We start from the raw sequence: 110215 nt of genomic DNA, 5'->3' as shown, positions 1-110215 counted from the left end.
GCCGGCCGGCGTGTTCGCCAAGTTCACCGGCGGCAAGTAAACCGCCGTCCACGCGCCCCTGCGCTTCGGCGCGGGGGCGCCTTCGAACGATCCAGGAGCCCCGCATGCGTACCATCCCCTCACTGTCCGCCGGGCTCGGCCTGCGCCGCGGCCTGCTGCCGTCGCTGCTGGCGATGGACGCCGCCGCGGTGGATTTCCTTGAAGTCGCGCCGGACAACTGGATCGGCGTGGGCGGCCGCTTCGGCGAAGCGCTGAGCGAACTGTCCGCGCGTTTCCCGTTGAGCTGCCACGGCCTGTCGTTGTCGCTGGGCGGCAGCGAGCCGCTCGACATGGACCTGCTGCACGCCACGCGTCAATTCAACGACCGCCACGGCATCGCCCTGTACAGCGAACACCTGAGCTACTGCGCCGACGACGGCCATCTGTACGACCTGATGCCGATCCCGTTCACCGACGAGGCGATCGGCCACGTCGCCGCACGCATCCGCCAGGTGCAGGACGTGCTCGGCCGGCGCATCGCGGTGGAGAACGTGTCGTACTACGCCGCGCCGTATCAGGCCCTGGCCGAGATCGATTTCATCCGCGCCGTGCTCGACGAAGCCGACTGCGACCTGCTGCTCGACGTCAACAACCTCTACGTCAACGCGATCAACCACGGCTACGACGCGCAGGCGTTCCTCGCGCGACTGCCCGGCGAACGCATCGCCTCGTACCACATCGCCGGCCACTACGACGAAGCGGCCGACCTCAAGATCGACACCCACGGCGCACCGGTCAAGGCCGATGTGTGGTCGTTGCTGGACAGCGCCTACCGCCGCTTCGGCGTGCGCCCGACCTTGCTCGAACGCGATTTCAATTTCCCGCCATTGCCCGAACTGCTGGCCGAGACCGACCGCATCCGCGCGATGCAGGCCTTGCACGCCGACGTGGCGCAACCGGAGCCGGCCCATGCATGAGACCTTGCGCGAACAGCAATCCGTCCTCGCGCGTCACCTGCGCGACCCGGCCCGCCATCCGTCGCCGCCCGGGATCGAAGCGCGCCGCCTGCGGGTGTACCGCGAATTGTTCCTGGGCTCGATCGAAAGCCTGCTGGCCGGCGGCTTCCCGGTGATCCGCCAAACCCTCGGCGACGCGGACTGGAGCGCGCTGGTGCGGACGTTCTACGCCGACCATCGCAGCCGCACGCCGCTGTTCACCCGCATCGCCGGCGAGTTCGTCGAGTTCATCGAAACCCGCGCAGACGCCGTGCAGCTTCCGCCGTGGCTGCCCGAACTGGCGCATTACGAATGGGTGGAGCAGGCCTTGCTGATCAGCGATGCACAGCCGCCGGCGCACGACCCGGACGGCGATCTGCTCGACGGCCGGCCGCTGGTGTCGCCGCTGGCGATGCCGCTGGCGTACCGCTGGCCGGTGCTGGAGATCGGCCCTTCGCATCGCCCCAAAGCGCCGCCGGCGCAGGTCACCACCTTGCTCGTGCATCGCGACCGCGACCATCAGGTGCGGTTCGCCCGCATCGCGCCGCTGGTCCATCACCTGCTGACCTCGCTGCAGAGCAACGCCTGCCGCGGCCGCGAGCACCTCGCCGCGTTGGCCGCGCAAACCGGCGGCGACGCCGACGAACTTCAGGCCCAGGGCCTGCACCTGCTGCGGCAACTGCACGAGCAGGGCGTGGTCCTGGGTACCTGTCTTGCAAAGGAGCCAAGCGATGAACGCTAAATCCCGAACCCTCGGCGGCTGGTCGCTGTTCTGGCTGATCGGCCTGTCGATCCTGGCGATGTCGGCGCTGATCCTGGCGCTGAACCCCGACACCACCGAAGCGGTGCGGTCGGTGATCCGCGCCACCGCGCGCACCTCGTTCGTCTTGTTCCTGATCGCGTTCGTGGCGTCCTCGCTGGCCGCGCTGGTGCCGAACGAGCTCACCCGCGGGCTGATGCGCGAACGCCGCTACATCGGCCTGTCGTTCGCGTTCTCGCACCTCGTGCATCTGCTGGCGATCCTCGCCTACGGTGTGCTCAATCCGCAGTTCTGGCCCGGCCGCAGCGCCGTGACCAATGCGCCGGGCACCGTGGGTTACGTGTTCATCGCCTTGCTGGCGCTGACCTCGTTTCGCTTCGCCTCGCGCCACATGACCGCGGCGGCGTGGAAGCGCCTGCACACCGCCGGCATCTGGGTGATTGCCGCGATCTTCGGCTACTCGTTCTTCAAGCGCATTCCAAGCATGAGCGTGCTGTATGCGATTCCGTTCTCGATCCTGTGCGCCGCGGTCGCGGTGCGCCTGGTCGGCAAATGGGCGCAGGCCAACAAGCGACGCCAGGCGCGTTCGCGTTCGCTGGAGCGCACCTCGTCCTTCCCCAACGCACTGGAGCCTTCGTCATGACGCCGTTGCCCGAAACTGCCGCTACCGCACGCGTCCCGGATTCGACCGGTCGCGCCGTATGGAAGTCGATCATCGCCGGCCTGGCGCTGTGCCTGAGCGCCGCGGCCTGCACCCCGGCCGCGCATGCGGACGCGGCGCGCGCCGTCGCCGCGCCGGAATTCGCCGGGATCGCGCGCTGGTTCAACACCCCGGCGCTGAGCATGGCCGGGCTGCGCGGCAAGGTGGTGCTGGTGGAGTTCTGGACCTACTCGTGTATCAACTGCCTGCATGTCGCGCCGCACGTGAAGCAGTGGCACGAGCGCTACCGCGACCAGGGCCTGGTGGTGATCGGCGTGCATACGCCGGAGTACGACGAAGAACACAGCGCGGGCAATCTGCAGGCCGCGATCGAGCGCCTGGGCATCGCGTATCCGGTCGCGCAGGACAACGCCTACGCCACCTGGAACGCTTACGGCAATCGGTTCTGGCCGGCGCTGTACCTGATCGACCGCGACGGCCGCATCGTCTACCGCCATTACGGCGAAGGCGAGTACGAGGTCACCGACGCGCGTATCCGCGCGCTGCTGGCGCAGCGCTGAGGGACGCGGCGGCGAGCCGAACAGCGGCTGGCGCGAGCAACTCGCCGCGGCGCGACGGCCGCGCGGTGGCACAATCTCCGCCAACGTCCCGCCGCCGGCTCCATCCTTCACCGCGCATCGCACAGGCCCCGCATGGACCACGTAGATCACATCCTGGTCGTCGACGACGATCGCGAGATCCGCCAGATGGTCGCCGACTATCTGCACAAGAACGGCCTGCGCGCCACGGTCGCCGCGGACGGTCGCGAGATGCGCGCCCTGCTCGACACCCACGCGGTCGATCTGATCGTGCTCGACCTGATGATGCCCGGCGAAGACGGCCTGACCCTGTGCCGCAACCTGCGCGCCGGCAAGCACCGCGCGATCCCGGTGGTGATGCTGACCGCGCGCGACGATCAGACCGACCGCATCATCGGCCTGGAGATGGGCGCCGACGACTACGTCACCAAGCCGTTCGCCGCGCGCGAACTGCTGGCGCGGATCAAGGCGGTGATCCGGCGCACGCGCATGCTGCCGCCGAACCTGCAGGTCACCCAGGCCAGCCGCACCATCGCGTTCGGACGCTGGCGCCTGGACACCACCGCGCGCCATCTGCTCGATCCCGACGACACCGTGGTCGCGCTCAGCGGCGCCGAGTTCCGCCTGCTGCACGTGTTCCTCGACCACGCCAATCGCGTGCTCACCCGCGATCAGCTGCTCAACCTCACCCAGGGCCGCGACGCCGAGCACTTCGAACGCTCCATCGATCTGTTGGTGAGCCGCCTGCGCCAGCGCCTGCAGGACGACGCGCGCGAGCAGAGCTACATCAAGACCGTGCGCAGCGAAGGCTATGTGTTCAGCATGCCGGTGAGTCTGCTGGGAGATGGCGAATGAACGCGTCGACCCAGGGACCGACGGATGCATCTTCGAATGCGTCGGCGAAGGCGCCGATCGCCCGCACCGGTTCGCGCTGGCTGCCGCGCACGCTGGCCTCGCGCCTGTCGCTGATCCTGCTCAGCGGCCTGCTGATCGCGCATGCGCTGTCGTTCGGCCTGCTGTTCTACGAGCGCTATTCGGCGGCGACCTCGATGCTGATGAGCAATCTGGAACAGGACGTGGTGGTCGCGGTGAATCTGCTCGACCGCCTGCCGCCGCAGGAACGCGAGCGTTGGCTGCCGATGCTGCGGCGGCGCACCTTCCACTACATGCTCGACGACGGCGCCGCCGACGCGGCCGCCCGCAACCAACCGCCGGTCAGCGGCACCTCGCAGGACATGGCCGCGATGATCGCCAGCGCGCTCGGCCCGCGCTACCCGACCCGCGCCAATGCCGTGCCCGGCGACGGCGAACACTTCCAGGTGCATCTGAAATTGAGCGACGGCGCCGCGATGGTCATCGACGTGCGCCCCTCGGTGATGCCGCTGGCGAAGTGGCTGCCCTACGTGCTCGCGATCCAACTGGCGCTGCTGCTGCTGTGCACCTGGGCCGCGGTGCGGCTGACCACCCGGCCGCTCGGCCGGCTGGCGAAAGCCGCCGAAACCCTGCATCCGGCCGGCGAGGGCGAGCGGCTTCCGGTCGGCGGCCCGACCGAAGTGGCGCAGGCGATCACCGCGTTCAACGCCATGCAGGACCGCATCGCCCACTACATGCGCGAACGCCTGCAGATCCTCGCGGCGATCTCGCACGACCTGCAGACGCCGATCACCCGCATGCAGCTGCGCGCCGAAGCAATGGACGAATCGGCCGAGCGCGACAAGATGTTCGACGACCTCGGCCAGATGCAGCATCTGGTGCGCGAAGGCATCGCGTATGCGCGCAGCGCGCACGGCGCGTCCGAGCCGGCGGTGCGGATCGACCTCAATGCCTTTCTCGACAGCCTGGTCTACGACTACCTCGACACCGGCCGACCGGTCACCTTCGCCGGCCGCGTCGACGGCCCGGTGACCACGCGTCCGCATGCGTTGCGGCGCATCGTCGGCAATCTGATCGACAACGCGATCCACTACGCCGGCGCGGCCGAACTCGATGTCGGCCACGACCCGGACGGCGGCGTGCGCATCCAGGTGCGCGATCGCGGCCCCGGCATTCCCGAAGACGAACTGGGCAAGGTGATGGAGCCGTTCTACCGGCTCGAAACCTCGCGCAATCGCAGCACCGGCGGCACCGGCCTGGGTTTGGCGATCGCCCAGCAACTGGCCGAATCGATCGGTGCCACGCTGGTGCTGCGCAATCGCGACGGCGGCGGCCTGGAAGCGATCCTGCGCATCGCTGGCCCGATCGCCGCGGCGCGGTAAACTAGTGCGCAACGTTCAACCGGCAGCCCGCATGTAATCAGACGACTTCCCGGGACCTCACGCCGACCCATCCGCCCTGCCGCGCCGAACGCGCGCGCCGCGGATCGGTCGTGGTCTGACCGCCGCGCGATCGCTCGCGTCCGCGCGGCACCGATGGAGATCGTCGATGACGGATGTTTCCTTTCGCGGCTTGTGCCTGCGCGCTTCAAATCTCGGTTTTTCCTGGCCGGACGGCACGCCCGTGTTCGACGGGCTGTCGTGCAGCTTCGGTCCGCAGCGCAGCGGGCTGGTCGGGCCCAACGGCAGCGGCAAGAGCACGCTGATGCGGCTGCTGGCCGGGCAGCTCGCGCCCACGGCCGGGCAGGTCGAGACTCACGGCGTCGTGGCTTACCTGCCGCAGCACCTGCCGCTGTCGGGCGATGCGAGCGTGGCCGAAGTGCTCGGCATTCGCGCCAGGCTCGATGCCTTGCGGGCCATCGCCGAGGGTGGGATGGACCCTTCGCTGCTGGATACCGTCGGCGAGGACTGGGACATCGAGGAACGCACGCGCGCCGACCTGGCCCGGCTGGGTTTGAGCGATATCGCCCTGCAGCGGCGCCTGGACAGCTTCAGCGGCGGCGAAATCGTCTCCCTCGGCATCGCCGCGCAACTGCTGCGGCGGCCCGACCTGCTGTTGCTGGACGAGCCGTCGAACAATCTCGACCGCGCATCGCGGCACCATCTGTATCGCCTGGTCGAGACCTGGCGCGGCGGACTGATCGTGGTCAGCCACGATCGCGAACTGCTCGAACGCATGGACCAGATCGCCGAGATCGGACCGTCCGCGCTGCGCGTGTACGGCGGCGGCTTCGGCTTCTACCAGGCCGCGGTCGATGGACAGACCCAGGCCGCGCAGCACGACGTGCGCAATCTGCGCCAGCAGGTGAAGCGCGAACAGCGCCAGCAGCAACAGGCGCACGAGCGCGCCGAACGCCGCTCCGGCAACGCCGGTCGTTCGCTGGCGAGCGCCGGCTTGCCGCGCATCGTCGCCGGCAACCGCAAGCGCGGCGCGCAAGTGGCGGCGGGCAAGTCGGCGGATGTGCATTCGGCGCGGGTCGAGGAGGCGAGGCAACGCCTCGGCGAAGCCCGCCGCGCGTTGCGCGAGTCGTGCGAACTCGACCTGAGCCTGCCGGCGACGCGCGTGCCCGCGGATCGGCTGTTGTTCGACGGCAGGCAGTTGCAGCTGCGGCGCGGCGGTCGCGCGCTGTTTGCAGGGGCTGGCGTCGACATCGCCATCCGCGGGCCGGAACGGATCGCGATCCTCGGCGCCAACGGCGCGGGCAAGTCGAGTCTGCTGCGAATGATCGCCGGTGAGCTGGCGCCGGACGCCGGCGACATCCGCCGCGGCGCCGGACGCATCGCTTCGCTGTCGCAGCGCCTGGACGCACTCGACCCGGCCGCGAGCGTGGCCGCGAACTTCGCCGCCCGCACCGAGCACCTGCCGCCGCCCGAACGCGCCAACCTGCTCGCGCGCTGGCTGTTTCGCGGCGATCGCAGCCAGTTGCCGGTCGGCGCGCTATCCGGCGGCGAGCGCCTGCGCATTTGCCTGGCCTGCGTGCTGCATGCGCAACCCGCGCCGCAGCTGCTGTTGCTGGACGAGCCGACCAACAATCTCGACCTGAGCACGATCGAGGATCTCGAGCGCGCGTTGCGCGCTTATGAAGGCGCGCTGCTGGTGGTGAGTCACGACGACCGCTTCATCGAGGCCATCGGCACCACACGTCGCCTGCTGTTGGCGCAGGGGCGGTTGCAGGAACTGCGCTGAGCCTCCGTGCCGGCGCGATCAACCGTCCGGATCGGCCCACGGCGCCTTCTCGAACTTGCGCGCCAGGTAATCGATCAGCGCCTGCACCCGTTGCGGGCGCAGGCGCCCGGGCGGGGTGACGATGTGCAGTGCGATCGGCGGCGGCGACCAATCGGGCATCGCGATCTCCAGCTTGCCGTTGCGCAGTTCGCGCCAGACCAGGAATTCAGGTTGCAGCGCCACGCCCAATCCCGCCAACAGCGACGGATTCAAGGCCTCGGCATTGTTGACCCGCAGCGGCGTGGGCAGGCTGATCGAAAAATCGCCGTGACGCTTGTGGCTGAAGCGCCAGGCATTGCCGAAGCGCGAATAGGTGTAGAGCAGGGCGCGGTGCTCGCTGAGTTCGCGCGGATGGCTCGGCCGGCCATGCGCTTCGAAATAGGCCGGCGAACCCACCAGCACGATGCGCACGCCGCACAGCCGCCGCGCCAGCAGGCTCGAATCGGCCAACGCCGAAATGCGCAGCGCCAGGTCGTAGCCGCCGCCGACCAGGTCGGTGACGCCGTCGTCGAACACGATCTCCAGCGCGATGTCCGGATAGCGTTTCATGAACTCCGGCAGCAACGGCGACAGATGCGCGATCCCGAACGACATCGGCACCGCGATCCGCACCTGGCCGCTGGGGCTCTTGGCCTGGGCGGTGATTTCCGCTTCCACCGCCTCGCCCTCGGCGAGGATGCGACTGGCGCGTTCCAGCGCGCCGCGTCCGCTTTCAGTCAGCGACATGCGCCGCGAGGTGCGATGGAACAACACCGTCTTCAGCCGCGTCTCCAGCCGCGTGACCGCCTTGGACACGGTCGCCTGCGCCAGTCCGAATTCGGCGGCGGTGCGCGCGAACGAACCGGTTTCGGCGACCTTGGCGAAGATCGCCCAGGCTTCCAGGTCGGGCAGTTTATTCATGTCGTTTTTGGAAACTATAGTTTTCCATCAGTTCCATTCTAAACCCGATCGCAGGCGCCTATCGTGTGCCTCAACAGCAAACACACACGGGACCACGGCCATGATCGAACTTCGCCCCTACGACAGCCTCGGCGGCGCCAACCACGGTTGGCTCGACGCCAAGCACCACTTCGCCTTCGCCGGCTACCACGACGCCGCCCGCATGGGCTGGGGCGCGCTGCGGGTCTGGAACGACGACACCATTCAGGCCAACACCGGCTTCCCGCCGCATTCGCACGCCGACATGGAAATCATCACCTACGTCCGCGACGGCGCGATCAGCCACCAGGACAACCTCGGCAACCGCGGCCGCACCGAAGCCGGCGACGTGCAGGTGATGAGCGCCGGCAGCGGCATCCAGCACGCCGAGTACAACCTGGAGGCGCAAACCACCCGCATCTTCCAGATCTGGATCATTCCCGATCAGCGCGGCGGCGCGCCGACCTGGGGCGCCAAGCCGTTTCCGAAGGGCGATCGCGCCGGACGCTTCGTGGTCCTGGCCAGCGGCATCGAAGGCGACGAAGACACCCTGCCGATCCGCGCCAACGCGCGCGTGCTCGGCTTGACCCTGGCCGCCGGCGAGTCGGCCGAGTACGCCTTCGGCGACAACCGCTACGGCTATCTGGTGCCGGCCAAGGGCGTGGTCGAGGTCGACGGGCTGCAGGTGCAGGCGCGCGACGGCGTCGCGATCCGCGACCAGGCCGCGATCCGTGTCACCGCGCTCGAAGATGCTGAGCTGGTGCTGGTCGACACCGCGCCGTAACAGCACGCACCGCAATCTCCGGGCAGCACCCACCCTTTCATCGACTGCAGATCATCAACTACAGGAGCAACACCATGGGCACTTTCACCACCAAAGACGGCGTGCAGATCTACTACAAGGACTGGGGCCCGGCCGACGGCGAGCCGGTGGTGTTCAGCCACGGCTGGCCGTTGAGCGCCGACAGCTGGGAGTCGCAGATGCTGTTCCTGGCTTCGAACGGCTACCGCACCATCGCCCACGATCGCCGCGGCCACGGCCGTTCCAGTCAGCCGTGGGACGGCAACGACATGGACCATTACGCCGACGATCTGGCCCAGTTGCTCGAACACCTCGACCTGCGCGGCGCGACCTTGTACGGTTTCTCCACCGGCGGCGGCGAAGTGGCGCGCTACATCGGCCGCCACGGCACCGCAAGGGTCAAGAAGGCCGGGCTGATTTCCTCGGTGCCGCCGTTGATGCTCAAGACCGACGCCAACCCCGGTGGCCTGCCGATCGAGGTGTTCGACGGTCTGCGCGAAGCGTCGATCGCCGACCGCTCGCAGTTGTACCAGGACCTCGCCAACGGCCCGTTCTTCGGCTTCAACCGCGAGGGCGCGAAGAAGTCGCAGGGTATGATCGATTCGTTCTGGGCCCAGGGCATGCAGGGCGGGCACAAGAACACCTACGATTCGATCGCCGCGTTCTCGGCCACGGATTTCACCGAGGATCTGAAGAAGTTCGACGTTCCCACCTTGATCGTGCATGGCGACGACGATCAGGTCGTGCCGATCGATGCGGCCGGGCGCGCGTCGGCGAAGCTGGTCCCGAACAACACGCTCATCGTCTATCCGGGCGCGCCGCACGGCCTGACCGACACCCACAAGGACAAGCTCAATCAGGATCTGCTGGCGTTCCTGAAGTCCTGACACAGCGCCGCAATATCGACTAAACGATACGCACGCCGCATCGGCTCAAGGTGCGGCGTGCGCGTTTGCACGCATGGCGGTGCGATATCGAGGAACGGTGTTGCCTATCGTTTAGGCGGCGGGACCGTCTCGGGAATGGCCTGCCAGAACTCGCGGGGAAATCCCGTTTCCATCTGCGAGCGTTCCCACCAGTGGGGATTTACCGACTCGATCAAGCGGCGTTGCCAACGATGGGGCCAACGCCGAATCTCGGCGGCACGCGCGAGCGCGGCCGAGTGCGTTCGCATTCGCTCGAACCAGACCAGGCAAAACGCGGCCAGGTAGATATCGTCGGCCGCGCAGGTTCGTTTGAAATGCGTCGCCTTGACCTCCCGCATCACGTCCGCGAGCAGGCCGCCAACGCCGATCACGTACGGGCCGGCGCGTTGATCCGCGAGCAGGTAGACCATATGGGGCGCGGCCGTGTCCATCCTGTCCTCGGGCTTACAGCTTCGGGCCGCGGCCCGGATCGTCCTGCCCACGCTGCGCGGCCTCTTGCGCCAGTTGCTGATCGCGCTGCCGATTGAACGCCTGCGTTTCGCGCACGGTGTCGTGCAGGGCCGGCGGCGGATCGGACAGCGAAACGCCGGTATGAAAGCCGGGAACGTCCTTGCCCACCCACAGCTTGCCGTTGGCGGCACCGATCGGCCCGATGCTTTCGGCGTCGGCGATGCCGTTGCGCTTGGCCGCGAGCATCAACGCCGCCACGGTTTCGTCCGGCACGTCGGCCGAGACGTTGCCGCGCATCTTCGCGAACATCGCTTGATCCTTCGGCGACAACCGCGACACGTCCATCGTCGAACCGCCGCGTGCGTGCGTCTCGACATCCGCCGCGGTCGGCGCCCGCCGCGCCGGTTCGACCGCGGCATGCTCCGCGTGCTCGATCGGCGCGGATCGATCGGTCGTTCGGTCCGCCGCGTCCGCCCGGGTTTCGCCGTGCGCAGCGTTCCTCGCGCCAGCGTCGGCAGGCCCGACGACATCGTGGGCTAGCGCCGTTCGCACCGGCTCGGCCGTCGTCGCCCGCGCAGCGTCGCGCACCGATTCCCGAGCCGGCGCCGCCGCTTCCTGGTCGGCCGCCTTCTGCGACTCGATTCGCGCATGCTGCGCCGCCGATATCGTCTGCTGCGTCGTGGGGTCGGCCACGCCGGTATCGGGCAAGCCCCGATCGCGTTGAAACTGGCGAACGGCCTGCTCGGTGGCGGTGTCGTACTCGCCATGCTGCGGCAGCGGCGTGCCGTCCGGGCTTTGGTAGCCCACGCGCTGCAACCGATACTGCAGCAGTTCCACGTCTTGCCCTCGGTCGCCACGCCGCAAGCTGCCGTCGTCGAGGGCGAGCTCTTGCGCCGGTGTCGCCACGGAGGGCGTCACCTGAGGACTGCGGGTCGCCGTCGCCCCATCCGGCGCGGGCACCGCTGCGGACGCGGGCAAGGCGACCGTTTCAGTCTGGTGCGGAACCGATGCAAACGCAGCGACCGGCTCGATGATCGGCGCGGGCCGATTCGCTTCGGCCACCGCCAAGGTCGGCGATGCCGCGACGACGGGTGCCGGCTCGGGGCTTGCGACGACTCGCACGGCGTCCGCATCCCGGATCGGCGGTGCCGCCACGGCTGCGGCAGCGGGCGCCGTCATCGCGATCGGCGGCTCGGCTTGCGGCGGCTCGCTCGTGGAGCGCGCGCCATCGGCGCGGGGCTGCGTCGCGTGCGACGTCTGCGGTGTTTCAGATGCGAGCGTATCGGGCAGCGGTTTCGTCGGTGCAGGCGATGGCGCTTGCGGTTCGCGCGCCACTTCGGGCACGCGCGGCTCCAGGCCCCGATCCTTATCGGCAAGGCCGACCGCCAACTCCGGCACGCGCTCCGGCGCGCGGTCAGCCGCGATCGCGCCCGCGACCGCTTGCTTCGCTGCGTCCTGCACGTCGTCGCGTGTCAAACCCAACCGGTTCGCCTCGCGCACGACCTGTTCCAACGTCTCGTGCTGCCGCGGCGACAGATTCGCGATGCGCAACTCCGGCGGCTGCGGCGTCGTGGGCGGCGGAGAACGCAGATCCAGCATCGCCAACTGCACTTCGAGCGGGCTGGTTACGGCCTGAACCCGATTGGCGCCGTCGGCATCGCGGCCAATGTGTTCGATCGGGCTGTCGATGTCGAAGCCGCCGCGCGCGTTTCGTCCCAGATGCAGCGAACTCGCCAGCGGACCGACGCCGTACTCGTGCTGAGTGCGCCGCACCGCTTCCAGCGTCGCTTCGAGCTGCTCCGGCCTGGGGTCGACGTTGTGAACCTTGTAGGTGGCCAGCAAATCGGCCCGTTCGATGTCCTCCAGGGTCGGTGGCTGCCGCCGCGCGATCGCGGCGACCTGCTGCTCATGCTGCGCCAACTGCGGCTGCAGCACCGCGCGCATGCTTTCCAGCTCCTGGCGCAAGTTCCCGGCCGCCACCACCGACTCGTCGTTGCGCTGCCACTGCCCTTCCGCCGAGCGTTGGTACAGCTTCCCATCCGACGCCACCAGCGAATCGTCGCGCAGCGCCGATTGAACGGAAGGCGGAACGACGCCGAAGCGTTCCCAGCCCTCACTGCGATGCACCATCTCGTAGCGCGCGGCCATCGGCGCGGGGCCGTTGGCGACGTTGTCGCGAATCACCTGCGCCGACGCGCGATCCAGTTCGGCCGCGCGCTGCGCGCTGGCGGAATCGACCCGGATCATCGGCACGCCGGGCTGTTCGAACCCGACGATTACGTTGCGACTCCATGCGCCGGTGTGCGGATTACGCTCCCAATCGGCGCGACGCAAACTGGCCGGGTCGCTCTCCGCCGCCGGTTGCGAATACGGATTGCGCGGTGGGGGCAGCGTTCCCATCGCCAATTCCGTGGCGACGTTGCTGGCCCGGTAATTCAGTTCGTTCGCCTTTTCCGGATCGGCGGAAAACGTCTGCATGACCGGCTTGTTCTGGCCGTCGTCGAGCATGTCGCCCAGGTCCTGCCGCACCCATTGCCGCCCGTTCGACTGCCAATGAACGCCGTCGCGGTCGGTCTGCTTGAAGGTCTTGTAGCTGTCGAGCACGTCAGCGACATGCTCGCCTACATGGCTGCCGGCCACCGCCGCGCCGCCGATGACGATGAAGCCGACGACACCGGGCCCGGTCGATGCGGCGGTAGCGATCACGCCGACAGACGCGCCGCCGATCCAGCCGCCGGCATTGCGCGCCACGGCGTGTTGGGCTTCGGATTGCGCGGCCGTCGGATTGTTCTGGTCCAGTTGATCCGCGACGCGACGAGCGCTCAGGCTCACGTCGATCCCCGTCGCCAGCAGGCCTCCGGAGCGGAGCAAGGTATGCCTGGGCGACTCACCGATCAGCAACTCCGTCGAGGCGAACCCGCGCTGCCCATTCGGGGCGCGCAAGGAGACATCGCCTTCGGCCAGATCGGCGGCGGCGCCGGACAACGACGGGTCGAACGAGTTCAGACGCGGGCTTTCCTGAAAAACGGACTGCGTTCGGTAGCCTGCCAGATGCTGCTGGTACTCCGCCTCGCTGATGAAGTTGTCCCGAAACGATTGATCGAGCAACTCAGCGGTGGTCTTCGTCTGCAGACCCGGCAATTCCTGCTGCAGCTGACGCTGTATCTGCGGCGACGCGAAGTGCTTGTCGTCCGACCAGATGGTGACGTTGCGGCCTTCAGCGTGTTCGCGGGTGGCGATTTCGAGTAGGGAGCGTTCGCCTGCGTTCTTTGACAGCTTTCTGCGTTCTTCAGGGTTGGTAGTAGAGGCCAACTGACTTTCCGTCTCGGGAACTTCGAGAACCGCTATCTCCCTGTCGGCAATATATTTTTCGAGCTCGGACTGGAGGGGGCCGTCTGCAATCTCAGCTTCTACGGTTTTGGAGATAGCGAACTCATACTGTCCTAGTTCGGCTATCTCGATATAAGTATCAAGCAACTGCGTACCACCCGCACGATAAGCATAAATTAGGCTGCTCGTGTCGGCTAAAAAATAGTTTGCCACTGTTCAATCATCCCTGATCAAGTCGACTCTAACTTGGCGTAGTTCCGAAATTTGCTGAATAACGCGGTGCAATCCGACCCGTCCAAATTCGGTATCCATTCCCAGATAAGTTGGCGAACTCCCCAAGCAAGCCCCGATTCAATCTCGTTGAACTCCCTTTGCTGCCGTAGAAATTCAACATAGTCCTCCGGTCTTTTTTCCTTAAAATAATGCGCGAAGGCGATCACCTCATCGTCCCGCCACTGCCTAAGTCGGGCTCTTTGCTCCTTGGCCTTCGTGTAAGAGGAAACGATCAGTTCGTAAATTTCCTCATCAGTTGCCCGTTTCTTGCCGGAGCTTGTGAGCGAGCGAAGAATCCTAGCCTTGAGCTTTTCATCTTCGAGGGCGTCGACTTTTGCTTGTAATTCAGGGCTGATGGACATGGCGAAACTCCTTAAAGCTCAAAGGGCAAGTCCTTGACTGTGAAGCGTCAAGTCGTACAAAGAAAGGTCTTCTATGGCTAAATGACACTGCTCCTGTGCCGGCCATCTTTCGGTAGGTGTCCAGCAAGTGGCTGTCGGCACGATAGGCGTAGATCAAGCTGCAGTAGTTCGTCGACATGAATTATTCTCTGATCAACGCAAGCTCGATTCGACATAGTCGCGAAATTCACCAAATAGCTCGCCGATACCTGCGCTATTCAAGTCAGGCATCCATTCAGATATCAGTCGGCGAACGCTCCACGCAAGTCCCGATTCGATCTCATGGAACTCTTTTTCCTGCCGTACGAACTCCTCATAGTCGGCTGAATTTCTTTCCATGAAATACCGCGCGAAAGCGGCAACTTCATCGGTTCGCCATTTTCTTGTTCGGTCTCTCTGCTCCTTGGCCATCGAGTAAGTGGCTACGGAATTTTCGAAGATCACTTCATCACTTACTCGTTTTTTTCCAGGGCCTGTAATAACTCGGAGAATCCTGGCTTTAAGGTCTTCGTCTTCCAGTGCATCGATCTTGGCTTGCAATTCAGGGCTGATGGTCATACGAAAACGTCCTTGGCGCTTGTAAAGGAAATCCATTGCTGCCGTTGAGTCGAGTCACTCTTCAATGCGATAGCCTGCGCTGCCCACGAGAGCGTCCAAGCCGACGGTTCGGGTCAGTTCGGAATGCCGACTATGGATGTGTCTGAAGTGCGAGTGCGATGCCGTCGGAAGCTTGTACCCCCTTCCAAACGGGCGTCAAGACCGCTCGTCTTTCTTTAGGCAGTGTCGGCGCACAGTGCGAACAAAATATGTGCCGTACAACCACGCGCGACATACGATCTGCTTGCTGCGAGTTACTGCAGGTTGTCTTGATCAAAGGTTAGCGCAATGCCCGGGCTACGCTCGGCGCACATTATGCTGTTGAGGTTGCGGTATGAGCCAAAAACGGCAGTTTGATCGCTTTCGTTGCCATGCCTAAGCTGCAATGCACGCTTCGATGGGCATGCCTGGACGCTATGCGTGTCGCGTCCAACACCACGAAACCCGAACGATCAAGGACGACTCCATGAAAAGCAAGAAACCTTCCCAGGTACGCATCGCCGTCGCGTTGTTTTACGTCGCATTGGTGCTCACGCTGGCGGCGCCCTTCATCAGCTCCGACTTCGGACCGCGTCCGGCGGGCCTCGTGATCGCGGTGCGCGTGGTGGCGGCCCTGTTTACGGTGTTCCTGATCGAATTCATCTCCATCGGCAAGAACTGGGCCCGCATCACCTATCTGGTTCTCACGGTTCTTGCGTTGCCGGCGCCGTTCATGGCCGCGAGGCAGGGCATTTCGATTTCCAATGTCGAGGTGGCCTCCATCGCCGTTCAACTGCTCGCGCATGGCGTTGGCCTTTACTTGCTGTTTACCGCTCCTGGAAAGTCCTGGTTCGCGCCATCGGCGCGGTGAGCGCGAACGCCTGGCGGTTGAGAGCATTCACCACATGACGGCGAGGGTGTTGATGTTTGCGCGCGATCGGACCGGTTGTGCACGAAACATGGGGCGATCCGCCGCGCGAGCGTTGGCGAATGGACCTGAGGCCTACGCATGAATCGCAACGCGCGTCACACGCATCGTCGAATGCGGCCGCGCGAGTCTGAACCAGACAGGTTCAACATTTTCTGCATGCGAGATGCCACACGACCTTAACTTGAGTGCGAGCAGGATCGGGCGAAGCCGATTGTCGGCATGTACGCCCATTCAGGAGTCGCATTCATGGCCGCCAGGAAAAAACCGAGCCCCGCATCACCCGCCAAATCCGCTCGCGCCAGTCAGGACAACGCCAGCCAGAGCTCCGCCAACAAGGCTGATCGTGATCAACGCGGCAACGGCGACGAGCTGCACCAGCAGGCCTCGGGCAAGCATCCGCCGCTGACCACCAACCACGGCTTGCCGCTGTCGGACAACCAGAATTCGCTGCGCGCCACGGAACGCGGGCCGACCTTGCTGGAAGATTTCATCCTGCGCGAGAAGATCACACACTTCGATCACGAGCGCATTCCCGAGCGCATCGTGCATGCGCGCGGCTCGGCGGCGCACGGTTATTTTGAGCTGACCAAGTCGCTGAAGAAGTACACCACCGCGCAGATCCTGACCGAGGTCGGCCAGCGCACGCCGCTGTTCTGCCGCTTCTCCACCGTCGCCGGCGGCGCCGGTTCGATCGATACGCCGCGCGACGTGCGCGGGTTCGCGGTGAAGTTCTACACCCAGCAGGGCAACTGGGACCTCGTCGGCAACAACATCCCGGTGTTCTTCATCCAGGATGCGATGAAGTTCCCGGACGTGGTGCATTCGGTCAAGATGGAACCCGATCGCGGCTTCCCGCAGGCCGGCAGCGCGCACGACACGTTCTGGGATTTCATCTCGCTCACGCCCGAAGCGATGCACATGATCATGTGGGCGATGTCCGACCGCACGATTCCGCGCTCGCTGCGCATGATCGAAGGCTTCGGCGTCCACAGCTTCCGCCTGCTCGACGCGCGCGGCGCCTCGACCTTCGTCAAGTTCCACTGGCGGCCCAAGCTGGGCCTGCAATCGACGCTGTGGGACGAGGCGGTCAAGCTGGCCGGCGCCGATCCGGATTTCCACCGTCGCGATCTGTTCGAAGCGATCGAGAACGGCGACTTCCCCGAATGGGAACTCGCGGTGCAGCTGTTCACCCAGGAACAGGCCGACGCGCTGCCGTTCGATCATCTCGACCCGACCAAGCTCATTCCCGAGGAAACCATTCCGCTGACCGTGATCGGGCGCATGGTGCTCGATCGCTGGCCCGACAATTTCTTCGCCGAGACCGAACAGGTCGCGTTCTGTCCCTCGCATATCCTGCCGGGCATGGATTTTTCCAACGATCCATTGTTGCAAGGGCGGCTGTTCTCGTATCTGGACACGCAGCTGTCGCGGCTGGGCTCGCCGAATTTCCATCAGCTGCCGATCAACGCGCCCAAGTGCCCGTTCGCCAACCAGCAGCGCGACGGGCATATGCAGATGCAGGTGCCGAAGGGCCGGGTCAACTACGAACCCAGTTCGCTCGACCCGACCTCGCCGCGCGAAACCCCGGCGGGGTTCCGCAGCGCGGCGGTGACTGGCGACGACGGCGCCAAGGGCCGCATCCGCGCGGAAAGTTTCGCCGATCATTACAGCCAGGCGCGGCTGTTCTACCGTAGCCAGACCGCGCCGGAGCAGGCGCATATGGCCTCGGCGCTGGTGTTCGAACTGTCCAAGGTCGGGACCGCGCACGTGCGCGAAGCGATCGTCGGCCATCTACGTCACATCGATGCCGACCTCGCGAAACGGGTCGCGGACGGGCTGGGACTCGATCGTCTGCCGCCGGCCCCGCCCGCGGCGGTGGAACCGGTGGACATGCCGCCTTCGCCGATGCTGCAGTTGATCGGCAAGATGAAGGACACCCTGGTCGGGCGTTGCGTCGGCATCCTGATCGACGAAGGCTCCGATGCGGCCGCGCTCAAGGCGTTGCGCAAGGCGGTGGAAGCGGCCGGCGCGCGGGTCAAGATCGTCGCGCCGAAACTCGGCGGCGCCAAGCTCAGCGACGGCAGGCAACAACCCGCCGACGGGCAACTCGCGGGCACGCCGTCGCTGGTGTTCGACGCGGTCGCGCTGGTGCTGTCGCCGGCCGCGGGCAAACGCTTGGCGAGCGAAGCGGCGGCGGTGGACTTCGTGCGCGATGCGTTCGGCCATCTCAAGGCGATCGCGCTCGACGACGGCGCACGCCAGGTATTGGCCGCGGCCGGCATCAAGCCCGACGACGGCGTCGTCGCCGCCGACAAGCCGGCGGCCTTCGTCAAGCTCGCCAAGACCCGGCAATGGGATCGTGAGCCGGGGCTGCGCACCTTGGCCTAGAAGGGGAGCGATCGATGCAGTGACGATGCCGCGATCGATCGCGGCATCGGCGACCGCATCGACCAAACCCGTCATTCGACTCGCGCGATCGCATCGGTTGAGCGATGCACGTCACGAAAACGCAGCCGCATCGTGGCTGCGTCGTCGCCCCGATGGGGTGATGATTCGTACCGGCAGTCGTGTGGCTGGATACGGCCCCGACTTGCGTTACTGTTCAAACCGGCACTGTGGTGCGCGAGGAGGCGCCGATGCCCATGACCGATCGAGAACGTCGCCAATCCGCGCAAGTGGTCAGTCCGGCCGGATTGCGCGCGGGACTGAGGCCGGCCCAGCTCGATGCGCTGGCCACGCTGGAACAGTTCGGCTGGACCCTGCGTTTCGTGCGGCGGCCAATGTTCCTCGATCCTATCCCGGTGGTGTTCCGCGCCGACGGCCAGCAGTTCGTCGTGCTCGAAGCCGACGGCACGCTCAACGAAAATCCGGGCTTCAAGATTCGCGATTAACGCGAACGCATCGACGCACTCGCATCCGCGCACTGCGCCAGCCGATAGCCGACATAGCGGTCGTACAGGGTCGTATGCAGATTGTGCAGGGCCAGTTCGATGCGGAACGGCGTGCGCGGATTGCGATCGAGCAGGCGGGCGATGTGGAAGCCGACCGGCTGGATCCCGAGCTTGTGGACATAGATCGCGAAGCCGCGATAGAACGGATCGGCGAGCAGACGGTCGATCTTCGCCACGGTGATGCGCGCCTGCTCCGGCAGCGCGGCGCGCAGGACCGGATCGCGCTCGTACAGCAGGCGCTCGAACAAACGCTTCGACTTATCGAGCTTCAACGATCGCGCCAGCGACCAGATTTCGCGGTTGCGGTCGTTGTAGTACTCGAAGCCGTCATGACGGCGCAGCGCGGCGGCGGCCTGCGCGCTGACGTCGTAGACGACGAAGTTCTCGGCCTGGTTGTTCAGATCGTCCAGGCTGGCGCGGCCGAACACATGGAAGACGAAGCCCGGCAGGCCCATGAACGCCTGCCGCCCACTCGCCGCCGCCGCGATGGCGCGGCCGTCGTGGGTGAAGTCGCCGGCCGACGTGCCCAGCAGGATGCTGCGCGTGCGGTGCAGGCGATTGAAGGTGCCGATGACGATTTCGTCGGCGTCGAACTGGCGGTCGAAACCGTCGCGGCCATACAGTTCGGCCTGGGTGGCGTATTGCGCGACCTGCCGGCCGACGCCGCATTCGGCGCGGACGTGGCCGTCGTAGAAGCCATCGATCGCGCGCGAGTTCCCATCGCGAGGTCGATAGCCGCGCCCGAACAAGGCGATCGGTGTCCAGCCGTCGTGCGCCGATCCGGCCGGGCCGAAGCCGATCCAGCCGATCTGCAGGGCGGTGAAGCGGAAGCCGCGGTTGTCGACCAGCCGATCGACCGCGCGCCGCGTCGCCGCGCCCAACGCGAAGCCGTAGCCGCAATGAGTGGCCGGATGCCGCAACAAACGGTCGAACAGCCGCTCGCGTTCGCTGGCCGCGAGGCCGGCGGGTATCGCGACGGTCAGATCGCCGGCGGCCTTCGCCTCGGCCAGATCGCGCCGGTCGCAGGGACGCCCGGCATGGATGTCGACCGCTCTGTCGTCGGAAAACACGAAGCGCCAGCCGAATTCCTGCAGCACGCGTTGCTTGCACGCTTGCGTGCCGGTCGCCGCGGCGACCGAGCCGGCGAGCAACATCGCGACCGCCGCGATGGCGACGGCGCAGGCAGGAGCGTGCGGCAGGCGAATGCGCTTCATCTCCACGCAACCGGGGGGATCGGTACGGAAGCAGCCTACGGTGGCGCGGTGAAGAGAGCATCAAACGCAGGCGTGGCGCAGTTCACAGCGTCGGCAGCGAGTCGGTAAAAGACGATTTCGATCATGCGCCGGCGCAAAGCCGCGAGGTTTGCGGCGGACCTCGGTCAGACGATCCTCATGGCGGCGCCGCGTCGCGCAACTGGGTCATGCGCTGCCGCCAGACCTCGGCGGTCTGCGGTTTGACGAACAAGGCCACCACGTCGGGATGCTCGCGCCGCACCGCGGCCTCGATGCGATTGACGCAGGCTTCGACCTGCGGGATCAGCAGATCGTCTTCGAATTCCGCGCTCAAGGTGGCGAGCACTGAATTAGGACCGAGCTGCATGGTCAACACGCCGTTCGCCGAGCGGATGCCTTCGTCGGTGTTGGCGATGCGCAGGATCGAGTCGCGCACGTGCGGATGCGCGGCTTCGCCGAGCAGCAGGCCCTTGGTTTCGCGGGCGAGCAGGAACGAGGCCACCGCGAGTACCAGGCCGATGCCGATCGAGGCATAGCCGTCGTACACCGGATTGCCGGTGGCGTGCGACAGGGCGACGCCGGCGAACGCGATCGACAGGCCGCACAGCGCCGCGGTGTCTTCGAACAATACGGTGAAGGTGCTGGCGTCCTTGCTGGCGCGGAAGGTCTCGAACCAGCCGCGGCCGCCCTTGGTCGCGCGGAAGGCCTTCATCGCCACCCACCACGAGATGCCTTCGAACACCATGGAAATCCCGAGCACCACGTAGTTGATGAGCGGGCGCTCCATCGGCCTGGGATGCTGCAGGTGGGTGATGCCCTCGTAGAAGGAAATCCCCGCGCCGAGCGCGAACACCAGCAGGGCGACGATGAAACTCCAGAAATACACTTCGCGGCCGTAGCCGAACGGCTGGGTCGCATCGGGCGGACGTTCGGCGCGCTTCATGCCGTACAGCAGCAGGAGCTCGTTGCAGGTGTCGACCAGCGAGTGCACGCCTTCGCTCAGCATCGCCGAACTGCCGGTGATCGCGGCCGCGATCAGCTTGGTGACCGCGATGGCGGTGTTGCCGAACAGTGCGGCGAGCACGACCTTCTTGCTGGAGGCGGTGGCCATCGGTCGGCTCCTGTGCGGGATCGGCGTTCGATCCACTTATCGGCATCGTCGCAGATCGATCCCCCTGTCTACGTGATCGCAGATCACGGCGCGGGCCGCCGCGCGATCACGCTGGCGGCCCATGGAGAGGCGCTTGCCAGTGTCGCGCCTTCGGCCTGCTTTGACCCCCGCCGCAGCGCCGGCTCAAGCCATGCGAACGGATCAGGGCGATTCGACCTGATAGCCCTTCGCATTGCATGCCCTTCTTGGAGTGAGCCGGCGCGCGGCGGCCGCACCATCGCGCTCAAGGCTGGGCGTCGCACGCAGCGGCCGCGGTGCGGTGACGATAGCCACGCCGCGGCCCGGTCGCGCGATTACTTCAGGATTTTTTCGGCATCGATCACATCCACGCCCTGCATCTGCCCGAGCAGGTTGTCGAACCAGGGCTTGTGCGAGGCGCCGACGATCGACAGCACGCGCGCGCCGGGGTAGTCGCCGAAGGCCGCGCGGATATTGGCGACCATGCGCAGATTGCGCCCTTCCCAGCCGGCGACATACAACTGGCCGTAGTGCTGCGGCGAGGTGTCGCGCATGGCCGCGCCAAAGTCGGCGTCGATCGCCAGGCGCTGCGCTTGAGGCGTGTTGATCAGCCGGTACAGCGCCAGCATCTGCGATTGCTCCGACAAGGTGTCTTGCTGCTTGCGCGAGGCCAGGGCGGCCGCGCTGGCGGTGTCCCAGGCCTTCTGGATCGCCTTGCCGTAGCGCTCCCCGTCGTCGATGGTGACGTTGTCGCCGGTGTGGTCGTCCACCGCGTACAGCCGTTGCAGCCCCAGCCGCACCGCCAGACGCGCGCCGATCTGGAAGCTCTCGTCGTTGCGCGTTTCGAACTTCTGCAACTGCGTCACCAGGGCCGCGTCCAGGCCGTCGCCGACATGGCGTTCGGACTTGGGCAAGTACAGCCACTGCACGAACGCCGAGCCGCTTTCGTTGGCGGCCAGGAAGGTCGCCGCCAGTCGCCGCCGCTGCGCCGGCGTGGGTTGCGCCGGCCAGGTCTTCAAGGTCTTGCGCACCTCGGCGATGGCCGCGGGCACGTCCAAGCCGGTCGCGGCCCGCGCCGGCGCGGGGTCGCGGCAAAACCGGTCCACGTCCTCGGGCGCGTACACGGCCGGGTGGCGCGCGACGAGGTCGCAGGTTTCGCCGGACAGCGCCTCGATGGTGATGAGCTCGGGCTTGAACGCGGCGAGCCGGTCGAGCACCGGTTCCAGCGATTCGGGCTTGAAGCTCTTGGGCATGCCCGACAGATGCACCGAGCCCAGCACCAGCACCTGTGCGCGCGGCCCGGTCATGCCGGTGTCGAGGGTGGACAGGTCGACTTGCGGCTGGGCGATGACCGGGCCGATCAGGCCCAGGGACAGTCCTGCGATGGCGAACAGTTTGCGCACGGTCTTGCTCCGATGGGCGATGACGGGGACGTTCAAGCGTGAGCGATTGCCGCTGCGGATCATGGCGCCGCCGCGCGCTGCGTCGGTTGATACAGTGCGGCAATCTGCGGAATGAAACGCTCGGGATTCGCCCCGACCAGGTTGGTCAGCACGATCACCGCGAGCTTGTCGTCCGGATAGACGATAAACGCTGCGCGGGCGCCGCCGATACCCGCGCGTTGCGGATTCGCGGGCGTGCCGAGCACCGGCCAGCCGGCCGACCAGCTTCCATCGCTGCCATCGTTCAATTTCTCCGGCGTCCACATGCCGCGCAGGCTGGCGGCGCTGATCAACCGGCCGTCCGACAGCGCGACCATCCAGCGTGCGACGTCATCGGCGGTGGTCTGGATGCCGCCGCCTGCCCACAGGCTCGGCGTCATGTCGTAGAACCAATGCGACAGGCGCTCGGCGCTGCCCGGGTCGTCGGTCTTGCGCGGAAAGTAGCTGTAGATCGTGGCCGCGCCGGGAACCAGGTCGTAGCTGTCGCCGAACCGGGTCGAGGGCATGCCGGCGACGGCGAACTGACGCTGCGCGAGGTAACGCTCGTACGGCAGCTTGGTCTGCTTGGCGATGATCCGGGCGAGCAGGGCATAGTTGACCTGGTTGTACTCGAAGCGCTCGCCGATCGCGGCCTGCATCGGCAGGTTCTTCACCAGCGTCCACGCATTGGACTCGGTGCCGCCGCCGAGCAGGCCCTGCTCGTCGAGGATATCGGGCAGCCCGGAGGTATGCGCGAGCAACTGGCGCACGCGCACCGCGCGCCATGCCTCGGGCACGTCGTCCAGGTAGCGCGACACCGGGGCGTTGAGGTCCACGAGCCCGGCTTGCGCCAGCTGCATCATCGCCACGCCGGTGAACGACTTGGTCGCCGAGTTGATCGGGAACAGCGTCGTTTTGGTTGCGGGCAAGCGGTTCTCGACATTGGCCAGACCGTAGCTTTCCGACAGCACCACCTTGCCGTCCTTGACCACCGCGATCTGCAGGCCCGGGATGCGCCGATCCTTCATCGTCTTTTGAATCAGTTGCCGCGCCTGCGCGTTGGCCTGGTCCATGCTCGCCGCCGCCGCGCCCGGCCAGGGCCACGACAACAACACGGCGACGACGATCGTCATGGCGCGGTACGTTCCGGATGACATGCAGCTTCCTCGGGCGGGTTCGCCAGTGACAGGAAGGCTTGAGATGATGTCGGCCGCGTAATGGTTTAAAGCGGTGTGGACAGACAGGCGAGCGGTTCGACTCGGCTGTCTGTCCTGGGTAACGATTCGCTCGGCTGCGAGGTCGCGACCTCAGGGCACCACCCGCACCGGGATGTCCGCCTGCAGGCTGTAGGGGATGGTGTTGGTTCGGCTCTGCACCGCGCAAGGCCCCAGGAGCCCCTTGAACACGAAGCGATTGTTCGCGGGCGTCGCGCCGGCTTGATCGCTCGCATCGAGCACACCGGTGATCGAACCGGTGGTGGTGGCGCCCGGGCAGTAGGCGAACGCCAGCAGGCGGATGCCGCTGATCTTCACCGTCGACAGCGTCGGCGACAAGGTCGGTGCGCCGGCGAACGGCGGATTCGCGCCGGTGTAGGGAATCGGCGCGGCCACCGGCCACGGCAGGTTGTAGGAACCGATCGAGCTGCACGCCGACACGCCGCTGAAGCTCGCGTTGGTGACATTGGCCGCGCCCGCAACGATCGCGACGGTGAAATCGGCGTCGCAGGGCAGTTGGGTGCCCAGGTACGCCAGCGTGGTCGGTCCGACGAAGTGGACGATGCCGTTGTCCGTCCAGCTCGCGCCGTTCCACACTTCGAACGATGCGGCCGAGGCCGATGCGGCGGCGAACACGCTCGTGGTCGCGGCGAGCGTGAGTAGCGTGGTCCTGAGTTTCGACATGATGAGGCTCCGGTTGGACGTCGATGGACGATGCGTGCGATCGGTCGGACGCGGCCGGGTGACAAGCCCGGCCGCGCCGTTCGAATCGCGCCCGCATTTCGATCGCGTCGGATCACGATCGGATGCGTATCGCTCGCTGCGCTCGCTGTCGCAGCGAACCGATACGATCGAACCAGGCCGCGTGCGCCGCGCTAGAGAATGCGCACCGCGGGATTGGCGACCAGGCTGTTGGGCGCGGTGCTGGTGCGGGTCTGCACGGCGCAGGGACCGAGGTTGCCCTTGAATGCGAGCCGATTGGGCGTGGGGGCCGCCGGCGGCGCGCCGAGCTGATCGGTGACATCCAATACTCCGGTGATGGAACCGGTGGTGCCGGGGCAATTGATGTTGATCGGCGGCGGGAGATACAGCTTGATTCCGCTGATGGTGATGCTGGACAGCACCGGCGACAGCGTCGGCGCGCCGGCGAACGGCGGATTGCCGCCGGTGTAGGGCGCGGCCGTCACCGCCCACGGCAGAAAGTACGGCACGATCCCGGAGCAGGCGGTGGAACCCGAGAACGTCGCATTGGTGACGGTGGCCACGCCGGCGACGACCGACACGGTGATGTCGGCATTGCAGGGAATCGATATGCCCACGTACGAGGCGGACGTCGGCCCGGTGAAATGGGTGACGCCGTTGTTGGACCAGTTCGAGATCGCACTGTCCCATACCTGGAACGTGCTCGCGCCGGCCGAGCCGGCACCGAGCAAGGTCATGGCGGAGACGGCGGCGAAGAGGGCGGTTCTGAGTTTCGACATGGTGGTTCTCCTGTTGGCGTCGATACGACGCAGGCACGACGTTTCGCGGGCGCCTCCGGGCGAGTGCGCGGATAGCGCGATGCGAGCGAGGTGCGTGGTCGGCAAGTCCCTGCCCTAGTACAGACGCGGTCGATCAAAAAACCCGAACCGCGCGATCCGGCGGCATGCGCGGATCGATTCGTTATTGAATCAACCCGGCGGTGCTGCGCCGCAATACCGATCGGCCCGCGTCGATCGCTGGCCCGACGAACTGCGTCGCCGCGCACAAATCGCGTCTGCCCGCGCGCCTACGATCGAGCGGCCATGCAAGGCGCCACGCCCGGCGCAAGCGTCGGCAACCGAAACTTCAGGAGGCTTCGATGAAACCGCAGGCAATCCGCACCGTGGCATTGGCCGCATTCGTGTTCGGCATGTCGATGTTCGTCAGCGCGAACGCCGCGACCGACGTGTGCAAGCGTTGCGAGCGCAACTACGAATCCTGCCTGAGCAGCGGCGGCGTCGATCCGGCCTATTGCTTCTCGTCCTACCTCGGCTGCCTGAGCTACGGCGACGGCCAGCATCCTTGCCCGGCGCCGCGCTGATTCACCGCCGCGATCGTCTCGGCAGCGAGCGGCGGACAACCCGAGCACCGTCAGCGCGACTGGATCGCGATGCGATTGCCTTCGCTGTCGCTGATCTCGGCGATCATGCCTTGCTGGGTGACCGCGGACGCCAGGAACAGGATCGTGCTGCCCAACGCGACGGCTTTGTCGAGGGTCGCGCCGACATCGTCCACGCTGAAATACACCACCGCGCCGGTCGTCGACGGCGCATATTCCGGGCCCTGCGCGAGCGCGCCGCTGGCGCCGCCCTGGCCCGGCTCGAACGGGAAATACGCCATCGTGCTGTCGTGGACCTGCACGCTCCGGCCGAACGCGATGCCGAAGACGCTGCTGTAGAAGCCGATGGCGCGGTCCAGGTCGAGGACCGGAATCTCTACGTGGGCAATGAGGTTCATGGCGCGCGATCGTGAGGAAACGGCGGGCACTATAGCCCGCGCAAACCCCGGCCGCCGACCGGTGAGGTGGCCGCTGCGGCGACGGCGTGGCTAGCGCGAATCGCCGACCGAGAACGAGCCCACGAAGCGGTACTGCGAGGCCGGACAGATCAGCCGCACATAGCTGGCGACCTGGCTGCGCGACCAGGTGCGCCGGGTCAGCACCAGCAGCGGGTCGCCTTCGTGCACGGCCAGTTGCGCGGCCATGCGCTTGTGCGCGACTTCGGCTTCGATGACGTGCTCGGTGCGTTCCAGCGGCGCGACCCGCATCAGGTACTGGTGCGGAATCTCGGCGTGGAAATCCAGCTCCAGGTACTCGGGCGCGCAGGCCGGGTTGACGAAGCGGTCTTCCAGTTGCAGCGGTTTGCCGTTGGCGTTGTGCAGCAATCGGGTGTGGAACAGCTCGCTGCCCGGCGCCAGCGCGAACTGCGCGGTGACCGTCGCGCGCGCCTGCACCGCCTCGCAGGTCAGCACCTGCACGCTGTGGATCTGGCCGCGCGACACGATCTCGTCGCGGATGCTGCGCACTTCGAACATCGCCGATTCCGCCTTCGGCCCGGCGACGAAGGTGCCCACGCCCTGGACGCGTTCGAGCACGCCGCTGTCGGTCAATTCGCGCAGCGCGCGGTTCACGGTCATGCGCGAGATGCCGAACTTCTTGACCAGGTCGTTCTCGCTGGGAATGCGGCTGGCGGGCTTCCAGTCGCCGTCGGTGACATGCCGAAGAATGTAGTGCTTGAGCTTGAGATAGTGCGGCTTGGGAGCGTCCATGCGCCGTAGCATTACAGGTCTATACAACCGCGCCAACGGCCGCGCATGCTGCAACGCAATGTGTTTGACAGTGCTTGTATAGGCATGTTATTGCTGTGGTATATACAAGCTCATGGTCTCGCTACACGCTCATGCCGTCGCTCCGCGTGCTACTGCGAATTGCCCTTATTCTGGTGCTCTGCACGGACGGAATCTTCAGCGCGTGGGCGGCGACGCGGATGGCGGTGAACGAGCTGGGGCGCGCTACCCAGAGCAGTGCATCGCATCATTCGAACGCGACGGCCGCCCAGGCCAAGGCAAAAGCCGCCGATGTTGCCGCCGGCGTTGATGCGGGCAAGCAAACCGCCGGCCACGATCCCGCCTCGCCGCTGGCCCATCACGACGACTGCGATTGCGACGGCCTGTCCGGCTGCGCCTGCAGCTGCATGCTGACCTTCTTCCCGGGGCGCAACGCGCCCTTGTTCGCCGCCCAGTATCTGCTGGCCTCGGCCTATCTCGCCCAGCCGCTGCTGCCGCCGGCCGGCGAGGAAATCTCGCGACTGTTCCGACCTCCGATCGCCTGACCCTGTTCGGTCGCCTCCGGCGACATTCCGCCGCGCCCTTGGCATTCGCTTGGTTCCTGACCAGGGGCCGCGGGCCGGCTTCGAACACGTCATACCTTTCGGGGAGAGAGAACCCATGTTTTTCAAGCGCGACCCCCTCGCGGCGGCCGTAGGCCTGCTGCTGTGCGTTGGTTTTGTTCCGTCGTCGTTCGCCCAGGACGGCGGCGCGCAACCGGCGGCCGGGCAAGCCCCCGAGCAAGCCACCACGCTCGACGCGGTGCAGGTCACCGGCAGCCACATCAAGCGGCTGCAGCTGTCGGGCGTCGGCCCGGTCACGGTGCTGGACGCCGAAGCGATCGAACGTTCCGGCGCCACCTCGGTCGACACCTTGCTGCAGCGCCTGCCGGCCTCGGCCGGTTTCGCCGGCAGCCAGTCCAACGCGTATTGGGCCGAGAACGGCTACGGCACCAGCCAGGTCAATCTGCGCGGCCTGGGCATCAACCGCACCCTGGTGCTGTTGAACGGCCGCCGCGTCGTCAACGGCGGCACCGGCGCCAACAGTTCGGTGGATCTCAACATGATCCCGGTGGCGTTGATCGAGCGCATCGAAGTGCTCAAGGACGGCGCCTCGGCGATCTACGGCGCCGACGCCGTCGCCGGCGTGGTCAACATCATCACCAAGAAAAAGTACGACGGCGCCGAAGTCGCGGTGCGCTACGGTCAGACCTTCGAGAACGACGGCGACGATGCCGCGTTCGACCTGGTCTGGGGCACCCACAGCGATCGCGGTTCGTTGATGGCGGGCCTGAGCTATTCCGAAGGCGGCACGGTCAACATGGCTTCGCGCGCGCCGTGCGGCCTGGGCGAAGTCGACGGCCGCCTGGAGTGCGTCGGCAGTTCGACCACGATCGGCGGCCGCGCTTTGCTCGCCGACGGCCGGCGGGTCAACTTCAACCAGGTGCTGGGCGGCAACGGCAATTTCTACGAACCGTATTCGGCCGCCAAGCACAACTACAACGGCAACCCGACCCTCAACGCGGTCAACCCGATCAAGCGCATCAGCGCCAGCGTGCTGGGCGACATGCACCTGAGCGACGAGCTGAGCCTGTTCACCGAGTTGATGTACACCAACCGTCAGTCGGACCAGCTGGCGGCGCCGGGCGGACTGGGCGTCTACCGCCCGATCAACATCGCCGCCAATCACCCGACCAATCCGACCGGGCAGAACCTGCTGCTGCAACGCAGGCGCCTGCAGGAAGCCGGGCCGCGCGAGTTCTTCCAGGAAACCAACACCTTCCGCGCGGTGGTCGGGCTGGAAGGACGCCTCGGCATGAACTGGGACTGGTCGGCGGCGATCAACTGGGGCCGCAACACCGGCACCGACGGATCGACCAAGGTCGCCAATCTCGACCGCGTCGACAACACGCTCAACCCGGCGATCTGCAGCAACGCGCCGGGCGCGGCGATTCCGTGCGGCGATTACCTCGGTTACGGCGATATCTCGCAGAAGGTGCTGGACTACATCCTGTTCACCACCCGCGATCACGGCGGCAACGAGCAGAAAAGCTTCACCGCGAACCTGAGCGGCCAGTTGTTCGAACTGCCGGCCGGCTGGGTCGGTTTCGCCTCGGGCATCGAGGTGCGCAAGGAGCGCGGCTGGCGCGATCCGGACCCGCTGACCGTGCTCGGCATCGCCAACACCAACCAACAAGATACGATCGCCGGCGAATACCTGGCCAAGGAAGCCTTCGCCGAATTCGCCGTGCCGCTGCTGCAAGGCCGTCGCTTCGCCGAATCGTTGACCTTGAACGCGGCGGTGCGTTACTCCGATTACGACCTGTTCGGCGAAGACATCAATTACAAGGTCGGGCTGGACTGGCAGGTGGTGCCGTCGTTGAAGTTGCGCGCCAACTACGCGACCGCGTTCCGCATCCCCAACATCCCCGAGCTGTTCGGCGGCATCGCCGAAGGCAACCTGACCACCACCGATCCGTGCAGCGGCTGGGCCAGCCAGCCGGCCGGTTCGCAGCTGCGGCAGAACTGCCAGGCCTACGGCGTGCCGGCCGGTTACGTGCAACCGGGCAACACCATCCTGACCACCTCGGGCGGCAACAACAACCTGGAACCGGAAGACGCGCGCTCGCTGACCCTCGGCGCGGTGTGGACACCGGGCTTCGCGCCGGGCCTGACCTTGACCGCGGACTACTTCAACATCCGCATCGACAACGCGATCCAGCGCATCGACGGATCGACCAAGCTGGCGATCTGCTACAACACCCCGGGCCTGGCGCATCCGTTCTGCAGCAACGAGAACTTCACCCGCAACCCGATCACCGGCGAGGTCGACTTCCTGTCTTCGCAGCCGGTCAACGCCGCCGACGAACGCGTGTCGGGCATCGACCTGGGCGGTCTGTACGAGTTCGACCTGGCCGGCTTCGATTCCAGTTTTAGCCTGGACGTGTCGTATCTGGACAAGTACGACGTGCGCCCGTTCCCCGGGGCCGAAGTCATCCACTACGCGGGCAAGATCACCGGCGGGCGTGGCAGCTACACCCATTGGCGCGCGTTCACCTCGTTGACGATGAGCCGCGATGAATGGTCGGGCACCTACAGCCTGCAGTACATCGGCAAGGCCGACGACATCAATGCCGCGCGCGGCGACATCGGCGATCACTCGCCGAGCGTGAGCTATCACAACGTGCAGCTCAAGTACTCGCCGGCGAAATCGTTCGACGTGTCGTTCGGGATCGACAACCTGTTCGACAAGAAGCCGCCCTTCATCCAGAGCTACACCGACGCCAACACCGACACCATGACCTACGATCTGCTGGGTCGGCGTTGGTATGCGCGGTTCGGTTACCGCTGGTAGTCGACGGTGCCCGTTCCATCGGCGCGAGCCGGTGGGGCGGGCAGGGTATCCAGGCATTGCGAGACATCTTATGAAACCCGCATTCTGGGCGCGCCGCGCCCACAAGTGGATCGGCCTGATCATCGGCGTGCAGGCGCTGCTTTGGATGATCAGCGGGGTCTACATGACCGTCGTTCCGCTCGAGATCATTCACGGCGATCACCTCGCCCACGCGCATAACGAATCGCTCGCCGCCGCCACGCCGCGGATCGGGCAGGCCGCGTTGCTCGATCGCTATCCCAACATCACCTCGATCAAGCTCAAGCGCTTGCTGGACCAGGAGGTGTATGAGGTCAAGCAGGAAAAAATCGGGCAAGACAAACAGGCCTCGCTGATCGACGCGCGCAGCGGCGCGAAGATCACCCCGCTGGAACGCGGCACGGTGGTCGCGCTCGCGCGCAAGGCCTACCAGGGCGAGGCCGAGATCATCGGCGTGGAATGGGTGACCAAGGCGCCGCAGGAAGTGGCGAAACGGCCGGTGCCGATGTGGGCGGTGCGTTTCGCCGACAGCGGCGCGACCACGTTCTATTTTTCGCCCGACACCGGCGATCTGCTGGCGCGTCGCCACAGCCTGTGGCGCTGGTTCGATTTCCTGTGGATGTTCCACATCATGGATTACCAGGAACGCAGCGACGTCAACAACACCTTGTTGCGCATCGCCGCGTCGGTCGGACTGCTGTTCGCCCTGAGCGGCGCGTGGCTGGTGTTCTACAGCTTCCGCTGGAGGCGAACCGCATGACGCCGTGGATGCGTTGGTTGCATAAATGGGTCGGCCTGCTGATCGGCCTGCAGTTCGTGCTGTGGATGGCGAGCGGCCTGATGATGGGATTGCTGCCGCACGACAAAGTGCAGGGCCACGAATTCCGCGCGCACGACCACGCACCGCGCGCCTGGCCGGCGGACGTGCTGGCGGCGGGCGAGGTCTTGAAGCAGGCCGGCTCGGCGCAGGTGATCGTGTCGGGCTGGTTGCTCGATCGCCCGGTCTATCAAGTTCTAGACGGCAAGCGCGAGCGCCTGTTCGATGCCCGCAGCGGCCGCGCCGTGGTCATCGACCGCGAACTCGCTCGCGCGCTGGCCGTCGCCTCGTACAGCGGGCCCGGCAAGCCGCGCGCGCCGATCCTGCTCGACTGGACCCAGGAAGTGCGCGATCACGATGCGCGCTCGTGGCGGGTCGATTTCGACGACGCGCAGGACACCACGGTGTACCTGTCGGCGCAGACCGGCGAAGTGCTGGAACATCGCAACAGCACCTGGCGCTTGTTCGATGTGTTCTGGATGTTGCACATCATGGACTACGCCAATCGCTCGAACTTCAACAACCCGCTGGTGATCGGCGCCGGTATCGGCGGCCTGTGGTTGGCGTTGACCGGCGTGTGGCTGTTGGTCGCCAGTTTCCATCTGCGCGAGTTCGTTCCGCAGCGTTGGCGTCGCGCGCGCGAACTCACCGTGTACGCGCCCAACGGCGGCAAGCTGCGCACGGTCAAGGCCGCGGCCGGCGACAGCGTGTACGTGGCCTTGGCGCGCAACGGCCTGCAACTGCCGTCCAACTGCGGCGGCGGCCAGAGCTGCGGGCTGTGCGAGGTGCGTTACCGCGGCGTGCCGCCCGCGCCGACCGCGGCCGATCGCGCGCACCTGAGCGAGAGCAAGCTCAAGATCGGTCATCGCCTGGCCTGCAATCTGCCGCTGGACGCCGACATGGAGGTCGAGGTGGCCGGCGGCGCGAGTCTGTGGACCGAGCACGAGGCCATGGTCGAGCGAGTCACCGCGGTCACGCCGTTCCTGCGCGAGATCGTGCTCAAGCCGGCGCAGGCGCCGGGACCGGAGTACCAGCCCGGCGCCTATCTGCAAGTGCATGTGCCCGACTACGAACTGCCGTGCGATCGCATTGTCCGGCCGGAAGAGCATCACGGCGACTGGGCCGCGCTGGACTTGCCCGATACCTTGTCCAACCGTGAGGCCGTGCGCCGCTCGTATTCGTTGTCGTTGCCGATCGATGCGAGCGACGGCCGCCTGACCCTGCTGGCGCGTTTCAGCCCCGGTCGGCAGGACCGCAAGCGCCAACCGCCGGGCAAGGGGTCGACCTATCTCTACACCTTGCAGCCCGGCGACCGGGTCCGCTTCAGCGGCCCGTTCGGCGACTTCGCGATCCGCCCGAACGCGCGCGAGAAAGTCTTCATCGGCGGCGGCGCCGGCATGGCGCCGCTGCGCGCGATGATCCATTCGCTGCTCAGCGAGGGTGCGCCAGAGCGCATCCATTACTGGTACGGCGCGCGGGTGCTGCGCGATGCGCCGTACGTGGACGAGATGGCGTTGCTGGCGCAGCGCAACGCCAACTTCAGTTGGCATCTGGTGCTCTCGGAAGCGGCCGAATGCGACGACGCGCTGGTGCGCGGCCTGGTGCACGAGGCCGCGCACGATCGCCTGTTGAAGGATCATCCCGCACTGCTGGAATGCGATTTCTACTTGTGCGGCCCGCCGGCGATGCTGGCGGCGACGCGGCAGTTGCTGCATCGCCTCGGCGTGCCGGACGAGCAGGTGGCGTTCGACGATTTCAAGATCTAGCGCTTGCCGCGAGGTTGCGGCATCGATTCACGGGTCGTAATCGGGCGGCTCGTGAGTCGCCGGTTCGAATGAAAAGGCCGGGCCGCGAAACGGTCCGGCCCTTCATCCATGCGCCGAAACGCCTCGATGGTTGCCACGATGCCACGGCGGCGTAAACCTCACTCCTCCCGGAACGACAGGTTCAGCGCCGGCAACGCTTCGAGAAACTCGCGCGCATCGAACGCTTCGCCGGGCGCGACGACTCCGGTCGCGCGGCTGCGCCCATCGCCGATGCGTTGCAGCGCTTCCACGACCAGCGGCGCGGTGATCGCGTAGATGTCGCGTCCGCTCGCGCTGGCATGACGTGCTTGTCCGTTCCTGCGCACCACGGTGTCCATCACGAAGAGCTGCGACGAACGTCCCTGCGCGTCGATCGGCGTCGGGGCCGGCGTGTGCGGATCGCGCAGGTCGTTGAGCGGTGCGAGGTTCATGTACGAATGCACTTCGTCGCTGCGCACATGCCGCGACAGGGTGACGATTTCCGACAGCGGCACCGCGACCACGTCCTGGGCGGCGAACGGCTCGGGAAAGATCCATTCGCGCGTCGGTGCGGGATCGGCGAGGAACGCCAGCGCGCCGTTCGACACCACCCGGCGCCGGTAGTGATTGCGCTCGCCGGTCAGGCGCGTGCCGACGGTGGGATGCCAGCTGTCGAGCGCGACCGCGATTTCGATGGACTCGGTATCCGTCCAGTCGCCGAGCGCCGCGGTGGCGAGCAGATCGGCGAGGCCGCCGTAGAACGCCATCGCCGGCAGGATCGTGATGCCGGCGGCATTCGCCGCTTCGGCGAAGCGTTCGTAGACCTCGATCACCGCCTGCTGCTCGGCGCAGACATCGAGATAGTGGATGCGTGCGCGCAGCGCGGCTTCGATCACGGGCGCGGCGGTGTCCAGAAACGGCCCGGCGCAATTGATCACCGCCGCGGCGCCGTCGAGCGCGCGATCTAGCGACGCGGCGTCTTCGATCGATGCGGGCCGCTGCTCCAGGCCGGGAAATGCGCGGCCCAACGCGGCCAGCTTGGCCGCATCGCGACCGGACAGGATCGCCGTCCAGCCGCGCGCGATCAACTCGGCGACGACGAAACGGCCGGTATGGCCATAGGCACCGAACACGGTGACGGTCCGATCGAGGGTGGTCATGCGTTGCTCCGAGAGGGTTTCGCCAGGGAGACCTCCGTGGCGCTGTTCGAGGCGTCATATGACCAGCCGCGCGTAGACGCGGCTATCGAAATCTTTAGCGATCCACTCTCTGGCTGTGCCGACGCGCGGCCGCGCGGTCCGGTCCGGTCCGGTTCGATGCGATGCGACTAACGAGGCGTCCTGGCCTTCGCCTTGAGTTCGCCGCGCTGCCACTGCGCGAGCCGTTCATCGATCAGCGGCGCGATCGCGTCGTAGTTGGCCCAGTCGTCCTGGGTCATCCGCTCGGGATCGTCCTGGAAATGGTTGGAGATCATGAACGCCTTGTTGATATCGGACACCCAGCGTTGCTCGTCCGGCAGGCCGATGCCGTTGTAGTACAAGGCCACGAACGCCAGATGCTGCGGCCGGATGTCGGCGCTCCACAGCAGCCGGCCGCAAGGACCGTGCAGAAACGCCAGCGGCGTGGTCGAGCGATCGCGCAGCGGTTGCAGCACCTGCGCGTCGAATCGTTGTTCGTCCAGCAGCCCGTTCAAACCGCACCACACGGTGAAGAAGGCGTCCTCGACATACACCAGCGGCTTGGTCTGTTCGTACTCGGCGTAGGCGGACACGAAGTCGGATTCTTCATCCAACTGCATCCAGATCCGGTCGAAAGCCGGCTGGTCTGCGGGGAACAGCGCATAGCTGGAGGTCGTCGCGGCGAGCGTCACCTGCGGAGCGGGCGCTTCGAAATTCCAGTACGGGATGCCGTCCGAGCCGCGCAGTTCGAAACGCGCGATGGCATCGAGTTCGGGCTTGCTCAGACCCCAGCGCAGGCCGCCGGGCAACGGGCCGGAGTAGGCCGGCCCGATCATGATCTGGGTGATGTAGTTGATGTAGGCGCGCTTTTCCTTGCGCTCGGGCCAATACGGCCGGTGCTTCGGCGTGGGTTTCGAACTCACGGTGATGCCCAACTGCTTCGAAGAGCTGTGATCGTTGAGGTTGCGCGGGGTCACCGCGCGCAGCGGCTTGGCGCCGATGGCCTCGATCAAGGCCAGCGCGGGCGCGCTGTCGATGCGTTGCCCGATGGCGGCCACCATCAAGTTCCAGATTCGATCGTCCATCGGCATGGTGCGGCTCCTGAAGTGCGAGGTTGTTGCGTTCCTTCGTCGCCGGGCCTGGGTGGCCGATGCGTTCGTGCGTTTCGCGTCGTCGCGGCGCGCGGACGGGCAAAAATACGCAATCGAGGAAGTCCGGATCAATCGCGAGCACGCGCAGCCGATCATTTCGCAGCGGCGGCTCGCGGTGCTTCGTCCCATTGCGCATAGGCCAGGAACGACTTCGCCAGTCCGAGCTGGGTCAGATACTCGCCCAGCCCGTTGTCGACCCGCAGCGCGCGTCGCGGGCCGAGAAAAAACGATTGAAGATTGGGCAGCGGAAAACTTTCCGCGTGCGGGTCGCCGTACTTCGCTCGCAGGCTCGGATACGACGGCCATACCCACGGCACCTCCGCGCGCCAGTGGCGACTGCAGCCTTTGGCGGTGTTTTTCCGAGTGAGGTGCACGCTGCCGTAGTACAGGCCGAACACCGAATCGGTCTGGCTGCGGTCGGGCATGTAGAACGTCTCGCTGGAGTAGCGTTGCCCATCGAGGCAGGGCAAACCGGCGACGCGCTTGTCCAGCAGCGCCATCTGCGCGCGGACCTTGGCGTTGCCGGTGAAGATCGCCGGATCCAGGCGATAGTCGCGGCCCGAGCCGTCGAGATAGTGATCCATCATGCGACCGGTCTGCCGCGCCAGGATCACCAGTTTTCCGCCGCTGGCCAGGGTGCGGTAGAAATCGCCGAGGAATTGTTTGTCCTGTGCACTCATCGGCGCGCGCCGGATCGCCGCGTCTTCCAGTGCGTCGATGCGATGCTGCAGTGCGTCGCGGCCGATGCCGGTCGCGAGCGTGAAGGCCAGGCCGAAACGCGGGCCGGGAAACTGCCGCCACAACGCCGCCAACACCAGCAGCAACGCCGTCAGGACGTACCAGCGGCGCCGGATGCGCCATCTCTTTGTCGCGACAGGAGCGTTCAATGCGCCATCCAGGATTGGCCGATACGCCATCATAAACGTCGCGGCCGCCGCTGCGTCCGCACGATGGCGACCAAGGATGCGCGCGATCGCTCGCGCATCATGAGATCGAAGGCATTCGACCCGAGCGCCGATGTGGTCTCGTCGCCATGCCTGCGCGAAACGCCCAGACGCGCCGCCTGTCGCCGCCGATCCAACGCGTGTGGACACGATTTTCGCCCAGGCCTACCATCGGCCGGCCCCGCCAACGATTGGCCGGGCGGTAGGGAAGCACACAACTAAACGGAGATTTTCATGAAGATGCAGCGACGCACCACCGCGGCCTTGGCCGCATTCGTCTTCGGCTGTTCGATGTTCATGAGCGCCAGCGCGGCCACGGATGCCTGCACCCGTTGCTGGAATACCTACGACCTGTGCGTTGCCGCCGGCACCAGCACCCAGTGCGATGCGAACCTGATCAAGTGCCTCAAGCGCGGAGACGGCACCCACCCCTGCCCGCTCTGACGCTGGCCGGTGACGCCCGCGGCTCGCCTCGGGTCGCGGGCGTCGCCTTGATCGCGAGTTGCGGTCAGGGCTTGGAATCCTTGGGCCTGGCATCGGCGGCGAGTTCGTACGCCGGCTTGGGATCGAACTTCTGCTGCAGGAACCGGCCGCTGTCGATCAGGGCTTCGGCGTCGCCGGCGAAGGCTTCCTGCGCGATCTTCTTCAATGACGCGTCCAGCAATTGCAGCTGGTCGGTCAAGGTCTGCGCGGCGGTGCGCCCGTCCTCGAGCGCCTGCATCTTCGCGAATGCCGGCGGCAAGCGCAGATAGCTGGCGAGCATGTCGGGCAGATAGCGGCGCAGGGTTTCCTGGATGGTGAAGGCCGATTGCGCCGACAGCGCGCTGGAGTCCTTGAGCGCGCGCAGGCGCGGCAACAGCTCGCGCAAGGTGTTCTGGATGCTGCGCAGCGATTCCAGCGCCGCGGCCGGCAAGGCCTTGGCGACCTGGCTCACCAGCCGGTCCAGATGCTGCACCAATTGATCGGCTGAGATCTCGTGGTTCGCCACCGCGTCGGCCAGGGTGCTGCGCGGCCAGCCGATCGCGCCGGCCGCGTACAGCCCGGCCACGATCAACGGCCAGCCCGTGCCGATCACTCCGGTGAACAGCAGCGCCAGCCCGACCGCGCCCAGGCAGCAGCCGACGATGTTGCGCGTGCTGTACAGATACAGCTGCAGCTTGTTCGCGGCGGGAAGGGCGACTGGCTTATCCATCGATCGATGATGTCACTGGTAGCCGCGGATGTCCTTGAACACGAGCGCGAGCGATTGCGATTTCGCATCGAAGGCCTTGCCGCCGGTGGCCTCGGCCAGCGACTTCATCTCCGAGGCGTCGGCCTCGCCGAAGATGATCGGAAACACCCGGATCGACTGGACCGCATCGTCCTGGCTCTCGCGCCAGCGCAGGAACTCGCGCAGATCGATGCCTTCGTTGTTTTCGCCGTCGGTCATCAGCACCACGGTGTAGTAGCGCTTGTCCTGGCGGCTGCGTTTTTCGCTGGCGAGTTCGAGCAGCGCCTGGCGCACGCTGTCGTAGATCGCGGTGCCGCCGTCGGCGGCCATCGGTTCCACCGCGGCCTGGATCGCCGCCAGGGTGGCGCGGTTGCTGTCGGCGCCGCTGCCCATGTCGAAGGTGCGGGTCGGCATCGGCCGGCTGGAGAACGGCAGCAGACCGATGCGTTCGCGGTTCTGGAAGCGCGCATAACGCGAGCTCAGCGACGCGCTGTCGCCGCCGGCCAGGGTGTTCATCGCGGTCTTGAGCTGGCCCAGGCGATCGTCGCGTTCCATCGAGCCCGACAGGTCGAGCACGTAGCGCGAGGTCGACGGGATGCGCATGTCGGCGAGGAAACTGTCGAGCAGGCGATCGATCACCTGCGGCTGGCCGGGGAACGGCAGTTCGATCAGGGTGCGGTTGGGAATCGCCGCCGCCGCGGTCGCGTCCGGACTGACCGGACGGCGCAGGGTCGCGGCCGACAGCTTGGTCTGGAACGCCGGCGAGCGCAGATACGCGACCAGGGTGTCGTAGTCGCCGCGCTTGCCGGCGTCGAGCAGCATCAGCGGATAGTCGGCGGTGATGATGCCTTCCTTGGGATACACCGGCACCAGCGGCTCGGGCAGCTTGCCGCCGTGATTGAGCGAGAGGATCACCGACTCGTAGTTGATGAGGCCGTCGGCCTTGGACGGGTCGGCCGCGTAGGCGTCGGCCAGCCAGCCCGAGGAGCCGGCGGTCAGGCGCTGGCCCTGGTAGAAGGCCTTGAGCGCCGGGTTGGCGACGTCGGCTTCGGTCAGCGCATCGGGATTGGACGCCAGCGCCGCGGCGATGCCGATCACTGCGGTGAAACCGGTGTTGCTCGCGGTCGGGTTGGTCATGCCGAAGGTGAAGCGGCCGCTGCCGGCGGCGTCGGCGATGTCCTTCCAGGTGGGGTCGGTCTTGTCCCAGCCCAGCGCGGCGGCCTTGGAGGCTTTGACGCCGAGGATCACCGGCGACAGCATGATTTTTTCCTGCGCCTTGATCTTCGACTTGAGCGTGGGGTTCATCGCCAGGTACTTGCCGTGGCTGACCCACACCGCATCGAAGGCTTCGCCGGCGTTGAGCCGGTCGATCGCGTCGAGCGTGCCCGAGTAGGTGAAGCGCACATCGATGCCGGTCGCCTTGCGGATGTCGTCGCCGAGCTGGGTGTCGACGTCCTTGATCTCGGAACCGGCCAGCACGGTGAACGCATGCTGCGGCTTGGCGTCGTCGCCCGATGCCGCGTCGCTGGACTGATGGCCGCACGCGGCCAGCGCGGACGCGATCAGGCCGGCGGCGAGCAAGCGAAGGAATCCGGTCATGGCCATGGTCCCCGGCGAAGTCAAAGCGCCACCGGACCGGCCGGCGCGGCGGTCGCGTGCTGCATCGCCGCGATCGCCGTGCCTTCGCGGTTCATGCGCGCCTCGCCCTTATCGATCAGGGTCTTGAGGTTGCCGATGTTCACGCCCATGGTCTGGATCGCCTTGCCGCGGAACTCGTCCATGCGGTCGAGCGCGGCGAAGGTGGTGTCGAACGCGGTCTGCAGCGCCTGCACGCCGATCAGCGGGTTGCTCTGGAACTCGGCGACGCGGTCGACGTGCTGGCCGAACTGGGTCGAGGTCGAGGCGATCAGGCCTTCGATCGCCTTCGAGCTCGACGCCAGCGCATCCATCACCTTGATCTGATAGCCCTGCGCACGCGCCAGGGTCACCGCGATCGACAGGCTGGACATGCCGATCGTCGCCATGCGGTCGCAGCCGTTGCGCAGCTCGCGCCCGGTCTTGCGCAGGCCTTCGAGCATCTTGTAGCCGTTGATGCAGACCAGAATCTGAGTCTTGATGTCCTGGCTCGCCTGGCGCACGTAGAACAGCACTTCCTGTTCGACCGCTTTCGCGCGCGCCGGATCGGTCGCCTTCAGGCCGTCGATCGCGGCCGACAGCTTGGCGTCGAGTTCGTTGGCGAACATATCGGCGGCCTTGAGCCGGGTCAGCGCTTCCAGCAGCTTTTGCATGGTGGCGAACAGCGCCTGGTCGTCGCGCGCGAGTTCGTCCTGCACGCCGTACAGATGGTCGATGGTCTTGCGGATCGAATCGCCGGCGGCGTCGAAGCGCAGCAGGTAAGCGCGCAGCTTGTTGCCGAACGGGATCAGGCCGAGCAGCTTGTGCACGCCGAGCAGGTCGCCTTCCTTCGAGGGGTTGAGGTCCTCGAACAGCATGCGCATCTCGCTCATCACCTTGAACGCCGGGCTGTCGGCGTCCTTGACGAAACTCTTGTCGAGGAACTTGTTGGTCAGCAATGTGCTGTCGCCGATTTCCTTGCGGCCCAGGCGGAACGCGCTGTCGACGCGGCTGCGGAAGTCCTCCGAATGCGGGTCCAGGGTCAGCAGGTCCTGGATGAAGCCGTCGGCCTGGGTCAGCAGCTGCGTGCGCAGCTCGTCCTTGAACGGGATCATCGCGCTGGCCTGGTCGGGCTCGCGCACGATCGCGGCCGGTTCGGGCATGTCCAGGGTCAGGACCGAGGTTTCTTCCGGCGTCTGCGACGAAGTCTGCATGGTCATGGGATCAGTGTCCGAGAGTGGATTCGATGCGGGAGATCATGCGTTCGAGCAGGTCGTAGGTCGGCGGATCGACCACGTCGACCAGGGTCTGCGGCACCTCGAGCTTGCGCGCCTTGGCCTGGGCGAACAGCGCGGCGTTGTCGGTGCCGCGCAGGCCGTAGCGGTGGGCGATCGCCTGGATGCGCGGATCGCGCTCGAACACCTCGGCAAAGCGCGCGCCCTTGTCGCTGATCGCGACGATGGTGTGCTTGGTCAGGATGGTCGGCTGCGGATACAGCAGGACCATGTTCGGGTCCACGGCGGGATGCTTGAAGGCGTATTCGAGGAACTGCTGCTCGTAGATCATCACCAGCGGGCTCTTGCCGAGCTTCATGGTCACGTAGTCCTCGAACGGACCCGACGAACTGGCTTCCTGATAGCCCTGCTTGGCGAACAGATGGACCAGGCGATCGGCGACGCCGTCGGCGACGGTCTCGGTGTCGACCACGTTGTCGCCGTTGGCCAGATAGCTCGCCAGCGCGAGGTACATCGCCGCCGAGTTGCTGGTGCGCACGTCGGTGCTGGTGATCAGCACCGACTTGCTGACCGCGTAGTTCGGATTGGGCTGCAGTTCCTTCCAGCGCGCGCCTTTTTCCATCAGCTCGACCAGCTTGCGCATGTCGACGATGAAGTAGGTGCCGCCTTGCTGGTGGACGATGCCGTTGCCTTCGAGCGTCGGCAGCAACTGCTTCCAGCTGGCCACCGCCATCGGCGTGTAGAAGCTGTTGAACACGCGGCGCGAGCCGGTGACCGCGGCGATCTTCTTGGCCGCGGCGGCGCCGGCCGGGTAGGCGACGTCGAATTGCTTGAGGTCGGGGCGAGTCGCGATCTCGCGCGAACCGGCCTTCTGCACGTCCAGCGTCATGCCTTCGCCGGCGAGGATGCGGGTCAGTTCGGGGTCGCGCAGGAAGTCCAGCTTCTCCGAGCCGGTCAGCACCCGCACGGTGATCTGGCGCGCGGCCGCGGCGTCGTTCGCGGCGGCCTGCTGCGCGGCCTGGTCGCCGGCGCGCTTGTCCTTCGCCGAAAACACGACCCCGGCGGCCACGCCCAGCAGAAGCAGCAGGGCCAGGCCGGGTCCCAGGAATTTCTTCATCAGCACGTCCCCTGTGTGTCGATTGCGGATCAGCCCGATGGACCGGATAGGTCGCGATGGCCGCGCGTGTCGTTGTCGGCTTCCAGTCCGGCGATCGGAATGCCCTTGCTGCGGCAGTGTTCGATCGCCAGCCGCTCCATCAGGTTCGACATGCTGCGGTTCTCCATGCCCGCCGCGACCTCCAGCGCCTCGCGGACGCCCGGCTGGGTGCGGAAGGTGGTGACCACGGTGCGGTTGGCGGCTTTCGGCATGGAACCGAATACAAACGAGTGCGGAATGACAGACATTGGACGCCGGTTGTATTTCAGTTTCATGGCAGTCATGGTTGGCCGCCGAGGCCGGGACCGGCTCCAAGACCGCAGGCAGGCCGGACCGGTGGTTACGCCGGGTGCCGGTCCTCGCCCACACAACCACCACCGAGGGCCGAGATGGGCCACGGACCGAAGAAGGGATTCTCATGAAACAAATAGCGGGCGCGCTCCTGTTCGGCGCAGTCGCCCTGGTCGCCGCCGCGTCCGTCGCCGCCGAGCAGCCCTCGGATATCAGCGCCGGCATCGATCCTTCATCGCGCAGGCTCAACCCGGCGAAGTACCCGACGCAGGCGATCGAGGCCTGCGTCGACGGCACCGTGATCGTGGTGGTGCAGATCGACAAAAACGGCGAGTTCAGCAAGGCGACGGTCGAACGATCCGGCGGCCAGGCCTATTTCGACGAGGCGGCGCTGGAGGCGGCGAAGCATTGGACGTACTTCCCCGCGGTCGAAGGCGGCCAGCCCGTGCCGGGAAAGATCCGCGTGCCCGTGGACTTTCCGGTGCATGACCGCTGCTGGGTGTCGGTCGAGGTCGATGTCCAGGCCCGGCCCGATAGCGCATCGATGAAGGCGAATCCGCCGAAGTGGCCCGCCGCGGTCAAGCACGAAAAGCTTCGCGGCAACGTCGTGCTGCTGATCCAGGTCGACCGCGACGGCGGCCGGAAAAACCTGAAGGTCGGCGTGTCCAGCGGCCGTCAGGACATCGACGAGGCGGCCATGCTCGCGGCGCTGCAGTGGTTCTATCGGCCGGCCGTGCTCGACGGCAAGCCGGTCGCGTCGGTGCTCCACTGGCCGGTGTATTACGGACAAAAGACGCCGCCGGCCTATCGTTGACGCAACGCGAATGCGCGGCCGGACCGGTGACATCGCGCGACCGCGCGCGGCAACCTTCCCACGCCAGTAAGCATGCCGCGCACCGATCGAGATGCGCTATCGTGCGGCGATGTCCGCATCGACCGTCCTGCTGCGCGTGTTGCTGAGCCTGATCCTGGTTTTGAACGGGGTCTGGTCGGCGAAGGCGTCGGTGCAGATGTCCATGCCCACGGCGATGCCGTCGAGCGAACACGCGAGCGAGGCGAGAGGCAACGCCGCCGGCTCGCACTGCGCCGGACATGCGCCGGCGATGGCGGCGAGTCCGCGCGATGCGGGCCATGCCGATGCGCCCGCCGCGCCGTCGAAACCCTGCGACCCGAGCGCGCCGGATTGCTGCGAATCCTCGGCATGCCGATGCGCCTGCCCGCAGGTGTGCGCGTCGCTGGTTCCGATCCTGCCCCAGGCGCCGCGGCTGGCCGCACATGATCGCGCGGCCGGCGCGTTGGCGCGGGCCTACCCCGCGCCGGCCTTGCCGCATCTGATCCGACCTCCCATCGCCTGAGCGTCCGCCGGCGCCTTGCGCGCCTGTGTCGCCGTGCCCGGCGCGCCATCGCGCGCGGCCGCCTCGGCGCTCATGTCCGTGTTCAACGGACATCCTCCGACGCATGTGGAGTTCCCATGTCATTCGATTCTTTTCGCGGCCGCGCGCGTGGGCCGCGTCTGCCGATGCAGCGACGCTTCGTGCAAAACCGTCGCTCGATGTTTTGCCGTATTTCAGCAAGTCCCGGCCCGTCCGACGGTGCGTGCGGTCTTGGCTTCGCGCGGGTTCGCAAGGAGGCGCCATGACTGTCGCCACGCGATCCATTCTCGGCGTCGCCGTTGCCGCCGGCTTCATAAGCCTGCTCGGCGCGATCGCCGTATACAGCGGCGTCTACAACGTCGCCGCCGACGAACCGCATACGCGCGGCATGTACGCGTTGCTGGAAACCGCGCGCGTGCGTTCCATCGCCGTGCGCGCCGACGCGCTGCAGGTGCCGGCCGATCTCGACGATCAGGCGCGCATTCGCCAAGGCGCCGGCAACTACGCCGCGATGTGCGCCGGTTGCCACCTCGCCCCTGGCGAAGAGTCGACCGAACTGAGCAAGGGCCTGTATCCGGCGCCGCCGGACCTCACGCGCAACCTCGTATCCGCCGGCGAGGCGTTCTGGGTGATCAAGCACGGCATCAAGGCCAGCGGCATGCCGGCCTGGGGCAAGAGCATGGGCGACGACTACATCTGGAACCTGACCGCCTTCGTTCAACGCTTGCCCAAGCTCGATCGGCCGCAGTACGACGCCCTGGTCGCCGCCAGCGGCGGCCACTCGCACGGCGGCGGCGAGACCGGCGGGCATGCGCATGGGGCCGCGGAACCGGAGGAACACGATGAAGCCGGTCCCCAGGACGCCGCGCATCGCGACGACGGCCTCGCGCGGCAAGGCCACGCCGGCCACGACGCGATGAGCGAAGCGCCCGATCCGCCTGCGTCGAACGGCGCAACGTCCCACACCCACGCCGACGGCAGGCAACACGTCCACGCAGCGGCGGACAAGCCTCGCTCCTCGGCGCCCGCGCAGAGGCCCCCGCGATCCTCAGGCGACCTGGCCACGCCCACGACAGAACCCCAATCCCCCTCGACATCGCAAGACAGTCATGAACACCGACATTGATCCTTCACTCACTCATTCACCCGTCACCGCCAACCGGCGTCAAGGAGAACCGACATGCGCATGAATCCTCTGGCAAGACTGTCGCTGCTGTTGGGAACCGGCCTGGCGCTGAGCGCCTGCGCGCGACCGCCCGAGACCTCGCTGGCGGCGACGCCGGTTCCGCTTACGCCATCGACTCAGGCAACGGCCGCCGTCGCCGATACCTTGCCGCGCGTGCTGGTCCACAAGAGTCCGACCTGCGGCTGCTGCGGCCTGTGGGTCGAGCATCTGCGCCAGGCGGGGTTTCCGGTCGAGGTTCGCGACCAGGAAAACATCCACCCGATCAAGGAACGGCTCGGCATTCCGTTCGGCAAGGGCTCGTGCCACACCGCCCAGGTCGACGGTTATGTGATTGAAGGCCATGTGCCGGTGCAGGACATCAAGCGCCTGCTCGCCGAGCGCCCGCAGGCGCGCGGCCTGGTGCTGCCCGGCATGCCGGCCGGATCGCCGGGCATGGAAATGCCGGACGGACGCGTGGAGCCGTACACGGTGGAGCTCATCGCCACCGATGGCAGCACCCGGCCCTTCGCCCGGCATGGGAGCGCCGGGTCGCCTTGATGGATTCGTCGTCGCCGTCGTCGCGCCGGGACGCTGCGCATGCGGGCGACCCCGCGCGTCGGCGGCGGCCGCGTTTGAGCACGCAGGCATTCGCGCGCGGCGCAGGGATTGCGGCACTTGTGCGGCGAGGTTTGCAGCAAGGATGATCGCCGGCGGACGCCCGCTTTGGTCCGTGCATGTGCGTGATCCGCATGGCAGTTACGAATTGCGGCCAGTTCACGGCGATCGTCCGCAACCCCCGGCTCGACCCATGGAGGCCATGATGTTGGCGTTTTCGCTGATTCTCGCGACCGCATCCGCGGCGGCGCCCGCCGCACCGATCGCCGATCCGGCCACGATCGCCGCGATCGAAGCGACCTGTTTCGACTACGTCGACGGCCAGCTCGAAGCGAATCCGGAGCGGGTCGCGCGCGCACTGCATCCGGACCTGGCTAAGCGCGCGGTGATCGGCGACACGCCGTACGAGCGGCTGGGCCTGCGCCGCATGTCGAAGGAAGAACTGGTTGCACTGACAAAACAAGGCGCGCTGAAGACGCCGAAAGACCAGTGGAGCCGAAGCTGCCGGGTGCTCGACGTGACCGACGAGGTCGCATCGGTCCGTCTGGAAACGCCGTGGTTCGTCGACTATTTCCATATGGGCCGATTCGACGGCAAGTGGATCATCGTCAACGCGCTTTGGCACAGCAAGCCCAAGCGCAAGTGAGGCATGCACACGTGACCGGCGCGCCATGATCGAGCTGCAACCGCTGCGTTCGCTGACGTTATCCACGTCGCAGGCCGCCATGCCCGATCGCCTGAGTGCGGCCAGCGGCATCGTGGTCGTCGGCGAGGTCGGGTACGTGGTCGCCGACGACGAACTGCATCTGGGTGTGTTCGATCTCGCCGGACGACACGATGGCGGCTGGGTGCGGATCTTCCCGGGCGACCTGCCCGACGAGGCGGCCGCGCGCAAGGCGCTCAAGCCCGATCTGGAAGCGCTGGTCCGCTTGCCGCCGTTCGCCGGTCATCCGGACGGCGCGCTGCTGGCCTTGGCCTCGGGCTCCAAGCCGAACCGGCGGACCGGTGTACTGCTCGGTCTGGACGCATCGGGTGCGTTGAGCGGCGCGCCGCGGCCGGTCGATCTGTCGGTGCCTTACGCGGCGTTGCAAACGCGCTTTCCCGCGTTGAACATCGAAGGCGCGGTGGTGCGCGGCCAGGAGCTGGTGCTGTTGCAACGCGCCAGCGGCGGCCATCCGGAAAACGCACTGATCGGCTTCGCGCTTGCGCAGGTATTGGATGCCTTGGGCGCCGTCGACGAACTGCGGCTGCCTGAGTTGCCGGCACGTTTCATTACGGTCGACCTGGGCCAGGTCGATGGCGTTCCACTGGGTTTCACCGACGGGTCGGCGTTGGCCGATGGTCGGATCGTCTTCAGCGCGGTCGCCGAGCATGTCGACGATACGTATCACGATGGGCCTTGCGTCGGCGCGGCGGTAGGGATCGTAGACATGGAAGGACGAGTGCAGCGGCTGGAGCTCGTTGAGCCGGTGCAGAAGATCGAAGGAATCGATGCGCGCGTGGATGCAACCGCGATTCGATTTCTGCTGGTGACGGATGGGGACGATCGCGGCGCGGCGGGCGCATTGTTCGGTGCGTCGCTTGTGTTTTAGCATCGAATCGGATGTCACTGACGCGCTGATGGGCCGCTGCTTGGGTTAGCAAAAACACACGCGAAGGGCGATGCGCATGGGCGTCTTTTGTGCCCAGCGGGGCAGTGTCGAAGCCTGCGCCGTAGTTGCGTTTTCGTGGTCGCGGCTTGCGCCGCTCCTACAGGTAGACCTTACGGCTTTCGCCTCATTTCAGTCATCGCACCCAGCGCTGCGAGGCTTGTAACTCGCGTTAGCAACTGCACACCCGGAGGGCGACGCGCATGGATGCGCGTCGCGCGCCACCGGGACATGGATGTCCCGTGTGGCGCGTGCCCGCGTATGCATCGCACTTGCGGGCCTTTGATCCACAACAAAGCGTTTTTCTTTGGTTACCTTTTGACCGAAGGGAATCCAGACGGACTTTTGTCGCTTTAGACAAAAGAAAGTGACCCGCCGCTTTAGTGGCGGAAGCTTTTGATCTAGCTTCAGATTTGAAAGCTCTAGAGCTTATGAAGCCGAAGGCAAGATCAACGGCTTTCGTCCGCAAGCGGCCGAGTTACTTTCTTTTGTCTAAAGCGACAAAAGAAAGGTAACCAAAGAAAAACGCTTTTCTTTGAATCAAAGGCCCGCGCGTGCGGAGCAGACGCAGGCATGCGCCACACGAGACATCCTGTCTCGGTGGCGCACGGCGCACATCCATGTGCGCCGCCCTCCGGGTGTGCTTTTGTTTTCGCGAGATAGGCGCTTCGCAGCGCTGGGTGAACTGCGCGGCTTCGAGCTCAAGCAAAAGCGGCATGGCCTACCTGTAGGAGCGGCGCAAGCCGCGACCGCGCCCTACGCCACCTTCGAAACCCACGCCGTAGCTGCATTCCCGAGATCGTGGCCAAGAGCCCCCAAAAGCAATAGCACCGCAACCGCGACGACCCCAGCCGTATCCATGCACCGAACCCCTCCAGCCTCACGCGAGGGCCCAACAGCGGATGATGGAGACGGCATGCCTATCGGAACGAATCGACGCCCCGGCCTGGCGGCGCTACACAGTTGCTTCGGTGCCATCGCGCTGACATTGATCGCTACGACCGCGCCCGCGCAGCAACCCCGCGCCGACACTGGCGTGGTCGCCACCCGACAGGTACGAACGGCCAGCAACGAAATTCGCGAAGCGCTCGCTCAGATGCAACAGATCCCTGGCGCATTTCCCGCCGTGTCGGCGGTGGTCGTGCATGGCGACGCCACGCCGCTGCGGTTCGTGCAGGGCACCGCGCGCGCAGGCCACCCGGGCCAGGTCGACCACAGGTCGCTGTTCTACATCGCCTCGCAGACCAAATCCTTCATGGCGCTGCTGGCGGCGCATCTCGACGAGACCCGGGTATTGCCGCTCGACACCACGCTCGCGCAGATCTGGCCGCAGCTCAAGCTGCCGGCGCCCGCGGACCCGGCCAAGATCACAATGGCCGACCTGCTGTCGCATCAGGAAAACCTCAGGACCGACACCTTGAACTTCCTCACCGCCTACGTTCGCGACGTACCCGCCGCCGATTACCCGGCGATGCTCGCGCGTTACACGCAGGCGCGCAGCGAAGGTTTTCGTTACGCCAACCTCGGCGACCTGATCTACGGCGCCGCGCTGGAAACACGCACCGGCCGGCCCTGGCAGGCGTGGCTGCAACACGAAGTGCTGCGGCCGTTGCGGCTCGACCGTGTCTACAGTCGCAGCTCGCGAGCGCCCGAGCGGCGGCTGACATGGAACCATCGTTGGGACGGTCGGGCCTGGATCGCCTACCCGCTTAAACCCGACGGACTCATGCACGCCGCCGGCGGCCTGCTGGCTTCTTCCGACGACATGGCCGCGTGGATGCGGGCCAACCTGCGCCGGCGTTCGCCGACCGGCACGCCGTCGGCCGGAAGTTTCGCGCGCGCGCAGCGCGCGCGGGCGAAAGCCGAACTGTCGGACGGGGAGTTCGTCTGCGACGGCTACAGCCTCGGCTGGTATTCGTGTGCGTACAAGAATCAGCAAGTGCTGATGCATCCGGGCGGCTATGTCGGCGTGGTGTCGGTGACGCTGCTGTTGCCGGCGATGGACACCGGCTTGTCGCTGGTGGTCAACAGCGACAGCGCGATGGAAGGCGTGCAGCTGGAACTGATGAAGGCGTTCATCGGCCTGGCGACCGGGCAGGCCGACGAGCGCGAGCGCCTGCGCGCGCTCGTCGACGGGTATCCCGCGCGGCTGGCCCGCACCGTGGCGAAGCGTGGCGACGCGGTGCAGAAAATCCGCGACGACACTGCCTGGGGCGGTTGGAACTGGTCGCCATCGCAGGCGCAGACGCAGCGGTACCTGGGCCGCTTCGAAAGCGATCGGCTGGGCCGGCTCGAAGTCGTGCAAGGCCGCGATGGACTGCAGGCGCGGCTGGGCGCGATGCAGTTGCGCTTGATGCCGGCCAGCCCGGGTTTGTTCGGCGCCAGCAAATCCGTGCTGGACGCGCCGGAGCCGTTTCGCTACGACGAGGCCGCGAATTCCTTGCGCTGGAACGACGATACCTTCGTGCGCGTGCCGGTCGCGGACCTGCCCGCCGGTCGCGCTACCGGGCGGCGGGTCCGGCGATGATGAAATCGCGCATCAGCGAGAAATAGTTTTCCGGCTGGCGGGTGGAAATGCGCTCGCCGTCCGCCCGCGTCTCGAATTCGTACATGCCGTGATCGGCATCGGCGAACACGACCGAGCGGATCGGACGGCCGGCCTGTTTCAACGCCGCCAGGCGGCGCAGCGTTTCCGCCGGCGGCGCGTCGCGGTCCTGGCCGCCCAGCAGCCACAGCTGCGGCACCTCCAGGTTGGCCAGCACCGGCATGGGGTCGTAGCGCACCGGAATGCCTTCGACCATGCCCGGTGCGTCCTTGCGCAATACCTGTTCCGACGCGCCCAGCACGAAGCCGCTGTAGTTGCCGCGGATAGCCGAGAACCACGGCTGCTTGGCGTACTTGCGCTTCACTTCGTCGAGCCGTTCGAAGCCTTCACGAAAATCGCTTTCGACCACCATCGCGGTGGCGTCCGCGACCTCCATCGCCTGCGCGACTGCGTCGGCGCCGAAACCGGCGCGCTTCAAGTCGAATTCGATCGCCTCGCGATCTTCCTCGAACGGCGACACCGCAAGGCCGAAGCTGACGATGACGAAATCCACCGGCTCGATGCGCGCGGCCAAGGGCGCCACCCAGCCGCCCTGGCTGCCGCCCTGGTAGCCGATGCGGCCCGCACGGCCCGCGGCGAGGCGACGGGCCTCGCGCGCGGCCTGCACGGCGTCGACCGCGAGCAGCAGATAGTCCTGAGTGTAGCGACCCGACGACACGCCGGTGCCGCGTTTGTCGTAAGCGAACACGCCGATGCCGGCGCTGGCGAACTGGCGCTGCAACGAATAATCCTCCAGCGCCGAGCTGTGCTCGGCGCCGTGGATCAACACCACGATCGGCACGCGCGCGTCGCCCGGCGGCAGGGTCAGGCGTCCGGCGAGATCGACGCCGTTGCTGCGGAAGCGGGTGTTCAATTCGATCAGTGCTTCGCGTCGGCCGGCGAGCTTGTCGAAACGGATGCCGCCCTTGCCGCAGTCGGCGATCGCGACGACGTGTCCGTCGGGGCGATCGGTCCAACCGTAATGGCTGGTCCAGCGGCCCGCGCCTGCGCCGGTGAGCGCGCCGGTGCGTCCGTCGGTATGCCGCCAGCGCAGCTGGCCGGGTTCGCCCGGACCGATATCGAGCGCGCTGCCGTCGGCCATGCGATAGCTGCCGATCTCGCAGCGCGGCGCCGTCGCCGAGTCCGCCGCCGCGGCCTGCGCGGCGCTGATGATCGGCAAGGTGGCGCCCAGCCAGGTCAGCAGCAAGGCGATTTGGGCATGTCGCAGATGGATCATGGCAACGCTCTCCGGTCGGATACGTTCCGATTTACGTAAACGTTGACATATATCGGTGGCGGCGGCAATATGGTTTCGTCGCAGGATCGACGATCTTCGTACAAGGGCCGGCCGCGTGAACGACTTCATCCATCAGCAAGGCCCCGCCTTCCTGGCTCATCTGCTGCGGCGCTTGGCCGACGAACTGGTGCAGGGCGCGAAGGACTGGTATCCCAGTGTCGGCGTCGACGCGCCGCCGCGGACGATCTCGACCCTGCTGGCGTTGGACGATCACGGCCCGCTCGGCGTGACCGAGCTGGCCGCCGTGTTGCGGCAGTCGCATTCGCTGGTGATCGTGTGGATACGCGAGCTCACCCGCCTGTCGCTGGTGCGCTCGAAATCCGATCCGGCCGACGGACGCCGCACGGTGATCGTGCTGACGCCCAAGGGACGCAAGCAACTGCTGAACGTCCGCGAAGCGCTGACGGTGATGGCGAGCGCCTCGGCCGAATTGCTCGGGCCCGACAGCGAGGCCGCGTTGTCGGTGCTGTGGGTGATCGAGCGCAGCCTGCGCGAGACGCCCTTCATCGAGCGTCTGCGACAGCACGAGGCGAAACGCGGCGGCTGATCGCGGCCGCCGCGGCGTTCAAGCCAAGCGTCAGGCCTGTTCGATACCGCGGCCGATCCGCAGCACGTGCCCGTCGGGATGGCGCACATGCATCTCGCGCACGCCCCAGGGCATGTCGGTCGGCGCCCAGGTGATGTCGATGCCCTGTTCGAGGCAGCGCCGATGGACGGCATCGACATCGTCGACCCACACCGAGATCCACACGCCGGTTTCCGCGGCCTCATCGGCGCCCGGGCCGAAGGTCGGCCTGTCTTCGTTGCCGCCGCGGCCGCCTTGCCCGTTCAGGCACAGGAAGATTTCGCATTCGCCCGAGCCGACACTGCCGAAGGTCGGCGGCGTGCCCCAGTCCCAGCATTTCGTCCAGCCGAGTTTTTCGAACCACGCGAAACTGCGCTGCAGGTCGGAAACGTTCAGGATGGGAGTCATCGCTTTGGCGTACATCGCCGGCCTCTCGTTCGATCGCGGGTGGCGCGATCCATGCGCGCCGCGCCGCTGACCGCATGGACGGATTGTTAGGCGCTGCTGAAACTTCGCTCACCGGATGATAACGCCGCCGCGCTTATCCATGAGCGTGCGCATCGCGGAGAGGATCACCGTCATGAACCTGAGCAAGCAGCAAGGCGAGATCGAACGGCTCGAGAACGAATTCTGGAAATCGATGATGGACGGCGCCCCCGAGGTCGCCACCGCGATGCTGACCGAACCGGCCGTCATGGTGAGCGGACACGGCGCCAACAAGTTCGACCATGCGGCCTACACCAAGATGGCGAAGGACGGCAGGTACAAGCTCACCGCCTACGAGATATCCGCGATGGACGTGGTGTTTCCGCGCGACGACGTGGCGGTCGCCAGCTACCACGTCAATCAGAAATTCGAGCACAACGGCGAGCCCGTCGAGATGGAGGTGTACGACACCTCGACCTGGGTCAAGCTCGACGATCGGTGGCGCTGCGTGATGCATACCGAGAGCGTGGCGGCGCCGCGGAATTGATGTGCCGATGTGTTGTGGCGTCGTATACCGACAAAGCCGTCCCTAGCGAATGCGTCGTCCGTTCTCGTCGATCACCGCCTCGCCGTCTTCCTTCGCGAACGGTGCGCTTACCGGCGGCAGGATATCCAGCACTCGCTCCGACGGCCGGCACAGGCGCACGCCCAGGGCCGTCTGCACGAACGGGCGATTGATCAGCACCGGCGTGCGCAGCATCGCCTCAAGCAGGTCCGCATCGCTCAGTTGCGGATCGTCCAGACCGAGTGGCAGATACGGCGTTCCGGTCTGCCGGATCGCATCGCGAACGCTCAAGCCGGCGGCGGCGATCAGTTCGATCAGGCGCTCGCGGTTGGGAGGATGCTGCAGGTACTCGATCACCTCGGGTTCGACGCCGGCATGACGGATCAGCGCCAGTGTGTTGCGCGAGGTCGCGCATTGCGGGTTGTGATAGATGACGGCGTGCATGGCGGTCTCGGGAGCGCGGGGTCTCAAGTGCAGGCGCTCGCGCAGCACGGCGCGGGCGTCGAGGCGGCGATCGGCGCGGCGGCGGTCTGCGCGGCAGTTTCGATGGCCGCGGATGCGAGCGCGAGCCGCTGCGACGCCAGGTCGCCCTTGCGTTCGCTGTAGCGATCAGTGAGGTAGTCGCTGTGCGCGCGGGTCAGCAGGGTGAACTTGACCAGTTCTTCCATCACGTCGACCACGCGGTCGTAGTACGCGGACGGTTTCATCCGGCCGTGCTCGTCAAACTCCTGCCAGGCCTTGGCCACCGACGACTGATTCGGGATCGTGATCATGCGCATCCAGCGGCCCAGCAGGCGCAAGGCGTTGACCACGTTGAACGACTGCGAGCCGCCGCAGACCTGCATCACCGCGAGGGTGCGGCCTTGGGTCGGGCGCACGCTGCCTTCTTCCAGCGGCAGCCAGTCGATCTGGTTCTTGAACACCGCGGTCACCCCGCCGTGCCGCTCCGGACTGACCCACACCTGACCTTCCGACCACAGCGACAGCGCGCGCAATTCCTGCACCTTGGGATGGGTGGCGGCGACGCTGTCGAGCATCGGCAAGTCGTGCGGATCGAACACGCGGGTGTCGGCGCCGAAGTGCCGCAGCAGACGTTCGGCCTCCAGCGCCAGCTTGCGGCTGAAGGATTGAGGGCGCAGCGAGCCGTACAGGATCAGGATGCGCGGCCGATGATCGGCGGCGCCGAGCCGCGCCGGATCGGGCGTGGGCAGCGCCGCCGCGTCGATATGCGGCAGATCGGCAAGAGGCGGGGGCGAAGAGGGCATAACAGGTTGCTCGCGGCTGTCTGTTCCATTATTCTAGATTAATGGAAATGACAGAAGCAACCCAATCCCTGGCCGCGCTGGGCCACGCCTCGCGGCTGGCGATCTTCCGCCAGCTGGTGGAGGCCGGGCATGGCGGCCGCATGGCCGGTGAACTGGCGCAGGCGCTGTCGCTGCCGGGCGCGACCTTGTCCTTCCACTTGAAGGAGTTGATGGCCGCCGGCCTGATCCACGGCGAAGCGCGCGGGCGTTACGTCAACTACCGCGCGGACTTCGATGCGATGAACGGTCTGATCGCCTTCCTGACCCACAACTGCTGCGCCGGCGATGCCGCGGCCTGCGTCGCGGACGCGAACAATTGCCCGCCCGCAGGCGAGCGCAAGAGCGGCCGCCGCTGAGCGGTCGCCGTGTCGATGTGCGCGTTTACCGTCGCGCTCACCCCTGGCTTTGTAGAGTGACCCACGGCCTACGCCGACAGGACATTCGAATCATGCGATCGCACCCATGAGCCAGATCATCAGTCCCTTGGCCGGAAAACCCGTGCCCGCATCGGCGCTGGTCGATATCCAGACATTGCTGTCCGCCTACGCCGACCTGCAACCCGATGCGTCGGTCGCGGCGCAGCGTGTCGCGTTCGGCACCTCGGGCCATCGCGGCACCTCGCTCGATCGCAGTTTCAACGCCTGGCACATCCTCGCGATCAGCCAGGCGATCTGCGATTACCGCAAGGGACAAGGCATCGACGGGCCGTTGTTCATCGGCGTGGACACGCATGCGCTGTCGCAGCCGGCGTTCGAAAATGCGCTGGAGGTGCTGGCCGCCAACGGCGTGGACACGATGATCGCCAGCGGCGGCGAGTTCACCCCGACGCCGGCGATCTCGCATGCGATCGTGGCCCATAACCGCGGCCGCACCCGCGGATTCGCCGATGGCATCGTGATCACGCCGTCGCACAATCCGCCCGACAACGGCGGCTTCAAGTACAACGCGATCAACGGCGGCCCGGCCGGCACCGACATCACCGCGTGGGTGCAGAATCGCGCGAACGAATTGATCGAGGCCGGCCTCAAGGGCGTCGAGCGCATGCCGTACGCGCAGGCGCGCGCGGCCTCGTGTATCCGCGAGCACGATTACCTCAACACCTACGTCGCCGATCTTGCGAACATCGTCGACTTCGACCTCATCCGCAGCGCCGCTGTCCACATGGGCGTCGATCCGCTGGGCGGGGCGGGTGTGCGCTATTGGTCCGCGATCGCGCAGCGCTACCGGCTCGACCTCACCGTCGTCAGCGACGTGGTCGATCCGCAGTTCGCGTTCATGACCGCGGACTGGGACGGCAAGATCCGCATGGACCCGTCGTCGAACTATGCGATGCAGCGGCTGATCGGGTTGAAGAACCAGTACGACGTCGCCTTCGCCTGCGATCCCGATCACGACCGCCACGGCGTGGTCACCCGCAGCGGCGGCTTGATGGAGCCGAATCACTATCTGTCGGTGCTGATCGATTATTTGTTCCAGCATCGGCTGCTGTGGGGCGAGCAGGCCGCGGTCGGCAAGACCGTGGTGAGCACCGCGCTGATCGATCGCGTGGTCGAGCGCCTGGGCCGCCGGCTGTTCGAAGTGCCGGTGGGGTTCAAATGGTTTTCCGACGGTCTGCTCGACGGCTCGCTCGGCTTCGGTTGCGAAGAGAGCGCCGGCGCATCGCTGCTGCGGCGCGACGGCACGGCGTGGTCGACCGACAAGGACGGCCTGGTGCCGGCGCTGCTGTCGGCCGAGATCACCGCGCGTCGCGGCCGGGACCCGGGCGAGGCTTATGCGCGGTTGACCGACGAACTCGGCAAGCCCTTCGCGAGCCGCGTCGATGCGGCCGCCACGCCGGCGCAGAAAGCCAAGCTGTCGAAGTTGTCGCCGGGGCAATTGCGCACCGACCGCCTGGCCGGCGAGACGATCGAACAAGTGCTCAGCGCGGCGCCCGGCAACGGCGAGGCGATCGGCGGCATCAAGGTCGTGGCCGCCGACGGTTGGTTCGCCGCGCGGCCGTCGGGCACCGAGGCGATCTACAAGATCTACGCCGAAAGCTTCAAGAGCGACGAGCATTTGCAACTGCTGTTGCGCGAGGCGCAGCAGATCGTCGACGCGGCGTTGAAGTAACACGGCGGGTACGTGCGCACCGGACCGATCGATGCGCAATACGACCAATGCGCCTGCAGCCCGAGCGCCACGGCGCCCCATGCTGAAGCATGCTGAGACAAGAACGATGGAGCGCCCGGCCAGGTTCGCTGTCCCTGCAAAGCTGCCGTGGCCACGGCCGCGAGCGCCGCGCCCGATGGCAATGAGGCGGTGACGAAAAAGCAAAATTCCGCGTCCGAATCGGTACCATCGCGATGAGCGCACGCAACGCCGACCCGTCCGCAGCAGAGAACCGCAGATGCCGCATCCGCAAGGCCAGCCGTCACCGGCGGCGTATTTCGAACGAGTCGACCGCAACCGTTTCCGCGCGACCGAGCAGGTCGGCGGTGGCTGGAATCCCGCCGAGCAACACATCGCGCCCGCGTTCGGCCTGCTCGCCCACGCGGCCGAGGCCGACCGCGATGCGCGCCGCGACGACGGGCTGCGGCTCGCGCGCCTGTCCTACGACATCCTCGGGGTGCTGCCGATCGACGTCGTCGACATCGAGGTCGCCGTGCTCCGGCCCGGGCGCACGATCGAACTGGTCGAGGCGCGCCTGAGCCACGCTGGCCGGGTCGCGGTGATCCTGCGGGCCTGGCTGATGCAGGACTACGACACCGCGGCCTGGGCCGGCAGCACGCTGCCGCGGATCGCACCGGTCGACACCATGCCGGCGTGGGAACCGGGCAGCCTGTGGCCGGGCGGTTTCGTCCGCAGCGTCGAGGTGCGACGCGCCCAAGTCGAACCCGGACGCGCGGCCTATTGGTTGCGCACCGCGTGTTCGCTGATCGCGGGCGAGCAGGTCAGCGCCACCGCGCGCGTCCTGGGCATGCTCGACATCGCCAACGGCATCACCCCGCGCGCGGCGGCCGAGGACGTCGCCTTTCCGAACCTCGATCTCACCGCGCATCTGTTCGCCTCGCCGCGCGGCGAGTGGCTGGGGCTCGACACCTGCGTGAGTTTCGGCGCCAGCGGCATCGGCCTGACCCACAGCATTCTCCACGATGCGCACGGCCCGATCGGCGCGGTGTCGCAATGCCTCACCGTCCGGCCCCGCAGTCGGTAGGCAACTCTCGCGGCGAACGCAAGGCCGAACGGTATCGTCGGTATCGGCGTTGCATGACGCCGCCGGATCGCTATATTCCGCGATGGCCGCGGCCGATGCCGCGCACGTCCATTCCAGGTTCGACCCCATGCCGACACTGCCACGCCTGACCATGTTTCTCGCCGCACTGGCGGCCTGCGCCGTCGCCCACGCGGGCACGGTGCAAGGGCCGGACATCCGCATCGACGACGTCACCCGTTTCTATGCGCTCTACGACGCCACCGGCGGCAAGCCGAGCGTGGCGCAGATTGAACGCGACTACCTCGCCGACGCCACCCAGAGCCTGCGCGAATTCGCCAAGCTGCGACGCGTCACCGCGCAGAGCATCGCCGATCGCCTGAACAGCGATCCGGCCATGTATGCGAACGCCAAGGACTGCCTGGCGACGCTTCCGGCGGTGAAAAAACGGCTCGTCGTATCGTTCGATCGCCTGGCGAGCTTGTACCCGCAGGCGCGATTCCCGCCGGTCGCGATCGTGGTCGGCCGCGGGCGACCGGTAGGCATCACCAATCCGGCCGGCGTCACCATCGGCCTGGAAGCGCTGTGCGCCGCGGACTTCATGAACCCGGACGTGGAAGACCGCTTCGTCCATGTCATCGCCCACGAATACGCCCACATCCAGCAGACGATAAACACCGATTTCGAGAAAGGCGATCCGAACGCCACCGTGCTGCGGTTCGCGCTGGCCGAAGGCGCCGCCGAATTCATCGGCGAACTGATCTCCGGCAATGTCGGCAATGCGCGGCATGCGGCGTGGACGCGCGGCAAGGAGCTCGAGATCGAGTCCGCGTTCGTGCGCGACATGGACGGCATCGACCTGTCGGCGTGGTTCTACAACTATCGCAAGGGTTCGGACGAGCCCTACGATCTGGGTTACTGGGTCGGCTATCGGATCGTCAAGGCGTATTACCTGCAGGCCAAGGATCGCAAAGCCGCGCTGAAGGACATCATCGAACTCGACGACCCGAAGGCGTTCCTGGCGAAAAGCGGTTGGACGCCCGGCATGAAGTTGCCGGCGTCCGACGATCGGGTGGAATGAGTTGCGACCCGATCGCCTATCGGATGCGGTGGGTGGCTTCGATAGTTGTGCATGCGCACGCCCGCGCCTGAGCGTGAGAGATCGCGGGCGGACGCCCAATCATCGCTTAGCCTTGCAACGCGCATTCGGTCGCGCGTCGCAGTAAGTCAACTCAGCGCTTCCGCCGCTCCGTCGGCGGCGCGCTGCATCACCGCGCGGCATCGCTTGGATATCGCAGCGCGCCAGCGCAACGATGCAATGACCAGGCGTGGCGATCGAGATGCGCCGTCGAACTTGCGGGTCGGAAATAGGATCGAACGCGCGGGCGATCGACCCGCACGCGTCCACTCCACCCCCTTTGCGTGGCGTCTGCCTGAGTTGCGATCGCTGTGACTTCGCTCTCGGAACAACATTTCCGACAGTGGGAACCTCCGGTCGCCAGGCACTTCCTGCATGGCGCAGACTCGATGGAGGCGGACGGACATGCGCGACACGACAAGGATCAAGTTCAGGGAAATGGCTGCAAGAATCATGGCGTCCACGGCCTTGATGCTGGCCTCGATAATGGGTTCGCAGGCGTATGCGCAGAACCCGGCGGACGCGTCGGGTTTGGCGACCGCGACGTATCTGAGCTGCCTGCTGGATCACAAGGCGACCACGCCTCGCGCCGCCGCCAGGGCGCTGGTGGAACAGTGCGGCTACAAGCCCGATCAGCCCGTCGACGAATTCGTCGATCAGGCGGTCGCGCAGATTCCGAAGGACCCGCTGGCGCCGATCACGCAGCAACTGGCGCCGCTTCGCGATCTCTACAGCGACGAGCAATACGCCTACTTCGAACAACTCGACGAGATTCTTGCGGGCTCGGCCTCGTTCGACGAGATGTCGAACCGGCTCGCCGGCCTCGAACAGCAGGCGCTGACGGAACTGGGCCGGTCCGACCGCGATCTCAACGTGCTCGGGTCGATCAGCGCCGCGCGTTACACCTTCGAGTTCATTCGCACCTATCAAGGCACGGGCGTGGTGGCGAAAGGCTTCTGGCGGGATCTGCGCCGGGTCGGCGAACTGGTCGCCGCGGTTGCCGTGGGCTTCGCCATCGCCGGCCCGATCGGCGGCGCACTCGCCGGGTGGGCGGCGATCGCGCTGATGGAAACCGATCCGTAACCGCGCGTCGTTCTACGACGCTCGGGTTCATACGGTTCGCAATGCGCTCGGGCGCCTGCCGCGGCTTCACGCCGCGTCGGGTGCTTGACGCGCGGATGCATCCGGTGCGGACTGCAGGACGATGCAGTGCCGCACCGACGCAAGCGAATATCTGCGTGCTGAAGATGATTTTGCGACGCAGAAGTTATTTTCTTCTGCGACGCAGCACGAGTGCTAGGCTGCCTGCGCCCGATCCTGGGCCTCAAGGAGACAGAGGCATGATCCGCACTACCAAGCTGATGACGCTGTGTGCTTTCGTGTTCGGCCTGAGCTTCGCCACCACCGCGTTCGCGGCCTGCAATTCGAGCTGTTTCTCGCGCTGCCAGACCGCCGCGATCAATCAGTGCCTCGCCAACGGCGGCGGCGACGAATGCTACGACGATGTCACCTACTACCACTGCTATCGCAATTGCGGTTGCATCATTCCCTGATCGTGGATCGCCACCGCGGCAGTTGATGCACGCGCCTCATCCGCCTGGATGGGGCGCTTTGGTTCTGGCGTTCGGGATCGATGCGCGGCGCAATGGCGTGGCGGCCGCGCATCCTTGCGTGGGTTGTCCGGGCCGAATGCCTACGCCGGCTGCATCACCACGCCGCTGATGCTTACGTTGAACAATGAGGCGATCAGGCGCCGCACCGCGGCGATGCTCGGCGTGGGCAGGTTGCAGCGATGCTCCTTGCCGCTGAAGTCGCGGATGTAGATCGCGCCGGCTTTGCGCGATACCGCAAAATGTTTCACCGAACCGTCGCGGCTGATGCCCGATGCCGTGAACCAGATTCGCTTCGTGGTCGTTCGTTCGCTCACATCCTTGGCTCCTGCTGTATTCGGCCGACCTGCCGCGGTTGCGGCGGCAGCGGCCTGGTACAAGTCGGAGTGACGGGGCTGCGGGAAAGTTCCGGGCCGTTTCGCGATGAGCTGCGATAGCTTTCGTCGCGGACTTCGTCAGAATCGATAGGTCAACGCCACGCGCACATTGCGCGGTTCCCCCCAGGTGTAGGTGCTGTAGTAGCTGAAGATCGTGTAGTAGCGCTTGTCGAGCAGGTTGCTGACGTTGAGCGTCGCCGACAGCTGGTCGTTGATCTCGTAGCGGGTCATCAGGTCGAGCAGCCAGTACGGTTGCGTGCGGTGTTCGACCGTGCCGAGCAGCGGATGCGGGATCGGGCCGAAGGTGTCGTTCTGCCAGCGCGCGCCGCCGCCGACGGTCCAGCCCTCCAGGCCGCCGCGCAGGCGGTAACTGGTGTGGAGGCTGAATTGATCTTCCGGTTCCAGGGTCGAGATCTTGGCGCCGGCCTGGCGCGCGAGTTTGTGCGCGTAACCGGCCTGGATCTGCCAACCCGGCAGCAACTGACCCGAGATCTCGAACTCGTAGCCCTTGGTGCGTACGCCGGGCAGGGCGCGGTAGGCGATGCCGCCCGACGGCGTGCGCCCGCCGGTGGGGTCGGGGTAGTTGTCCTGATCGAGCTGGAACACCGCGGCGCTGGCGTTGAGGCGGCCGTCGTAGAACTCGCCCTTGAGGCCGACTTCGTAGTTGCGTCCTTCCAGCGGGTCCAGCGCGCGGCCGCGTTCGTCCTGATAGTCCTGCGGCTTGAAGATGGTGCTGTAGCTGGCGAACGCGGAGAAGTTGCGGTTGAGGTCGTAGACCACGCCGGCGTACGGAACCACCACGCCGCTCTTGTCGATGTCGACCGACTTGTAGCTGGCGATGCGGCTGCCGACGATCAGCTTGAGCGGGTCGGCCAGGTCGAAGCGGCCGACGATGTAGGCGCCGTTCTCGCGGGTCACGACGTTGTCGCCGAAACCGCGCTGCCAGGCCGGCTCGGGGATGTCGCCGTTCCAGTTGCGGTAATCGGGCACGTCGATCGGATAGTCGGCCGGCGCGAAGTAACCGGTGTTGGTCCAGTGTTTGCGCGACACGCCGCCGCCGACCACCAGTTCGTGCTCGCGGCCGAACCAGCCGAAGCGGCCGCTGACGTACACGTCGGCGGCGTTGCTGACGGTCTTGCCGATGTACTGGCCCAGCCACAGGCCGACGCCCGCGCCGGTGGTCGGATCGGGATTGCCGGCCGCGGCGGCGCCGAGCGCGGCGTCGTAGCCGTTGACCTGATGGTTGAGTTGCAGCTTGGCGAGCCAGCCGTTGTCGAACCGGTGCTCCAAGGTCGCGAAACCGGTGCGCGTGTACTGGCGCCAATGGCTCCAGCGCGCGCCGTTGTTGAACGAGCGCGGCTTGTCGTTGAAGTCGCCGTTGCTGTCGAGCAACGGGATGCCGCCCCAGCTCGAACCCTTGGGATCGCTGTCCTGCGCGTCGGCGCCGACGGTCAGCAAGGTCGATTCGCCCAGGTCGGCTTCGACGATGCCGTACAGCACCTGGGTGCTGCGCTGGTAGTGATCGGTATGCGCGTGCCCGTCCTGGAACGCGGCGACCGCGCGGCCGCGCACGCGTCCGTCGTGCGTCAGCGGGCCGCCGACGTCGACCTCGGCGCGGTAGTCGTCCCAGGAACCGGCGCCGAGCGTGGCGCTGCCGCGCACGCGGTCGCGCGCAGGCTTCTTGCGGATCAGGTTGATGGTCGCGCCGGGATCGCCCATGCCGGTCAGCAGGCCGGTCGCGCCCTTGAGCACTTCGACGCGGTCGTAGATCGCCATGTCGCTGAGCGTGTTGCCGGCCGAATAGGCCGAGTCGCGCTGCATCGGGATGCCGTCGTACTGGAAGTTCTGCACCGCGAAGCCGCGCGCGTAATACTCGGTGCGCTCGCTGTCGTAGGTGACGATGCTCAGGCCCGGGGTGACGCGCATGACATCGTCGATCCCGGTCAGGCCGAAGTCGTCCATCTGCTGGCGGGTGATCACGCTGATCGACTGCGGGGTCTGCCGCGGCGTCAGCACCAGGCGCGTGGCGGTGGCGATCGTGCCGGGGGTGTAGGAACGGCTGCCTTCGGTGACAGTGCCGAGCTGGTTGGCGGTGACCTCCACGGTTTCCAGGGTCTGCGGATCGCGCGCCGGCGGCGGCGCGGCTTCGCGATCCGGCGGTGTCTGCGCGGCGGCCTTGCCGAGGGCGCCCACTGCGAGCAGGCCGGCCGCGAGGGCGCGGCGCAGGCTCAGTGCGAGCGCGCCGGGTGGGAGCGAGGTCCGTGCAGGCGAGCCCTGGCCGTGCAACCGGGACGCAGGCAGGCGACGGGAAAACCACGGGCGAGTAGAAACCGGCATGACAAGCGCTTCCAGAAAGGGATGAATTCCTCTGGCGTCGGCTTGAGGTGCGGTGGTCGCGCGGCGTACCGCCCGCGGCGAGAGGCGATTATAGGACCGCCCTCACGATTTTAGTATTCGCCGGGCGTGCCCGGGCGGCGCGTGGGGGCTCGGCGAGCGCAGCCGTCCACGATCGTCTTACGTTTTACGTCTTCGTCGACATAGGCGCGCCGCCTACACCATCGCCGCCGCGATCGCCGTCAGTTCCGCGCGCAGGCGCGGGGTTGCGTAATCGATGAAGGCGCGCAGCACCCGATTGCGCCGCGGCACGCGATGGAACATGAGGTTCACCGGCACCGGCTCGGGTTCGAACGCGGACAGCACCCGCACCAGCCGGCCGGCGGCGAGGTGTTCGATGACCTGATAGCAGCGCGCCCGGCAGATGCCGTGACCGCGGATCGCCGCGTCGATCGCCGCCACGGCGCCGTTGAGCGCGATGCGCGGCTGCACCGCCACCGACAGCGCGCGCGGACGTGATGAGCCGCGATCGACGAACTGCCACAGCTCGCGCTCCTTCGCCTCGTCCTCGCCGAGGCAGGCGTGCGCGCGAAGGTCCGCCGGCGTCTGCGGCGCGCCGCGACCCGCGATGTACGCGGGCGACGCGCACACCAGGCGCCTGACATCGCCGAGCCGGACCGCGACAATGCCCGAGTCGGGCAGCGGCGCGATGCGCACGGCCATGTCGACGCCTTCGTCGACCAGGTTCACGATCCGATTCAACAGCAGCACACGCGCGCGCACCTGTGGATGCTCGGCGAGGAAGTCCTCGACCACCGGCAGCAGCTTGAGTCGGCCGAACAGGTCCGGCGCGGTGATGCCGAAGCTTCCGCTCAGCGCGCTGTCGCTCTTGATCCCGCGCTTGTCGGCGTCCTCGATCTCCGCCAGTTCGGCCAGCACCGACCGGTACACGGCGACATGGCGTTCGCCGCTGTCGGTGAGCCGCACGCGGCGCGCACTGCGATGCAACAGGCGCTCGCCCGAGCGCTGTTCGAGCAGCGTCACCGCGCGGGTCACCGTGGCGGGCGATCGCCCCAGCGCGCGCGAGGCCGCGACCAGCGAGCCCTTGTCGACCACGGACAGGAAAATCACCATCGCTTCGAGTCGGTCCATGATTTCATGATCTGAAATATTGGATTTCCAAGGTACCGGCTTATTACCGTTATTGAAACTGTCTAGACTCCGCTGCGACGCGTCGATGGACGCAATGGCGTTGGAGAAAGGCGATGAACGAGTTCGATCAGGACAAGCCGGACAAGAGCGCGCTGGACAAGCGCGCGTTGGATCAAAGCCGGCGCAGCCTCGTCACCGCGATCGGCCTGGGCGCGATCAGCAGCGCGGCCTGGGCGAACGGCGGCGAGCGCAAGCCGGCGACGCACCATCCTTCGGCATTGGACGCCAGCGCGGCGACCGCATCGGTTCGTTATGCCGCGCAGCAAGTCGGCGAGGTGAAGGTTTTCTACCGCGAGTCGGGGCCGTCCGACGCGCCGGTGCTGTTGTTGCTGCACGGGTTTCCGAGCGCCAGCCACATGTTCCGCGACCTGACCCCCCTGCTCGCGCAGCGCTACCGGGTGATCGCGCCGGACCTGCCGGGTTTCGGCAACACGCTGGCGCCGCCGCGCGGATCGTTCGAGTACAGCTTCGATCGCCTGGCGGACGTCATGGCGGGGTTCGTCGATGCCTTGAAGCTCAGCCGCTATGCGCTGTACGTCTTCGACTACGGCGCGCCGACCGGTTTTCGACTGGCGATGAAACACCCCGAGCGCATCGCCGCCATCGTCAGCCAGAACGGCAACGCCTACCTCGAAGGGCTGAGCAAGGAATGGGCGCCGTGGCAGGCCTACTGGCGCGATCCCAGCGCGCAGAATCGCGAAACCTGCCGGGCCGCATTGAGCGACGAGGCGATCCGATTCCAGCATCAGCACGGCGCGCCGGAGCACCGGCTCTCGCCGGATGGCCATCAGCTCGACAGCTTCCACATGCGCCGTCCTGAGGCCCAGGAGATCCAGCTCGACCTGATCCTCAGTTATCGCACCAACGTCGCCTTGTATCCCGCGTTCCAGAACTACTTCCGCGAGCATCGCCCGCCGTTGCTGGCGGTATGGGGCAAGCACGATGTGTTCTTCATTCCGCCCGGCGCGGAAGCCTTCAAACGCGACCTGCCCGATGCCGAGATCAATTTTCTCGACGCCGGCCACTTCGCCGCCGAAACGCATTACGTCGAGATCGCCCGGCTGATGCGCGACTTCCTGCGCAGGCAGGGTTACTGAGCGGATTCGTCGACGCAGCTGCGTCTCATCGATGCGGCCTGGCGAGAAACTGCCGCGCCGCGTGTCGCGCCGCGGATGCCTTTCTCGCCGACGGCATCACGGTGTTGTTCGGCCGCGCCAAGGGTTTCAGCAAGGATCGCGCGGACCTGTTCGTCAGCCGCGCGCGCAATGGCGGTTACGATGCCGGCGGGCGCCTGCCCGACACGGTGAACAATCGCGAACACGATACCCATGGCCCGATGCTGGACGGGTCGCATCGCGGACGTTTTGCCGTTTCCACGCGGCGTGAGGGTGCGGTCGAAATGGGCTTGTAACAAGTCGACTACACGCTCGATGCCGCTGCGGCGACGGAGAAATCGAGTCGATAGCTCCGGGCGTCGATGCGGTGTCGTGATCGCCGGCGTCCAGACTCCACGGCGGTAGCCTTGCAGCAACGGACGTGATTCGTTGCGCGGTCGTGCTTGAGGTTGATGCCTGGGTGGGTCGGTCGTCCAATCGAGTCCAGCGAGGACACGTTGTCCTCCCGTGCTGTCTGCATTCGGCCCACTTACAAGCACGTTGCGCCGTTGCATCCCCGTCGGCGTGCAGCGGCGCAATGAGCGGAACGAACAGGCCTCGCTGGCGACGGCGATCGCCGCTTGCGCGGCATCGCTTCACGCACGCGGTTTCGGCCTCAGCAGCTGACGGTGAACGAACCGATGTAGTCGGGCGTCACGATGCCCTGGATGCTGATCTGCCCCGTGCACTGGTTGTGGACGGCCCGGCCGACCTCGACCCCGTTCTGGTAATAGGTGCGCACTTCGCCAGGCGCCGGAAGGTAGCCGCCTTTCGCGGAGATCGGAGCGCTCGCAACGGCGACGAGCATGAGCGCCATCGCCAGACACAGCTTCTTGCTGTTCATCTACAGATCCTTCGATGTCGTCGACCCATCGCCGACCACGCGAGGGTGATGCTTCCCCTCGGCATTTGCATTACGCGGCGCACAATGCCGGCCATGCGAAAGGCGACCGGCTTCACGAAAGCCGATCGCGCTTCGAACGCTTTGTAGCTTGCCGGTGCGAAACGCGACTCGACGCCCCATGTCGTTGCGACGCAAACCGCCGCGCCGTTCGTCGCCTAAACCAATCGGCATTGTCCTGCATCCCAGCTGGCACCTCGCGTACTTCGCGCGAGCCCAGGGGATCAGCAAGTCATGCTCAACGCAGCGCGTATCAATCCAGGTCGCGGCATGAACGCCGCCGCCCATACGAAATGGTTTGCCGCATCGTTGCTGATGGGCAGCTGGATCGCGGTGAGTCCGCAGGCCGCGGCGACGCCAGCGGATACGACGGAACCGGCGTTCGCAGCGGTGATCGAACGCGAAGTGCCGGCGATCATGAAGGCCGCCAAGATCAAGGGCGCGGCGGTGGGGCTTATCGTCGACGGCGAACTGGTCTACGCGAAGGGCTTCGGCTTCGCCGACCACGCCGGCACGGTGCCGGTCACGCCCGACACCGTGTTCGTCGCGGCATCGCTGTCCAAGCCGATCGCCGCGTGGACGGTCACGCGGCTGGCCGAACGAGGCGACATCGCGCTGGACCGGCCGGTCGCCGACATGCTGTCGCCATGGCCGCTGGCGGCGGGCAAGTTCGACCGTCGCGCGATCACCGTGCGGCATCTGCTCTCGCACACCGCCGGCACCACGCTGGGCGGCTATCAGGGCTGGCTCGACTTCAATGAGCTGCCGACCCTGGAGCAATCGCTGGCCGGCAAGACCAACGGACGCGGCGCGGTGGAACTGTTCGCCGCGCCCGGCACGAAGTTCCAATACTCCGGCGGCGGCTACACCTTGATGCAACTGGCGATCGAACGCACCACCGGCCGCAGGTACTCCGATCTCGCGCGCGAGCTGGTGTTCCAGCCATTGGGCATGGGCGATTCCAGCGTCGCGATGACGCCGCAGATACTGGCCGATGCCGCGCAAGGCCACGGCGACGACGGAGCGCCGGTGCCTGCGCGCTACTACGTCGAGCAAGCGCCTTCGACCCTGACCACCACCGTCAACGATTTCGCCAAGTGGATGAGCGCCGGCATGATCGACGAAGACGGCGACACCGCCGGCCCGCTGTCGCAAGCGGAACTGCAGCGGATGTACGAACCCGCGGCGCTGAGCACGCCGCGCGCGCCCGACGAAGCGGTATACGGCCTGGGCCACTTCATCGAACGCCTCAAGGACGGCAGCACCGCGGTCGGCCACGACGGGCGCAATCAAGCCGGGTTCCGCGCCAAGTTCCTGATGCGGCCGAAGGCGAGGGACGGGATCGTGTTCTTCAGCAACTCGCGCACCGGGCTGGCGCTCGATCGCATCGTTTGCCTTTGGGGTTACGACGCGGCCAAGGTCGATCCGGGCGCGGACTGCAAGCCGTAGCGGCCGACCCGTTGAGAGGCCGCGATGAACTGAAGCAGGAATACGCAACGCCCGTCTTTGCGCGGCTTGCGTACACTTTCTTCGTCTGCCTCGCGATGGCTGTCTTAGCGGTTGAGACGGCGCAATGTTTCAGTCGAATCCGGCGCAGATAGCGCGGCTGAGAGTCGGCATGGCGCCGCACATGCCGTCGCGGGAGAATGCGTCCCGTCCGAGCATCCGTCCGCCATGACCATATCCCGCATCGATCCACAACTCGTTCTCGCCTGGCAAACGGCGCACTCCATCGCCCGAGGCGCCCCGCCGCCGGTGCACGATCAGGGCGGCTTCCGGGTGGACACCCACTCGGAAAAGGAAGTCAAACGCTGGGTGTTTCCTCGGCCATGCGATGGCTTGCGCGCGATCGCGCACGCCGTCACCGCGCCACGGCATTACCTGAAGCTGTGCGGCGGCGACGAGGAACTGCGGAGCGCGTTGCCGGATCGTTGGGAAATCCAGCCTGCCAACCACTTCATGATCGCGGCGTCGGCAGCTCACGATGCGAAGCCGTTGCCGGAGGGATACGCGATGCAGGTTCATCGAACCGGGTCCGTGACCCGAGCCTGCGTCATCGCGCCCGATGGCGAGTTGGCCGCGAGCGGATGCGCGGCGGAGACGGCCGATGTCTTCATTTACGATCGGATCGAAACGGCGCAGCATCACCGGCGCAAGGGATTGGGTATCGCGGTGATGATCGCGCTTGCAGCCGCGAGGAAATCTCTCGCAAGCCCGCAGCTTCTGGTCGCGACCGAAGACGGCCGCAACCTCTATGCGAACCTGGGTTGGACAGTGCTGGCACCTTTGGCTGCCGCGACCATTGCGGAGCCTTGAGTTCGAAGCGTTCGCTTTGGATCGAAAGAGATGCCGGTACTGTAGGATCGCCGCGCCGGCGGTTCGAAGCCGACTGGCGCTGAAGTAACGGGACGTGCGCCGTTGATCGCACGGTTCAACGCCGTATCTACTCGAACCCGCCACGCAAGCAACGCGCAATCAACGTCGGCCCCCGGCCAAGAAGAAAAAGACCGCGCCTTGGACGATAAACGCTTCCACGTAATCACCGGTGCGTCCGGCGCCGGCAAATCGACGCTGGTGAAAGCGCTCGGCGATCGCGGCTACTGCGTCGTCCCCGAAATGGCCCTGGCCGTCGTGCAGGAACAAGAGCGGCGAGGCGGACATCTGTATCCGTGGACCGATCTGCAGGCGTTCATGCAGGAAGTGCTCGCGCGAAATCTCCAGGCCTACGATTCGGCCCGCGCGATGCGGGCACCCGTGTTCTTCGACCGGGGCCTGCCCGAATGCATCGCCCACATGCGACTGCTCGGCTTGGAGGTCCAGGCCGGTCTCGCAGCTCAAGCGGCGCGGCGCCGTTACGCCAGCACCGTGTTTGTCGCCGAGCCGTGGCCGGAAATCTACGTCCGCGATCGCTGGCGCCGCGCATCGTTTGAACGCGCGGCCCGGTCGTTTGAGCCTACGGTGGCGGCGTATGTCGAGAACGGGTACAGCCTGCGCACCCTCCCCAAGCTGTCGGTGGAGGAGCGACTGGAATTTGTCCTGCAAACGGCCCGGGCCGATGGTTGAGGTCGGGCTTATGCCGATGTCGGCCGCGGCCATGATGCGTGGCGCAGGTGCGGGTGTCCGCTCATGGTGGAGAGCGGACGTGGCTGGACGATCCGATGTTTCTCGATCAGTGCGCGCGGCTCCATGTCGTTTCCAGTCTCGAACGACGTTGAGCGCTTCCAATACAGGGCCCGAACTGCCGCGATGGCCCCGGATGTCGTCGGAAGAACTAACGCGCCGGCGACGATCCCTCGGCCGACTGAGCCTGGAGAAATACCGCCCACTGCGCCTCGAACGCGCGCTGATAGGCCGGCCGCGCGGTGGCGCGGGCGATGTACGCGGCGAGGTTGGGATACTCGTCCACGATGCCCGAACTTTGCAGCCGCAACAGCACCGACACCATCAACACGTCGCCCGCGCTGAACGCGCCGTCGAGCCAGTCGGCCTCGCCGAGGCGGCGCGAAAGTTCGCCGAGCCGCCGGCGCACGCGCTCGTCCAGCATCGTCTGGCGCTGCGCGTACCAGGGTTGCTCGCGTTCGAAAACCCAGGCCATGGACCGTTCGACGATCGGCGGTTCCACGGTGTTGAGCGCGGCGAACATCCAGGCGATCGCGCGCATGCGCGCGTTCGCTTCGGTCGGCAGCAGGCCCGGGTGGCGCTCGGCGAGATGGAGCACGATCGCGCCGGATTCGAACAGCGCCAGGTCGCCGTCCTCATAGGTCGGAATCTGCCCGAACGGATGCAGCGCCAGATGCGCGGGCTGCTTCATGTCGCTGAAGGAAAGCGTGCGCACCTGGTAAGGCTGTCCGACTTCCTCGAGCGTCCAGCGGACGCGCATGTCGCGGGCCAGTCCCTTGCCGCGATCGGGCGAGGATTCGAATGCGGTGATGGTCGGGTTCATCGGTTTGCTCCGGTGGGTTCAAGGTCGTGGCTGCGCGCTATGGGTCGAGGGTTGAAGGTGTCCCCGGCATGCGCTCGTGAGTAGTTCATAAGCCCCGTGGTCTGCCTTTCCTGTAGCGACGAGTGGCCGATTGCGAAATCGACGAGCGACGCGACTTATCCGTTGAGCGGATGCGGGCGGCTTTCGGCCGATGGCGGATATCGTTGGTGCGGACTGGTTCGAGCAGCGTCCTGTCCGCTTCCGGAGCAGGACGATCATCACGTTGCGCAGGATTCCGCGAGTGGCGATTTATACCAAATAGGCATTATTTCTATCCAACTATTGATCTATATCTATCAATAGTTGAGGCGTAGGTTGCTCTCGGTGATTCCCGACCGAGAGCCGTCCATGAACTGGCACCTCATCGCTAGCAGCAGGCCCGCGTTCAAGGCGGGCGTTCTTTATCTGGCCCTGTGCGCCTATGCCAGCGCGGCCGATCGCGGCCCGCTGACGATCAAGGCGCAAGGCAGTCTGGTCGCCGGTGGCACCGTCCTCGCTCAGCCAGGGACCTTCGATCCGTACCAACCCACCAAGCCCGATGGTCAGACCTACCACGGCGACCATGTGTACGCGTTCTATCAGGTCCCGGTGAACGCGCGCGCGCTTCCCATCGTCATGTGGCACGGCGCGGGCCAGTCGGCGAAGACCTGGGAAACCACGGCCGACGGGCGAGAGGGCTTCCAGAACATTTTCCTGCGTCGCCGCTTCTCCACGTACCTCATCGACCAGCCACGCCGCGGCGACGCCGGACGAAGCACGGTCGAGTCGACCATCAAGCCGGTGCCCGACGAGCAGCTTTGGTTCAACCAGTTCCGGATCGGCCTGTGGCCCAAGGCCTTCGAGGGCAGCCAGTTCCCGCGCGGGCCAGCGGCGCTGGAGCAGTTCTTCCGCGCGATGACGCCCAACACCGGGCCTTACGACATCGAGGTCGCGTCCAACGGGGTATCGGCCCTGCTGGACAAGATCGGTCCGGCCATCTTGTTCACGCATTCGCAGGGCGGCGGTCCGGGCTGGCTGACCGCCACCAAGAACCGCAACGTGAAAGCCATCGTCGCGTTCGAACCCGGCAGCGATTTCGTATTTCCCGACGGCGAGGCGCCCGAGCCGATCGCCAGCGCCTTCGACACCCTCAAGCCGCGGGTCGTACCGAAGGCGCAATTCGAATCGCTGACCCGCATCCCCATCGTCATCTACTACGGCGACAACATTCCCGCGCAGCCGGTTCGTCTGCCCGCGCAGGACAGCTGGCGCGCGCGTCTGGAAATGGCGCGTCAATGGCGCGACACGGTCAACCGGCACGGCGGCGACGTGCAACTCGTTCATCTGCCCGACATCGGCATCAAGGGCAACACCCACTTTCCTTTTTCCGACCTCAACAATCTCCAGATCGCGGACTTGGTGTCGAAGTTCCTCGCCGACAACAACCTGGATTGACCGGAGCCTCCACATGAAGCGTACAACCATCCAAGCCACGGTCCTGGCGGCGATGATCGGTCTGTCCATCGGCAACGCCGCGGCCGCGGACTACAAGCTCAACCCGTTCACGCTGGCCTATGAAGGCGCGATCACCGCGAACGAAGCGGGCGAGGTCAACATCCACCCGGTGTCCTACCGGCTCAACGGTGTGGAGATCGCGGCCAATGTCTACACGCCCGCCGATTACGACCGCACCAAGAGCTATCCGGCGATCGTCGTGGCGCACCCCAATGGCGGCGTCAAGGAACAGGTCGCGGGCCTGTATGCGCAACGCCTGGCCGAGCGTGGCTACATCACGATCACCGCCGATGCGGCCTATCAGGGCGCCAGCGGCGGTCAGCCGCGCAACGTCGACAAGCCCGCTTTCCGCATCGAGGACATCCACGGCATGGCCGACTACATCGCCCGCTATCCCGGCGTGGATACCAGGCGGTTGGGCCTGCTGGGCATCTGCGGCGGCGGCGGGTACGCCTTGGCCGCGGCGCAGACCGACAAGCGCTTCAACGCGATCGCGACCATCAGCATGTTCAACTCCGGTCGCGTCCGCCGCAACGGCTACGTCGATTCGCAACTGGACACGATCGCGCAGCGCCTTCAGCAAGCGTCCGCCGCGCGGGCACAGGAAGCGGCCGGCGGCGAAGTGCAGTATTCGGCAGACGCGAACCTGACCGACGAGCAGATCGCCAAGCTTGGGTTCGATCTGTATCGGCAAGGATATGAGTATTACTGGAAGACCCACGCGCATCCGGGCTCGACGTTCAAGTACACCACGAGCAGCTTGCTGGACCTCATGCGTTGGGATGCCACCGACCAGATCGCGCTGATCGACAAGCCGCTGTTGATGATCGCCGGCAGCAAGGCCGACAGCCTCTACATGAGCGAAGACGCCTTCGCCAAGGCCACCGGCACGAAGGACAAGGAACTGTTCAAGCTCGACGGCGCCACCCACATCGAAACTTACTGGGTGCCCAGGTACGTGGACGCCGCCGTCGAAAAGTTGACGCAGTTTTTCGGCAGAACCCTGTAACGCGAACGACAGAGGCGCTGATCACGATGAGCACAGGAGCATCCATCATGGCGAACACCCTGTTGGGAATGGCCGTTTGTATCGCAACCCCGGCCGCGCAGGCCGGCGAAGCGGCCTCGCAGCGAATCGCCCGCGCGGGCAGCCAGGCCTCGACGCCGGGGCCGGCCGAGTATTTCACCGGGCGGGTGCGCGTCGATCCTGTGTTTGCCGCCGATGAAAACATCCGGGCGTCGGGGGCTTACGTCTCCTTCGAGCCGGGCGCGCGTTCGGCGTGGCACACGCATCCGGCCGGTCAACGATTGCTGGTCGTGTCCGGCGTTGGCCGGGTGCAGGAGTGGGGCAAGCCGGTGCAGGAAATCCGGCCCGGCGACGTGATCGTCTGCCCGCCTGGGGTCAAGCATTGGCATGGCGCCGCGGCGACGACGGCAATGACCCACCTGGCCGTGACCGGCTCGGTGGACGGCAAGAGCGTGGAATGGATGGAGAAGGTGACCGATGACCAGTACAACGCCCGCTAGCCATGCCGACAGCCGCGAACCGGCGAGCACGAATGCGCGCATCGACGAGGTCATCGTGGTCATCGGACCGGGCGCCATCGGACAGGCCATCGCGCGACGCGTGGGCGTGGCAAAGCAGATCCTGCTTGCCGACCTGAGCATCGACAACGCCGAGCGCGCCGCGACCGTGATGGGCAATGCGGGGTATCAGACGCATACCGCTACCGTCGATGTGTCCTTGCGAGCCTCGGTGACGCGGCTGGCCGAACAGGCCGCGGCGCTCGGCCGTATCACCGGCGTCATCCACGCCGCCGGCGTTTCGCCGTCGCAGGCGTCGCCAGGCGCCATCTTGTCGGTGGATCTGTACGGCACGGCGCTGGTGCTGGAGCTTTTCGGCAACCTGATCGCGCCGGGCGGCGCGGGCGTCGTCATCGCCTCGCAATCGGGCCATCGTCTGGGCGCGCTGACGGCCGAACAAAACAAGGCCCTCGCGCAGACACCCGCCGACGAACTGCTTTCGCTGCCTTTACTGCAACCGGACCAGGTGAGCGACAGCCTGCATGCCTACCAGCTGTCCAAGCGCGGCAACTCGCTGCGCGTGATGGCCGAAGCGCTGCGCTGGGGCGAACGCGGCGCGCGGCTCAACACCATCAGCCCCGGCATCATCATCACGCCGCTGGCCAAGGACGAATTGAACGGACCACGCGGCGAAGGATATCGGCGCATGATCGAGCGGTGCCCGGCAGGCCGCGCCGGCACGCCCGATGAGGTCGGCGCCGTGGGCGCGCTGCTGATGGGGCCCGACGGCGCCTTCATCACCGGCAGCGATTTCCTCATGGACGGCGGCGTCACCGCGTCCTACTGGTTCGGCGAGCTGGCGCCGAAGTAAGCGCACCGCAGATCGTCCCATGACCCCGCCATCTCGCCCGCGCCGGCACAGCCGTCCGCTCATCGCCGTTCTGGCCTTGCTGGCGTTCGCGCCCGTTGCCGCCACCGGCCACACCGTGGAGCCGCAGGCCATGACCGTCGAACAACCCGCTTCCGAGACACTGTCCGCCAAACAGCAGGCCATCGCGCCGATCGGGGCCGCCATGGCCATCAGCGACATGCCGCGGCTCGACGCCGCCTTGAACCGCGGGCTCGACGCGGGCCTGACCGTCAGCGAGGCCAGGGAAATCCTGGTGCAGCTTTACGCCTACACCGGGTTTCCGCGCAGCCTCAATGCCTTGGGCGAACTGATAAAGGTGATCCAGGCGCGCAAGCAGCGCGGCATCCAGGATGCGCCGGGGCGCGAGCCCGGCCAAGCGATTCCGACCGGCGATGCGTTGATCGCCGCCGGCGCGGCCAACCAGACCGCAATCTCCGGCGCGCCGGTCAAAGGCCCGGTGTTCGAGTTCGCACCCGTCATCAACCAATACCTGCAGGCGCATCTGTTCGGCGACATCTTCGAGCGCGACAACCTCGACTGGCGCAGCCGCGAACTGGCCACCGTGGGCGCGTTGGCCGCGACCGCGGGCGTGGAGCCGCAACTGCGCTCGCACATGGCGGCCAGCCTGCGGGTGGGCCTGACCGTTTCGCAGTTGCGTCAACTCATCCAATCGCTGGCCGAAGACGGTCACGCCGACGCCGCCAGGCGCGCCCGCGAGGCGCTCGACCAGCACCTGGCCCAAACCGCCAAGCCGTGAGGACAAGCGCATGCAAACGATCACTTTGAACAACGGCGTGGTCATGCCGATGCTGGGCCTGGGGGTGTTTCAGGCCCCGCCCGAGGCGACGGCCGCCGCCGTGCAGGACGCCTTGCGGGTGGGTTATCGCCTCGTCGACACGGCCGCTGCCTACGCCAACGAACGCGAAGTGGGCGAAGCCCTCCGGCGCTCCGGCCTCGCCCGGGACGACCTCTTTATCGAAACGAAGGTGTGGATCAGCGACTACGGCTACGACGCCACCTTGCATGCGTTCGACAAAAGCGCCGGCAAGCTGGGCGTCGATCGACTCGATCTGCTGCTGTTGCATCAGCCCTTGACCAGCCGTTTCGATTTGACCGTCGGCGCTTACAAGGCGTTGGAGAAACTGCTGGCCGACGGCAAGGTGCGCGCCATCGGGGTCAGCAATTTCATGCCGCAGGTGCTGCGGCGCCTGTTGACGGAAACCTCGGTGGTGCCCGCGGTGAACCAGATCGAAGTCCATCCCTACTTCCAGCAGAACGAACTGCAGCGCCTCCACGTCGAACTGGGCATCGTGACTCAGGCCTGGTCGCCCATGGGCGGCATCACCTCCTATTACCGAGGCGAGCGGAGCACGTTCGATGACCCGACATTGCAGCGGATCGCGCGCGAGCACGGCAAGTCCGCCGCGCAAGTGATGCTGCGCTGGCACCTGCAGCACGGGCGCGCGGTCATCCCGAAATCGACCAAGCCCGAGCGTATCGTCGAGAACCTGGAGGTGTTCGACTTCGAACTCAGCCCCGGGCAGCTCGCGCAGATCGACGCGCTCGATACCGGTGTACGCAGCGGCCCGGAGCCCGACAGCGTCACCTTGGAGAACTACGGCAGGCAGATCCCCGATGCGTAAGTGACGAAACGACGGTCAGCCCGTGTAGCGCAACGCGTCGCGGAACAAGGTGAAAGCCGGCGAGCTCTGGCGCCGGCTCGGGTAGTAAAGGTGGTATCCCGGGAACGGTTCGCACCAATCCGAAAGCACCCGGATCAATCGTCCCTCCGCCACGTGCCTCGTCACCAGATCTTCCGGCATATAGGCCAGGCCCAGACCTTTCAGGGCCGCATCCAGGCGCATGGCGATGTTGTTGAACACCAGTTGCCCTTCGACACGCACTTTCAGTTCCTTCCCCTTCTTTTCGAACTCCCAGGGGTAGATGCCGCCGTAGGTCGGCAGACGGATCGTGATGCAGTTCTGCCCGGTCAGATCGTGTGGGGTCGTCGGGCGCGGATGCCGGGCGAAGTAGTCGGGGGAGCCGACGACGGCCATGCGCATGTCGGGACCGATACGCACCGCGATCATGTCCTTGGCGACCTGTTCGCCCAGGCGAACCCCGGCGTCGAAGTTCTCGGCCACGATGTCGGTCAGGCCGTAGTCCACGATGACTTCGATGTGCAGATCGGGGTTGTCGGGCAACAGCTTCGCGAGCACCGGTTGCAGGACCGCGATCGCCGCATGCTCGCCGGCGGTGATGCGCAGCTTGCCCGCGGGCTTGTCGCGGAATTCGCTGAGCAACGCCAGTTCGGTGTTGATTTCCTCGAACCTGGGCGCGAGCACCTTGAGCAGATGTTCGCCCGCTTCGGTGGGCGATACGCTGCGGGTCGTGCGCGCCAGGAGCCGGACTCCGAGCCGCTCTTCCAGTTGACGCATGGACCGGCTCAATGCCGGCTGCGACATGCCGAGCTTGGCGGCGGCGCGGGTGAAGCTGCGCTCGCGGGCGACGACCGCGAAGACAGCGAGTTGATCGTAGCTCTCCGCGGCCATTCATGCGGTCCTGTTATCAACCAAGTCCGATTATGCCAGCCGGTGCCGGCAATGGATCGGGCCCGGATCGGACGCTCGCGGGACCGTGCGAAGACACGGCCATTCGGCGCGTAAAAAACGCGGAAGTCCGTTTCCGGCCAGTAGCGGGCCTCAACGGTGTTGTGAGCCCATCACGCCTTGGCCGACATCGCGCTGAGCTCCTCGAGATCGAGATCGCGCTCGAGTTCGTGCAGCGTCTCGTCGTCGATATCGCCGGCGCGATGCAGGCGAATGAGTTCGCGGCGCCCGCAGGCGACGGCTTCGAGGACGACATCGAAGTGGGCGTGGATCAGCGGCGTGTAGTGCTCGGTGCGTTCGGCGTAGTCGACGATCGCCACCGCCTTGCGCTGGTACTTTTCCAGCAACTTGGGATGGATGAGAGTGCCTTCGCTGTCGTAGGCCAGGGTCTGGATGATCGCGAACTGCACCTGGGCCATGGCGGCCTCGGCCTGGCTCATGCTCAGGCGCGGTTTCTCCGTCTCCGGTTCGCTCAGCTTCGCCCACTGGATCACCCGTCCCAGGGTCGTGCCCTGCACGAGCACGGTGACGAGAATGACGGCGAACGAGGTGACCAGGATGAAGTCGCGGCCGGGGAAGCCTTCGGGAATGCTCAGCGCCAGCGCCAGGGTGACCACGCCGCGGACGCCCGCCCAGCTCAGCACGGTCGAGCCGCGCGCGCCGATGGGCTGGTAGCGTTGCAGCCCCAGCGCATTGCACAGCTTGATCGCCGCGTCGGAGCCGAACACCCAGGCAAAGCGCGCCACGGTCAGCGCGGCCAGGATCGCGAGGATGTCCCATCCCATCGTCGAGACGACCACGCCGAAGCCACCGCCGCGTTCGACCACGCCGCGCAGCGACAGCCCGATCAGGATGAACACCGACGCCTCCATCAGAAACACCATGACCTCCCAGAACGAGGTGCCGCGCATGCGCGTGGACGCCGACAGCACGTTGCTCTGGTGCCAGCTCGCGATCAGGCCGGTGGTCACGGTGGCGATGACGCCGGACACGTGCAGCATTTCGCCGAGCAGGTAAGCGGTCCAGGACAACAGCACCGTGGCCGCGATGATCAGGTATTCGTCCTCGAGACGGCGCACCAACACGACCCAGGCGGTACCGACCACGGCGCCGACCACGATGCCGCCGAGCGCCAGCAGGAAGAAACTCCCGACCGCATCGCCCGCGCTGAAGGCCCCGGTGACGCCGGCGGCAATGGCGAAGCGAAACAGCACCAGGCCACTCGCGTCGTTGAGCAGGCTTTCGCCCTCGAGCAGGATCTGCAGGCGGCGCGGCAGCTTGACCCGCTGCAGCACGGCGCGGGCGGCGACCGCATCGGGCGGCGAGACGATCGCGCCGAGTACCGCGCACGCGGCCCACGGCAGCGACGGAAACAGCAGATGCGTCACCACCGCCACGACGACGCAGGTGAACAGCACCGCGCCGACGGCCAGCGAACCGATGCCGATCAGATGGCGGCGCAATCGCGCCAGCGCGATCGACCACGCTCCGTCCATCAGCAGCGGCGGCAGGAAAATGACCAGCACCAGTTCGGGGTCGACCGCGATGGTGGGCAGGCCCGGAATGAAGGCGAGCGCGGCGCCTCCGGCGAGCAATCCCACCGACGGCGGCAACCCGAGCTTGTGGGCCGCGTAGTGCAGCGCGATGATCGCCAGGAACATCACGATCACCAACTCGAATAACTGGGTCGGGTGCATAAGATTCTGCTTCGACACAACGCCGGCTGCGTTGAGGCTCATTTCACGGCACGGTCGGTCGAAACGCAATCGCGGAAGGATGGGCGGTATCTTCGGTGTGCGTGTCTTCGATGCACAGCAGTAAGGCACGCCGCATCGCGTTCGTTTGCCCGGCTCGCGTTTCCGCAAGGGGCGAGGTCGCGGTGAAATGCTTGCCGATCGAAGCCACGCGCCGCGCCGCGTCGATCCGCATCGGCACGCCGTTCTCGACGTCCGACAGCCCGTAGGCTGCGCGCGGCAGCACCTGAGCGCCGCGCGTCACCAGCACCACGCCGCCGGCCGGCGGGCCCTTGAAGAATTCGCCGGCTTCCCGCGTCAGGCGCGCGCCCACGCGCGTGGGGCCGGAACCTTCCTTCGCACCCGACGCGCCGGCCGCGGCCAGCGTCGCGACCAGTGCCGTCGCCACCGCATCGCGAAACTGCATATCCCTTCCCCTTAACGAGTACGGCTCGAAGGGTCGGCAGGCCGGATCGATCGTCCCAGCGGGATATGACCTGCGCAGGTCATGGCAAGTGAGCGGTCGTCCGGACGGATGAGCGGCCGGGCGGGGCGGTGACTTGCGCGGCGGTATGGCCGGCGCACCGCGGCGAATGGACGAGGGTTCACAACCCGACGCCTGCTGCGTTTGCTTTCGATACCTCACGCCGGGGCTGCGATCGCCTGTCCGACCGCGTCGCGGTTCTGCGTTCGATCACCGACCCTGCCCGCCACCGAGGAATCGCCCATGACCGCAGTACCGCTCACGCTCGACGCCACCCAGACCGACCTCGCCGCCGATGTCGCGGTGTATGCCTACATCGTCGGACTGGTCGCGGGCGTGTACTACCGCCTCGATGCGTCGGGCGTGCCGCACGCGATGTCGCAGGCCGACAACACCCAGGCCGCCGGCAGCTTTCCCGGTTCGGGTGCGCTCGACGCCGCCGCGGTCGCGGCGCTGGCGTCGAACTATCCGACCGTGTGGGCGGACTACTCGATCCCGCTGTCGCGCACCGCGCCGGCGACGCAACTGGACCTGTCGAAGATCAACACCAGCACGGTGCCCGGGCTCGGCACCGGCACCAGCGCGTTCAGCGGGCGCATCTATGTTTCGGTCGGGGTGCCGCGACTGCCGTTCACGCCGCAGGCCGCGGGTTACGCCGCGCCGGTGCCGTATCCGGGGCCCGGCAGCCAATGCCTGTTCGACTGGGTCGAGTTTTCCTACGACAGCCAAGGCAACTTCAACGGCAACACCACCCAGGTCGATCAGTTCGGCTTCGGCCTGAGCCTGGACGGCGCGCCCGGCGGCAGCCTGCAAGGCGTGCTCGGCATCGCGCGCGAGACGTTGCTCAATCAAGTGCAGAACCTGCCCGGCCCGTTCATCGGCGCGCCGACCTTGATCGCCGCGAACCCCGCCGCGGCCGCGGCGTATCCAGCCAACGTCGTCACGCTGCGCGCGCAATCGCCCAAGACCTTGACCGCGCTGCCGACCTACAGCGGCGCGCTGACCGACTATTTCAACGCGACCCTCTCGACCTGGTACGGCAACTGGAAAACCACGCCGCTGGTGGTCAAGGACGTCGCGACCGGTTACTACACCGGCGTGGTCGATCCGGGCACCGGCGTGTTGAACTTCTACCAGGGCCAGTACCCGACCCTGGCCGAATGGAAGGCCGCCGCGCCGGCGCTGGCGTTCGCCCTGACCGGTGCGGCGCCGTCGACGGTGCAGGTGGGTTCGCTCGATGTATGGCAATGCGACAACGCCCTGGCCACCGGCGGCGCCGCGCAGTTGAACGTCGGCAAGAACATCGCCGCGGCATTTACCCGCGGCGTGCCGGGTTATCTGTTCGACGACGGCATCGGACGCAGCGCCGCCGGAACCTACTACCCGGTCGGCGGCACCTGGAACGCCTGGGCGGCGCTGATGCACGAGGCCAACCGCAATGGCCTGGCCTACGGCTTTCCTTACGACGATGTGTGCGAACAAAGCCCGACCGTGCAGCTCAACGGCGCGACCGAAGTGAACGTGGTGCTCGGCAAGTTCTACAGCTGATGGCTCCCTCCCGTTTGACGGGAGAGGGTAGGGGTGAGGGCGCGCGCCCTCATCCGCCCTTCGGGCACCTTCTCCCGCGAGCGGGAGAAGGGAGCGGCTGGCATCTGCAAATCGGGGCGTAATTCGCCGAGCTCCTCCCTCTCCCGTTTGACGGGAGAGGGCCGGAGTGAGGGCTCGCATCGCGCCAACAGCCGCCGCCCCCCAACGTCAGTGAGAAACTTCCAGAACGGCCGCGATGGCGAGGCGAAGATCCTCCAGGCCATACGGCTTGGGCAGCACCTGGATGCCCATGGCCACCGCCTCGTCGCGGTTGCGTTCGGTGTAGCCGCTGGTGAGCAGGACCGGAAGATCCGGCCTGCGCTGGCGCAGCTCGCGCGCAAGATCGATGCCGCTCTTGCCGCCGGGCATCATGATGTCGGAGAACACCAGGTCCAGATGCCGGGCGTTGGCGAGCGCGCCGAGCGCCGCGTCCGGGTTGGACACGTGGATCACGTCGTAGCCGATATCGCCGAGCATGTCGCGCACCAGGGCCGCGACTTCGACATCGTCCTCCACCATCAGCACGCTGCCGTGGGATAACGGCGGCGCATCCGCGATGGTGGGACTGATCGCGGCGACATGGATCGGCTCATGCGCCGATCGAGGCAGGTAGAGGGTGATGGCGGTGCCCACGCCCAGCTCGGACTGGAGGCCGGTCGTGCCGCCGGACTGCTGCGCGAACCCGTACACCTGCGCGAGGCCGAGGCCGGAGCCCTTGCCGACATCCTTGGTGGTGAAGAACGGTTCGAACACGTGCGATTTGACTTCATCGGACATGCCGGCGCCGTTGTCGCGCACGCACAGGCTGACGAAATCGCCGTGTCCATGCGGGCCATTCCAATCCGGCAGGTTCTCGCCTTCGATGGTGATCACGCCGCCGCGCGCCATCGCGTCGCGGGCATTGACGGCGAGATTGAGCAGCACCAGTTCGAGTTCGCCCGGATCGACCTGCACCGACCACAGGTCCGGCTTGAGCCGGACATCCACCTGCACGTCGCCGCCCAGGCTGCGATCGAGCAACTCCTGCATGTCCTGCAGATGCCGCGCGAGGTCCACGGTTTCCGGACGCAAGGCGTGACTGCGCGAGAACGCCAGCAACTGCCGGGTGAGGCTGGCGCCGCGCTGCGCGGCCTGGCGCATGCCCTGCAGCATGCGCGTGCGCCGCGCCGGGTCCTGATTGCGCTCCATCATGTCCAGGCCGGCGGTGACGACCATCAGCAGATTGTTGAAATCGTGAGCCACGCCGCCGGTGAGCTGGCCCAGCGCTTCGAGTTTCTGCGCGTGGCGCAGGCTCTCCTCGATGCGCGCGCGTTCGGCCATCTCGGTGCGCAGTTGCGAGTTCACCTGCTGCAATTGCTCGGTGCGTTGCGCGACCAGCGATTCCAGTTCCGCCGCGGCCTGTTCGCGCGCGCTCAACAGCGAACGCACCTCGTGCTGGCGCAGCCGCGCGCGCAACGCCGCCTGCATCACGCTGATCAAGGTGATCGGCTGGACCGGGCGCTCGAGCAGCGCGACGTTGCGCAGGCTGCGCACCAGTTCCTGCCGCCAGCGGGTGACCCGCGGCTCGTCATGGCGGCTGGTGAGCACGACGAACGGCAGGTCCGACCATGCGGGCTGGCGGGCCACCCATTGCGCGAGCAGTTCCAGATCCTGGCCGAACAGGCCTTCTTCGGCCACGAACGCCGCGTCGATGCCCGCCTGCATGTCGTCCAGCAATTGCCGGTAATCGCGGCAAGGCGTCGCGGAAATTCCCGCGCGGGCGAGCAGGTCGATGGTGGCGGGGGCGTCGCGCCCGATCGGGGCGAACACCAGTACGCGCTGGTGCATTATCGCCTCAGTGTTCCACGCCTCCGCCTTCTCCATCGCCCAGCAAGGGTTCGCTGGTGCCGGTGTAGGAGGGCGTGCCGGAGAAGATTCCGCTGAACTGCCGCAGCGGCGGCCCCAGCGAAATGCCGTTTTGGGTCAGGCGGAATTCGCGGATGGTGTGTTCGTGATCGCCGCTGCGCTTCTTGACCACCGACAGCGCGCGGCGCACCGTGCCGCCGAATTCGAAATAGCGCAGCATCAGCACCGCATCGCTGAGGTAGCTGATGTCCAGCGGCGTTTCCATCGGGCCGACCAGGCCGTGCTGGGCCAGCACCAGGATGGTCAACACGCCTTGCTGCGACAGGAAACTCAACAGCTCGTGCATCTGCAAGATGAGGAAGCGGCCGTCGGGCATGGCGTTCAAGTAGCCGTTGAGGCTGTCGATGATCACCAGCCGCGCGCCGTCGTGCTGCACGCTCTTGCGCACGATCGACGCGAACTCGCCCGGCGACATCTCCGCCGGGTCGATCTGCTGGAAGCGGATCATGCCCGATTCCAGCGCCGGCCCGAACTTGAGCCCCAGCGTCCTGGCGCGCGCTTCGACCGTGCCGCGGCCCTCGTCGAAGGCGAAGAACACGCTTTTCTCGCCGCGTTCGGCCGCGGCGATGGCATAGGTCAGCGCCATCGACGACTTGCCCACGCCGGCCGCGCCGATCAGCAGCGCGTTGGTGCCGCGTTCGAGACCGCCGCCGAGCAGCTTGTCCAGTTCGGCGTTGCCGCTCGGGGTGAAGTCGCCGGTGAAGCTGGCATGGTGTTCGGCGGCGACGAGCCGCGGGTAGATTTCCAGGCCGCCCTTGCGAATGGTGAGGTCGTGAAAACCGCCGCGAAAGCTGATGCCGCGCATCTTCACCACGCGCACCCGCCGGCGTTCGGCGCCGTACTCGATGGCCAGTTGCTCCAGCAGCACGACGCCGTGGGAAATCGAGTGCAGCTGCAGGTCGTTCTGCTGCGAGGTCATGTCGTCCAGCAGCACCACGGTGCAGCGCCGGCTGGCGAAGAAATGCTTGAGCGCGAGCACCTGCCGCCGATAGCGCAGCGAGCTTTGCGCGAGCAGCCGCAGCTCCGACAGGCTGTCGATCACCACCCGGCTGGGATTGAGCGCGGCCACGCGGTCCAGGATCAGCTTGGTGGTTTCGCCCAGTTCGACCTCGACCGGATGCAGCACGGTGATTTCGCGGCCCGGATCGAGCGTGGTTTCCGGTGGCACCAGTTCGAACACATCGATCTGGTCCAGGCTCCAGCCATGCCGCGCCGCCACCAGGGCGAGCTCGCGCTCGGTTTCCGACAGCGTGATGTACAGGGTCTTTTCGCCATTGCGCGCGCCTTCGAGCAGGAACTCGATAGCCAGCGTGGTCTTGCCCGTGCCCGGCCGCCCCTCGTACAGATACATGCGGTTGGCATCGAGGCCGCCGCCGAGGATGTCGTCGAGCCCCGAGTTGCCGGTGGAGATGCGCGATTGGGTGTCGCCAGCGTCAGCGTTCATCGTTGAGGACCCGGGTTGGCGGGAGTGGGACTCGTCGGCGCATGCGTCTGCAGATCGGCCAGCGCCTCGAGCAAGCCGTCGATCGAATAAGGCTTGGTGAGCAGCTTGGTGACGAGTTCGTGATCGAGCATGTCGCCGTAGCCGGTCACGGTCAGATAGGGCACGTTGCGGCGCCGCAATTCTTCGGCCACCGGCCAGGAGTGTTGGCCTTTGAGGCTGACGTCGACGATCGCCAGGTCGAAGGAATGCCCTGACAGCAAGTCGAGGGCCTGATTGACGGTGCCGGCGATTTCGACCGAGGCGGCGCCCGCATACAGCACGCCGTCTTCGACCGCCATCGCGAGCAGCTCTTCGTCCTCGACGATCAGCAGTTTTTTTCCAGCCAGGGAGTTGACCATGGGCTATCCCGATTGCGGAGCTGCATTGTGCTGGGTCGATTGTTAAGCCTGAATCGTCGCGGCACGCAGCGCGCGAATCGACGATGCATCACGCCGTCTCGACCGGCCCGCCAGCGTGCCGGCGTAGCATGGCGGGCGCCTTCCGACAGGAGTTCAGCATGCAAACGCAGGAACTGTATCGCGGCCGTCTGATCGACCACATCCAGCTGGTGGTGCGCGACATCGAGGCGAGTCGACGCTTCTACAACGCCGTGTTCGACGCATTGCAGGTGCCGATCGCCGGCAGCGGCGACGACCACTTCTGGGCCGACGAGTTGTTCGTATCCACCGCCGATAGTGAGGCCGCGCGGGGCGAGCTGACCGGACGCCACCATCTGGCCTTCCAGGCGCGCGATCGCGCGATGGTCGAGGCCTTTCATCGCGCCGCATTGGCCAACGGCGGCCGCGATCACGGCGCGCCCGGCAAACGCGCCTACCATCCCGGTTACTACGCGGCGTTCGCGCTCGATCCGGACGGCAACAACATCGAAGCGGTGTATCACGGCGAAGCCGAGCGCAGCGCGCCCGCGGTCAAGATCGTGTTCTGACGACGGCGACGGTGTGCGGCTCGCACTGACGGATCGGGACGATGCTGCCGTGGGGCCATCGATCGGCCTCGCAATCGCGATCGAGCTGAATTGGCGCTAACGCCGCATGCGCAGTTCGCGGTTCTGCGAACACCGTGAACCGCAACTTCGCACCGCGCTAACGAGGGACGCCTCAATTTTGACCGGCAGTCCTCAAGGCCCCGGCCACCACGCGACCGCGGGCCTTCGCACCTTCATCCAGGAGAAACGACATGATTACGCGTATCGCTGGTTTGGCCGTTCTCGTTGCCGCCATCGCCGGAGCGTCGGCTCTCCAGCCGGCGCATGCGGCCAGCGCCGAGACCAAATGCCACATGACCTTCAAGACCTCGGGCTGGGCCGTCATCTACAAGCACATCGACGGCAGCGGGCACGTCAGCTGCGACAACGGCCAGAGCGCGAATGTGCGCATCCACATCCGCGGCGCCGGACTGACCGCGGGCAAGTACAGCATCGACAACGGCAAGGGCGAGTTCACCAAGCTCAAGAACCTCGACGAGATCTACGGCACCTATGCCACCGCCGGCGCGAATGCGGGCGTGGTGAAGAGCGCCGAGGGCCTGGCGATGACCAAGGGCGAAGTCTCGCTGGCCGTCAACGGCACCGGACGCGGCTTCAACCTCGGCGTCGACGTGAGCGGCTTCGAGATCGTGCGCGCGAAGTAAGCTTCGCAACGAGCCGTCGTGACACAAGCATGGGGCGCCGACCGGGCGCCCCATGCTTGTTTCGGCCGGGGCCGGAACCATCGCTATCCAACGCGGCGCTGCCGTGGCGTCGCATCCTGTGAGACACGCCCCGCATAGCGTGCCGGCATGGACACTGTCAGCAGTCAACATGCGCCCTTGCCCTCGGGCTTTCATTGGGAAGTGCAGGGCGCCGCGCCCACCAAGCACCTGGTCGCGGTGCCCGATGCCTCGCCGGCGGTATGGCTGGCTTCCATCGGCGGCGACGGCGACAGTTGCATCGCCACCATCGGGCGACACAAGGCGCGCGCCAACCACATCGACCGGGCGTTTCGCACCACGGCCGCCGCCGCGGGGTGGGTCGCGCGCTGGCTCGATCGTCAAGGCCGATCGATCCAGGAAGAATTGTCGCGCGACGCGGCGTAGCGGCCGGGTAAGCCGGCGTTTACAGAAAAGGCGGATCGGATGGCGCGGATTCTCGGCTACATCGCAGTGAGTCTGGACGGCTTCATCGCCACCCGCGAAGACTCGCTGGACTGGTTGTTCAAGTACGAAGGGATCGATCTGGGACAGCACGACTACAGTGTGTTCCTGCAGAGAATCCGCACGGTGGTGATGGGCCGCGGCACCTACGATTTCATCGCCGCCGAGCCATCGCCCTGGGCCTATGGCGATCAACGCGTGCGGGTGGTCAGCTCGCGTCCGATCGACGACCCCAAGGGGCCGCTGGAGCGACGCCAGGATATCGACGCGCTGATCGCCGAACTGCGGTCGCTCGACGACGGCGAGGTATGGATGCTCGGCGGCGGCCAGTTGCAGATGGCCTTCCTCGAGCGCGGCGCCATCGACGAAATCGAAATCTACGTTTTCCCCGAGATGCTGGGCGGCGGCAAACCGTTGTTTCCCGCCACGGGGCTGCGGACCACGCCGACGCTGCTAAGCGCGCAGGCGCTCGACCGGGGCTGCGTCCGGCTGCATTACGCATTCGACAGCTCCGGCCAAAGCCAAACCCCATCGACTTGAGCAAGGCGGCACTCGACTGAGCGAGACGACCCGCAGCGGTTTCGTAATGATCGAGTGCTCAGCTGCCGCGACGGCCGGTGGGGGCAAGTAGGTTGTCCACCCCGCGAAACGCTTTCGGCCCGCCAATAACGCATTGCCCGACTGGTGGCCGCTCGCCTTGTCGCCACCCGCGGCCTCTATCATCAACTCGTGCAGACGCTGATGATGGCTGCGCCATCCGTCGCCGTCGAACAGCACGAACAGGCCAAGTTGCAGCAGGCTGCGCCCGGTGTCGTTACGCGAAACCACCACGAGATGGCGTCTGGCGTCGACGATCATGAACTGGCCGCCCCAGCCGTCGGCCCATACGACAGCGGCCTTGCGGTCCAACCACCACAGGTAGCCGTAAGCGTCGAAAGGGTCCATGTCGCGGACGTCCGAGTACGCCTTCGTGCTTTGTTCCACCCAGGCCTGCGGAATGACTTGGCGCGTTCCCCAGCGGCCGCCGTTGGCGTAGAGCATGCCGAACCGGGCCAGATCGGCCGCCGACATGAAGATCACGAACTGGCAATGCTCGGTGTAACCGGGTTGATCGTAGATCACGTGGCCCGGCTTGAAGGTCGCCATGCCCGTGGGCTTGGCGATCCATTCGTAAAAGGCCTGGCCGATGCTCATCCCGGTGCGCCGTTCGAAGATCACGCCGAGCACGTTGAAGTCCCAGTTGTTGTAGTAGAAGAACTCGCCCGGCCGGTGCGAGCCGCGCTGCGGGCGCGTGTCCTTCATGCCCTTGGCTTCGCCGGCCGCCTCGATGTAGATCCCCGAGCGCGACATCAGCAGGTCGCGCACCGTGGCCGATTTTTCGATGGCGGTCAGCGGCATGACCTTGTCGTCGATGCCCAGCTCCGCCAGGGTCTGGTCCAGGCGCAGATAGCCCTTGCTCACCGCGATGCCGTACAGGCCGCTCAACAGGCTCTTCCTGACCGAATGGGTGTTGATCGGCAAATCCACCTCGCCCCATTGCGCCAGTTGCCGGCCATCCTTCAATGCGACGAACGCATCGAACCGGGTTTGCGCGGGCAGGTAGGCATAGGCTTGTTCGAGCGCCTGAGGCCGGGCGATCGCGGCCTTGGGCAGGTCGGTGGCGAACGAATTGCGTCCGCCGATGTTAATTGCCGGAATCGCGGTGATCGCGACCGCCACGATCGCCAAACCCGCGACCGAGATCGCGACGATCTTCATCAGACTTCTGACTTTGCTGGACATGGCAACGAACCCCTGGGAAACGAACTCCAGCGTCGTTCGCGGCGGCCGCGGCGGCCAGATAACGGAAGTCGCGCAAGTGGGTGACGAAAGTCACCGGTTTTGGAAACCCGCTTGCGTTCGCCATCGCGCGGCGCAAAGCTGGGCCATGCCGAAACATCATTGCCACCGATCTCCAGCGGTCGCCCTGGCCGGTGCGTTGGCATGGGCGGCGGTCGGATTGGAGTTGTGGTCCGGCCCGCTGGTCGCCACACACGTCGGCGCCGCGCTGCCGCTGCATGGAGTGGCGCGAATGCTGCACCTGGCGTTCGCGCTGCTCTTCGTGGTGTCGCTGACCGTCGTCCGGCGCCGCGGCCTGCGACTGGCGATGGCGACCGCGCTGTGCCTGATCGCCTTGGTGCTGGTGGCGCTGTATCGCTACAACTCCGCGGCGGCGTTGTTGATCATTCCGATGCTGGAGTTCGCCGCTGTGCTGAGCACGCGCGCGCTGGCGACCGTGTACCTGGCGGCGAACCTGCTGCTGTTGTGGGTGGTGGCGCAGTTCCGGCAGATGGATGCGCCGCTCACCCATGTCGGCCTGCATGCCAGCCTGCAACTGTTCGCCATCTTGCTGGTCAAGTCGACCCGCAGGACCGAGCAGGCCCGCGACGCCCTGGCCGAGGTCAACGCCGAACTGGTCGCCACGCGCGGGGTGCTTTCCGAAGTCGCGCGCGGCCAGGAGCGCTTGCGGTTGTCGCGCGAACTGCACGATGTGGCCGGGCACAAGCTCACGGCGCTGCGCCTGAATCTGAGCGCGCTCACCCACAACAAGTCGCTGGATACAGACGAAGTGATCGCGCAATGCACGCGACTCACCGAAGAGTTGCTGGACGATCTGCGCTCGGTGGTGCATCAGCTGCGGCTCCACGACGGGCTGGATCTGGGCGCCGTCATGGACCGCATCGCGGCCCCGTTTCCGCGGCCGCGGGTGCATCTGCAGATCGCATCGGACGCGCGCGCGAGCACGCCCGAACAGGCCGAAGCGCTGCTGCGCGTGTTCCAGGAGGGGCTGACCAATGCGGCCAAGCACAGCAACGCCGAGCAGCTGTGGGTGACGTTGAGTCGCCAGCACGACGAGGTGACGCTCGACCTGCGCGACGACGGCCGCGGACGCGGCGAGGTATCGCCGGGCAACGGCCTGACCGGAATGCGCGAGCGCCTGAAATCGCTGGGAGGACGTGTGGAATTCGGACGAATCGCCGAAGGCGGTTTTCGCCTGCATGCCACCTTGCCGGACCGATGCTGATCGAACCCGCCCGCATCACGATCGCGCTGGCCGACGATCAGGCCCTGGTGCTCAGTGGCCTGAAGGCGCTGCTGGGCGGCTTCGCGCAGTTCCGGGTGGTGGCCGAGGCCGCGGACGGAGCGGCGCTGCTGGAGGTATTGCAAGGCGTCGCAGTCGATGTCGTGCTGTGCGACATCCGGATGCCGCTGCTGGACGGATTCGAAGTCTGCCAGCGGCTTCGGGCGTACACGAATGCGCCGCCGGTGATCCTGCTGACCACCTTCGACGATTCGAGCCTGGCCTTGAGGGCGGTCGAGGTCGGCGCCAAGGGGTTCCTGCTCAAGGACGCATCGCCCGCCGAACTGGTGGACACGATCGAAGAAGTCGCCGCGGGGCGGTCGGTGGTCGCGCCCATCGCCACCGACGCCGTGCGCGCGCGCTACGCCTATCGGGACCAGGGGCCGCCGACGGGAAATTTCAGCAAACGCGAGATCGACATTCTGCGCTTGCTGGCCGGCGGCTATACCAATCGGGAAATCGGCCAGGCGATTCACGTGACCGAGGGGACGGTGAAGAACTACCTCATGGACATCTTCGACAAGCTGGGCACCCGCGACCGGACCCGCGCGGTGCTCAAGGCGATCACCCTGAAAGTGATCTAGCTGCGCGCGGAGGTTTGGGCCGCGATTGTCGTCGATGGAACCTATCCATCCGGGCAGGTTTATCCCCGCAGGCGCCCCGCATCGGATGAGGGAAGCGGTGGCGGCGCCACCGCTTGCGCGCACGGAGCGGCGGCATCGATGCAGCGAAGGCCGACCCGCCGCCCGCCTGTAAGCGTGCGTCGCCGCCTCAGCCCGGATCGGTGAAGAAGCCCTTGATCGCGGTGCCGTTGGGGCCGTACTTCTCGTAGGTCTTCTTGCACTCGGCTTCCAGGGCTTTCGGCGAGGTCTGGCTGGCGGCGTTGAACTTCTTGGTCTGTTCGCTGCGCGCCTTGATCATCGTCGCGTTCTCGTAGTCCACGCCGATGTCGATGCCCAGGGCGTCGAGCACTCTGATCGTGTCGCCGCTGCTGATGTTGCGGCAGTAAGGCTCGGCGGCCGAAGCCGTCCCCCAGTGCTTGAGCGCTTCTTCCCGGGGCATGGCGGCGTGGGCCGGAATGGCCACGGCGGCGGCGAACATTGCAAGGTAGATAATCCGCATTTGAGCTTCCTTGATCGGTGTGATGTCGGCTCTGCGCCTCATACCGGAATCCAGTGGACCGGTATGGAAACTTCGGTCGGCTCGTCGTTTCCGGCGGCTTCGGCCGAGTGGCCGGAAGTGTACCCGTACCCCGAGGTTCGATGCTCCATCGTCGCAATGCGACGCAGCCGGCCCATTGCCTGGCCGGCTGCGTGGGTACTCAGGTCGACCTGCCGCCGGATCAGACGGTGACGGCCACCGTCTGGGTCCAGACCACGCCGATCGGGGCGTTTGGATTGCTGAAGGTGAGCGGCGTCGAGCCGACGGTCACGTTGAACGCGCTCGGGCCGCCCCAGTTGATCCCGACCAGGGTCAGGCTGTACTTGCCGGGCGGCAATACCGAGCCCAGGTTGACGGCGTAGCTCACCGGATCGTTGTTGCCGGAGCTGATGTGGCAGATTTCGGACGAGCCGGCGGGCGTCGAAGCGGTGATGAACAGTTCGTTGTCGCAGGCGGTGACCTTGATGGACGTAGGCATTAGGGAATCCTTTTCCGAAGCGGATGAAGTTGCGCGAATGATCGATGCGATCGGCCGTTTTGGAACGCGGCTGCCTGTGCGGCAGGGCGCTCGGAGTGGGCGACGCGGCGAGCGAGGAAACCGTGTGGGCGTCCGCGCTGCCATTGCAGTATTCGCGCAGCGGTCCGGACAAACAGCCTCATTGCCGACTCAGCCGCGTATCAGTTCCAGCGCACTCGCCGACGCCCGACGATCACGCGGTGCCGGCTTCGGCGAAAAGCGCTGGCGCGGGGCGAACGATCTGCATGACCGGGACGTCGAAGCAGCGCGCCAGTTCGTGGGCGATACGAAAGCGCACGGCGCGGCCGGCTTCCACCCGCTTGATGGTGGCGATGGAGACGCGGATGTTGCGCCGCCAGCATTCGTCGGCCAGATCCTGTTGGCTCAGCAGCCGGTCCTGGCGCAGCCGACGCAGCAGCGCACCGTCGAGCGCGACCTGGCCGCGGTCCAGCAGCACAACGCGACGGTCGATCGGCGCGGCGGGATCCTGGGTGCGCGCGGGCGCATCGGTGAGGACGGATACGCGGTCCAACTCCGGTCCTGCGATGCGGCCGAGTGGGGTGGAGTCGTCCATGGAAGAGCCTCGCCGGTGTAGATGCTGCCGAAGTGTCCTGCGCGGTCGCTGTCGCATTGCGCGATAGTTCGACGGACTGCGGGAGTCGCGCGGATCGTCTTCGATCCGTCGATATCACAGTGCCCGTTGCTCGGCTCGATCGCCTTTCCGCAACCTGCCGGTTCGTATGTGGCTGTTTTTGCTTGGCGATTGTCGTGGCAACGCGGCGTATCGACGCGTGGCATGGCTTCGTTTTCCACGAACCGTAGAGGTCTTCGTAGCTCCCATATAGAAGGAGTGCGAACGTTTTCGAAGCGCTTGCCGCCGCTTTGGCGCAGCGCGCTGTCGAACAGTCGCTATCGAGACCCGGTCGCCGGTTGTCCTGTGGCGAGGCCAGACTGCGTGTGTCCAGGGCCTCGGCCCGGACGGATCGCTAAACCCAGCGGCCATGCGCGGCTGGGCGGTTTGATCGTTTCCAGCAAAAATCCCGGGCCATCGCGATGGATGTAACAAAGCGTCGACTAAGCTGCCCGGCGACGGCCCACCCGAAGCAGTGTCGAAGCCCATGCAGCGATACCTCGTCACCGTGCAGCGAACCGGTAGCGGTCTGGCCACCGTTCCGATCCAGGAGTTGGCCATGGCGGCCATCGGCGAGATCCCGGGCGTGCGGGACATACAGATCGTGCGCCACTCGGCATCGGAGGCCGAGGTTTCCTTCCTCGTGGCCGCCGATCGCCTCGCCTCGGTCGTGGAAGACCGATTGAGCCATTTCGGCCTGACCTGGGTGAGCTTGCAATTGCTCGAGGTGTCGTAGGCGTCGGCTCCTGACAGTGGCGCTCGCCGCTGATCGACGTAGCATGTCGGAAAATCGGCCGAACTTGTGAAGTCGCGAACAGCCGAAGTCGCCAGCTCGACGATACGCCGCATCGCATCAGCGCGATCGCGCCGCGCGCGTCCGCCTCGCCTTCCGCGATGCAGCATGAGTGCTAGGCTCCGAACGCCCGATCCTGGGCCTCAAGGAGAGAGACATGATCCGCACCACCCAGCTGATGACGCTGTGCGCTTTCGTGTTCGGCATAAGCTTTGCCACGACCGCGTTCGCCGCCTGCAACAGTGTGTGTTTTTCGCAATGCCAGACGCGCGCGATCGATCGATGCCTGGCGGCGGGCGGTGGCGAAGAGTGCTACTGGGACAGCACCTATTACCAATGCTATCGGCAATGCGGCTGCATCATTCCCTGACGATGGACAGTGACTGCGTTTGATCGTCTGCGCGCCTCATCCAGGCGGATGGGGCGCGTTCGTCAGTCGAAGGCCGGGTTTCAAGGCCTGGCCGCGTACTCTAAGGAGACAGACATGATTCGTACTGTGAAGCTGGTGGCGTTGAGCGCTTTCGTGTTCGGCATAAGTTTTTCGACCATGGCCTCCACGGACTACGACCTGATCTGCCTGTCCAATTGCCAGCAGATCGAGATCGAAAAGTGCAGGGCCGCGGGTGGCGGCGACGAGTGCAATTACGTCAATTTCGACCATTGCTATTATCAGTGTCCCAATATCTTCCCGTAGCCTCCATCCAGGCACGGCCGTGCCTCATCCAGCCGGATGAGGCACTTTGGAAAACAACACGAGCCTCGGGGCCTGGCGCGAGTGCGCATGCAATGCGCCACGACAATCACGTCCAATAGCGAGGGCAATGCCCCGCATCGCGCTTCCGATTTGCCGGCTCGGATGCTGGGTGAAGCACGACCCGCCGACGCGGACAGTGTTCCGCTGATTCCCGCGGCCGTTCTAAAGCCCGGAGTGCTCGCCGACGATCACGACCACGCGATCGGGAACCAGGGGATCGTTCGTGTAGACCCGCACGATGCAGTCGCTGCGCCGCGTCACCACCGAAGCGAAGGTCTCCAGCAGCACGGACATGACGACCAGCGCTCCGCTCGGCGTCGAGATCCGGCGCGTACACACGAGTTCGCCGGGCCGGGCCACGAATTCGTCGCTGACGATGAGCCGGGTGACCAGTCCATTCGCCGTGGCATTGCGAATGGCGATGCAGGTGTCGGTCGCCTGGATCGGCAACTTGCCGATCAACGGCGGCAGTCCAAGGGCTCCGGAGTCGCACACGAGAACAACAGGGTTGAACTGGGTAATGCGGACGTGCGCCTTCATGGCCTCCTTTGAACGCCGAAGTGACGAGGTGGCGTATATGAACATCCGCGCCGAGAGCTGCCTAGCGAAGTCAAAAAAGAAGCTGAATAAGTCAGCTTCCGGCGACGCGGCTGCAGCAATTCGACCCGTCGCGAAGCAGCGGGCAGACTGTCCGAACCCGATGGACGTCATCCGATCTTCGCGTCGATGCGAGCGATCACTGCGTCTGCATTCGATCGATGGCTTGCCCTGAGTCGACGCTGTCGGCGTTAGCTCGATCATCCACGGCGATGGAGGTTTGAATGTCCAAGGCAAACAAGTCCGTTCTGGAAGCCGCCAACCGGGCGATCAGCGAAGGAAACATCGAAGGCTTCCTGTCGTTTTGCAGCGACGACCTCGAGTGGACGACGGTGGGCAAGCAAACCCTCAATGGAAAGGATGCGGTCCGTCGATGGATGAAAGCCGCCTACGTGGAGCCGCCCAGGTTCAGCGTGACCGACCTGGTCGCGGAAGCCGATCTGGTCACCGCGATCGGCGAAATCGCGGTCAAGGACGAGCAAGGCAGACTGGTTCGCAGCTCGTACTGCGACGTGTGGCGTTTCCGCGACGGAAAGAGGGCGCAGCTGCGGGCGTTCGTGGTCGATGCCGGCGGCGATGCGTCCTGACGAGCGCCTGGTTGCGCCGGGAGCCGCATCCGTCGCGTTACCCGATCGCGCCACCCGAGCGGGTCAGGTCTGCACGCTGTAGGTGATGAAGAAGCACACCGCCGTCAGCAATGTCATCGAGGCGATGAAGGCCGCATCGGCGATCCGTTCCAGCCGGTGCAGGCGCTTGGGCACGCGCAGGGCGAAATAGGACACCAGGGTCGCGACCAGGAACAAAATCGCGTCGAGCGCGAGCAGATCGTCGGCGAGCGTCGTGGTGCGCTCGACCGCGGCCACCACGCGCAACAGGCCGATGCCGGTCAGGCAAACGCCGACCATCGCCGCCGAGATCGGGCAGATCATGCGGCAGGTCTGTTCGTCGAGTTGATTGCGTTGCTCGGGCGTTTGCATGGCCGGTTCCTCGGGGTGGCGCGCTCGCAGGGGCGGTCCTGGCGACGGTCTGGGTCACCGGCCGCGCAGAAGAGGCTTGCCGTAGCGCCAACGCATCGGGGCGTCGGCCGATGACCTGGAACGGATCGATGAAATGGTCGGCAAACCGCGTGCCCGCGTCACCTAAATTTTTGGTAATGATCCCCTCACGCCGATTGAACCGGCGTCGCCCGGCTCGGGCCTAGCATAGGCGCCTTCGCCGCTTCGAGAGGATGAGCACCATGGCCGTTTCGTTCGCGCGCGGTGTGTCGATCGCGCTGATTGCCTTCGCGGGCCTGCAGGCCGGTACGGATGCGCGCGCCGCGCCCGCCAAAGCGGCCGTGGCGGCCGAAGCGGCAAAGCCCAGTTACGAGTCGCTCGACAGCAACAAGGACGGCGTGGTGACCTTGCCCGAAGTGGTGGTCAAGGCGCCCGATCTCGCCGCGCGCATCCGCCATTGCGATCTCGACCACAACAGCGCCTTGTCGCGCGCCGAGTACGCAGCCTGCAAGCCGGCCGCGGCGGAAAAGACCAAATAGTCGCGGCGTCGGCGCGACCGTCAGGCGTCCGGCCGTATCGTCGGGGCCGGCGCTTGCCGCGTCGCCTTCGCCTGCAATAAGCGCACTGCGCTCATTGATACGAGCACTCGATGTTTTCGGGCGAGTCCGCGACCAGGGTCGTGAAACCGGTGCAGGCATTGCGTGTGAATCGCGGCAGCAGCCCGGGGCCGCCCATGTAATTCGAGTCGTAGTGAAGCATGTAGCGCTGCCCGTTGGGCGTTCGCAGCGCGGCGACCCATATTTCGGAATCTATGCCGTTGCGTTCGATCGCAAACCAATAGGGCGTGCGCTGCGAATCGGCGGCACGCGCGCATTGCCACGCGGCGGCCGGATCTTGTCCCAGGGCGACCAGGCCGCATTCGCGGGCGCCGGGACCGGTGAGCATCGACAGTTCGTCGCGCAGCGGGTTGCCGGTGGTCGGTGCCTGGACGGCCGCCGGTGGACGGGCCGCCGCCGGCGGATGGGCGGCGGTCGACCGATCGGCCGGGGAACACGCGGCCATCAGCGCCGCTGCGATCACAACATTGATTCGCGAAATTCGTTGCATGCGTCCGGGCTCCTAGCTTGAATCCATTCCGGCCGCGCGGCGGCGGCGCCTGAAAACCACAGGCCATCGCGGCCATTAAACCAGCTTTGCGCGCGTTGACGACTCGCTCGACGTTCCGGTCATCGGATTTCGGTGAATAGGGTCGTGGCAGGCACACTGCTTACCCATTCGCCGCGTTGCAGCGGCGGCCGAGCCCGGAATTGTTCGTCCGGTCGGCCGCGGTGTCAGCCGCGGCCCGCTCGTTCGAGCGCGGTTCGCAGTTCGAGCGGCAGCGCCACCGGTCGCCGCGTCTCGGGCGACACCGTGACGTGCGTGATCGTGGCCCGGAATGTGCGGGTGCCTTCGGCATTGAAAGCGCCGACTGCGAGAGTGAACGAGTGCTCGCCCATTCGATCGACGACCACCTCCATGTCGATCGCTTCATCCCAGGTCATGGGATACAGGAATTCGATCGACAGCGCCCGCGCGGGCGGAAGAACGCCCAGGGCGATCAGTCGCCTCGTCGCGGGGCCGCCGAGCGCATCCGACAGGAACTCCAGATTCGCTTCCACGACGAAGTGCGCGATACGTGGCGTATACACGACTCCGCCCGGATCGCAGTCGCCAAACTGGATGACTCGGCGGGTTCGAAAAGGCATCGATTCGTCCTTCGTGGCTGCGCAGCGGGCCAAGGCGTGAGTGAGCCGGGCCGTGGATCGCTGTGCGCGCGGATCGTTCGCCCGAGATAGCCCGGAGCCGGCACTCGAATGTGCATCGGACGTCGGGATTTCTCAAGGCCTCGGTGCCGTTGGCACTCGACGGTTCGCCTTAATGGCCCTGGCGCGAGCCGATGGCCGTCACATACTGCCAGCGCACTCGGTCGCTCGGAACGGTGAACATGCCGCGCACCGCAATCCACCGGAATTCCATGATCGAAGGTCGCGAACGATGTCTGGCAATCCTGTGTTCGGCAAGGTGCTGGCAGCCGTGGCGCTGCTGCTGGGGCTCGGCGTATCCAGTCCCGGCGCGGACGCGCGCGCCGCCTACAAGACAACCCAGGTGGCCCCCGGGCTCTACAGCTTCGGCGCCGGGCTCGCCTTCAATGCTTTCATGATTACCGACGACGGTGTCATCGTCATGGACAGCTTCGATCGCGATTTCGCCAAGGCGTCGCTGGCGGCCATACGAAAATTGACCGACAAGCCGATCAGGTACCTGATCTATTCGCACAACCACTACGATCACATCAGCGGCGGGGAGGTGTTCAAGGCCGAAGGCGCGACGATTCTCGCCCACGATGCGACCGCCACCTGGCTCGAGCGCCACCCCAGCGCGGATGTCGTCATGCCCGACCAGCGCTGGTCGGGATCGAAATCGGAACTCAGGCTCGGGCGCAGCCTGATCAATCTCGTCTACTTCGGCGCGAACCACGGCGAAGGCATGACCGTCTTCCAGTTCCCGAACGAGCGCGTCATCTACACCGTCGATCTCGTCGTGCCGCATCGGGTGGGCTTCGCCTACATGCCCGATTTCTCGCCGCGCGAGTGGGAGAGAACGCTTTCCGAAATGGACGCGCTGGATTTCGACCGGGTGATGTATGCCCACAACGCGCCGGTCGGGCCGAGGTCGAGTGTCGCCGACCAGTTGAAGTATCTGCGCGACCTGCGGGCCGCGATCGACGCCGAACTCAAGAAGGGCACGCCCTTCATGCAGATTCCTAACACGGTGAAACTTCCGCAGTACCAGACCTGGGACGGGTATGCGCAATGGCTGCCGATGAATGCCTGGCGCGTGCTGCTGGAGATCGCGATGGGGGTGTAGCGGCGGACGCGGTCGGGCTGCCGAGTGCGTTGGCCGTCCGCCGCCTGATTCGCTACGGCGGTCATCAAGGCACGCGCGTGACCTGCGCGTACGTCGCCATCCAGCGGCCGTCGCGTTTCGCCCAGACATACGACACCCGCAACCTGCGGGTCTGATGCCTGCCGTCCTGGGTCCAGCTCAGATCGAGCAGGCCGCCGATCACGGCGCCGTCGCCCCAGACCTTCTGGATGCGCTCGCGCAGCACGTACGGGTCGATCTTGAAACCGGGCAGATGGAAATCGGCGAGGAACTGCTGCTTGTTCTCGACGGAGGCGTTGGAGTTCACCAGTACGTAGTCGTCATCGACCAGCCGCGCCAACGTATCGACATCGTTGGCGACCTGCGCCCGATCGTAATCCGCGACCGCTTTGGCGAGGTCGGGCGGAAGCTCCGTCGCGAATGCAGGCACGGTAAACAACGCAAGGACAAGCGCGAGCTTCATGGCCGACTCCATGGAGGGTCCGAACTGGAATGCCGCGGCGTTCGTCGTTGCCGTACAACCCAGCGCATGACGCGCGATGACGCGGGCCGGGCGCGCGACGAACAGGGAGTCGTCGTCGAAGACAGCGGCGATGAGCGGTCACGATGCCGCCCGCGCGACCGCGGCGCAACAGCCATTCAGCGCGTCGTGGCGATGCCAATGCGGTGCAGCGGCGGTTCCAGGCCGCTGCGACCCGGAACCGGCCGCCGTCGGCGTCGTGCTTACGCGGCGCGCAACTGCGCGACTTGCTCCAGTGCGCCGGCCACGGCGTTCTGGGCATGTTCGGCGCCCATGTTCATGCCTTCGGCGCGGACGAATTCCAGGCGGGTCACACCGAGGAAACCAAAGAACGCGCGCAGGTAGCTTTCGTGGTGTTCCAGCGCCGCCATCGGCGACTGCGGCGCATAGATGCCGCCGCGGCTGGAGGCGACGATCACCCGCTTGGCGCCAAGCAGGCCCTGCGGCACGCCGGTCTCGTAACTGAAGGTCTTGCCCGGGATCGCCAGCGCGTCCAGCCAGGATTTGAGCGGCGCCGGTACGCTGAAGTTGTACATCGGCGCGCCGATCACCAGGGTGTCGGCGTCCAGCACCTGCGCCAGCGCCAGGTGGAGCGCGCGGACTTCATCGGTTTCGGCCGGCGCGGCCGGATTGCGCGCCATCGCGTTGGCGGTGGACAGTTGCGGCAGCGGAGAGCGGTTGAGGTCGCGATACACCACGCGCGCGGCGGGTTCCATCGCGGTGAGTTTGGCCACGATCGCCGCCGAGAGTTTGCGGCTGACGGATTGGTCTTCGAGGATGCTCGAATCGATATGCAGGATGTTCATGGACGGTTCGCCGGATGCAAGGGAAGGAGGCGAAAACCCCTGCAATCGCAGGCGTTTTTGCTTGCCCTGCAATCTATTGGCGTATAGTGATCGTCACAAGAAGGATGATTTTCCGGACTAAGTATGCCCGACCATACCGTCGAATCGTGCGCCTCCAACCCCGAAGGCATCGATGAAGCCCACGCGGAAATCCGCGCGGCATGCGCCGTGTTCGCCGGAAAATGGAAGCTGGAAATCCTGTGGCTGCTGATCCAGCGCATGCATCGCTTCAACGAACTGCGGCGTGCGATTCCCGGGGTGACCCAGCACATGCTCACCCAGCAACTGCGTGAGCTGGAAAACGACGGCATGGTGCGCAGAACGGTGTATCCCGAAATCCCGCCGCGCGTGGAGTATCAGATCACCGAGGACGCACGCCGGCTCAAGCCGGTGTTCGAGGCGATCTTGATGTGGTCGCATGGCCGCAGCAGCGGTGGCGAGCGCGGCGCGCAGAACGCCGCGGCTTGAGGGTTTGCGGCCTGCGGCGCGGTTGAATCGGTCGTCGGCGAGGGGCCGGACAGAGCGTTGCATCGTGGCTTGAACGAGCGAAGCCGCCGTCGCGCGTCTTGGGCGCGACCGGTTATTTCCGCCGCGTACTCACGATCCACGCGCGCGAATCGAACCACACGCCATCGGCGCGTCGATGCTCGGCCAACAGATCGCGCAGACGTTCCACCGCGCGCGCGCGTTCGTTCGCGTCCAGACGCGCGAGCTTTTCATTCACGGTGGAAAAGCCCGAGACGAAGTCGAACGCGGCCTCGACATCGCGTCCGTAGAAAACGGGAGCATGCACCTCGTCGAACGTCGCCGTCGCGAAGCCGGTGGCATCGAGGATGCGCCTTGCGGCATCCGGATCGCCGAAAGAGAACGCGGGTGGAACGGCGATGGAGCCGGTGGTGCCCGCGCCGTCGGGCATGAGCGCGCGTTCGATCGACGTCGCCCACTCATTGCGATCGCGCTGCTGCCACACCATCATCACCAGGCGTCCGTCCGCGCGCAGCGCGCTTCGCAGGTTCGAAAACGCCGCAACCGGATCGGCGAAGAACATCGTGCCGAATCTGCTGATCGCCACGTCGAAGCGTTCGCGCGGCGGCTCGTATCGCTCGGCGTCCGCGCAGACGTATTCGACGTTGTGAAGCCCGGCCTCGTCGCTGAGCTGCTTCGCGCGCTCGATCATCTCGTTCGAGCGGTCGATGCCGAGCACCGATCCGGCCGTCGCGAGTTGCGCGGCCTCGCGCGTGGTCTGTCCGGTCCCGCAACCGATGTCGAGGACCTGATCCGAGGCGCGGATGGCGCAGGCGCGCCGCAGCGCGAGGTTGTGATGCTGCAGTTCGAGGTCGTAGTCGAGCATTCGGAAAGGTCCTGGATCCCTGCTTCCGCTCGGGCGCGGAGGTTCATGGAGCGAGCGTGCCTTCACCAAGACTACGGCGTCTGAAGACCGATGCAAATCGATCGCAGACCTGTTCGGCCGGAAGGCGTTTTCGCCCGGTGCCGAGCCGCCGCGAAGCGGCTTGTGCGTTGACGTGGATACACCGGGGGATTGCCGGTGTATCCGGCTTGAGTCCGATGTCGCATCGATTCGCGCAGGCTCAGCCGGCCTGCGTGGGCGAACTACCGATGCGACGGCGCCGATGCGATTACGGGCAGACTCGCGAGGTGAGGGCGTAGTACTCCGAATAGACCCCATCCATCGTGTGCTGACCGTTGCACTTCAGCCATTCCTCGCCGACCCTGACGGTGTGCGCGGCATCGGAGTAGTAATAGTAGTGAAGCTCCAGTCGCTTCGGACCTTGCGCCGAGCTCGTCATCGACGCGCCCATCGCGACCAAAGAAATCAGCGCCACTGCCCCGTACATCATGTTCCTGGCATTCATGAACTTCTCCTTGTAAGAATGACAGCCAAGCGGCTGCGTCGAGAAGTATCGACCCCTGCGGCGGCGAAAAGCCGCAATGCCCGCGGTATTCGTCGGCAGTTTCGTGACTGGCATCGCTGCTTGCGAGCGCACGCTCCATTCATCGCAGTGCGCGACAACGCCGGGCATGCGTTCGCGCGCGGTCAGGTGATGGGTTTGTTCGATGGCGGTCTCACTCCGCCAGCCGCTTGTCGGCCGGCGCCGAGGCTGTGCCGGCGCGCACAGTGCCGCGCCGGTTTGAGCGTATACAGGGGGCGTGCCGCGGCCTCCGGATCAGGGAGAAGGACCTCGCGCCGGCCCATCGGCCGCTTGCACGCTCGGCGCGGAACCATCATCGAAGGAACGCATATGTCGAACGAATCGATTCTCCGCATGTCCCGATCTGTTCTCGCCCTGGCCCTGGCATCGAGTGCGATGCTGCTGCCGCTTGCCGCGGACGCGGGCCAGGACGCAGCTCAGTACAGCAACCTGCAAGGCGCCGCGCCCGATGCCAGCGGCGGCGGCGAGTACGCCACGGCCGAGAACGCCACCGCCAACGCCGCCGATCACCTTTCACCGGCCTTGCGCCAGCAGGCCTGGAAGGAGATACGAAGCAACGCGCGCAAGCTCCGGCTTCCAACCGCATCGCAAGGATCCGCAAAGTTGATCGGTGTGACCTTCGCCTGGCCTCTGGCGGGCAACGGCCTGTCCGATCCGGGCTATCACGCGATTTCCAACTTCGTCGACCAGGCCTCCAACAGCCAGGTGCTCGACTACAACTGCGGCGCGCGCAGTTACGACGGACATCGCGGCACCGATTACTACCTGTGGCCGTTCTCCTGGTACAAGATGGACAACAATCAGGTCAAGATCATCGCCGCGGCGGCCGGCACCATCGTCGCGCGCTCGGACGGCAATTTCGATCGCAGTTGTTCGATGAACAACAACAACTGGAACGCGATCTACGTCCAGCACAGCGACGGCTCGGTCGCCTGGTACGGACACATGAAGAACGGCTCGCTTACGGCCAAGGGCATCGGTGCGAGCGTGGTGCAGGGCGAGTACCTCGGCATCGTCGGCAGCTCCGGCAGTTCGACCGAGCCGCACCTGCATTTCGAGGTCTACGACGCCAACAGCAACCTCATCGATCCCTATGCCGGTTCCTGCAACGCGCTGAACCTGCAGACGGCGTGGGCGTCGCAACGCGCCTATTACGATTCGGCCATCAACAAGCTGATCGTGGGCACCACGCCGCCGGCGTTCTCGACCTGCCCCAATGCGGAAAGCCCCAACGAAAACACGGCGATCCGCTACGGCCAGCCCGCGAACTTCAGCACCTTCTATCGCGACCAGCTCAACAGCCAGCAAAGCCAGTACCGCATCTTGCGACCCAACGGGACGGTGTTCGCGTCATGGACCCATAACGGTCCCGCCGCGCATTACTCGTCTTCGTGGTGGTACTGGAACTGGAGCAGCTTCGCGCCGACCGGGCCGTCGGGCACGTGGCGCTTCGAAGTCGCCTACAACGGGCAGACCTACAGCAAGAACTTCACCGTCTCGCCGTAATTCGGAGCGACAGGCTCACGCGGCGCCGGCGGCCACTGCGGTGGACGCCGCCGCCGCGTTCTTTATGTCTCGTGGACAACGCGGCGAAGGCGATGCTCCGGCCCGGGCCGGAAGTCCGATGCGTCAATGAGGCCTGCTCCGGTTCGTTTCGAACCGTCCGCAAGCGCGTCCGTGGGCGCGATCAAAAGCGAATACGCCCCGGCGGCGATGGCCGGCGAGGCGCCGCGGCCGGCCGGCGCGGACCATTTGACAACGTTGTCTATTGTGCGAGAGATTCACCGACTGCACTCGACGGCAAACCGTCGGCCACGAAAGGAAAAGCACATGCGGCATCGCGTTCTTCTCGCCAGCATTCTTGCGGTGTCGGTGGTTTGTGCCGGCTGCGATCCGAAAACCGGGTCGACGCCCGAGCAGGCGGCCAAGCCCGCGGAAACCAAAGCGGCGCAGCCGGCTGCGGCCGCGGTGACGGCGCCGGTGTTTTTCGACGATTTCAACTATCGCGATTTCGCCGCGTTCCAGGGCAATGGCTGGAAGGCGAGAACGCAGACCGGTCATCCGGGCATCAAGGGCGCGACCTGGTCGGCGGAGGGTCTGTCGTTCCATTCGGACATTCCCGATACGCAGGCCGGCGCGATCAGGATGACGTCGGTCACCAACGGCAGCGGCGAGAAAACCCGTCAGACCCAGTTCTGCCATGCGCGCAAATACCGCGAAGGCACCTATGCGGCGCGGATCTTTTTCCGCAACGAGCCGAACTCGGGCCCGGATGGCGATGAAGTCATCCAGACCTTCTACGCCATCAGCCCGCTCAAGGCGCCGATGGACAAGAACTACAGCGAGACCGATTTCGAATACCTGCCGAACGGCGGCTGGGGCGAAAACGATCAGCCGGCGATGTGGACGACCACCTGGGATACGTTCCAGCTGGAGCCGTGGACCAAGGTCAACGAGTTTTCCCGCAAGCAAGGCAGCTACGCCGGCTGGCATACCTTGGTGTTGACGGTCGCCGACAAGAAAGTGACCTATTACGTCGACGGTCAGTTGTTCTCCGAGCACAGCAGCGCCGTGTACCCGGAAGACTTCATGTCGATCAACTTCAATTTGTGGTTCATGCCCAAGGGCGCGGACGGGTCGAAGGGCCCGGTGGATTCGCCTGAAATGCGCGAGTACCAGGAAGACATCGACTGGGTGTTCTTCCAGGAAGGCGTCGCGCTGGCCACCGCGGACGTGGAGGCGAAGGTCGCCGACATGCGCGGCAAGAAAGTCGCGCACATCGACAACGTCAAGGAACAAAGTCCGGCATTGGCGTCGCCTTGCGGCCTTTGATCGTCGCGGTTGCAGGCGCATGTGCAACCCAGCCGGCCGCCTGGCCGGCTCACGACGGCGGCCGGATGCGGCCGCCGCCGCAGTCCACATGAGGCAAGGCTTACGGTGCGGTGCTTGCCGGCTGCACGTCGCGCGATTGCCGGATATCGGTCGACGGTGACGTTGGCGTTTCGGTCGCAGGCCGCAGCGGCGCAAGCGAGGCGATCGGCGGAACCGGACAGAACTCCTGTTCGCAATCGACGAGGCTTTGTTCGCAGAACTCTACTTTTTCCGGCGTGTTCGCGCGGCTCATGCAGCGCACGTAGATCCATTGGCAATCGCTGCAAGCCGCATGCGCGCTGGAAACAGGCAGTAGCGAGGCGACGACGGTGATCGATCCGAGCAGTAGTGGGGTCAGCAAGTAAGACTTGAGCATGACGATCCTTCCCATGGATTGCGCCGAGTTGTTCGGCCCCGCGAGATTATCACTCGGCGGATTTTGCTCAAGGCGATGGCGCGCAGTTCGCAAGAGCCGGTGTCCATCGATTGATCTTCGAAGCGCACGGGCCTGCGGAGCGTGTTCGGCTTGAAAATTTGATCGTGATCACGGGATCATCGTCAAAGCACACCGAGTCGGTCAGTCGCCCGGATCGCGGCGTAGTGCGCGCGACGCCCCGCGACTCAGCCCGAGCCGCTGCAATAGACAGCCGGAAGCAGGTGGAAAATCACCTCGACGACCGCGTAGCTCAGCCCTGTCGCGGCGGCCAGCCAGATCAATTCGGACGCTCGCAGGTAAGCGATCACCACCGACAGGGTCAGGATCGGGACGCTGAGGATCAACAGGCAGGCCAGGAACAGATAAGCGCCGCCCCAGCAGCCGAAGGTTCCGGTGCCTAAAGAGACGACCGAGGCGACCGCCAGCAAAAGCACCAGGACCAGGCAGGCGATGGCGCAGATGCGCGCGCTGCGATGACGACTCGCCAGCCGCGCATCCACGGTCGGTGGCGTCGATGTGTGCGGCGTTTCGTGGCTCACGGGGCCAACTCGCCGGGTCTACGGGCGGCCCGCATTCTGCGCCAGCAGGTAACCACCCCGTCCAGCGCCAGCGCGACCAGGATGAAGGTGAGCAGCACGAGTCCGGAAAAGATCACGCCCATCAGCGACATCGCCCAGAACATCAAGCCGGCGGTTCTTCCCACGTCGAACACGGCGATCACGAGTATGCACACCAGCACCGGTACAAACTCGATCAGCAGATACGCGATCACGCCACGACGCACTGCGGTGCACAGCCGCGGCCGCCAGGCGGGGCGCAGCCACCACGCGAGCGGCAACACCAGCAGAAGAACGACCCAGGGACCGAGCACGAACCACAGCGGAAGATCGCTGGTGCCGGTCGCGCCGAACTGCGCCTGGGCCCGGCCGATGCACGCCATGAGTCCTGACCAGAGCGCCACGATCCGTGTGGGGTGCCGATAATGATCGTTCAAACGGAAATCCTTTCGACTTGAAGACTCGATGGCCGCAGTGACCTGGCTTGATGCCGCGCCGGGGCCGCAACTTCAGCGCCGTTGCCGCAGATTACGGACGAATCACCGACTCGTACAGGCTCGCGGGGAGCGGACGATCGCAATCGCGGTTGAAATTGCGAATGTGCCGTATTGCCGAGCGATCAAAACGCCTCGTCTTTGAACACAGACAAACGTTCTCAGACGATCGAACGCGGCATCGAGCGGGCAAAATCGGCCAGATCCTTTGGATAAAGCCAATGATCGCGGAACGGCCTGTCGTCCACGTCGTACAGATACGCGACGGCGGCCGCATCGAACGCCCAGTAGCCGAAGTAACCGCCAGCGCCGCGTGGCGACTGGCGCTTGTGGCTGTCGTACCAGCCGACGCCTCGCATGCACGGATACCACGCCTGCAGGAACAGCCCGATGTCTTCCTGCTTTTCCTCCATCGGCGTTGGCGCGGTCGCGTCCAGCAAGATGCCGTAAGGCTCGGGCTGGTGGCTGTGCTCGAGATAGGGCCGATTCGGCAGGTATTTGCCGAGAAGATCTTCGACCAGGGCGTCGTTTTCGTCGGGACCGCCGCCCTTGAACAGGGAGTGCACCGCGGCCATGAGGTCTTCGCGGTGCAGCAGGATCGGCAGCGATATCAGTTCCACCACCCGGACGTAGTCGTCGCGGTAACTGAAATCGAACAGCGGCGTCGCCGGCTCGTTCTCGAAGATGCGATTGAACCGGGCGGCGTCCTGGTAGGCCTGGACGATGACGCCGAATCGCTCGCGCAATGCGTCGATCGGCTGGCCCGCGGTGTAGTCGCGCGACATCGTTTCGTACAGCGCATCGGCCTTGCGGCGGTATTCCAGCCAGCGCATCTCGTCGGACAGGTTGTTGTGGAGCAGGGCGTGCTCTATGTCGGTGAGAGTGTGCGTCCGGACATGGTCGTCGCAGAAGAGGTAATACTCTTCGTTCAACAACGGCTGGCGCCGACGTTGTTCGAAGGACGTTGTTTCCGACGCACTCATGATGCGATCACCGGTCAGATTCGCTGGCCCGGGATTATCCACTACGTGGCTAAGCAAAAGCCGTGTTCACGCCCGACGCGGCCGGAGTCGGCAGGCTCGGTCGGGTTCTCGACGGCCACCGACGATTGCGGCGTCCATCGCGTGGTGATGGCCAGCGAGTACGTCTCAACGCAACCTGCCGACGTAGGCGATCAGTCGATGCCCAAGCACCGGCGTGGTCGATCGTCGAGTTCACCATCCGGTTCGCGCGCCAGGAGGCCCTGGATGCCACAACGAAGCCATGACTGCGATCCGCATTCGAGACCAAGCCGCTGCGAAAGCGGCTTGATCGCTGCGCCGCCTCGGCTCAGTCTTCCGAGATGCAGCCTTCGCTCAGTTTGACGTACCAATAACCGGTATCGGGCTGCAGTTCCTCGACCAGGATCGTCTGTTCTCCGGTGGAGCGGCCCCAGTTCAAATAGCACTGGCGGCTGGCGTAGTACGACGCCGCATTAACAGCCTCGTCGCGGTCGTGTCCGATGCCTTCGCCGATGACCTGATAGTGGTACTGGTCCGCGATGGCGGCCGCGCTGAACGCAGTCAGCATCGCGAAAGCCGCCGTGGTGAGGTGACGCTTGCTCATCTTCATCGCATGCTCCATGCCTTGGGTCGTGTCCGCACAATGCCGATCGACGATGAAGCCTGCGTTGAGCGTGGATGACAAAACGCGACCCGGGTCAACGTTCTTGATCGCGCCACGAGACATCGCGGCGATACCGATGCCGTCGACGCGAGCGTTCTAGCGCGTGGAAACAGACCTCGGCATCTCGTTGGACGCATCAAGGATCGCCGCGACGGTGTAGCCGTTGCGGGTGATCGCCTCGACCGTCTCGGCCACCGTCAGCCAGTTCTCGACCCGCACGATCGGCGCGTCGTGTTCCAGATCGCGCTCGAAGTTGATCCGGCTGCCCAGGTCGGCGCGCAATACCGCCGCGGTGATCTCGCGCATGGCGTCGCGATCCAGTACGTTCTGCAGTCGCAGCTTCATGGCGCGGTCGCCTGGGTCAGCGCGGCGGCATCGGCCGATTCGGATTCGCCCATCTCGCGCCACCACGGCGTCATGGTTGGCGGCGAATGCAGGTCGACGCGTTCGCCCATGCGCGGGGTGGTCAGCGCGACGTTCCGCTGCGCCGCGAGCGCGGACACGCGTTCGAACGGCTCGGTCCACGGATGCATCGCCAGATCGAAGGTGCCGTTGTGGATCGGCAGCAGCCAGCAGCCGCGAAGGTCGAGGTGCGCCTGCACCGTCTGCTCGGGTTGCATGTGGACGTGTGGCCAGTTCGCGTTGTACGCGCCGGTCTCCAGCATGGTCACGTCGAACGGGCCGAAGCGGCGTCCGATTTCCTTGAAGCCGTCGAAGTAGCCGGTGTCGCCGCTGAAGAACAGGCGCAGCGACGGGCCGTCCTGCGGTTCGTCGAGGATCGTCCACGATGCCCACAGGGTCTTGTCGCTGTCGAACAGGCCGCGACCGGAGAAGTGTTGCGCTGGCGTGGCGACGAAGCGCATGCCGTCGATGCTCGTGCCTTCCCACCAATCGAACTGGCGCACCTTGGCCGGGTCGACGCCCCAGGCGATCAGCCGGTCGCCCACGCCCAGCGGGGTGAGGAACACATCGGCGGTGTTGGCGAGTTGGCGCACGGTGTCGTAGTCGAGATGGTCGAAGTGGTCGTGCGACAGGATCACCCCGCGCAGCGGCGGCAGGTCCGACAGCGCGATCGGCGGCGCGTGGAAGCGCTTGGGCCCGGCCCATTGCACCGGCGAGGCACGTTCGGCGAACACCGGATCGGTGATCCACCAGCCGCCGCGCAGCTTGATCAGCATGGTCGAGTGGCCCAGGCGGAACAGGCTGTGGTCCGGCGCCTGCGCCAGCTGCTGCGGGGTCAGCGCGAGCACCGTGGGGACGACGGCCGGCGTGGCGTCGGCGGGCTTGTTCCACAGCATGTCGCCGATGATCCGCAGCGTCTTGCGAACGCCCGTGGCCGGGCGGGGATCGGGGTTGCGGAAGCGCCCGTCGCTGAACTGCGGCGAGTTCTCGCGATCGGCGAGGGGCAGGTTGGTCTTCGCGGCGGAAAACAGGCAGGTACTCACGATCAGGGCTCCGATTGGCAGGCTGAGGCGGCGCAGGCGGGAGGGTCGAGGCATGGGCCGGGCCGGCTGTCTGAATAGTTACACTGCCCAGTGTAGTGTACTTTTTGAAAAAGTAAACCCAGCGGTGTAACCTGTCGCCATGACCGCTCCTGCCCCCGCCCGCCTGACCGACCGTAAGCGCGCCGCCATCCTCGAGGCGGCGGCGGCCGAGTTCCGCCAGGCCGGCTACGACGCCACCAGCATGGACCGCGTCGCGGCCAGCGCCGGCGTGTCCAAGCGCACCGTCTACAACCACTTCCCGAGCAAGGACGTGCTGTTCGCGCACATCCTCCAGCAGTTGCTGGAGCGCGGCGTGGCGTCGCCGGAGCTGGCCTATCGGTCCGACCGACCGCTGCGCCCGCAATTGTTCGAACTGGTGCAGCAGAAGCTGCAGCTGCTGCACGACGAGGATTTCATCGACCTGGTGCGGGTGGCCGTCGCCGCGGCCATTCCCTCGCCCGAGCGCGCGCAGGAAATGTTCGCGCGCGTGGGCGACAAGGAAGAAGGCCTGACCGTGTGGGTTCGCGCGGCGGCCGCGGACGGCCGCCTGACGACCGACGATCCGGCGTTCGCCTCGATGCTGCTGCAGGGCATGATCAAGGGCTTCGCGTTTTGGCCGCAGATCGCCCTGGGCCAGCCGGTGTTGACCCAAGCCAAACGCGATCAGGTGGCGAACACCACCACCGACATGTTCCTGGGGTACTTCGCGCCGGCGTGAACCTCGGGCGGACGACGCGCCCGTCAGGATTCGAGTCGCCGCCTGAGTTCGAGCAGATCGCTGAGTATCTGCGAGGCTTCGGCCTGGAAAAGGGCATCGTCCATGCCGGGCAGGCGAAACAAGGCGATCACGGCATGGCTGCTGGCGTCATGGGCGAGCACCCGCATCGGCGGCGACGACATTTCGCCATACGTGCTCTATGGGTCGCGTCAGGCCTCGGCACAGACCCGTCCGCGTATGGCGCCCCGTCGCATCGGCGAGGACAGGGATGGGTACTCGCCCGGCGTCATCGTAAGCAGGCTTCACGGTCACAAGGGGGGGGGCCTTCTGTGCTATCGCGCGCGGCACCAATGGTCGATGGCCGACTGATTCTGCCGCTCTTTGGCCAGCGCGCAGTTCTGTTCGATCTGCCGTTGCGACTCGGACACCGTGGTCGCCTTCTCTCTGGCGGGAAACGCGCACGCAGACAGGAAGACCAGGCAGATCAAAACCGAGCATCGACGACGGGAAAGAGATTTCATGTTGATCGCTGACGCCTGGATTGAGCCGAGCCGCGCAGGGGCTCCAACGGGGATGAAGCCCGGACCTCGCGCGAGGAATCGTGTCTTGCCGAGCCTGGCGCCGGATTAGAGTCCCTCAGTTCGAAGGGCACATCAAGCGGACCGATGACGTCGTGATCTCATCGCCGAAGGCCGTTCCCGCTCACCGATCGCTACCGATGTGCGATTGCGCAGCCGGCTCGCTGCCTGGTAGGCAGGAATATGCGATCTCGAGCCTCTGGCATCTGCCGGCAACATCCGCGCAGTGAAACGGCCCCGGCCCGGTTAGTTGAAACGTGGCAGCAGATCGTTCCTCGCCAATGCATCCACCCGCCGCCGTTCGTTCGCGTCGAAGCCGCGGTTCAACAGCGACTGCAGCCGCTGCTCGCGCTGAGCGGACGATAGCGAAGTATCGCCGAGGATCATCTGCCGCTGCCGCGCATAATCGCGCAGACGACCGTCCCATCGATTGCGCTGAGCGTCCAGCTCGGCCAGGCGACGCGCCGCCTGCGAGCCATACTGACGTTCGCGTTCGGCGAAGCGCTGCGTGGCGGGCACGTTGCGTCGGGCGTAATCCTCGCTTTGCCTCAGCGACAGTTCGGCCTGGTCGTCCTGCTGGATCAAGGCCAGACGCGCGGGGTCCAGCGTTTGCTCAAGTTCGGCGAGCTTGCGCTGGCGTTGCGCCGTATCGAGGCTGCGATCGTCGATGAGGTCCTGGCGCGCCAGGGTGTAGTCCAGATAGCGATCCTCATCGCCCCACCAGGCTTGCGCGATGGCTTCGCCCATGCGTTCGCGACGCAGCGCGCGCATACGCACGACCGCCGCGCGCGGATCGCCGCCTGCGGCGGCCAGCGCGGCGGCGCTGCGTTCCAGGGTCATGTAGCTGTCGAACCACGCCATCACCTGGGCGACGGCGGCCGGAGCGAGTCCAGTCTCGAGATAAGCTTCAAGATCGTCGCGGATACGCCGTTCGTCGCGCTCGCCGATGCGGCTGATGAAGTAGTCGAACAGGCGCCGCAACTCGCGGTCGGCGATCGGCGCGCTGCGCGCGCTCAGGTGCACGGCGCCGTCCACGCGGGTGCCGCGCAGCGAGTCGGGATGTTTCGTCGCCGCCGCTCGCGCCGAATCGCCGGCCTTCGCCGGCGAGTCATCGCCATGGGAAACGGACTGAACCGTGTCCGGTGCGCGTTCGCGATCCGGATGAGGCGCCCGAGTACGGACGCCCCACCACAGTAGTCCGCCGGCCGCCACGATCGCGGCGGCCGCGACGAATCGTCCTCGCATCGATCAAAGCCCCAGGTTCTTCAGCCGATTGGCGTGGGCGCGGTACACGGTGACCGGGCTGGACGAGAACACCGAACGCAGGCCGAACACCTGATTGACCGAGTCGAAATGGTTCCAGTTGTAGTCGTCGCGCAACACCTCGCCCCAGTGCGAGGAACACTGCCCGACGATGCCGTCGTTGGGCGAGCCGAGGTAGGACAGGCTCACGGCGCCGGCGGTGAGGTCGGTCGGGTCCAGCGGATTGGTGGACACGCCTATCCCGCCGAAGGAGTAGTAGCGCACGCCGTCGACCACCGCCGCGCCGGCGCCGCAT

General features: G+C 66.1%; 121 protein-coding genes (2 of these 121 cut by a window edge). 61 read left to right on the top strand and 60 right to left on the bottom strand.

The genetic code is table 11. From position 1 onward, the window contains the following. The 8 genes from KME82_RS25880 to KME82_RS25845 all read left to right on the top strand — a co-directional run. On the top strand, positions 1-40 hold the 3' portion of the coding sequence (locus KME82_RS25880; protein WP_252255554.1) for an HvfA family oxazolone/thioamide-modified RiPP metallophore. The gene continues 557 nt to the left of window position 1, outside the view; the window shows 40 of its 597 coding nt (coding positions 558-597); the start codon falls outside the window, past its left edge; it ends in the stop codon at positions 38-40. A 64-nt stretch (positions 41-104) separates the two neighbouring features. Then, positions 105-956, top strand: a complete 852-nt coding sequence (locus KME82_RS25875) for an HvfB family MNIO-type RiPP peptide maturase (RefSeq protein ID WP_215496594.1) — start codon at positions 105-107, stop codon at positions 954-956. Continuing rightward, positions 949-1716: an HvfC family RiPP maturation protein gene (locus KME82_RS25870; protein WP_215496593.1), complete on the top strand. Its 768-nt coding sequence runs from the start codon at positions 949-951 to the stop codon at positions 1714-1716. Before KME82_RS25875 ends, KME82_RS25870 begins: the two co-directional genes overlap by 8 nt. Then, entirely contained in the window at positions 1706-2377 is a 672-nt protein-coding gene (locus KME82_RS25865) for a ferric reductase-like transmembrane domain-containing protein (protein WP_215496592.1), read from the top strand. Before KME82_RS25870 ends, KME82_RS25865 begins: the two co-directional genes overlap by 11 nt. Next, positions 2374-2955, top strand: a complete 582-nt coding sequence (locus KME82_RS25860) for a thioredoxin family protein (protein ID WP_215496591.1) — start codon at positions 2374-2376, stop codon at positions 2953-2955. Before KME82_RS25865 ends, KME82_RS25860 begins: the two co-directional genes overlap by 4 nt. Before the next feature lie 132 nt (positions 2956-3087). Next, complete coding sequence (locus KME82_RS25855; protein ID WP_036113045.1) at positions 3088-3828, top strand: response regulator; 741 nt, start codon at positions 3088-3090, stop codon at positions 3826-3828. Next, on the top strand, positions 3825-5228 hold the full coding sequence (locus KME82_RS25850; protein WP_215496590.1) for a sensor histidine kinase: 1404 nt from the start codon (positions 3825-3827) through the stop codon (positions 5226-5228). The genes KME82_RS25855 and KME82_RS25850 overlap by 4 nt, the downstream gene beginning before the upstream one ends. A gap of 166 nt (positions 5229-5394) precedes the next feature. Next, positions 5395-7032 carry an ABC-F family ATP-binding cassette domain-containing protein gene (locus KME82_RS25845; protein ID WP_215496589.1) on the top strand — a complete coding sequence of 546 codons (1638 nt, stop codon included), beginning with the start codon at positions 5395-5397 and terminating at the stop codon, positions 7030-7032. Positions 7033-7050: 18 nt separating this feature from the next. Here the strand turns inward: KME82_RS25845 and KME82_RS25840 are convergent, their stop codons facing one another. Beyond that, positions 7051-7971 carry a LysR family transcriptional regulator gene (locus KME82_RS25840; protein WP_215496588.1) on the bottom strand — a complete coding sequence of 307 codons (921 nt, stop codon included), beginning with the start codon at positions 7969-7971 and terminating at the stop codon, positions 7051-7053. Between the two features lie 100 nt (positions 7972-8071). Here KME82_RS25840 and KME82_RS25835 point away from each other — a divergent pair, with 100 nt between their 5' ends. Together KME82_RS25835 and KME82_RS25830 are read left to right on the top strand one after the other, a co-directional pair. Then, the gene (locus tag KME82_RS25835) at positions 8072-8773 is read left to right on the top strand and encodes a pirin family protein (RefSeq protein ID WP_215496587.1); all 702 of its coding nucleotides are present in this window, start codon (positions 8072-8074) and stop codon (positions 8771-8773) included. Positions 8774-8847: 74 nt separating this feature from the next. Then, positions 8848-9678 (top strand): alpha/beta fold hydrolase, encoded by an 831-nt coding sequence (locus KME82_RS25830; RefSeq protein ID WP_215496586.1) that lies wholly within the window; start codon positions 8848-8850, stop codon positions 9676-9678. A 104-nt stretch (positions 9679-9782) separates the two neighbouring features. Here KME82_RS25830 and KME82_RS25825 read toward each other — a convergent pair whose 3' ends face one another. The 4 genes from KME82_RS25825 to KME82_RS25810 all read right to left on the bottom strand — a co-directional run bounded on the left by KME82_RS25825 (position 9783) and on the right by KME82_RS25810 (position 14729). Further along, a complete protein-coding gene (locus KME82_RS25825) occupies positions 9783-10148 on the bottom strand; it encodes a hypothetical protein (RefSeq protein WP_215496585.1) in 366 nt (121 codons plus the stop codon). Between the two features lie 13 nt (positions 10149-10161). Then, positions 10162-13710, bottom strand: coding sequence for a peptidoglycan-binding protein (locus KME82_RS25820; protein WP_215496584.1), 3549 nt, complete (start codon positions 13708-13710; stop codon positions 10162-10164). 17 nt (positions 13711-13727) lie between these two features. Continuing rightward, entirely contained in the window at positions 13728-14132 is a 405-nt protein-coding gene (locus KME82_RS25815; protein WP_215496583.1) for a hypothetical protein, read from the bottom strand. Positions 14133-14324: 192 nt separating this feature from the next. Then, positions 14325-14729 carry a hypothetical protein gene (locus tag KME82_RS25810; RefSeq protein WP_215496582.1) on the bottom strand — a complete coding sequence of 135 codons (405 nt, stop codon included), beginning with the start codon at positions 14727-14729 and terminating at the stop codon, positions 14325-14327. Positions 14730-15234: 505 nt separating this feature from the next. Between KME82_RS25810 and KME82_RS25805 the strand changes: the two genes are divergently transcribed. From KME82_RS25805 to KME82_RS25795, 3 genes are all read left to right on the top strand, one after another. Beyond that, positions 15235-15618: a hypothetical protein gene (locus KME82_RS25805; protein WP_215496581.1), complete on the top strand. Its 384-nt coding sequence runs from the start codon at positions 15235-15237 to the stop codon at positions 15616-15618. Between the two features lie 306 nt (positions 15619-15924). Then, complete coding sequence (locus tag KME82_RS25800) at positions 15925-18066, top strand: catalase (protein ID WP_215496580.1); 2142 nt, start codon at positions 15925-15927, stop codon at positions 18064-18066. A 254-nt stretch (positions 18067-18320) separates the two neighbouring features. Continuing rightward, the gene (locus KME82_RS25795) at positions 18321-18569 is read left to right on the top strand and encodes a hypothetical protein (RefSeq protein WP_215496579.1); all 249 of its coding nucleotides are present in this window, start codon (positions 18321-18323) and stop codon (positions 18567-18569) included. Here KME82_RS25795 and KME82_RS25790 read toward each other — a convergent pair. From KME82_RS25790 to KME82_RS25765, 6 genes are all read right to left on the bottom strand, one after another. Beyond that, positions 18566-19843, bottom strand: coding sequence for a hypothetical protein (locus tag KME82_RS25790; protein ID WP_252255551.1), 1278 nt, complete (start codon positions 19841-19843; stop codon positions 18566-18568). The two genes, KME82_RS25795 and KME82_RS25790, sit on opposite strands and share 4 nt — an antisense overlap. Before the next feature lie 175 nt (positions 19844-20018). Then, positions 20019-20972 (bottom strand): cation diffusion facilitator family transporter, encoded by a 954-nt coding sequence (locus KME82_RS25785; RefSeq protein WP_215496578.1) that lies wholly within the window; start codon positions 20970-20972, stop codon positions 20019-20021. 353 nt (positions 20973-21325) lie between these two features. Next, positions 21326-22393, bottom strand: a complete 1068-nt coding sequence (locus tag KME82_RS25780; protein WP_430538766.1) for a DUF5694 domain-containing protein — start codon at positions 22391-22393, stop codon at positions 21326-21328. A gap of 59 nt (positions 22394-22452) precedes the next feature. After that, positions 22453-23544: a serine hydrolase domain-containing protein gene (locus KME82_RS25775; RefSeq protein WP_252255548.1), complete on the bottom strand. Its 1092-nt coding sequence runs from the start codon at positions 23542-23544 to the stop codon at positions 22453-22455. Positions 23545-23718: 174 nt separating this feature from the next. Next, on the bottom strand, positions 23719-24309 hold the full coding sequence (locus KME82_RS25770) for a hypothetical protein (RefSeq protein WP_215496576.1): 591 nt from the start codon (positions 24307-24309) through the stop codon (positions 23719-23721). Positions 24310-24500: 191 nt separating this feature from the next. Then, positions 24501-25106 (bottom strand): hypothetical protein, encoded by a 606-nt coding sequence (locus KME82_RS25765; RefSeq protein ID WP_215496575.1) that lies wholly within the window; start codon positions 25104-25106, stop codon positions 24501-24503. Between the two features lie 359 nt (positions 25107-25465). On the opposite strand from KME82_RS25765, the gene KME82_RS25760 reads away from it, so the two are divergent. Next, complete coding sequence (locus KME82_RS25760) at positions 25466-25687, top strand: hypothetical protein (RefSeq protein WP_215496574.1); 222 nt, start codon at positions 25466-25468, stop codon at positions 25685-25687. Positions 25688-25737: 50 nt separating this feature from the next. Here the strand turns inward: KME82_RS25760 and KME82_RS25755 are convergent, their stop codons facing one another. Both KME82_RS25755 and hutC read right to left on the bottom strand, forming a co-directional pair. After that, positions 25738-26103: a VOC family protein gene (locus tag KME82_RS25755; RefSeq protein WP_215496573.1), complete on the bottom strand. Its 366-nt coding sequence runs from the start codon at positions 26101-26103 to the stop codon at positions 25738-25740. A gap of 90 nt (positions 26104-26193) precedes the next feature. Next, positions 26194-26913 (bottom strand): histidine utilization repressor, encoded by a 720-nt coding sequence (gene hutC, locus KME82_RS25750; protein ID WP_215496572.1) that lies wholly within the window; start codon positions 26911-26913, stop codon positions 26194-26196. A 131-nt stretch (positions 26914-27044) separates the two neighbouring features. Between hutC and KME82_RS25745 the strand changes: the two genes are divergently transcribed. From KME82_RS25745 to KME82_RS25730, 4 genes are all read left to right on the top strand, one after another. Further along, positions 27045-27476, top strand: coding sequence for a CopL family metal-binding regulatory protein (locus tag KME82_RS25745; RefSeq protein WP_215496571.1), 432 nt, complete (start codon positions 27045-27047; stop codon positions 27474-27476). A 115-nt stretch (positions 27477-27591) separates the two neighbouring features. Then, positions 27592-30324 carry a TonB-dependent receptor gene (locus tag KME82_RS25740; protein WP_215496570.1) on the top strand — a complete coding sequence of 911 codons (2733 nt, stop codon included), beginning with the start codon at positions 27592-27594 and terminating at the stop codon, positions 30322-30324. A 70-nt stretch (positions 30325-30394) separates the two neighbouring features. Then, on the top strand, positions 30395-31102 hold the full coding sequence (locus KME82_RS25735) for a PepSY domain-containing protein (protein WP_215496569.1): 708 nt from the start codon (positions 30395-30397) through the stop codon (positions 31100-31102). Next, positions 31099-32925, top strand: a complete 1827-nt coding sequence (locus tag KME82_RS25730; protein ID WP_215496568.1) for a 2Fe-2S iron-sulfur cluster-binding protein — start codon at positions 31099-31101, stop codon at positions 32923-32925. The genes KME82_RS25735 and KME82_RS25730 overlap by 4 nt, the downstream gene beginning before the upstream one ends. 158 nt (positions 32926-33083) lie before the next feature. Here the strand turns inward: KME82_RS25730 and KME82_RS25725 are convergent, their stop codons facing one another. The 3 genes from KME82_RS25725 to KME82_RS25715 form a co-directional block, all read right to left on the bottom strand. Next, complete coding sequence (locus KME82_RS25725) at positions 33084-34103, bottom strand: saccharopine dehydrogenase family protein (RefSeq protein WP_215496567.1); 1020 nt, start codon at positions 34101-34103, stop codon at positions 33084-33086. Between the two features lie 167 nt (positions 34104-34270). Next, positions 34271-35212 carry a hypothetical protein gene (locus tag KME82_RS25720; RefSeq protein WP_215496566.1) on the bottom strand — a complete coding sequence of 314 codons (942 nt, stop codon included), beginning with the start codon at positions 35210-35212 and terminating at the stop codon, positions 34271-34273. A 152-nt stretch (positions 35213-35364) separates the two neighbouring features. Next, complete coding sequence (locus KME82_RS25715; RefSeq protein ID WP_215496565.1) at positions 35365-36159, bottom strand: hypothetical protein; 795 nt, start codon at positions 36157-36159, stop codon at positions 35365-35367. Positions 36160-36450: 291 nt separating this feature from the next. On the opposite strand from KME82_RS25715, the gene KME82_RS25710 reads away from it, so the two are divergent. After that, the gene (locus KME82_RS25710; RefSeq protein WP_215496564.1) at positions 36451-36660 is read left to right on the top strand and encodes a hypothetical protein; all 210 of its coding nucleotides are present in this window, start codon (positions 36451-36453) and stop codon (positions 36658-36660) included. A 64-nt stretch (positions 36661-36724) separates the two neighbouring features. Here KME82_RS25710 and KME82_RS25705 read toward each other — a convergent pair whose 3' ends face one another. The 5 genes from KME82_RS25705 to KME82_RS25685 are packed head-to-tail and all read right to left on the bottom strand — an operon-like array spanning position 36725 to position 41706. Next, entirely contained in the window at positions 36725-37408 is a 684-nt protein-coding gene (locus tag KME82_RS25705) for a hypothetical protein (RefSeq protein WP_215496563.1), read from the bottom strand. A 12-nt stretch (positions 37409-37420) separates the two neighbouring features. Next, positions 37421-39025, bottom strand: coding sequence for a substrate-binding and vWA domain-containing protein (locus KME82_RS25700; protein ID WP_215496562.1), 1605 nt, complete (start codon positions 39023-39025; stop codon positions 37421-37423). 20 nt (positions 39026-39045) lie between these two features. Next, positions 39046-40260: a toxic anion resistance protein gene (locus tag KME82_RS25695; RefSeq protein WP_215496561.1), complete on the bottom strand. Its 1215-nt coding sequence runs from the start codon at positions 40258-40260 to the stop codon at positions 39046-39048. A gap of 4 nt (positions 40261-40264) precedes the next feature. Then, the gene (locus tag KME82_RS25690) at positions 40265-41392 is read right to left on the bottom strand and encodes a hypothetical protein (RefSeq protein WP_215496560.1); all 1128 of its coding nucleotides are present in this window, start codon (positions 41390-41392) and stop codon (positions 40265-40267) included. 29 nt (positions 41393-41421) lie between these two features. Next, positions 41422-41706: a hypothetical protein gene (locus KME82_RS25685; protein ID WP_215496559.1), complete on the bottom strand. Its 285-nt coding sequence runs from the start codon at positions 41704-41706 to the stop codon at positions 41422-41424. Between the two features lie 11 nt (positions 41707-41717). Between KME82_RS25685 and KME82_RS25680 the strand changes: the two genes are divergently transcribed. From KME82_RS25680 to KME82_RS25650, 7 genes are all read left to right on the top strand, one after another. Then, complete coding sequence (locus tag KME82_RS25680; protein ID WP_215496558.1) at positions 41718-42536, top strand: energy transducer TonB; 819 nt, start codon at positions 41718-41720, stop codon at positions 42534-42536. Between the two features lie 109 nt (positions 42537-42645). Further along, entirely contained in the window at positions 42646-43077 is a 432-nt protein-coding gene (locus KME82_RS25675; RefSeq protein ID WP_215496557.1) for a CopL family metal-binding regulatory protein, read from the top strand. Positions 43078-43357: 280 nt separating this feature from the next. Next, entirely contained in the window at positions 43358-44221 is an 864-nt protein-coding gene (locus KME82_RS25670) for a c-type cytochrome (RefSeq protein WP_215496556.1), read from the top strand. 60 nt (positions 44222-44281) lie between these two features. Then, entirely contained in the window at positions 44282-44818 is a 537-nt protein-coding gene (locus KME82_RS25665) for a DUF411 domain-containing protein (RefSeq protein ID WP_215499216.1), read from the top strand. Between the two features lie 262 nt (positions 44819-45080). After that, entirely contained in the window at positions 45081-45521 is a 441-nt protein-coding gene (locus tag KME82_RS25660; protein ID WP_215499215.1) for a nuclear transport factor 2 family protein, read from the top strand. Between the two features lie 25 nt (positions 45522-45546). Continuing rightward, positions 45547-46467 carry a DUF6929 family protein gene (locus KME82_RS25655; RefSeq protein ID WP_215496555.1) on the top strand — a complete coding sequence of 307 codons (921 nt, stop codon included), beginning with the start codon at positions 45547-45549 and terminating at the stop codon, positions 46465-46467. Positions 46468-47620: 1153 nt separating this feature from the next. Further along, positions 47621-49051, top strand: coding sequence for a serine hydrolase domain-containing protein (locus tag KME82_RS25650; protein WP_215496554.1), 1431 nt, complete (start codon positions 47621-47623; stop codon positions 49049-49051). Here KME82_RS25650 and KME82_RS25645 read toward each other — a convergent pair. Further along, positions 49026-50474 carry an alpha/beta hydrolase family protein gene (locus tag KME82_RS25645; RefSeq protein WP_252255545.1) on the bottom strand — a complete coding sequence of 483 codons (1449 nt, stop codon included), beginning with the start codon at positions 50472-50474 and terminating at the stop codon, positions 49026-49028. The two genes, KME82_RS25650 and KME82_RS25645, sit on opposite strands and share 26 nt — an antisense overlap. Between KME82_RS25645 and KME82_RS25640 the strand changes: the two genes are divergently transcribed. Then, the gene (locus KME82_RS25640) at positions 50461-50952 is read left to right on the top strand and encodes a MarR family winged helix-turn-helix transcriptional regulator (RefSeq protein WP_215496553.1); all 492 of its coding nucleotides are present in this window, start codon (positions 50461-50463) and stop codon (positions 50950-50952) included. The genes KME82_RS25645 and KME82_RS25640 overlap by 14 nt on opposite strands. Positions 50953-50982: 30 nt before the next feature. Here KME82_RS25640 and KME82_RS25635 read toward each other — a convergent pair whose 3' ends face one another. Beyond that, positions 50983-51378 carry a bleomycin resistance family protein gene (locus KME82_RS25635; RefSeq protein WP_215496552.1) on the bottom strand — a complete coding sequence of 132 codons (396 nt, stop codon included), beginning with the start codon at positions 51376-51378 and terminating at the stop codon, positions 50983-50985. Between the two features lie 172 nt (positions 51379-51550). On the opposite strand from KME82_RS25635, the gene KME82_RS25630 reads away from it, so the two are divergent. Then, complete coding sequence (locus KME82_RS25630) at positions 51551-51943, top strand: nuclear transport factor 2 family protein (protein WP_215496551.1); 393 nt, start codon at positions 51551-51553, stop codon at positions 51941-51943. A 42-nt stretch (positions 51944-51985) separates the two neighbouring features. Here the strand turns inward: KME82_RS25630 and arsC are convergent, their stop codons facing one another. After that, entirely contained in the window at positions 51986-52405 is a 420-nt protein-coding gene (arsC, locus tag KME82_RS25625) for an arsenate reductase (glutaredoxin) (RefSeq protein WP_215496550.1), read from the bottom strand. 23 nt (positions 52406-52428) lie between these two features. After that, positions 52429-53226 (bottom strand): arsenical resistance protein ArsH, encoded by a 798-nt coding sequence (arsH, locus tag KME82_RS25620; RefSeq protein WP_215496549.1) that lies wholly within the window; start codon positions 53224-53226, stop codon positions 52429-52431. 41 nt (positions 53227-53267) lie between these two features. Between arsH and KME82_RS25615 the strand changes: the two genes are divergently transcribed. From KME82_RS25615 to KME82_RS25590, 6 genes are all read left to right on the top strand, one after another. After that, positions 53268-53621, top strand: coding sequence for an ArsR/SmtB family transcription factor (locus KME82_RS25615; RefSeq protein ID WP_215496548.1), 354 nt, complete (start codon positions 53268-53270; stop codon positions 53619-53621). A gap of 106 nt (positions 53622-53727) precedes the next feature. Continuing rightward, positions 53728-55374 (top strand): phosphoglucomutase (alpha-D-glucose-1,6-bisphosphate-dependent), encoded by a 1647-nt coding sequence (gene pgm, locus KME82_RS25610; RefSeq protein ID WP_215496547.1) that lies wholly within the window; start codon positions 53728-53730, stop codon positions 55372-55374. A 277-nt stretch (positions 55375-55651) separates the two neighbouring features. Continuing rightward, positions 55652-56458, top strand: coding sequence for a thioesterase family protein (locus KME82_RS25605; RefSeq protein WP_215496546.1), 807 nt, complete (start codon positions 55652-55654; stop codon positions 56456-56458). Between the two features lie 127 nt (positions 56459-56585). Then, positions 56586-57536 (top strand): DUF2268 domain-containing putative Zn-dependent protease, encoded by a 951-nt coding sequence (locus tag KME82_RS25600; RefSeq protein WP_430538765.1) that lies wholly within the window; start codon positions 56586-56588, stop codon positions 57534-57536. Positions 57537-58046: 510 nt separating this feature from the next. Continuing rightward, positions 58047-58676 carry a hypothetical protein gene (locus KME82_RS25595; protein ID WP_215496545.1) on the top strand — a complete coding sequence of 210 codons (630 nt, stop codon included), beginning with the start codon at positions 58047-58049 and terminating at the stop codon, positions 58674-58676. Positions 58677-58933: 257 nt separating this feature from the next. Beyond that, entirely contained in the window at positions 58934-59146 is a 213-nt protein-coding gene (locus KME82_RS25590) for a hypothetical protein (protein ID WP_215496544.1), read from the top strand. A gap of 140 nt (positions 59147-59286) precedes the next feature. Here KME82_RS25590 and KME82_RS25585 read toward each other — a convergent pair whose 3' ends face one another. The 3 genes from KME82_RS25585 to KME82_RS25575 all read right to left on the bottom strand — a co-directional run bounded on the left by KME82_RS25585 (position 59287) and on the right by KME82_RS25575 (position 63066). Further along, positions 59287-59520 (bottom strand): hypothetical protein, encoded by a 234-nt coding sequence (locus tag KME82_RS25585; protein WP_215496543.1) that lies wholly within the window; start codon positions 59518-59520, stop codon positions 59287-59289. A gap of 138 nt (positions 59521-59658) precedes the next feature. Then, positions 59659-61917, bottom strand: coding sequence for a TonB-dependent siderophore receptor (locus KME82_RS25580; RefSeq protein ID WP_215496542.1), 2259 nt, complete (start codon positions 61915-61917; stop codon positions 59659-59661). Positions 61918-62130: 213 nt separating this feature from the next. After that, positions 62131-63066, bottom strand: coding sequence for a LysR family transcriptional regulator (locus KME82_RS25575; RefSeq protein ID WP_215496541.1), 936 nt, complete (start codon positions 63064-63066; stop codon positions 62131-62133). Positions 63067-63179: 113 nt separating this feature from the next. On the opposite strand from KME82_RS25575, the gene KME82_RS25570 reads away from it, so the two are divergent. Further along, the gene (locus KME82_RS25570; protein WP_215496540.1) at positions 63180-64223 is read left to right on the top strand and encodes an alpha/beta fold hydrolase; all 1044 of its coding nucleotides are present in this window, start codon (positions 63180-63182) and stop codon (positions 64221-64223) included. Here KME82_RS25570 and KME82_RS25565 read toward each other — a convergent pair. Both KME82_RS25565 and KME82_RS25560 read right to left on the bottom strand, forming a co-directional pair. Then, on the bottom strand, positions 64217-64657 hold the full coding sequence (locus KME82_RS25565; protein ID WP_215496539.1) for a hypothetical protein: 441 nt from the start codon (positions 64655-64657) through the stop codon (positions 64217-64219). The two genes, KME82_RS25570 and KME82_RS25565, sit on opposite strands and share 7 nt — an antisense overlap. Before the next feature lie 239 nt (positions 64658-64896). Beyond that, positions 64897-65124, bottom strand: a complete 228-nt coding sequence (locus tag KME82_RS25560) for a hypothetical protein (protein ID WP_215496538.1) — start codon at positions 65122-65124, stop codon at positions 64897-64899. Positions 65125-65451: 327 nt separating this feature from the next. Here KME82_RS25560 and KME82_RS25555 point away from each other — a divergent pair, with 327 nt between their 5' ends. The 3 genes from KME82_RS25555 to KME82_RS25545 all read left to right on the top strand — a co-directional run bounded on the left by KME82_RS25555 (position 65452) and on the right by KME82_RS25545 (position 68244). After that, positions 65452-66630 (top strand): serine hydrolase domain-containing protein, encoded by a 1179-nt coding sequence (locus tag KME82_RS25555; protein ID WP_215496537.1) that lies wholly within the window; start codon positions 65452-65454, stop codon positions 66628-66630. 225 nt (positions 66631-66855) lie between these two features. Then, entirely contained in the window at positions 66856-67497 is a 642-nt protein-coding gene (locus tag KME82_RS25550) for a hypothetical protein (RefSeq protein ID WP_215496536.1), read from the top strand. Positions 67498-67695: 198 nt separating this feature from the next. Further along, a complete protein-coding gene (locus tag KME82_RS25545) occupies positions 67696-68244 on the top strand; it encodes an AAA family ATPase (RefSeq protein WP_215496535.1) in 549 nt (182 codons plus the stop codon). A gap of 208 nt (positions 68245-68452) precedes the next feature. On the opposite strand, the gene KME82_RS25540 is transcribed toward KME82_RS25545, so the two are convergent. Beyond that, positions 68453-69124 (bottom strand): glutathione S-transferase family protein, encoded by a 672-nt coding sequence (locus tag KME82_RS25540; protein ID WP_215496534.1) that lies wholly within the window; start codon positions 69122-69124, stop codon positions 68453-68455. Between the two features lie 387 nt (positions 69125-69511). Here KME82_RS25540 and KME82_RS25535 point away from each other — a divergent pair, with 387 nt between their 5' ends. From KME82_RS25535 to KME82_RS25510, 6 genes are read left to right on the top strand one after another with little or no spacing between them, the layout of a single operon-like run. After that, positions 69512-70597 carry an alpha/beta hydrolase gene (locus KME82_RS25535; RefSeq protein ID WP_215496533.1) on the top strand — a complete coding sequence of 362 codons (1086 nt, stop codon included), beginning with the start codon at positions 69512-69514 and terminating at the stop codon, positions 70595-70597. 13 nt (positions 70598-70610) lie between these two features. Next, positions 70611-71666: an alpha/beta hydrolase gene (locus KME82_RS25530; RefSeq protein WP_215496532.1), complete on the top strand. Its 1056-nt coding sequence runs from the start codon at positions 70611-70613 to the stop codon at positions 71664-71666. A 47-nt stretch (positions 71667-71713) separates the two neighbouring features. Beyond that, the gene (locus KME82_RS25525; protein ID WP_252255543.1) at positions 71714-72184 is read left to right on the top strand and encodes a (R)-mandelonitrile lyase; all 471 of its coding nucleotides are present in this window, start codon (positions 71714-71716) and stop codon (positions 72182-72184) included. Further along, positions 72162-73052, top strand: a complete 891-nt coding sequence (locus tag KME82_RS25520; RefSeq protein ID WP_215496530.1) for an SDR family oxidoreductase — start codon at positions 72162-72164, stop codon at positions 73050-73052. The genes KME82_RS25525 and KME82_RS25520 overlap by 23 nt, the downstream gene beginning before the upstream one ends. Before the next feature lie 19 nt (positions 73053-73071). After that, the gene (locus KME82_RS25515; RefSeq protein ID WP_252255542.1) at positions 73072-73848 is read left to right on the top strand and encodes a carboxymuconolactone decarboxylase family protein; all 777 of its coding nucleotides are present in this window, start codon (positions 73072-73074) and stop codon (positions 73846-73848) included. A 25-nt stretch (positions 73849-73873) separates the two neighbouring features. Continuing rightward, positions 73874-74734, top strand: coding sequence for an aldo/keto reductase (locus tag KME82_RS25510; RefSeq protein ID WP_252255540.1), 861 nt, complete (start codon positions 73874-73876; stop codon positions 74732-74734). Positions 74735-74749: 15 nt separating this feature from the next. Here KME82_RS25510 and KME82_RS25505 read toward each other — a convergent pair whose 3' ends face one another. From KME82_RS25505 to KME82_RS25495, 3 genes are all read right to left on the bottom strand, one after another. Further along, positions 74750-75643, bottom strand: coding sequence for a LysR family transcriptional regulator (locus tag KME82_RS25505; RefSeq protein ID WP_215496528.1), 894 nt, complete (start codon positions 75641-75643; stop codon positions 74750-74752). Between the two features lie 170 nt (positions 75644-75813). Continuing rightward, positions 75814-77439: a Na+/H+ antiporter gene (locus KME82_RS25500; protein WP_215496527.1), complete on the bottom strand. Its 1626-nt coding sequence runs from the start codon at positions 77437-77439 to the stop codon at positions 75814-75816. Position 77440: 1 nt separating this feature from the next. After that, positions 77441-77860 carry a serine hydrolase gene (locus KME82_RS25495; RefSeq protein ID WP_215496526.1) on the bottom strand — a complete coding sequence of 140 codons (420 nt, stop codon included), beginning with the start codon at positions 77858-77860 and terminating at the stop codon, positions 77441-77443. Between the two features lie 300 nt (positions 77861-78160). Between KME82_RS25495 and KME82_RS25490 the strand changes: the two genes are divergently transcribed. Then, the gene (locus KME82_RS25490) at positions 78161-79465 is read left to right on the top strand and encodes a beta-1,3-glucanase family protein (protein WP_215496525.1); all 1305 of its coding nucleotides are present in this window, start codon (positions 78161-78163) and stop codon (positions 79463-79465) included. A gap of 207 nt (positions 79466-79672) precedes the next feature. Here the strand turns inward: KME82_RS25490 and KME82_RS25485 are convergent, their stop codons facing one another. From KME82_RS25485 to KME82_RS25475, 3 genes are read right to left on the bottom strand one after another with little or no spacing between them, the layout of a single operon-like run. Beyond that, on the bottom strand, positions 79673-81331 hold the full coding sequence (locus tag KME82_RS25485; RefSeq protein WP_252255537.1) for an ATP-binding protein: 1659 nt from the start codon (positions 81329-81331) through the stop codon (positions 79673-79675). Between the two features lie 7 nt (positions 81332-81338). Then, positions 81339-82853 (bottom strand): ATPase domain-containing protein, encoded by a 1515-nt coding sequence (locus tag KME82_RS25480; protein ID WP_215496523.1) that lies wholly within the window; start codon positions 82851-82853, stop codon positions 81339-81341. Next, positions 82850-83251 carry a response regulator gene (locus KME82_RS25475; protein WP_215496522.1) on the bottom strand — a complete coding sequence of 134 codons (402 nt, stop codon included), beginning with the start codon at positions 83249-83251 and terminating at the stop codon, positions 82850-82852. The genes KME82_RS25480 and KME82_RS25475 overlap by 4 nt, the downstream gene beginning before the upstream one ends. Before the next feature lie 158 nt (positions 83252-83409). Between KME82_RS25475 and KME82_RS25470 the strand changes: the two genes are divergently transcribed. The 4 genes from KME82_RS25470 (at position 83410) to KME82_RS25455 (ending at position 85583) form a co-directional block, all read left to right on the top strand. After that, positions 83410-83838 carry a VOC family protein gene (locus KME82_RS25470; RefSeq protein ID WP_215496521.1) on the top strand — a complete coding sequence of 143 codons (429 nt, stop codon included), beginning with the start codon at positions 83410-83412 and terminating at the stop codon, positions 83836-83838. 251 nt (positions 83839-84089) lie between these two features. Continuing rightward, positions 84090-84542 carry a hypothetical protein gene (locus KME82_RS25465; protein WP_215496520.1) on the top strand — a complete coding sequence of 151 codons (453 nt, stop codon included), beginning with the start codon at positions 84090-84092 and terminating at the stop codon, positions 84540-84542. 147 nt (positions 84543-84689) lie between these two features. Further along, positions 84690-84986 (top strand): hypothetical protein, encoded by a 297-nt coding sequence (locus tag KME82_RS25460; RefSeq protein ID WP_215496519.1) that lies wholly within the window; start codon positions 84690-84692, stop codon positions 84984-84986. A gap of 39 nt (positions 84987-85025) precedes the next feature. Continuing rightward, the gene (locus tag KME82_RS25455) at positions 85026-85583 is read left to right on the top strand and encodes a dihydrofolate reductase family protein (protein ID WP_215496518.1); all 558 of its coding nucleotides are present in this window, start codon (positions 85026-85028) and stop codon (positions 85581-85583) included. Here KME82_RS25455 and KME82_RS25450 read toward each other — a convergent pair. Beyond that, on the bottom strand, positions 85497-86762 hold the full coding sequence (locus KME82_RS25450) for a serine hydrolase domain-containing protein (protein ID WP_215496517.1): 1266 nt from the start codon (positions 86760-86762) through the stop codon (positions 85497-85499). The genes KME82_RS25455 and KME82_RS25450 overlap by 87 nt on opposite strands. 208 nt (positions 86763-86970) lie before the next feature. Here KME82_RS25450 and KME82_RS25445 point away from each other — a divergent pair, with 208 nt between their 5' ends. Both KME82_RS25445 and KME82_RS25440 read left to right on the top strand, forming a co-directional pair. Beyond that, positions 86971-88107 carry a sensor histidine kinase gene (locus tag KME82_RS25445; protein ID WP_215496516.1) on the top strand — a complete coding sequence of 379 codons (1137 nt, stop codon included), beginning with the start codon at positions 86971-86973 and terminating at the stop codon, positions 88105-88107. Then, positions 88101-88748 carry a response regulator transcription factor gene (locus KME82_RS25440; RefSeq protein WP_215496515.1) on the top strand — a complete coding sequence of 216 codons (648 nt, stop codon included), beginning with the start codon at positions 88101-88103 and terminating at the stop codon, positions 88746-88748. The genes KME82_RS25445 and KME82_RS25440 overlap by 7 nt, the downstream gene beginning before the upstream one ends. Before the next feature lie 187 nt (positions 88749-88935). Here KME82_RS25440 and KME82_RS25435 read toward each other — a convergent pair whose 3' ends face one another. The 3 genes from KME82_RS25435 to KME82_RS25425 all read right to left on the bottom strand — a co-directional run bounded on the left by KME82_RS25435 (position 88936) and on the right by KME82_RS25425 (position 90416). Beyond that, complete coding sequence (locus tag KME82_RS25435) at positions 88936-89286, bottom strand: hypothetical protein (protein ID WP_215496514.1); 351 nt, start codon at positions 89284-89286, stop codon at positions 88936-88938. A 220-nt stretch (positions 89287-89506) separates the two neighbouring features. Continuing rightward, complete coding sequence (locus KME82_RS25430; RefSeq protein WP_215496513.1) at positions 89507-89803, bottom strand: hypothetical protein; 297 nt, start codon at positions 89801-89803, stop codon at positions 89507-89509. A 232-nt stretch (positions 89804-90035) separates the two neighbouring features. Further along, the gene (locus KME82_RS25425; RefSeq protein ID WP_215496512.1) at positions 90036-90416 is read right to left on the bottom strand and encodes a helix-turn-helix domain-containing protein; all 381 of its coding nucleotides are present in this window, start codon (positions 90414-90416) and stop codon (positions 90036-90038) included. Between the two features lie 544 nt (positions 90417-90960). Here KME82_RS25425 and KME82_RS25420 point away from each other — a divergent pair. The 3 genes from KME82_RS25420 to KME82_RS25410 all read left to right on the top strand — a co-directional run bounded on the left by KME82_RS25420 (position 90961) and on the right by KME82_RS25410 (position 91960). After that, positions 90961-91209: a hypothetical protein gene (locus tag KME82_RS25420; RefSeq protein ID WP_215496511.1), complete on the top strand. Its 249-nt coding sequence runs from the start codon at positions 90961-90963 to the stop codon at positions 91207-91209. A 214-nt stretch (positions 91210-91423) separates the two neighbouring features. Further along, positions 91424-91636 carry a hypothetical protein gene (locus KME82_RS25415; protein WP_215496510.1) on the top strand — a complete coding sequence of 71 codons (213 nt, stop codon included), beginning with the start codon at positions 91424-91426 and terminating at the stop codon, positions 91634-91636. Between the two features lie 114 nt (positions 91637-91750). Then, positions 91751-91960 carry a hypothetical protein gene (locus KME82_RS25410; RefSeq protein ID WP_215496509.1) on the top strand — a complete coding sequence of 70 codons (210 nt, stop codon included), beginning with the start codon at positions 91751-91753 and terminating at the stop codon, positions 91958-91960. A 222-nt stretch (positions 91961-92182) separates the two neighbouring features. Here the strand turns inward: KME82_RS25410 and KME82_RS25405 are convergent, their stop codons facing one another. Continuing rightward, positions 92183-92560, bottom strand: coding sequence for a hypothetical protein (locus tag KME82_RS25405; protein WP_215496508.1), 378 nt, complete (start codon positions 92558-92560; stop codon positions 92183-92185). Positions 92561-92841: 281 nt separating this feature from the next. Here KME82_RS25405 and KME82_RS25400 point away from each other — a divergent pair, with 281 nt between their 5' ends. Continuing rightward, positions 92842-93204, top strand: coding sequence for a nuclear transport factor 2 family protein (locus KME82_RS25400; RefSeq protein ID WP_215496507.1), 363 nt, complete (start codon positions 92842-92844; stop codon positions 93202-93204). 63 nt (positions 93205-93267) lie between these two features. Here KME82_RS25400 and KME82_RS25395 read toward each other — a convergent pair whose 3' ends face one another. Beyond that, entirely contained in the window at positions 93268-93594 is a 327-nt protein-coding gene (locus KME82_RS25395; RefSeq protein WP_215496506.1) for a hypothetical protein, read from the bottom strand. 260 nt (positions 93595-93854) lie between these two features. Here KME82_RS25395 and KME82_RS25390 point away from each other — a divergent pair, with 260 nt between their 5' ends. After that, on the top strand, positions 93855-94151 hold the full coding sequence (locus tag KME82_RS25390; RefSeq protein WP_215496505.1) for a hypothetical protein: 297 nt from the start codon (positions 93855-93857) through the stop codon (positions 94149-94151). Positions 94152-94242: 91 nt separating this feature from the next. Here the strand turns inward: KME82_RS25390 and KME82_RS25385 are convergent, their stop codons facing one another. Both KME82_RS25385 and KME82_RS25380 read right to left on the bottom strand, forming a co-directional pair. Beyond that, entirely contained in the window at positions 94243-94719 is a 477-nt protein-coding gene (locus tag KME82_RS25385) for a hypothetical protein (protein ID WP_215496504.1), read from the bottom strand. A 224-nt stretch (positions 94720-94943) separates the two neighbouring features. After that, positions 94944-95357, bottom strand: a complete 414-nt coding sequence (locus KME82_RS25380; protein ID WP_215496503.1) for an acyl-CoA thioesterase — start codon at positions 95355-95357, stop codon at positions 94944-94946. A 289-nt stretch (positions 95358-95646) separates the two neighbouring features. On the opposite strand from KME82_RS25380, the gene KME82_RS25375 reads away from it, so the two are divergent. Continuing rightward, on the top strand, positions 95647-96519 hold the full coding sequence (locus KME82_RS25375) for an MBL fold metallo-hydrolase (RefSeq protein WP_215496502.1): 873 nt from the start codon (positions 95647-95649) through the stop codon (positions 96517-96519). A 64-nt stretch (positions 96520-96583) separates the two neighbouring features. On the opposite strand, the gene KME82_RS25370 is transcribed toward KME82_RS25375, so the two are convergent. Together KME82_RS25370 and KME82_RS25365 are read right to left on the bottom strand one after the other, a co-directional pair. After that, positions 96584-97000 (bottom strand): nuclear transport factor 2 family protein, encoded by a 417-nt coding sequence (locus KME82_RS25370; RefSeq protein WP_215496501.1) that lies wholly within the window; start codon positions 96998-97000, stop codon positions 96584-96586. Between the two features lie 260 nt (positions 97001-97260). Then, a complete protein-coding gene (locus KME82_RS25365) occupies positions 97261-97863 on the bottom strand; it encodes an FMN-dependent NADH-azoreductase (protein WP_215496500.1) in 603 nt (200 codons plus the stop codon). Positions 97864-97986: 123 nt separating this feature from the next. On the opposite strand from KME82_RS25365, the gene KME82_RS25360 reads away from it, so the two are divergent. Further along, positions 97987-98370, top strand: coding sequence for a winged helix-turn-helix transcriptional regulator (locus tag KME82_RS25360; RefSeq protein ID WP_215496499.1), 384 nt, complete (start codon positions 97987-97989; stop codon positions 98368-98370). 112 nt (positions 98371-98482) lie between these two features. Here the strand turns inward: KME82_RS25360 and KME82_RS25355 are convergent, their stop codons facing one another. Further along, positions 98483-99319: a class I SAM-dependent methyltransferase gene (locus KME82_RS25355; RefSeq protein WP_252255871.1), complete on the bottom strand. Its 837-nt coding sequence runs from the start codon at positions 99317-99319 to the stop codon at positions 98483-98485. Positions 99320-99539: 220 nt separating this feature from the next. Then, positions 99540-99944: a hypothetical protein gene (locus tag KME82_RS25350; RefSeq protein ID WP_215496497.1), complete on the bottom strand. Its 405-nt coding sequence runs from the start codon at positions 99942-99944 to the stop codon at positions 99540-99542. Positions 99945-100187: 243 nt separating this feature from the next. On the opposite strand from KME82_RS25350, the gene KME82_RS25345 reads away from it, so the two are divergent. Beyond that, a complete protein-coding gene (locus KME82_RS25345) occupies positions 100188-101360 on the top strand; it encodes a M23 family metallopeptidase (protein ID WP_215496496.1) in 1173 nt (390 codons plus the stop codon). 324 nt (positions 101361-101684) lie between these two features. Continuing rightward, positions 101685-102686: a glycoside hydrolase family 16 protein gene (locus KME82_RS25340; protein WP_215496495.1), complete on the top strand. Its 1002-nt coding sequence runs from the start codon at positions 101685-101687 to the stop codon at positions 102684-102686. Positions 102687-102786: 100 nt separating this feature from the next. Here KME82_RS25340 and KME82_RS25335 read toward each other — a convergent pair whose 3' ends face one another. From KME82_RS25335 to KME82_RS25305, 7 genes are all read right to left on the bottom strand, one after another. Next, entirely contained in the window at positions 102787-103194 is a 408-nt protein-coding gene (locus tag KME82_RS25335; RefSeq protein WP_215496494.1) for a hypothetical protein, read from the bottom strand. A gap of 152 nt (positions 103195-103346) precedes the next feature. Continuing rightward, the gene (locus KME82_RS25330; RefSeq protein WP_215496493.1) at positions 103347-103700 is read right to left on the bottom strand and encodes a hypothetical protein; all 354 of its coding nucleotides are present in this window, start codon (positions 103698-103700) and stop codon (positions 103347-103349) included. Next, complete coding sequence (locus KME82_RS25325; protein WP_215496492.1) at positions 103697-104155, bottom strand: hypothetical protein; 459 nt, start codon at positions 104153-104155, stop codon at positions 103697-103699. Before KME82_RS25325 ends, KME82_RS25330 begins: the two co-directional genes overlap by 4 nt. A 218-nt stretch (positions 104156-104373) precedes the next feature. Continuing rightward, positions 104374-105195 (bottom strand): PoNe immunity protein domain-containing protein, encoded by an 822-nt coding sequence (locus KME82_RS25320; protein WP_215496491.1) that lies wholly within the window; start codon positions 105193-105195, stop codon positions 104374-104376. Positions 105196-105541: 346 nt separating this feature from the next. Further along, a complete protein-coding gene (locus KME82_RS25315; RefSeq protein WP_215496490.1) occupies positions 105542-105823 on the bottom strand; it encodes a hypothetical protein in 282 nt (93 codons plus the stop codon). 150 nt (positions 105824-105973) lie between these two features. Then, positions 105974-106222, bottom strand: a complete 249-nt coding sequence (locus KME82_RS25310; RefSeq protein ID WP_215496489.1) for a hypothetical protein — start codon at positions 106220-106222, stop codon at positions 105974-105976. Next, positions 106219-107358 carry an MBL fold metallo-hydrolase gene (locus tag KME82_RS25305; RefSeq protein ID WP_430538873.1) on the bottom strand — a complete coding sequence of 380 codons (1140 nt, stop codon included), beginning with the start codon at positions 107356-107358 and terminating at the stop codon, positions 106219-106221. The genes KME82_RS25310 and KME82_RS25305 overlap by 4 nt, the downstream gene beginning before the upstream one ends. A gap of 103 nt (positions 107359-107461) precedes the next feature. Here KME82_RS25305 and KME82_RS25300 point away from each other — a divergent pair, with 103 nt between their 5' ends. Then, positions 107462-108079, top strand: a complete 618-nt coding sequence (locus tag KME82_RS25300; RefSeq protein ID WP_215496487.1) for a TetR/AcrR family transcriptional regulator — start codon at positions 107462-107464, stop codon at positions 108077-108079. A 23-nt stretch (positions 108080-108102) separates the two neighbouring features. Here KME82_RS25300 and KME82_RS25295 read toward each other — a convergent pair whose 3' ends face one another. From KME82_RS25295 to KME82_RS25280, 4 genes are all read right to left on the bottom strand, one after another. Then, positions 108103-108261 carry a hypothetical protein gene (locus KME82_RS25295; protein ID WP_215496486.1) on the bottom strand — a complete coding sequence of 53 codons (159 nt, stop codon included), beginning with the start codon at positions 108259-108261 and terminating at the stop codon, positions 108103-108105. Between the two features lie 150 nt (positions 108262-108411). Next, positions 108412-108600 (bottom strand): hypothetical protein, encoded by a 189-nt coding sequence (locus KME82_RS25290; RefSeq protein ID WP_215496485.1) that lies wholly within the window; start codon positions 108598-108600, stop codon positions 108412-108414. A gap of 303 nt (positions 108601-108903) precedes the next feature. Further along, a complete protein-coding gene (locus KME82_RS25285; RefSeq protein ID WP_215496484.1) occupies positions 108904-109680 on the bottom strand; it encodes a lipase secretion chaperone in 777 nt (258 codons plus the stop codon). A 225-nt stretch (positions 109681-109905) separates the two neighbouring features. Next, a protein-coding gene (locus KME82_RS25280) for an esterase/lipase family protein (protein ID WP_215496483.1) crosses the window boundary here: on the bottom strand, positions 109906-110215 show its 3' portion. 605 nt of this gene lie beyond the right edge of the window; the window shows 310 of its 915 coding nt (coding positions 606-915); the start codon falls outside the window, past its right edge; the stop codon is at positions 109906-109908.

Origin of the sequence: Lysobacter capsici, assembly GCF_018732085.1 — a bacterium.
In the GTDB taxonomy this organism is placed as follows: domain Bacteria; phylum Pseudomonadota; class Gammaproteobacteria; order Xanthomonadales; family Xanthomonadaceae; genus Lysobacter; species Lysobacter capsici_A.
This window is presented reverse-complemented; position numbering and strand designations above follow the sequence as displayed.

Excerpts from the sequence above, each read along its gene's own strand:
- KME82_RS25875 (WP_215496594.1), top strand. The coding sequence starts at position 105 with ATGCGTACCATCCCCTCACTGTCCGCCGGGCTCGGCCTGCGCCGCGGC.
- KME82_RS25870 (WP_215496593.1), top strand. The coding sequence starts at position 949 with ATGCATGAGACCTTGCGCGAACAGCAATCCGTCCTCGCGCGTCACCTG.
- KME82_RS25865 (WP_215496592.1), top strand. The coding sequence starts at position 1,706 with ATGAACGCTAAATCCCGAACCCTCGGCGGCTGGTCGCTGTTCTGGCTG.
- KME82_RS25860 (WP_215496591.1), top strand. The coding sequence starts at position 2,374 with ATGACGCCGTTGCCCGAAACTGCCGCTACCGCACGCGTCCCGGATTCG.
- KME82_RS25855 (WP_036113045.1), top strand. The coding sequence starts at position 3,088 with ATGGACCACGTAGATCACATCCTGGTCGTCGACGACGATCGCGAGATC.
- KME82_RS25850 (WP_215496590.1), top strand. The coding sequence starts at position 3,825 with ATGAACGCGTCGACCCAGGGACCGACGGATGCATCTTCGAATGCGTCG.
- KME82_RS25845 (WP_215496589.1), top strand. The coding sequence starts at position 5,395 with ATGACGGATGTTTCCTTTCGCGGCTTGTGCCTGCGCGCTTCAAATCTC.
- KME82_RS25840 (WP_215496588.1), bottom strand. The coding sequence starts at position 7,971 with ATGAATAAACTGCCCGACCTGGAAGCCTGGGCGATCTTCGCCAAGGTC.
- KME82_RS25835 (WP_215496587.1), top strand. The coding sequence starts at position 8,072 with ATGATCGAACTTCGCCCCTACGACAGCCTCGGCGGCGCCAACCACGGT.
- KME82_RS25830 (WP_215496586.1), top strand. The coding sequence starts at position 8,848 with ATGGGCACTTTCACCACCAAAGACGGCGTGCAGATCTACTACAAGGAC.
- KME82_RS25825 (WP_215496585.1), bottom strand. The coding sequence starts at position 10,148 with ATGGACACGGCCGCGCCCCATATGGTCTACCTGCTCGCGGATCAACGC.
- KME82_RS25815 (WP_215496583.1), bottom strand. The coding sequence starts at position 14,132 with ATGTCCATCAGCCCTGAATTACAAGCAAAAGTCGACGCCCTCGAAGAT.
- KME82_RS25810 (WP_215496582.1), bottom strand. The coding sequence starts at position 14,729 with ATGACCATCAGCCCTGAATTGCAAGCCAAGATCGATGCACTGGAAGAC.
- KME82_RS25805 (WP_215496581.1), top strand. The coding sequence starts at position 15,235 with ATGAAAAGCAAGAAACCTTCCCAGGTACGCATCGCCGTCGCGTTGTTT.
- KME82_RS25800 (WP_215496580.1), top strand. The coding sequence starts at position 15,925 with ATGGCCGCCAGGAAAAAACCGAGCCCCGCATCACCCGCCAAATCCGCT.
- KME82_RS25795 (WP_215496579.1), top strand. The coding sequence starts at position 18,321 with ATGACCGATCGAGAACGTCGCCAATCCGCGCAAGTGGTCAGTCCGGCC.
- KME82_RS25790 (WP_252255551.1), bottom strand. The coding sequence starts at position 19,843 with ATGAAGCGCATTCGCCTGCCGCACGCTCCTGCCTGCGCCGTCGCCATC.
- KME82_RS25785 (WP_215496578.1), bottom strand. The coding sequence starts at position 20,972 with ATGGCCACCGCCTCCAGCAAGAAGGTCGTGCTCGCCGCACTGTTCGGC.
- KME82_RS25775 (WP_252255548.1), bottom strand. The coding sequence starts at position 23,544 with ATGACGATCGTCGTCGCCGTGTTGTTGTCGTGGCCCTGGCCGGGCGCG.
- KME82_RS25770 (WP_215496576.1), bottom strand. The coding sequence starts at position 24,309 with ATGTCGAAACTCAGGACCACGCTACTCACGCTCGCCGCGACCACGAGC.
- KME82_RS25765 (WP_215496575.1), bottom strand. The coding sequence starts at position 25,106 with ATGTCGAAACTCAGAACCGCCCTCTTCGCCGCCGTCTCCGCCATGACC.
- KME82_RS25760 (WP_215496574.1), top strand. The coding sequence starts at position 25,466 with ATGAAACCGCAGGCAATCCGCACCGTGGCATTGGCCGCATTCGTGTTC.
- KME82_RS25755 (WP_215496573.1), bottom strand. The coding sequence starts at position 26,103 with ATGAACCTCATTGCCCACGTAGAGATTCCGGTCCTCGACCTGGACCGC.
- hutC (WP_215496572.1), bottom strand. The coding sequence starts at position 26,913 with ATGGACGCTCCCAAGCCGCACTATCTCAAGCTCAAGCACTACATTCTT.
- KME82_RS25745 (WP_215496571.1), top strand. The coding sequence starts at position 27,045 with ATGCCGTCGCTCCGCGTGCTACTGCGAATTGCCCTTATTCTGGTGCTC.
- KME82_RS25740 (WP_215496570.1), top strand. The coding sequence starts at position 27,592 with ATGTTTTTCAAGCGCGACCCCCTCGCGGCGGCCGTAGGCCTGCTGCTG.
- KME82_RS25735 (WP_215496569.1), top strand. The coding sequence starts at position 30,395 with ATGAAACCCGCATTCTGGGCGCGCCGCGCCCACAAGTGGATCGGCCTG.
- KME82_RS25730 (WP_215496568.1), top strand. The coding sequence starts at position 31,099 with ATGACGCCGTGGATGCGTTGGTTGCATAAATGGGTCGGCCTGCTGATC.
- KME82_RS25725 (WP_215496567.1), bottom strand. The coding sequence starts at position 34,103 with ATGACCACCCTCGATCGGACCGTCACCGTGTTCGGTGCCTATGGCCAT.
- KME82_RS25720 (WP_215496566.1), bottom strand. The coding sequence starts at position 35,212 with ATGCCGATGGACGATCGAATCTGGAACTTGATGGTGGCCGCCATCGGG.
- KME82_RS25710 (WP_215496564.1), top strand. The coding sequence starts at position 36,451 with ATGAAGATGCAGCGACGCACCACCGCGGCCTTGGCCGCATTCGTCTTC.
- KME82_RS25705 (WP_215496563.1), bottom strand. The coding sequence starts at position 37,408 with ATGGATAAGCCAGTCGCCCTTCCCGCCGCGAACAAGCTGCAGCTGTAT.
- KME82_RS25700 (WP_215496562.1), bottom strand. The coding sequence starts at position 39,025 with ATGACCGGATTCCTTCGCTTGCTCGCCGCCGGCCTGATCGCGTCCGCG.
- KME82_RS25695 (WP_215496561.1), bottom strand. The coding sequence starts at position 40,260 with ATGACCATGCAGACTTCGTCGCAGACGCCGGAAGAAACCTCGGTCCTG.
- KME82_RS25690 (WP_215496560.1), bottom strand. The coding sequence starts at position 41,392 with ATGAAGAAATTCCTGGGACCCGGCCTGGCCCTGCTGCTTCTGCTGGGC.
- KME82_RS25685 (WP_215496559.1), bottom strand. The coding sequence starts at position 41,706 with ATGAAACTGAAATACAACCGGCGTCCAATGTCTGTCATTCCGCACTCG.
- KME82_RS25675 (WP_215496557.1), top strand. The coding sequence starts at position 42,646 with ATGTCCGCATCGACCGTCCTGCTGCGCGTGTTGCTGAGCCTGATCCTG.
- KME82_RS25670 (WP_215496556.1), top strand. The coding sequence starts at position 43,358 with ATGACTGTCGCCACGCGATCCATTCTCGGCGTCGCCGTTGCCGCCGGC.
- KME82_RS25665 (WP_215499216.1), top strand. The coding sequence starts at position 44,282 with ATGAATCCTCTGGCAAGACTGTCGCTGCTGTTGGGAACCGGCCTGGCG.
- KME82_RS25660 (WP_215499215.1), top strand. The coding sequence starts at position 45,081 with ATGTTGGCGTTTTCGCTGATTCTCGCGACCGCATCCGCGGCGGCGCCC.
- KME82_RS25655 (WP_215496555.1), top strand. The coding sequence starts at position 45,547 with ATGATCGAGCTGCAACCGCTGCGTTCGCTGACGTTATCCACGTCGCAG.
- KME82_RS25650 (WP_215496554.1), top strand. The coding sequence starts at position 47,621 with ATGCAACAGATCCCTGGCGCATTTCCCGCCGTGTCGGCGGTGGTCGTG.
- KME82_RS25645 (WP_252255545.1), bottom strand. The coding sequence starts at position 50,474 with ATGAAGTCGTTCACGCGGCCGGCCCTTGTACGAAGATCGTCGATCCTG.
- KME82_RS25635 (WP_215496552.1), bottom strand. The coding sequence starts at position 51,378 with ATGACTCCCATCCTGAACGTTTCCGACCTGCAGCGCAGTTTCGCGTGG.
- KME82_RS25630 (WP_215496551.1), top strand. The coding sequence starts at position 51,551 with ATGAACCTGAGCAAGCAGCAAGGCGAGATCGAACGGCTCGAGAACGAA.
- arsC (WP_215496550.1), bottom strand. The coding sequence starts at position 52,405 with ATGCACGCCGTCATCTATCACAACCCGCAATGCGCGACCTCGCGCAAC.
- arsH (WP_215496549.1), bottom strand. The coding sequence starts at position 53,226 with ATGCCCTCTTCGCCCCCGCCTCTTGCCGATCTGCCGCATATCGACGCG.
- KME82_RS25615 (WP_215496548.1), top strand. The coding sequence starts at position 53,268 with ATGGAAATGACAGAAGCAACCCAATCCCTGGCCGCGCTGGGCCACGCC.
- pgm (WP_215496547.1), top strand. The coding sequence starts at position 53,728 with ATGAGCCAGATCATCAGTCCCTTGGCCGGAAAACCCGTGCCCGCATCG.
- KME82_RS25605 (WP_215496546.1), top strand. The coding sequence starts at position 55,652 with ATGCCGCATCCGCAAGGCCAGCCGTCACCGGCGGCGTATTTCGAACGA.
- KME82_RS25600 (WP_430538765.1), top strand. The coding sequence starts at position 56,586 with ATGCCGACACTGCCACGCCTGACCATGTTTCTCGCCGCACTGGCGGCC.
- KME82_RS25595 (WP_215496545.1), top strand. The coding sequence starts at position 58,047 with ATGGCGTCCACGGCCTTGATGCTGGCCTCGATAATGGGTTCGCAGGCG.
- KME82_RS25590 (WP_215496544.1), top strand. The coding sequence starts at position 58,934 with ATGATCCGCACTACCAAGCTGATGACGCTGTGTGCTTTCGTGTTCGGC.
- KME82_RS25580 (WP_215496542.1), bottom strand. The coding sequence starts at position 61,917 with ATGCCGGTTTCTACTCGCCCGTGGTTTTCCCGTCGCCTGCCTGCGTCC.
- KME82_RS25575 (WP_215496541.1), bottom strand. The coding sequence starts at position 63,066 with ATGGACCGACTCGAAGCGATGGTGATTTTCCTGTCCGTGGTCGACAAG.
- KME82_RS25570 (WP_215496540.1), top strand. The coding sequence starts at position 63,180 with ATGAACGAGTTCGATCAGGACAAGCCGGACAAGAGCGCGCTGGACAAG.
- KME82_RS25560 (WP_215496538.1), bottom strand. The coding sequence starts at position 65,124 with ATGAACAGCAAGAAGCTGTGTCTGGCGATGGCGCTCATGCTCGTCGCC.
- KME82_RS25555 (WP_215496537.1), top strand. The coding sequence starts at position 65,452 with ATGAACGCCGCCGCCCATACGAAATGGTTTGCCGCATCGTTGCTGATG.
- KME82_RS25550 (WP_215496536.1), top strand. The coding sequence starts at position 66,856 with ATGACCATATCCCGCATCGATCCACAACTCGTTCTCGCCTGGCAAACG.
- KME82_RS25540 (WP_215496534.1), bottom strand. The coding sequence starts at position 69,124 with ATGAACCCGACCATCACCGCATTCGAATCCTCGCCCGATCGCGGCAAG.
- KME82_RS25535 (WP_215496533.1), top strand. The coding sequence starts at position 69,512 with ATGAACTGGCACCTCATCGCTAGCAGCAGGCCCGCGTTCAAGGCGGGC.
- KME82_RS25530 (WP_215496532.1), top strand. The coding sequence starts at position 70,611 with ATGAAGCGTACAACCATCCAAGCCACGGTCCTGGCGGCGATGATCGGT.
- KME82_RS25525 (WP_252255543.1), top strand. The coding sequence starts at position 71,714 with ATGGCGAACACCCTGTTGGGAATGGCCGTTTGTATCGCAACCCCGGCC.
- KME82_RS25520 (WP_215496530.1), top strand. The coding sequence starts at position 72,162 with ATGACCAGTACAACGCCCGCTAGCCATGCCGACAGCCGCGAACCGGCG.
- KME82_RS25515 (WP_252255542.1), top strand. The coding sequence starts at position 73,072 with ATGACCCCGCCATCTCGCCCGCGCCGGCACAGCCGTCCGCTCATCGCC.
- KME82_RS25505 (WP_215496528.1), bottom strand. The coding sequence starts at position 75,643 with ATGGCCGCGGAGAGCTACGATCAACTCGCTGTCTTCGCGGTCGTCGCC.
- KME82_RS25500 (WP_215496527.1), bottom strand. The coding sequence starts at position 77,439 with ATGAGCCTCAACGCAGCCGGCGTTGTGTCGAAGCAGAATCTTATGCAC.
- KME82_RS25495 (WP_215496526.1), bottom strand. The coding sequence starts at position 77,860 with ATGCAGTTTCGCGATGCGGTGGCGACGGCACTGGTCGCGACGCTGGCC.
- KME82_RS25490 (WP_215496525.1), top strand. The coding sequence starts at position 78,161 with ATGACCGCAGTACCGCTCACGCTCGACGCCACCCAGACCGACCTCGCC.
- KME82_RS25485 (WP_252255537.1), bottom strand. The coding sequence starts at position 81,331 with ATGCACCAGCGCGTACTGGTGTTCGCCCCGATCGGGCGCGACGCCCCC.
- KME82_RS25480 (WP_215496523.1), bottom strand. The coding sequence starts at position 82,853 with ATGAACGCTGACGCTGGCGACACCCAATCGCGCATCTCCACCGGCAAC.
- KME82_RS25475 (WP_215496522.1), bottom strand. The coding sequence starts at position 83,251 with ATGGTCAACTCCCTGGCTGGAAAAAAACTGCTGATCGTCGAGGACGAA.
- KME82_RS25470 (WP_215496521.1), top strand. The coding sequence starts at position 83,410 with ATGCAAACGCAGGAACTGTATCGCGGCCGTCTGATCGACCACATCCAG.
- KME82_RS25465 (WP_215496520.1), top strand. The coding sequence starts at position 84,090 with ATGATTACGCGTATCGCTGGTTTGGCCGTTCTCGTTGCCGCCATCGCC.
- KME82_RS25460 (WP_215496519.1), top strand. The coding sequence starts at position 84,690 with ATGGACACTGTCAGCAGTCAACATGCGCCCTTGCCCTCGGGCTTTCAT.
- KME82_RS25455 (WP_215496518.1), top strand. The coding sequence starts at position 85,026 with ATGGCGCGGATTCTCGGCTACATCGCAGTGAGTCTGGACGGCTTCATC.
- KME82_RS25445 (WP_215496516.1), top strand. The coding sequence starts at position 86,971 with ATGCCGAAACATCATTGCCACCGATCTCCAGCGGTCGCCCTGGCCGGT.
- KME82_RS25440 (WP_215496515.1), top strand. The coding sequence starts at position 88,101 with ATGCTGATCGAACCCGCCCGCATCACGATCGCGCTGGCCGACGATCAG.
- KME82_RS25435 (WP_215496514.1), bottom strand. The coding sequence starts at position 89,286 with ATGCGGATTATCTACCTTGCAATGTTCGCCGCCGCCGTGGCCATTCCG.
- KME82_RS25430 (WP_215496513.1), bottom strand. The coding sequence starts at position 89,803 with ATGCCTACGTCCATCAAGGTCACCGCCTGCGACAACGAACTGTTCATC.
- KME82_RS25425 (WP_215496512.1), bottom strand. The coding sequence starts at position 90,416 with ATGGACGACTCCACCCCACTCGGCCGCATCGCAGGACCGGAGTTGGAC.
- KME82_RS25420 (WP_215496511.1), top strand. The coding sequence starts at position 90,961 with ATGCAGCGATACCTCGTCACCGTGCAGCGAACCGGTAGCGGTCTGGCC.
- KME82_RS25415 (WP_215496510.1), top strand. The coding sequence starts at position 91,424 with ATGATCCGCACCACCCAGCTGATGACGCTGTGCGCTTTCGTGTTCGGC.
- KME82_RS25410 (WP_215496509.1), top strand. The coding sequence starts at position 91,751 with ATGATTCGTACTGTGAAGCTGGTGGCGTTGAGCGCTTTCGTGTTCGGC.
- KME82_RS25405 (WP_215496508.1), bottom strand. The coding sequence starts at position 92,560 with ATGAAGGCGCACGTCCGCATTACCCAGTTCAACCCTGTTGTTCTCGTG.
- KME82_RS25400 (WP_215496507.1), top strand. The coding sequence starts at position 92,842 with ATGTCCAAGGCAAACAAGTCCGTTCTGGAAGCCGCCAACCGGGCGATC.
- KME82_RS25395 (WP_215496506.1), bottom strand. The coding sequence starts at position 93,594 with ATGCAAACGCCCGAGCAACGCAATCAACTCGACGAACAGACCTGCCGC.
- KME82_RS25390 (WP_215496505.1), top strand. The coding sequence starts at position 93,855 with ATGGCCGTTTCGTTCGCGCGCGGTGTGTCGATCGCGCTGATTGCCTTC.
- KME82_RS25385 (WP_215496504.1), bottom strand. The coding sequence starts at position 94,719 with ATGCAACGAATTTCGCGAATCAATGTTGTGATCGCAGCGGCGCTGATG.
- KME82_RS25380 (WP_215496503.1), bottom strand. The coding sequence starts at position 95,357 with ATGCCTTTTCGAACCCGCCGAGTCATCCAGTTTGGCGACTGCGATCCG.
- KME82_RS25375 (WP_215496502.1), top strand. The coding sequence starts at position 95,647 with ATGTCTGGCAATCCTGTGTTCGGCAAGGTGCTGGCAGCCGTGGCGCTG.
- KME82_RS25370 (WP_215496501.1), bottom strand. The coding sequence starts at position 97,000 with ATGAAGCTCGCGCTTGTCCTTGCGTTGTTTACCGTGCCTGCATTCGCG.
- KME82_RS25365 (WP_215496500.1), bottom strand. The coding sequence starts at position 97,863 with ATGAACATCCTGCATATCGATTCGAGCATCCTCGAAGACCAATCCGTC.
- KME82_RS25360 (WP_215496499.1), top strand. The coding sequence starts at position 97,987 with ATGCCCGACCATACCGTCGAATCGTGCGCCTCCAACCCCGAAGGCATC.
- KME82_RS25350 (WP_215496497.1), bottom strand. The coding sequence starts at position 99,944 with ATGCCCGGCGTTGTCGCGCACTGCGATGAATGGAGCGTGCGCTCGCAA.
- KME82_RS25345 (WP_215496496.1), top strand. The coding sequence starts at position 100,188 with ATGTCCCGATCTGTTCTCGCCCTGGCCCTGGCATCGAGTGCGATGCTG.
- KME82_RS25340 (WP_215496495.1), top strand. The coding sequence starts at position 101,685 with ATGCGGCATCGCGTTCTTCTCGCCAGCATTCTTGCGGTGTCGGTGGTT.
- KME82_RS25320 (WP_215496491.1), bottom strand. The coding sequence starts at position 105,195 with ATGAGTGCGTCGGAAACAACGTCCTTCGAACAACGTCGGCGCCAGCCG.
- KME82_RS25315 (WP_215496490.1), bottom strand. The coding sequence starts at position 105,823 with ATGAAGATGAGCAAGCGTCACCTCACCACGGCGGCTTTCGCGATGCTG.
- KME82_RS25310 (WP_215496489.1), bottom strand. The coding sequence starts at position 106,222 with ATGAAGCTGCGACTGCAGAACGTACTGGATCGCGACGCCATGCGCGAG.
- KME82_RS25300 (WP_215496487.1), top strand. The coding sequence starts at position 107,462 with ATGACCGCTCCTGCCCCCGCCCGCCTGACCGACCGTAAGCGCGCCGCC.
- KME82_RS25295 (WP_215496486.1), bottom strand. The coding sequence starts at position 108,261 with ATGTCGTCGCCGCCGATGCGGGTGCTCGCCCATGACGCCAGCAGCCAT.
- KME82_RS25290 (WP_215496485.1), bottom strand. The coding sequence starts at position 108,600 with ATGAAATCTCTTTCCCGTCGTCGATGCTCGGTTTTGATCTGCCTGGTC.